The 115,343-nt window shown below is 70.8% G+C and carries 85 protein-coding genes, 1 other RNA gene, 2 pseudogenes and 1 riboswitch (1 of these 89 cut by a window edge); of the genes and pseudogenes, 43 read left to right on the plus strand and 45 right to left on the minus strand.

Annotation, left to right across the window (positions count from 1 at the left end):
- Positions 1-193: 193 nt before the first annotated feature.
- Positions 194-829, minus strand: coding sequence for a TetR/AcrR family transcriptional regulator (locus tag ACZ4Z3_RS06730; protein WP_468499981.1), 636 nt, complete (start codon positions 827-829; stop codon positions 194-196).
- Between the two features lie 114 nt (positions 830-943).
- On the opposite strand from ACZ4Z3_RS06730, the gene ACZ4Z3_RS06735 reads away from it, so the two are divergent.
- Positions 944-1,162: a DUF6243 family protein gene (locus ACZ4Z3_RS06735; RefSeq protein WP_468500217.1), complete on the plus strand. Its 219-nt coding sequence runs from the start codon at positions 944-946 to the stop codon at positions 1,160-1,162.
- Between the two features lie 252 nt (positions 1,163-1,414).
- Here ACZ4Z3_RS06735 and ACZ4Z3_RS06740 read toward each other — a convergent pair whose 3' ends face one another.
- Complete coding sequence (locus ACZ4Z3_RS06740; RefSeq protein WP_468499982.1) at positions 1,415-1,903, minus strand: GNAT family N-acetyltransferase; 489 nt, start codon at positions 1,901-1,903, stop codon at positions 1,415-1,417.
- Between the two features lie 298 nt (positions 1,904-2,201).
- On the opposite strand from ACZ4Z3_RS06740, the gene ACZ4Z3_RS06745 reads away from it, so the two are divergent.
- Entirely contained in the window at positions 2,202-2,804 is a 603-nt protein-coding gene (locus tag ACZ4Z3_RS06745) for a hypothetical protein (RefSeq protein WP_468499983.1), read from the plus strand.
- Positions 2,805-2,828: 24 nt separating this feature from the next.
- Here the strand turns inward: ACZ4Z3_RS06745 and ACZ4Z3_RS06750 are convergent, their stop codons facing one another.
- The 3 genes from ACZ4Z3_RS06750 to ACZ4Z3_RS06760 form a co-directional block, all read right to left on the minus strand.
- Positions 2,829-3,917: a small ribosomal subunit Rsm22 family protein gene (locus ACZ4Z3_RS06750; RefSeq protein ID WP_468499984.1), complete on the minus strand. Its 1,089-nt coding sequence runs from the start codon at positions 3,915-3,917 to the stop codon at positions 2,829-2,831.
- A 278-nt stretch (positions 3,918-4,195) separates the two neighbouring features.
- Entirely contained in the window at positions 4,196-5,413 is a 1,218-nt protein-coding gene (locus ACZ4Z3_RS06755) for a serine hydrolase domain-containing protein (RefSeq protein ID WP_468499985.1), read from the minus strand.
- Complete coding sequence (locus ACZ4Z3_RS06760; RefSeq protein WP_468499986.1) at positions 5,326-6,681, minus strand: multidrug effflux MFS transporter; 1,356 nt, start codon at positions 6,679-6,681, stop codon at positions 5,326-5,328. The genes ACZ4Z3_RS06755 and ACZ4Z3_RS06760 overlap by 88 nt, the downstream gene beginning before the upstream one ends.
- A 457-nt stretch (positions 6,682-7,138) precedes the next feature.
- On the opposite strand from ACZ4Z3_RS06760, the gene ACZ4Z3_RS06765 reads away from it, so the two are divergent.
- Positions 7,139-8,176, plus strand: a complete 1,038-nt coding sequence (locus tag ACZ4Z3_RS06765) for a Gfo/Idh/MocA family protein (RefSeq protein WP_468500218.1) — start codon at positions 7,139-7,141, stop codon at positions 8,174-8,176.
- Here ACZ4Z3_RS06765 and ACZ4Z3_RS06770 read toward each other — a convergent pair.
- The gene (locus tag ACZ4Z3_RS06770; RefSeq protein ID WP_468499987.1) at positions 8,163-9,824 is read right to left on the minus strand and encodes an alkaline phosphatase D family protein; all 1,662 of its coding nucleotides are present in this window, start codon (positions 9,822-9,824) and stop codon (positions 8,163-8,165) included. The genes ACZ4Z3_RS06765 and ACZ4Z3_RS06770 overlap by 14 nt on opposite strands.
- Positions 9,825-9,984: 160 nt before the next feature.
- Here ACZ4Z3_RS06770 and ACZ4Z3_RS06775 point away from each other — a divergent pair, with 160 nt between their 5' ends.
- On the plus strand, positions 9,985-10,737 hold the full coding sequence (locus tag ACZ4Z3_RS06775; RefSeq protein ID WP_468499988.1) for an SDR family oxidoreductase: 753 nt from the start codon (positions 9,985-9,987) through the stop codon (positions 10,735-10,737).
- Positions 10,738-11,049: 312 nt separating this feature from the next.
- Here ACZ4Z3_RS06775 and ACZ4Z3_RS06780 read toward each other — a convergent pair whose 3' ends face one another.
- Together ACZ4Z3_RS06780 and ACZ4Z3_RS06785 are read right to left on the minus strand one after the other, a co-directional pair.
- Positions 11,050-12,045, minus strand: a complete 996-nt coding sequence (locus tag ACZ4Z3_RS06780; protein WP_468499989.1) for an aldo/keto reductase — start codon at positions 12,043-12,045, stop codon at positions 11,050-11,052.
- A gap of 73 nt (positions 12,046-12,118) precedes the next feature.
- Positions 12,119-12,445: a nuclear transport factor 2-like protein gene (locus ACZ4Z3_RS06785; protein WP_468499990.1), complete on the minus strand. Its 327-nt coding sequence runs from the start codon at positions 12,443-12,445 to the stop codon at positions 12,119-12,121.
- 246 nt (positions 12,446-12,691) lie between these two features.
- Between ACZ4Z3_RS06785 and ACZ4Z3_RS06790 the strand changes: the two genes are divergently transcribed.
- The 6 genes from ACZ4Z3_RS06790 (at position 12,692) to ACZ4Z3_RS06815 (ending at position 18,557) form a co-directional block, all read left to right on the plus strand.
- On the plus strand, positions 12,692-13,237 hold the full coding sequence (locus tag ACZ4Z3_RS06790; protein ID WP_468499991.1) for a DoxX family membrane protein: 546 nt from the start codon (positions 12,692-12,694) through the stop codon (positions 13,235-13,237).
- 36 nt (positions 13,238-13,273) lie between these two features.
- A complete protein-coding gene (locus ACZ4Z3_RS06795) occupies positions 13,274-13,618 on the plus strand; it encodes a MazG-like family protein (RefSeq protein WP_468499992.1) in 345 nt (114 codons plus the stop codon).
- Entirely contained in the window at positions 13,611-14,144 is a 534-nt protein-coding gene (locus ACZ4Z3_RS06800) for a hypothetical protein (RefSeq protein WP_468499993.1), read from the plus strand. The genes ACZ4Z3_RS06795 and ACZ4Z3_RS06800 overlap by 8 nt, the downstream gene beginning before the upstream one ends.
- Positions 14,145-14,309: 165 nt before the next feature.
- A complete protein-coding gene (locus ACZ4Z3_RS06805; RefSeq protein WP_468499994.1) occupies positions 14,310-16,517 on the plus strand; it encodes an MMPL family transporter in 2,208 nt (735 codons plus the stop codon).
- 115 nt (positions 16,518-16,632) lie between these two features.
- Positions 16,633-17,883: a sensor histidine kinase gene (locus ACZ4Z3_RS06810; RefSeq protein WP_468499995.1), complete on the plus strand. Its 1,251-nt coding sequence runs from the start codon at positions 16,633-16,635 to the stop codon at positions 17,881-17,883.
- Positions 17,880-18,557 (plus strand): response regulator transcription factor, encoded by a 678-nt coding sequence (locus ACZ4Z3_RS06815; protein WP_468499996.1) that lies wholly within the window; start codon positions 17,880-17,882, stop codon positions 18,555-18,557. The genes ACZ4Z3_RS06810 and ACZ4Z3_RS06815 overlap by 4 nt, the downstream gene beginning before the upstream one ends.
- An 18-nt stretch (positions 18,558-18,575) precedes the next feature.
- Here the strand turns inward: ACZ4Z3_RS06815 and ACZ4Z3_RS06820 are convergent, their stop codons facing one another.
- A complete protein-coding gene (locus ACZ4Z3_RS06820) occupies positions 18,576-20,024 on the minus strand; it encodes a family 43 glycosylhydrolase (RefSeq protein ID WP_468499997.1) in 1,449 nt (482 codons plus the stop codon).
- 144 nt (positions 20,025-20,168) lie between these two features.
- A complete protein-coding gene (locus tag ACZ4Z3_RS06825) occupies positions 20,169-21,650 on the minus strand; it encodes a family 43 glycosylhydrolase (protein WP_468500219.1) in 1,482 nt (493 codons plus the stop codon).
- Between the two features lie 435 nt (positions 21,651-22,085).
- Between ACZ4Z3_RS06825 and ACZ4Z3_RS06830 the strand changes: the two genes are divergently transcribed.
- From ACZ4Z3_RS06830 to ACZ4Z3_RS06845, 4 genes and pseudogenes are all read left to right on the plus strand, one after another.
- Positions 22,086-22,382 carry a class III lanthionine synthetase LanKC N-terminal domain-containing protein gene (locus tag ACZ4Z3_RS06830; RefSeq protein ID WP_468499998.1) on the plus strand — a complete coding sequence of 99 codons (297 nt, stop codon included), beginning with the start codon at positions 22,086-22,088 and terminating at the stop codon, positions 22,380-22,382.
- Positions 22,383-22,508: 126 nt separating this feature from the next.
- Positions 22,509-23,651, plus strand: coding sequence for a NucA/NucB deoxyribonuclease domain-containing protein (locus ACZ4Z3_RS06835; protein ID WP_468499999.1), 1,143 nt, complete (start codon positions 22,509-22,511; stop codon positions 23,649-23,651).
- A gap of 90 nt (positions 23,652-23,741) precedes the next feature.
- The gene (locus tag ACZ4Z3_RS06840; RefSeq protein ID WP_468500000.1) at positions 23,742-24,194 is read left to right on the plus strand and encodes a hypothetical protein; all 453 of its coding nucleotides are present in this window, start codon (positions 23,742-23,744) and stop codon (positions 24,192-24,194) included.
- Positions 24,195-24,438: 244 nt separating this feature from the next.
- A pseudogene (locus tag ACZ4Z3_RS06845) lies at positions 24,439-24,849 on the plus strand (LLM class oxidoreductase); the annotation flags it as partial.
- A gap of 229 nt (positions 24,850-25,078) precedes the next feature.
- Here the strand turns inward: ACZ4Z3_RS06845 and ACZ4Z3_RS06850 are convergent.
- Positions 25,079-27,280 carry a DEAD/DEAH box helicase gene (locus tag ACZ4Z3_RS06850; protein WP_468500001.1) on the minus strand — a complete coding sequence of 734 codons (2,202 nt, stop codon included), beginning with the start codon at positions 27,278-27,280 and terminating at the stop codon, positions 25,079-25,081.
- On the minus strand, positions 27,280-28,629 hold the full coding sequence (brxD, locus tag ACZ4Z3_RS06855) for a BREX system ATP-binding protein BrxD (protein ID WP_468500002.1): 1,350 nt from the start codon (positions 28,627-28,629) through the stop codon (positions 27,280-27,282). The genes ACZ4Z3_RS06850 and brxD overlap by 1 nt, the downstream gene beginning before the upstream one ends.
- Before the next feature lie 227 nt (positions 28,630-28,856).
- On the opposite strand from brxD, the gene ACZ4Z3_RS06860 reads away from it, so the two are divergent.
- Together ACZ4Z3_RS06860 and ACZ4Z3_RS06865 are read left to right on the plus strand one after the other, a co-directional pair.
- Positions 28,857-30,674, plus strand: a complete 1,818-nt coding sequence (locus ACZ4Z3_RS06860) for a GmrSD restriction endonuclease domain-containing protein (RefSeq protein ID WP_468500003.1) — start codon at positions 28,857-28,859, stop codon at positions 30,672-30,674.
- A complete protein-coding gene (locus ACZ4Z3_RS06865) occupies positions 30,671-31,723 on the plus strand; it encodes a CBS domain-containing protein (RefSeq protein WP_468500004.1) in 1,053 nt (350 codons plus the stop codon). Before ACZ4Z3_RS06860 ends, ACZ4Z3_RS06865 begins: the two co-directional genes overlap by 4 nt.
- Before the next feature lie 70 nt (positions 31,724-31,793).
- On the opposite strand, the gene pglZ is transcribed toward ACZ4Z3_RS06865, so the two are convergent.
- Both pglZ and pglY read right to left on the minus strand, forming a co-directional pair.
- On the minus strand, positions 31,794-34,715 hold the full coding sequence (pglZ, locus tag ACZ4Z3_RS06870) for a BREX-2 system phosphatase PglZ (RefSeq protein WP_468500005.1): 2,922 nt from the start codon (positions 34,713-34,715) through the stop codon (positions 31,794-31,796).
- Positions 34,712-38,599, minus strand: coding sequence for a BREX-2 system ATPase PglY (pglY, locus tag ACZ4Z3_RS06875; RefSeq protein WP_468500006.1), 3,888 nt, complete (start codon positions 38,597-38,599; stop codon positions 34,712-34,714). Before pglY ends, pglZ begins: the two co-directional genes overlap by 4 nt.
- Positions 38,600-38,708: 109 nt before the next feature.
- Here pglY and ACZ4Z3_RS06880 point away from each other — a divergent pair, with 109 nt between their 5' ends.
- The 5 genes from ACZ4Z3_RS06880 to ACZ4Z3_RS06900 all read left to right on the plus strand — a co-directional run bounded on the left by ACZ4Z3_RS06880 (position 38,709) and on the right by ACZ4Z3_RS06900 (position 45,951).
- A complete protein-coding gene (locus tag ACZ4Z3_RS06880) occupies positions 38,709-39,005 on the plus strand; it encodes a hypothetical protein (protein WP_468500007.1) in 297 nt (98 codons plus the stop codon).
- Complete coding sequence (locus ACZ4Z3_RS06885; RefSeq protein WP_468500008.1) at positions 39,002-39,400, plus strand: hypothetical protein; 399 nt, start codon at positions 39,002-39,004, stop codon at positions 39,398-39,400. The genes ACZ4Z3_RS06880 and ACZ4Z3_RS06885 overlap by 4 nt, the downstream gene beginning before the upstream one ends.
- A gap of 532 nt (positions 39,401-39,932) precedes the next feature.
- Positions 39,933-40,523, plus strand: a complete 591-nt coding sequence (locus ACZ4Z3_RS06890; RefSeq protein ID WP_468500009.1) for a hypothetical protein — start codon at positions 39,933-39,935, stop codon at positions 40,521-40,523.
- Positions 40,520-41,200, plus strand: a complete 681-nt coding sequence (locus ACZ4Z3_RS06895; protein WP_468500010.1) for a hypothetical protein — start codon at positions 40,520-40,522, stop codon at positions 41,198-41,200. Before ACZ4Z3_RS06890 ends, ACZ4Z3_RS06895 begins: the two co-directional genes overlap by 4 nt.
- Positions 41,200-45,951, plus strand: a complete 4,752-nt coding sequence (locus ACZ4Z3_RS06900; protein WP_468500011.1) for a putative T7SS-secreted protein — start codon at positions 41,200-41,202, stop codon at positions 45,949-45,951. The genes ACZ4Z3_RS06895 and ACZ4Z3_RS06900 overlap by 1 nt, the downstream gene beginning before the upstream one ends.
- 1,451 nt (positions 45,952-47,402) lie before the next feature.
- Here the strand turns inward: ACZ4Z3_RS06900 and ACZ4Z3_RS06905 are convergent.
- Positions 47,403-48,263 (minus strand): hypothetical protein, encoded by an 861-nt coding sequence (locus ACZ4Z3_RS06905; protein WP_468500012.1) that lies wholly within the window; start codon positions 48,261-48,263, stop codon positions 47,403-47,405.
- A 799-nt stretch (positions 48,264-49,062) separates the two neighbouring features.
- Here ACZ4Z3_RS06905 and ACZ4Z3_RS06910 point away from each other — a divergent pair.
- Positions 49,063-49,335, plus strand: a complete 273-nt coding sequence (locus ACZ4Z3_RS06910) for a type II toxin-antitoxin system Phd/YefM family antitoxin (RefSeq protein ID WP_468500013.1) — start codon at positions 49,063-49,065, stop codon at positions 49,333-49,335.
- Complete coding sequence (locus ACZ4Z3_RS06915; protein ID WP_468500014.1) at positions 49,332-49,589, plus strand: Txe/YoeB family addiction module toxin; 258 nt, start codon at positions 49,332-49,334, stop codon at positions 49,587-49,589. Before ACZ4Z3_RS06910 ends, ACZ4Z3_RS06915 begins: the two co-directional genes overlap by 4 nt.
- Before the next feature lie 32 nt (positions 49,590-49,621).
- Here ACZ4Z3_RS06915 and ACZ4Z3_RS06920 read toward each other — a convergent pair whose 3' ends face one another.
- From ACZ4Z3_RS06920 to ACZ4Z3_RS06940, 5 genes are all read right to left on the minus strand, one after another.
- A complete protein-coding gene (locus ACZ4Z3_RS06920) occupies positions 49,622-50,908 on the minus strand; it encodes a caspase, EACC1-associated type (protein WP_468500015.1) in 1,287 nt (428 codons plus the stop codon).
- An 11-nt stretch (positions 50,909-50,919) separates the two neighbouring features.
- Complete coding sequence (locus ACZ4Z3_RS06925; RefSeq protein WP_468500016.1) at positions 50,920-51,294, minus strand: effector-associated constant component EACC1; 375 nt, start codon at positions 51,292-51,294, stop codon at positions 50,920-50,922.
- A gap of 197 nt (positions 51,295-51,491) precedes the next feature.
- The gene (locus ACZ4Z3_RS06930) at positions 51,492-52,148 is read right to left on the minus strand and encodes a class I SAM-dependent methyltransferase (protein WP_468500017.1); all 657 of its coding nucleotides are present in this window, start codon (positions 52,146-52,148) and stop codon (positions 51,492-51,494) included.
- Positions 52,149-52,218: 70 nt separating this feature from the next.
- The gene (locus ACZ4Z3_RS06935; RefSeq protein WP_468500018.1) at positions 52,219-52,719 is read right to left on the minus strand and encodes a hypothetical protein; all 501 of its coding nucleotides are present in this window, start codon (positions 52,717-52,719) and stop codon (positions 52,219-52,221) included.
- Positions 52,720-52,906: 187 nt separating this feature from the next.
- Positions 52,907-53,113 (minus strand): hypothetical protein, encoded by a 207-nt coding sequence (locus tag ACZ4Z3_RS06940; protein ID WP_468500019.1) that lies wholly within the window; start codon positions 53,111-53,113, stop codon positions 52,907-52,909.
- Between the two features lie 172 nt (positions 53,114-53,285).
- On the opposite strand from ACZ4Z3_RS06940, the gene ACZ4Z3_RS06945 reads away from it, so the two are divergent.
- Both ACZ4Z3_RS06945 and ACZ4Z3_RS06950 read left to right on the plus strand, forming a co-directional pair.
- Positions 53,286-54,041 carry a DUF6879 family protein gene (locus ACZ4Z3_RS06945; RefSeq protein WP_468500020.1) on the plus strand — a complete coding sequence of 252 codons (756 nt, stop codon included), beginning with the start codon at positions 53,286-53,288 and terminating at the stop codon, positions 54,039-54,041.
- 19 nt (positions 54,042-54,060) lie between these two features.
- Positions 54,061-54,906 (plus strand): helix-turn-helix domain-containing protein, encoded by an 846-nt coding sequence (locus tag ACZ4Z3_RS06950; protein WP_468500021.1) that lies wholly within the window; start codon positions 54,061-54,063, stop codon positions 54,904-54,906.
- Between the two features lie 199 nt (positions 54,907-55,105).
- Here the strand turns inward: ACZ4Z3_RS06950 and ACZ4Z3_RS06955 are convergent, their stop codons facing one another.
- Positions 55,106-55,309, minus strand: coding sequence for a DUF397 domain-containing protein (locus ACZ4Z3_RS06955; RefSeq protein WP_468500022.1), 204 nt, complete (start codon positions 55,307-55,309; stop codon positions 55,106-55,108).
- Positions 55,306-56,136 (minus strand): helix-turn-helix domain-containing protein, encoded by an 831-nt coding sequence (locus ACZ4Z3_RS06960; protein ID WP_468500023.1) that lies wholly within the window; start codon positions 56,134-56,136, stop codon positions 55,306-55,308. Before ACZ4Z3_RS06960 ends, ACZ4Z3_RS06955 begins: the two co-directional genes overlap by 4 nt.
- 161 nt (positions 56,137-56,297) lie before the next feature.
- Here ACZ4Z3_RS06960 and ACZ4Z3_RS06965 point away from each other — a divergent pair, with 161 nt between their 5' ends.
- Positions 56,298-56,888, plus strand: a complete 591-nt coding sequence (locus ACZ4Z3_RS06965; protein ID WP_468500024.1) for an ATP-binding protein — start codon at positions 56,298-56,300, stop codon at positions 56,886-56,888.
- Here the strand turns inward: ACZ4Z3_RS06965 and pglX are convergent.
- Positions 56,815-60,435 carry a BREX-2 system adenine-specific DNA-methyltransferase PglX gene (gene pglX / locus ACZ4Z3_RS06970; RefSeq protein WP_468500025.1) on the minus strand — a complete coding sequence of 1,207 codons (3,621 nt, stop codon included), beginning with the start codon at positions 60,433-60,435 and terminating at the stop codon, positions 56,815-56,817. The two genes, ACZ4Z3_RS06965 and pglX, sit on opposite strands and share 74 nt — an antisense overlap.
- Positions 60,432-65,165, minus strand: coding sequence for a BREX system serine/threonine kinase PglW (gene pglW, locus ACZ4Z3_RS06975; RefSeq protein WP_468500026.1), 4,734 nt, complete (start codon positions 65,163-65,165; stop codon positions 60,432-60,434). Before pglW ends, pglX begins: the two co-directional genes overlap by 4 nt.
- 504 nt (positions 65,166-65,669) lie before the next feature.
- On the opposite strand from pglW, the gene ACZ4Z3_RS06980 reads away from it, so the two are divergent.
- Entirely contained in the window at positions 65,670-65,798 is a 129-nt protein-coding gene (locus ACZ4Z3_RS06980) for a DUF6408 family protein (RefSeq protein ID WP_468500027.1), read from the plus strand.
- 52 nt (positions 65,799-65,850) lie between these two features.
- Here the strand turns inward: ACZ4Z3_RS06980 and ACZ4Z3_RS06985 are convergent, their stop codons facing one another.
- The 7 genes and pseudogenes from ACZ4Z3_RS06985 to ACZ4Z3_RS07015 form a co-directional block, all read right to left on the minus strand.
- A complete protein-coding gene (locus tag ACZ4Z3_RS06985) occupies positions 65,851-67,968 on the minus strand; it encodes a DUF2075 domain-containing protein (RefSeq protein WP_468500220.1) in 2,118 nt (705 codons plus the stop codon).
- A 177-nt stretch (positions 67,969-68,145) separates the two neighbouring features.
- Positions 68,146-70,056 (minus strand): DNA/RNA helicase domain-containing protein, encoded by a 1,911-nt coding sequence (locus ACZ4Z3_RS06990; RefSeq protein WP_468500028.1) that lies wholly within the window; start codon positions 70,054-70,056, stop codon positions 68,146-68,148.
- 127 nt (positions 70,057-70,183) lie between these two features.
- On the minus strand, positions 70,184-76,951 hold the full coding sequence (locus tag ACZ4Z3_RS06995; RefSeq protein ID WP_468500029.1) for a DUF3320 domain-containing protein: 6,768 nt from the start codon (positions 76,949-76,951) through the stop codon (positions 70,184-70,186).
- 370 nt (positions 76,952-77,321) lie between these two features.
- An RNA gene (gene rnpB / locus ACZ4Z3_RS07000) (RNase P RNA component class A) lies at positions 77,322-77,736 on the minus strand.
- A gap of 178 nt (positions 77,737-77,914) precedes the next feature.
- Positions 77,915-78,694, minus strand: a pseudogene (locus tag ACZ4Z3_RS07005) (DMT family transporter); the annotation flags it as partial.
- A 101-nt stretch (positions 78,695-78,795) separates the two neighbouring features.
- Complete coding sequence (locus ACZ4Z3_RS07010; RefSeq protein WP_468500030.1) at positions 78,796-79,716, minus strand: helix-turn-helix domain-containing protein; 921 nt, start codon at positions 79,714-79,716, stop codon at positions 78,796-78,798.
- 233 nt (positions 79,717-79,949) lie between these two features.
- Positions 79,950-81,461 carry an RNB domain-containing ribonuclease gene (locus ACZ4Z3_RS07015; protein WP_468500031.1) on the minus strand — a complete coding sequence of 504 codons (1,512 nt, stop codon included), beginning with the start codon at positions 81,459-81,461 and terminating at the stop codon, positions 79,950-79,952.
- Between the two features lie 461 nt (positions 81,462-81,922).
- Here ACZ4Z3_RS07015 and yaaA point away from each other — a divergent pair, with 461 nt between their 5' ends.
- Positions 81,923-82,705 carry a peroxide stress protein YaaA gene (gene yaaA / locus ACZ4Z3_RS07020; protein WP_468500032.1) on the plus strand — a complete coding sequence of 261 codons (783 nt, stop codon included), beginning with the start codon at positions 81,923-81,925 and terminating at the stop codon, positions 82,703-82,705.
- A gap of 86 nt (positions 82,706-82,791) precedes the next feature.
- Positions 82,792-83,439 (plus strand): bifunctional 4-hydroxy-2-oxoglutarate aldolase/2-dehydro-3-deoxy-phosphogluconate aldolase, encoded by a 648-nt coding sequence (locus ACZ4Z3_RS07025; protein ID WP_468500033.1) that lies wholly within the window; start codon positions 82,792-82,794, stop codon positions 83,437-83,439.
- A gap of 18 nt (positions 83,440-83,457) precedes the next feature.
- Here the strand turns inward: ACZ4Z3_RS07025 and ACZ4Z3_RS07030 are convergent, their stop codons facing one another.
- From ACZ4Z3_RS07030 to ACZ4Z3_RS07040, 3 genes are read right to left on the minus strand one after another with little or no spacing between them, the layout of a single operon-like run.
- Positions 83,458-84,996 carry a bifunctional RNase H/acid phosphatase gene (locus ACZ4Z3_RS07030; protein WP_468500034.1) on the minus strand — a complete coding sequence of 513 codons (1,539 nt, stop codon included), beginning with the start codon at positions 84,994-84,996 and terminating at the stop codon, positions 83,458-83,460.
- Positions 84,997-85,042: 46 nt separating this feature from the next.
- Positions 85,043-85,786: a zinc ribbon domain-containing protein gene (locus tag ACZ4Z3_RS07035; RefSeq protein WP_468500221.1), complete on the minus strand. Its 744-nt coding sequence runs from the start codon at positions 85,784-85,786 to the stop codon at positions 85,043-85,045.
- Entirely contained in the window at positions 85,783-86,658 is an 876-nt protein-coding gene (locus ACZ4Z3_RS07040; protein ID WP_468500035.1) for a Nif3-like dinuclear metal center hexameric protein, read from the minus strand. Before ACZ4Z3_RS07040 ends, ACZ4Z3_RS07035 begins: the two co-directional genes overlap by 4 nt.
- 411 nt (positions 86,659-87,069) lie before the next feature.
- Here ACZ4Z3_RS07040 and ACZ4Z3_RS07045 point away from each other — a divergent pair, with 411 nt between their 5' ends.
- Together ACZ4Z3_RS07045 and ACZ4Z3_RS07050 are read left to right on the plus strand one after the other, a co-directional pair.
- A complete protein-coding gene (locus tag ACZ4Z3_RS07045) occupies positions 87,070-88,494 on the plus strand; it encodes a hypothetical protein (RefSeq protein WP_468500036.1) in 1,425 nt (474 codons plus the stop codon).
- Between the two features lie 143 nt (positions 88,495-88,637).
- Positions 88,638-88,799 carry a hypothetical protein gene (locus ACZ4Z3_RS07050; protein ID WP_181362161.1) on the plus strand — a complete coding sequence of 54 codons (162 nt, stop codon included), beginning with the start codon at positions 88,638-88,640 and terminating at the stop codon, positions 88,797-88,799.
- 156 nt (positions 88,800-88,955) lie between these two features.
- Here the strand turns inward: ACZ4Z3_RS07050 and ACZ4Z3_RS07055 are convergent, their stop codons facing one another.
- From ACZ4Z3_RS07055 to ACZ4Z3_RS07075, 5 genes are all read right to left on the minus strand, one after another.
- Positions 88,956-89,906, minus strand: coding sequence for a 3-oxoacyl-ACP reductase (locus tag ACZ4Z3_RS07055; RefSeq protein ID WP_468500037.1), 951 nt, complete (start codon positions 89,904-89,906; stop codon positions 88,956-88,958).
- Positions 89,907-90,034: 128 nt separating this feature from the next.
- The gene (locus ACZ4Z3_RS07060; protein ID WP_468500038.1) at positions 90,035-91,111 is read right to left on the minus strand and encodes a Zn-dependent alcohol dehydrogenase; all 1,077 of its coding nucleotides are present in this window, start codon (positions 91,109-91,111) and stop codon (positions 90,035-90,037) included.
- A 47-nt stretch (positions 91,112-91,158) separates the two neighbouring features.
- Complete coding sequence (locus ACZ4Z3_RS07065) at positions 91,159-92,019, minus strand: MaoC/PaaZ C-terminal domain-containing protein (protein WP_468500039.1); 861 nt, start codon at positions 92,017-92,019, stop codon at positions 91,159-91,161.
- A 178-nt stretch (positions 92,020-92,197) separates the two neighbouring features.
- Entirely contained in the window at positions 92,198-93,115 is a 918-nt protein-coding gene (locus ACZ4Z3_RS07070) for a hypothetical protein (protein WP_468500040.1), read from the minus strand.
- On the minus strand, positions 93,112-93,651 hold the full coding sequence (locus ACZ4Z3_RS07075) for a SigE family RNA polymerase sigma factor (RefSeq protein WP_468500041.1): 540 nt from the start codon (positions 93,649-93,651) through the stop codon (positions 93,112-93,114). Before ACZ4Z3_RS07075 ends, ACZ4Z3_RS07070 begins: the two co-directional genes overlap by 4 nt.
- A 307-nt stretch (positions 93,652-93,958) precedes the next feature.
- Between ACZ4Z3_RS07075 and ACZ4Z3_RS07080 the strand changes: the two genes are divergently transcribed.
- On the plus strand, positions 93,959-95,458 hold the full coding sequence (locus ACZ4Z3_RS07080) for an MFS transporter (RefSeq protein WP_468500042.1): 1,500 nt from the start codon (positions 93,959-93,961) through the stop codon (positions 95,456-95,458).
- Between the two features lie 129 nt (positions 95,459-95,587).
- Entirely contained in the window at positions 95,588-96,238 is a 651-nt protein-coding gene (locus ACZ4Z3_RS07085; RefSeq protein WP_468500043.1) for a class I SAM-dependent methyltransferase, read from the plus strand.
- A gap of 54 nt (positions 96,239-96,292) precedes the next feature.
- Here the strand turns inward: ACZ4Z3_RS07085 and ACZ4Z3_RS07090 are convergent, their stop codons facing one another.
- Positions 96,293-98,416 carry a restriction endonuclease gene (locus ACZ4Z3_RS07090; protein ID WP_468500044.1) on the minus strand — a complete coding sequence of 708 codons (2,124 nt, stop codon included), beginning with the start codon at positions 98,414-98,416 and terminating at the stop codon, positions 96,293-96,295.
- A gap of 234 nt (positions 98,417-98,650) precedes the next feature.
- Between ACZ4Z3_RS07090 and ACZ4Z3_RS07095 the strand changes: the two genes are divergently transcribed.
- The 4 genes from ACZ4Z3_RS07095 (at position 98,651) to ACZ4Z3_RS07110 (ending at position 102,119) form a co-directional block, all read left to right on the plus strand.
- Positions 98,651-99,655: an N-acetylmuramoyl-L-alanine amidase gene (locus ACZ4Z3_RS07095; protein ID WP_468500045.1), complete on the plus strand. Its 1,005-nt coding sequence runs from the start codon at positions 98,651-98,653 to the stop codon at positions 99,653-99,655.
- 172 nt (positions 99,656-99,827) lie between these two features.
- Positions 99,828-100,670 carry a hypothetical protein gene (locus tag ACZ4Z3_RS07100; RefSeq protein ID WP_468500046.1) on the plus strand — a complete coding sequence of 281 codons (843 nt, stop codon included), beginning with the start codon at positions 99,828-99,830 and terminating at the stop codon, positions 100,668-100,670.
- 115 nt (positions 100,671-100,785) lie between these two features.
- Positions 100,786-101,796: an LLM class F420-dependent oxidoreductase gene (locus ACZ4Z3_RS07105; protein WP_468500047.1), complete on the plus strand. Its 1,011-nt coding sequence runs from the start codon at positions 100,786-100,788 to the stop codon at positions 101,794-101,796.
- Between the two features lie 35 nt (positions 101,797-101,831).
- Positions 101,832-102,119 (plus strand): hypothetical protein, encoded by a 288-nt coding sequence (locus ACZ4Z3_RS07110; RefSeq protein ID WP_239753847.1) that lies wholly within the window; start codon positions 101,832-101,834, stop codon positions 102,117-102,119.
- A 207-nt stretch (positions 102,120-102,326) separates the two neighbouring features.
- Here ACZ4Z3_RS07110 and ACZ4Z3_RS07115 read toward each other — a convergent pair whose 3' ends face one another.
- The 3 genes from ACZ4Z3_RS07115 to ACZ4Z3_RS07125 are packed head-to-tail and all read right to left on the minus strand — an operon-like array spanning position 102,327 to position 105,672.
- Positions 102,327-103,406, minus strand: a complete 1,080-nt coding sequence (locus ACZ4Z3_RS07115; protein ID WP_468500048.1) for a prenyltransferase/squalene oxidase repeat-containing protein — start codon at positions 103,404-103,406, stop codon at positions 102,327-102,329.
- Positions 103,403-104,203 (minus strand): class I SAM-dependent methyltransferase, encoded by an 801-nt coding sequence (locus ACZ4Z3_RS07120; protein WP_468500049.1) that lies wholly within the window; start codon positions 104,201-104,203, stop codon positions 103,403-103,405. The genes ACZ4Z3_RS07115 and ACZ4Z3_RS07120 overlap by 4 nt, the downstream gene beginning before the upstream one ends.
- Complete coding sequence (locus tag ACZ4Z3_RS07125; protein ID WP_468500050.1) at positions 104,197-105,672, minus strand: glycosyltransferase family 4 protein; 1,476 nt, start codon at positions 105,670-105,672, stop codon at positions 104,197-104,199. The genes ACZ4Z3_RS07120 and ACZ4Z3_RS07125 overlap by 7 nt, the downstream gene beginning before the upstream one ends.
- A 209-nt stretch (positions 105,673-105,881) precedes the next feature.
- Here ACZ4Z3_RS07125 and ACZ4Z3_RS07130 point away from each other — a divergent pair, with 209 nt between their 5' ends.
- Positions 105,882-106,538, plus strand: a complete 657-nt coding sequence (locus tag ACZ4Z3_RS07130) for a TetR family transcriptional regulator (protein ID WP_468500051.1) — start codon at positions 105,882-105,884, stop codon at positions 106,536-106,538.
- 435 nt (positions 106,539-106,973) lie between these two features.
- Here the strand turns inward: ACZ4Z3_RS07130 and ACZ4Z3_RS07135 are convergent, their stop codons facing one another.
- Positions 106,974-107,207: a ferredoxin gene (locus ACZ4Z3_RS07135; protein ID WP_468500052.1), complete on the minus strand. Its 234-nt coding sequence runs from the start codon at positions 107,205-107,207 to the stop codon at positions 106,974-106,976.
- Positions 107,207-108,706 (minus strand): aldehyde dehydrogenase, encoded by a 1,500-nt coding sequence (locus ACZ4Z3_RS07140; RefSeq protein WP_468500053.1) that lies wholly within the window; start codon positions 108,704-108,706, stop codon positions 107,207-107,209. The genes ACZ4Z3_RS07135 and ACZ4Z3_RS07140 overlap by 1 nt, the downstream gene beginning before the upstream one ends.
- A gap of 185 nt (positions 108,707-108,891) precedes the next feature.
- On the opposite strand from ACZ4Z3_RS07140, the gene ACZ4Z3_RS07145 reads away from it, so the two are divergent.
- The 5 genes from ACZ4Z3_RS07145 to ACZ4Z3_RS07165 all read left to right on the plus strand — a co-directional run.
- Positions 108,892-109,920 carry an MBL fold metallo-hydrolase gene (locus ACZ4Z3_RS07145; RefSeq protein ID WP_468500054.1) on the plus strand — a complete coding sequence of 343 codons (1,029 nt, stop codon included), beginning with the start codon at positions 108,892-108,894 and terminating at the stop codon, positions 109,918-109,920.
- Positions 109,921-110,037: 117 nt separating this feature from the next.
- Positions 110,038-110,177: riboswitch (cobalamin riboswitch) on the plus strand.
- A gap of 114 nt (positions 110,178-110,291) precedes the next feature.
- A complete protein-coding gene (locus ACZ4Z3_RS07150; RefSeq protein WP_468500055.1) occupies positions 110,292-111,617 on the plus strand; it encodes a prenyltransferase/squalene oxidase repeat-containing protein in 1,326 nt (441 codons plus the stop codon).
- A complete protein-coding gene (locus ACZ4Z3_RS07155; RefSeq protein WP_468500056.1) occupies positions 111,614-112,339 on the plus strand; it encodes an SCO2322 family protein in 726 nt (241 codons plus the stop codon). Before ACZ4Z3_RS07150 ends, ACZ4Z3_RS07155 begins: the two co-directional genes overlap by 4 nt.
- Positions 112,332-113,525, plus strand: a complete 1,194-nt coding sequence (locus ACZ4Z3_RS07160) for an energy-coupling factor transporter transmembrane component T (RefSeq protein WP_468500057.1) — start codon at positions 112,332-112,334, stop codon at positions 113,523-113,525. Before ACZ4Z3_RS07155 ends, ACZ4Z3_RS07160 begins: the two co-directional genes overlap by 8 nt.
- On the plus strand, positions 113,522-115,343 hold the 5' portion of the coding sequence (locus ACZ4Z3_RS07165) for an ABC transporter ATP-binding protein (RefSeq protein WP_468500058.1). Its footprint extends 5 nt past the window's final position; 1,822 of the gene's 1,827 nt are visible here — the first part of the coding sequence; it begins with the start codon at positions 113,522-113,524; its stop codon lies off the right edge, out of view. Before ACZ4Z3_RS07160 ends, ACZ4Z3_RS07165 begins: the two co-directional genes overlap by 4 nt.

The following is a 115,343-nucleotide window of genomic DNA, read 5'->3' on the forward strand; positions in this document are numbered from 1 at the left end:
CAGCATGCCTCATCGTCCCACCATCCTGCGTCGCGGGGGACCGGAGCGCCCATCCGGGGTAGGTGGGGCGAAGCCGGAACGCGGACAGGAATGGTGCGCCATTCCATGCTTTGACAGGATTTACAGTCCGCCGCGAGGCTCGATCCGGTCGGTTTGGTCACACCGGTGCGCAGAGTTGACGGCGCTCGACGAGTCAGCGGGGGGCGAGGCCGTACAGGGCGTATTCGACCAGGGCGTCCGTGTACTCGTACGAGATCGGCCCCGTGTACTGGAGCCAGCGCTGGGCGAGCGGGGAGACGAAGAGTTCCAGGGCGATGCGCGGGTCGACGTCGGGGCGCACGGCACCCTGCTCCTGGGCCGCACGCAGGCGCTTCACATACAGCTGGAGCTGGGGTTCGAGGAGCTTCGCGACGAATTCGGTGCCGAGCTCGCGGTTGACGACGCCCTCGGCGGCCAGTGCGCGTGAGGGGACCTCGAACTTGGGGTCGAGCAGTTCGTCCACGGTGGCGCGCAGCACGGCCTTGAGGTCGGCCTCCAGGTCCCCGGTGTCGGGGATCTCGTACCGCGCCTGCTCCCCGAGGACCTCGGGCCGGGCCGCCGCCTCCGCCGCCTGGGCGCTCAGATCGAGGAACGCCTCCAGCAGGACGTCCGCCTTCGACGACCACCAGCGGTAGATCGTCTGCTTGCCGACGCCGGCGCGGGCGGCGATGCCCTCGATGGTCGTCTTCTGGTAGCCGACCTCGCCGACGAGGGCGAGGGCGGCGTCGTAGATGGCGCGGCGGGACCTCTCGCTGCGGCGGGTGGAGTCAGGGGCGCTCTTGTTGGCCATGGCTCGAACCTATCAGGTTGACAAGACGGTACGTCTCGCCTGACAGTGGAGCGACCGACAGACGAGACGGGACGTATCGTCCCGCATTTGGCTGATGAAGAGAAGGAGATCGTCATGACCCGTGGTGGAGCAGGAAACATGCTGGGAGTGGGCGGCGCCCGCCGGAACCTGGGCCGCGAGGCGCTGCGCGGTGGAGGGCGGGGCGGCCGGGTCGGCGGCGGCACCGACCCGCAGGCCCAGAAGCGGGAGCTCCTGAGGAAGCTCCAGGAGAAGCGCGCGGAGGAGGGCTCCGGGAAGCCGGAAGCGACGGAAGCGGACGGCGGGGCGTCGTGAACCCGTGCGGGTCCGCCCCGCCGCGGCCTACGGGCCGGGGTGGGGCGGGGCGCGGCGGGGTGGGGCGGGTGGGGCGGCGCGCGGGTTTCGGGGTGCGGCCGGTCGGTTGGCCGGGGTCAGGAGAGCGGCTGGTCGGGGTCACGCACAGGGCCGGCCGGTCGAGGTCACGCGAGCGGTCGGCCGAGGGTCACGCGCGGGGCCGGTCGGGCCAGGCGAGCGGTCGGCGTGGGGCAGGCCAGGGGGCGGGCCAGGTCAGGCGAGGGGGCGGTCGGGCAGGTTCAGTACGCCGACCGTCTGGCCGCCGCTCGTCTCGCCGGTGAGCTGGAAGCCCAGGCGGCGGTAGAAGAGTTCGGGGCCGTCGGGGCCCGGATGCCAGGTGACGTGGAGGCGGGTGCCGCCCCGGTGGCGGATCTCGGCGGCGACGGCCTCCACGGCGAAACGGCCGTACCCGCGACCCTGTTCGCCGGCGTCGATGTTGAGACGCCACAGGCCGGAGCGGATGTCCGTGCCGCTGCCGTCGCCCTTCCAGTCGATGTCGAGGAAGGCCATGAGGAAGCCGACGGCCCGGTCGCCGTCCCGGATGAGGCGGGGCCAGGCGACGCCGGGATGGACGTACGCCTCCGCGAGGGACTTCACGACCGGCTCCACCAGGTGCTCCTGATCAGGGCGGACCCGAAGGGCCAGCGCGGTCTCGATGTTGGCCGGAGTGATCTCTTCCAGGTGGAGCGCTGTCGTCGACATGATCACGACTTAGCCCGAGACACCCCTGGTGTCGCAACCGATTTTGACGGACACAACTCGGCTGTTGACAAGCAGAGTTCACCTTATGCACACGAACCGACCTCAGTATCATCATGAGATGACGGAACCGACGCAATCCGGCCGCCCGGCGGACCCGCCGGGCACACCGCCCCAGCCCCCGGCTCCCCCACCCCCGGCGCCCCCCGTACCCGGGCAAGGGTGGCCGGCCCCGCCCCCGCCGTCGGCCCCGTACCCCTACGCGAGCGCCCCGGCCGGCCCGCCGAGAGGCACGGGCGGGGTGTCCGACCGGCTGTCCGCGGCGCTGCTGGCCGTCGGTGCGGCGCTCACGATCGGCGGTTCGTTCAGCACGCTGAACTCGGCGGTCGACTACCGCGACCGGGAGAAGGACGAGGTGGTCGTCGAGAGCGTGTCGAAGGCGTGGTCCCACCGGACCGAGTTCGCCGAGGGCCTGGTGTCGACGGAGGGTGTGGTCGACCGGGTGCAGTTCGACGGGATCTCGCTGCTGGTCGGGATCGTCGCCGCCCTCGTCTCGGCCGTCTTCCTGCTGGTGGGCCCCGGGCGACGGCCCCCACTGCGGCGGGGGCTCGGGGTCGCGGGCGGGGCGGTGCTGTTCGGCACGACCCTGGCGGTCGTGATGGAGTCGGTCAGCGTCACGCAGTGGGAGTCGGACACCCAGGAGATGAGCTTCGGCCTCGGCTTCTACCTGCTGACCGGCGCCGTTCTCCTGAGCCTCGCGGCGACGGCGCTCACCCTCGTCGGCGCCCAGCGCTCCACGCCCGCGGGGCCCGCGCTGCCGCGGTCGTCCCCTCCCTGGCCGACACCGCCCGCCGCCCAGCCGTACGCGCCGGGCCCCGCGGGCCCGCCCCCGTCGTCGTACTAGCGGTCGTCTTCCGGGGGCGAGGGCTCAGGGCCGGTCGTCGTCCCCGGTCGGCGGGGGCCAGGCGTCGCCCCAGTCGGCGTCGCGGGCCGCCTTGTAGAGCGGGCCGTGGCGTTTGGTGACGGTAGTCCGGCCGAGGGTGGGAACGGGGCCGGCGGCGCCGCCACTCCCGCCGTCGGCGCCGGAGGTGGCGGCCGGGGCGGTGGTGGTGTCCGTCGCGGTCGGGGTCCCGGTTCCGCAGAGGTCGAGGAGGACCTGGCCCTTGCGGATCTGGGGCTTGCGCACGACACGGGAGGCGGCCGGGGCCGGGGCGAAGCGGGTCGCGGCGACGTAGCTGAACTTCTCGTCCTCGTACGCCAGGGAGCCGCCCTTGACCTGCCGGTGCAGGGAGGAGCGGCTGACGCGGGCGGCGAAGTGGCACCAGTCCTCGCCGGGGACGATCGGGCAGGCCGCGCTGTGCGGGCAGGGGGCGGCGATGTGGAACCCGGCGGCGACCAGGCGGTCGCGGGCGTCGATGACCCGGGCGTAGCCGTCGGGGGTGCCGGGCTCGATGACCACGACGGCCTGCGCGGCGGTCGCGGCGGCGTCGACCACGGCGGTCCGGTCGGCGTCGGTGAGCTCGCCGAGGACGTAGGAGATGGTGACGAGATCAGTGCTCTCGATGGTGAGCGCCGATCCGATACGAGAGCGCTGCCACTCGGTGGGCTTGAGGTCCGGGTGGGCGGCGGCGATCTCCCGGCCCAGCGCGAGCGCGGGTTCCGCCCAGTCGAGCACCGTCACCGGGCGCCCGCCCGTCCAGGTCGCGTTGACGGCCCAGGTCGCGGCGCCCGTGCCTCCGCCGACGTCCACGTGGCTGCCGGGTTCCCAGTCGGGCACGGCCCGCGCGAACGCCTCCAGCGCCGCGCACACCGCCTCGAACGTGGCGGGCATCCGGTACGCCGCGTACGCCACCGCGTCCGACCGGTCCCGCAGCACGGGCGCGTCGGTGGGCGTCCGCCCCCGGTAGTTCACGATCAGCCGCTCCACCGCCTGCGCGGCCGCCCTTGGCGGAAGCCCGTCGAGAAGGTGGGCGAGAGCGGTCCGGAGGGTGTCGGACGGGGAGAGAGGGGCGTTCACGAGGGGATTCTAAGAGACCGCGGCCTCCCGCCCGTACCGAAGCCAGGCGCCCCACCGCGGCCCCCTGAGGCGCGGGCTCGTCCCAGCAACAGAGTCCGGCCGGGCTCCGTCACGGACCCCCGCGACGCGAGCCGTGCTCTTGCCCACCACCGCCGGCAGGCCTTGCCCCCGGCCCTCGGCCCCCACGCCGGTGAGGAACTCCCCCACCCGCGAGGCGCCCCGGCGTCGTCACCCCTGCGGCCGGGCCTCACCCGAACCCGGACCCACCCCGAACCCGCTCACATCCCCCGTACCGCCCGCGCCACCCGGGTCCCCGCCGCCGCTCGGGCCGCGTTCAGAGGGGCTCCGCGGCGGGGGTGGACCGCGTTGGTCAGGAGGATCAAGAACGTGTCCGTGGCCCGGTCGAGGACGAGGGACGTGCCGGTGAAGCCGGTGTGGCCGGCGGCTCCGCGGCCCGCCAGTTCGCCCATGAACCAGGGCTGGTCGAGCGCGAACCCGAGCCCCGGGGACGTCAGCATCAGCTCCACGAAGTCGGGGCCGAGGATGCGGGCGGGGCCGTAGGAGCCGCCGGCCAGCAGGGTGCGGCAGAACACCGCGAGGTCCCGGGCCGTCGAGAAGAGGCCCGCGTGCCCGGCGACCCCGCCGAGCGCCCACGCGTTCTCGTCGTGGACCTCGCCCCGCAGCATGCCCCGCTCGGCCTTGCCCCAGGGCCGGCGCTGGTCCTCCGTCGCCGCCGCGCCGGGGCAGGGCCCGAAGCCCGTGGCGGTCATGCCCAGGGGGCGGGTGATGCCGGCGTGGATCAGGTCGTCCAGGCCCCGACAGGTGAGGCGTTCGAGGACGTGCTGGAGGAGCAGGAGGTTGAGGTCGGAGTAGAGGTGGACCGTGCCCGGCGCCGTCATCGGCTCCTCGCGCCGCAGCATCGCCAGCCGCGCCTCGGCGGACCCGCCCTCGTACAGCGGGAGTTCGGGCCGCAGCCCCGAGGTGTGGGTGAGGAGGTGGCGGACGGTGAGGCCGTGCGCGGCGGCGCCGGAGAAGTCGGGCAGGTACGCGGCGACCTTGGCGTCGATGCCGAGGGTGCCGCGCTCCAGTTGCTGGACCGCCGCCACGGCGGTGAACAGCTTGGTGAGGGAGGCCAGGTCGAAGGGGGTGTCGGGGGTCGCCGGGACGCGGGACCCGGGCGGCAGTTCCACCCCGCTGTCGGTGTGTTCGTCGTAGGACTCGTAGCGGACCGCCCAGCCCGCGGCCTCCTCGACGGCGACGACGGGACCGCGGCCGGCGAGGACGACGGCGGCGGGCGCCCGGGGCCGGTCGCCTTCCGTCAGCGCCCGCACCTCGCGTACGAGATGGCGCAGTTCCTCGAGGTCGAGTCCGGCCCGTTCCGGGGTGTCCGTGCGCAGTCTCGGCGCGCTCAGCTGTCCTCCCCCTTCCTCTCGGTTCCGCTCGGGAGGGGCATACCCCCATCCTCTGCCTTCGTACGCTTGTTCCAAGGACGGCACAGTGTCACGAAGCAGGTCGCCGCCACCAGTGTCGCGGTGAGTTGGACGACGGCCATGGGGACGGCGGTCTCCTCGCCCGCGACGCCGACCAGGGGGGACGCTATCGCGCCGATCAGGAAGGACGAGGTACCCAGCAGCGCCGACGCCGAACCCGCCGCGTGCCGCACCCGCATGAGGGCGAGCGCCTGGGTGTTGGGGAGGGTGACGCCCATCGCGGACATCAGTACGAACAGCGCCGCGGCGACCGGGGCCAGGCCGACCTCACCGAGGGCGCCCAGCGACATCAGCAGCAGGGCGGTCGCGGCGAGCGTGATCACGGTGAGGCCGACCGCGAACACCTTGTCGAGGCTCACCCGGCCGACGAGGACCTTGCCGTTGATCTGGCCGACGATGACGAGGCCGACCGAGTTGACGCCGAACAGGATGCTGAACGTCTGCGGGGAGGCGCCGTAGATCTCCTGGATCACGAACGGGGAGGCGCTGATGTAGGCGAAGAGCGCGGCGAAGGCGAAGCCGCCGGCGAGGACGTAGCCCATGAAGACGCGGTCGGTGAGCAGGCCGCGCATGGCGTGCAGGGTCTCGCCGACGCCGCCGCCGTGGCGTTCGGCGGGGGCGAGCGTCTCGGGGAGGCGCGCCCAGACGACCGCGAGGAGGGCGGCTCCGATGCCGGTGAGGACGACGAAGACTCCCCGCCAGTCGGTGACGCGGAGGATCTGGCCGCCGACGAGGGGCGCGACGATCGGGGCCACCCCGGAGATCAGCATCAGGGTGGAGAAGAAGCGGGCCATGGCGTCACCGTCGTACAGGTCGCGCACGACGGCCCGGGCGATCACGATCCCGGCGGAGCCGGCGAGGCCCTGCACCAGACGGAAGGCGATGAGGGTCTCGACGGTCGGTGCGAGGGCGCACAGCGCGGTGGCCAGGATGTAGACGGCGAGGCCGAGCAGGAGGGGGCGCCTGCGGCCCCACCGGTCGCTCATCGGGCCGATCAGCAACTGGCCGAGGGCCATGCCGGCGAGGCAGGCGGTGAGGGTCAGCTGGACGGTGGCGGCGGGGGCGTGCAGCGAGTTGGTGACCTCCGGCAGCGCCGGGAGGTACATGTCCATCGCCAGGGGCGGGGTGGCGGTGAGCCCGCCGAGGATGAGCGTGACGAGGAGCCCGGTGCGGCGCAGGGCGGCGGGGGCGGCCTGCGCCGGGCGGCCGGGGGGCGGAGTCGGCGCCGCGTCCGTGGGGGGCGCGGGTGCGGGGGTCGTGGACGCGACGCTCACGGGCGCGGGGGTCGCGGGCGCGGCGCCCACAGACGCGGGGCTCGCGGAGGCCGGATTCGTGGACGCGGCGTCGGACGTCGGCCGGTGGGCCCCGTCGGCCCGCTTCGAGGGGGCTGAGTCCGGCGGTGGCTGTTCGCCGGTCGGCTGCGCCGGTGCCGGGGCGGGGCGGGGGCCCTCCGGCCGCCCCGTCGCGTCGGCGGCGCCCGAGGGTGGGTGTCCGGGGCCGGGGATCGCCGCCGCTGTGGGCCGCCCCCGCGCCGGTCCGGCCGCCGCCGTCGTGCCCGGCTCCGGGTGCCCGGCCGCCCCCACGGTGTTCGCCCCGGCCGCCGCCGAGCCCGGTATGTGCCCCTCGGGCATGTGCCCCTCCCTGACTGTTCGGTCCGCCACCTATGCTCTCAGCTCGTACGACGTGGGCGGGGTCACCACCGCGCCCCGGGGGCCTAGGACAGGGGTGGCGATGGCGCGGGACGGACGGGTGCGGTGGGGGATTCTGGCGACCGGAGGGATCGCCGCGGCCTTCACGGCCGATCTCGTCGATCTGCCGGACGCCGAGGTCGTGGCGGTCGCCTCGCGCAGCGAGCAGTCGGCGAAGGCGTTCGCCGAACGGTTCGGGATACCGCGCGCGTACGGCGAGTGGCGCGCGCTCGCCGAGGACGAGGACGTCGACGTGGTGTACGTCGCCACGCCGCACTCGGCGCACCGGGTCGCCGCCGGGATGTGTCTGGAGGCGGGCCGGGGCGTGCTGTGCGAGAAGCCGTTCACGCTGAACGTGCGGGAGGCCGAGGAACTGGTCGCGCTGGCGCGGGGGCGCGGGCGGTTCCTGATGGAAGCCATGTGGATGTACTGCAATCCGCTGGTCCGGCGGCTCGCGGAGATGGTGCGGGACGGCGCGATCGGTGACGTGCGGACCGTGCAGGCGGACTTCGGGCTCGCGGGGCCGTTCCCGCCGTCGCACCGGCTGCGGGACCCGGCGCAGGGCGGGGGCGCGCTGCTGGACCTCGGGGTGTACCCGATCTCGTTCGCGCAGCTGCTGCTCGGGGAGCCCTCGGACGTCACGGGGAGAGCGGTGCTCTCGGACGAGGGCGTCGATCTCCAGACCGGAGCACTGCTCTCCTGGGAGAGCGGTGCCATCGCTTCAGTGCACTGCTCCATCGTCGGCGGTACCGCCACCTCGGCGTCGGTCACCGGCTCCCAGGGCCGTATCGACATCCCGAACGGCTTCTTCTTCCCGGACCATTTCGTGCTGCACCGCGACGGCCGTGAACCGCAGACCTTCGCCGCGGACCCCGCCGACGGTCCGCGCAACAGCTTCCGGCACGAGGCCACCGAGGTGATGCGGGCCCTGCGCGCGGGCGAGACCGAGTCCCCGCTGGTCCCGCTGGACGGCACCCTCGCCGTGATGCGGACGCTCGACGCGATCCGCGAGCGCGTCGGCGTCCGCTACCCCGGTGAGGACGGCCGGCGGGACGGCGGTCTGGCGGCTACACCGGCGTGAGGCCGGGGTTGCCCGCCTCCATCGCGAACGAGGCGACCGTCGTGAGACCCGCGTCCGGCGTCGTCACGTACGGCAGGGCGTGGAAGTCGGCGCGGGCCTGCGTCCTGCCGAGGGAGACCGTCAGATAGCCGCGGCGGCCGTTGTAGAACCGCATGTGCGGGTTGGCGGTCATGTACGTGTCCCAGTTGGCGGGCTTGTCGGAGCCGTTGCCGCCGCTGCTGACGGAGGTGGCGACGAGTTCCGCGCCGACGGTGCGCGAGGAGCGGTCGTCGAAGTCGCGTTTGATGTCGAAGGCGTAGCCGACGTGGACGTCGCCGGTGAGGACCATCAGGTTCTCGATGCCGGCGTCCTCCGCGCCGGCGAGGACGCGTTCGCGGGAGGCCCGGTAGCCGTCCCAGGAGTCCATCGACACCTTGTAGGTCTCGCCGACGGCGTTGCGGCGCTGGGAGAAGGTGACCTGCTGGGGGACGACGTTCCAGATCGCGTCGGAGTCGGCCCAGCCGTCCAGCAGCCACTGCTCCTGCTCGTCGCCCGTGATGGAGCGCGCCGGGTCGGCGGACTCCGGGCCGGGTATCTGCCAGCCGTCGCCCTGGGCCTGGTTGTCGCGGTACTGGCGGGTGTCGAGGATGTCGAACTGGGCGAGGCGGCCCCAGGAGAAGCGGCGGTAGAGCCGCATGTCGGGGCCGTCGGGCCGCTGCCGCCGGCGCAGCGGCTGGTTCTCCCAGTAGGCGCGGTAGGCGGCGGCGCGGCGCAGCAGGAACTCCTCGGGCGGGCTGTCGTGCTCGTCGTCGTCGCCGGCGTAGTTGTTCTCGGTCTCGTGGTCGTCCCAGGTGACGACGAAGGGGTGCGCGCGGTGGGCGGCCTGGAGGTCGGGGTCGGTCTTGTAGAGGGCGTACCGCAGCCGGTAGTCCTCCAGGGTGACGGTCTCGTGGTTGAAGTGGGCGGGCAGGACGCGGTCGGTGTAGTTGCGGGCGCCGCCGACGGCGTTCACGGCGTACTCGTAGAGGTAGTCCCCGAGGTGGAGGACGACATCGATGTCCTCGTTCGCGAGGTGCCGGTAGGCGGTGTAGTAGCCCTGGTCGTACCGCTGGCAGGAGACAGCCGCGAAGGAGAGCCCCGAGGCGCCGGACAGATGACCGCGTCCGGGGGCGGTACGGGTGCGGCCGGTGTCGCTGATCCAGGAGCCGGCGCGGAAGCGGTAGTGGTACTCGCGGCCCGGGTCGAGGTAGGGGACCTCGACGTGGACGGTGTGGTGGAACTCGGGGTGGGCGATGGTGGCACCGCGTCTGACGACGCGTCGGAAGTCCTCGTCGCGGGCGATCTCCCAGCGGACGACGACGCGTTCGGCGGGCAGACCGCCGTCGGGCTCGTACGGCTTGGGGGCGAGCCGGGTCCACAGGAGCACCGAGGTGGGCAGCGGGTCGCCGGAGGCCACCCCGAGGGTGAAGGGGTTCTCGGTGATCTGCCCCGGGTCCAGTTCGGCGGCGGCCGCGGCGCCCGCCGTCGGGAGGTTGGTGGCGAGGGCCAGCGCGGCGGCGGCGCCGGTGAGGGTGAGGAAGCGACGGCGGTCGAAGTGGCGTGCGGCGGCACGCAGTTCCGGTGAGTGGGACGAGTGCGGCTGGGTCGCCCTGTGGGCTGCGTGGGTCATCTGGCCTTCTCCTGAAGGTAGTTGTCCTTGAGCATTGGAGTGGCCAGGTTCGACGATCTTCTGTCCCGTACACAACAGCCAGGTGGCGGACGCATGAGTTCCATATGTCCGGCCCTCTCCTGCCCGGTCCGCCGCGCCGCCTCCCCTACGCTGCGAGCCCATGAGGACCGAGGGAACGAAGATCGCGATCGTGACGGGTGCGGGCTCCGGTATCGGGCGTGCCGTGGCCCTGGAGCTGCTCGGCGCCGGATGGTCGGTGGCGCTCGCGGGGCGGCGGGAGGAGAAGCTCGTCCAGACGGCGGGCGGGGCGCGGGAGGCGCTGTGCGTCCCCACGGACGTGTCACGACCGGAGCAGGTGGCGGCCCTCTACTCCGCCGTGCGGGAGCGGTTCGGGCGGCTGGACCTGCTGTTCAACAACGCGGGCACGTTCGGGCCGGGCGGTGTGCCGGTGGAGGAGCTGGACTACGCGGCCTGGCGGCACGTGGTGGACACCAACCTGAACGGGGCGTTCCTGTGCGCGCAGGCGGCGTACCGGCAGATGAGGGAGCAGGACCCCCAGGGCGGCCGGATCATCAACAACGGCTCCATCTCGGCGCACACGCCCCGTCCGCACTCGGTGGCCTACACGGCGACCAAGCACGCGCTGACGGGCCTGACCAAGTCGCTGTCGCTCGACGGCCGGCCGTACGGCATCGCGGTCGGGCAGATCGACATCGGCAACGCGGCGACCGACATGACCGAGCGGATGAGCCACGGGGTTTTGCAGGCGAACGGGCAGCTCATGGCCGAGCCCGTGATGGATGTCGCCGATGTGGCCCGCACCGTGCGGCACATGGCGGAGCTGCCGCTGGAGGCGAATGTGCAGTTCGCGACGGTGATGGCGACGACGATGCCGTACGTGGGGCGCGGCTGAGCCCTGCCGGGCCACTGGTCCAGGACTCAACCTGCACAAACGGAAGCTGCGACTCCGGGCCATTCGAGCACGTGGGAGTCATATGCTCATCACTCCTCCACTGGAGCTTCACATCTCGGCTTCACAGGTGGAGGAGACGGCTTCCATCACCACACCGAGGGGGGATGGGGCAGCCGTCCCGCGCTCCGGAAGGGGGCGGACCTCGCGTGGGACCGCGAGGTGTGCACCGGGGCACGGGACGGCTGCCCCGCCATACCGCCCTTCCGCCGCGAGCGGGGCCGAGAACCCACCGACCGCTGCCGTGCGGGCGGCTCAGCGCCCCAGGACCCGGTCGACCTCGGCCAGTTGGTCCGCGGTGAGCGGCCCCTTCGCGAGGGCGCCGGCGTTCTCCTCGGCCTGGGCGACCGAGCGGAAGCCGGGGATGGGCACGGTGCGCGTGCTGCGGGCCCAGATCCAGGCGAGGGCGCCCTGCGCGAGCGTCCGGCCCTCGCTGGTGAGGATCTCCCGCAGCGCCTCGACCCGGCCGAGCCACTCGGGGTCCGCCCCGCCGTCCGCGGTGAAGCCCGGCAGCCAGGCGGGCGGGGTGCTGCGGATGTCACCGGCCGCCAGGGCGCGCCCCGGTGTGTGCTTGCCGGTGAGCAGGCCCATGGCGAGGGGGCTGCGGTCGACGCTCGCCAGATTCGACTCCTCGCACAGGACGAGGAGTTCGGGGGCGTCCTGGAGGATGTTCAGCCGGTGCTGGACGGCCGTGCAGTGCGCGCCCTTCGCGAACACGGCGGCCCGGCCGGAGTCGTCGGTGCTCCACGCGTACGCCCGGATCAGTCCCTCGCGGACGAACTCCTCGCACACGTCACGGAGTTCGGCCGCCCGCTCGGGGTCGGCGTCGGACAGGTGGAGCTGGTACAGGTCGACGTGGTCCGTGCCGAGGCGGTCGAGGGAGGCGGTGAGGGCGCGGCGGGCGTGGGCCGGGGTGTCGTCCTGGCCGGTGAGGGTGCGGGTGCGCTCGTCGAAGACGTTGCCCCACTTGGTGGCCACGACGACGTCCGCGCGGCGCCGACCGAGAGCGCGACCGAGGACGCGTTCGCTGTGGCCGGCGCCGTACACGTCGGCCGTGTCGAAGAAGGTGACCCCGAGGTCGAGGGCGCGGCGCACCGCCCGTACGGACTCCTCGTCGTCGACCCTGCCCCAGCCGAGCGGCTGCCCGTCGGGGGACTGCCACTCGCCACCGATGGCCCAGCAACCGAAGCCGAGGGCGCTGACCTGGATGCCGCTGCGGCCGAGGGACCTCGTGTACGTGTTCGTCTCCATGACCGAGGACGGTAGGAGTTGGAGCGCACACGAAGGCAAGCCATCGCGGGGAAAAGCCCCCGCGGACCTTGCGTCAGGCCTGGCCGGTCTCGAAGCGGGAGATCCTGCCGTCGTCCGAGACCGTGAAACGCCAGGCGGTGCGCATCTCGCCCCAGGTGTCGTTGCGGTAGTCGGCGATCAGGGAGCGGCCGCCGTCGGACTCCCGCCGGACCTCCATGTGCCCGTGGGAGGAGAAGATCTCCCGGTCGGTCCACTCCGCGAGGTCCCGGTCGGAGCCGTCGTCCGACATGGTCGCGTCGTCGGCGAGGAGGGCCATGAAGGCGTCACGGTCCTGCGCGTTCACGGCGTTGACGAAGGCGCGGACGGTCGGATCACTGAGTCTGGCGGGTGCGATCGTCATGCCGGCCAGCCTCACACCGCCGGTACGCGCCCGCCACCGGAGGCGCGCGGCGGAGTGGCCGCGGGTCGGAGCGGCGTCGGCGACGGCGCGTGCCGGGCCCGCCCGTCGGAGCGGCGTCGGCGACCGCGTGTTCCGGCCCGCCACTCGAACGGCCGCGCGGGCGGCCCCGAGGCGTGTCATCGGTGCGACGCTGGTTACGCGGGAGGGGAAACCGTCCGATCGCCACCGTCCGTTCCGGGAGTCACCGTGACCACATTCGACCGACGTGATCTGGGCCTGCTGCTCCTCCGCCTGGGCGCGGGCGGGGTCCTCGCCGCGCACGGGACGCAGAAGCTGTTCGGCTGGTTCGGCGGGCACGGCATCGAGGGGACCGGCGCCTTCATGGAGTCGGTGGGGTACGCGCCGGGCAAGGCCAGCGCGACCGCGTCGGGGCTGGCCGAGACGGGCGGCGGCACCCTGCTCGCCCTCGGTCTCGCGACCCCCGCCGCCGGTGCCGCCGCGGCCGGCGCCATGGCGGGCGCCGCCGCCGTGCACACCCCCAACGGCTTCTTCAACGCGAGCGGCGGCTACGAGTACGCCGCGACCCTGGGCCTGGCCGCCGCGGGACTCGCGATCGCCGGTCCCGGCAGGCTCTCCCTCGACCACGCGTTCCACCATGTCGTCGACCGGGGCTGGATGGTGCCGTCGGCGCTCGCCTTCACGGCGGCCACCACGGCGCTGGTGATCGGCGCCCGCACCAAGCGGTTGCGGCGGCAGAAGGAGGGCGAGCAGGAGCCGTTGTTCGAGGAGTGACCTCCCCGCTCGGTACGGGCGTGACAAGCTGCGCCCATGAGCGAGCGGAGCGACGCCCCCGGCGACCCCTGGCAGTCCGTGGAACTGCTGTACTCCTGGCTGGAGTCGAGCCGTGTGCACGACGGCCGTGAGCTGTTGCTGCTGCGGCTGCTGAAGCTCCAGGAGGAGGTCGGCGAGGTCGCCGAGGCGGTGATCGGTGTCACCGGGTCCAACCCGCGCAAGGGCACCACCCACACCTGGGACGACGTGCGGGCCGAGCTGTGCGACGTGATCATCACGGCGATGGTGGCGCTGCGCACCCTCGCCCCCGACGCCCGCGCGGTCCTCGCCGCCCATCTGGCCGGGGTCGCGCAGCGCTCCCTGGACGTCCGCCGTGGCTGACGACGCGTTCTGGATCGCCGCCCTCACGGCCGGTACCGCCGTGGTCGCGAGCTGGGTGACGAGCCGGGGCACGGCACGGGCCGCCCGCATCCAGGCGGACACGACCACGGGCGCCCAGCGGGTGGAGCGGCTCAGGGAGGCGCGGCGGGCGGCGTACGCGGACTTCATCGAGCAGGCGCAGCGGCTGAGCGACGTGCACTGGAAGGTGTCGGACGTCGTCCGCGCCGCCGACGGCGGGCTCGGGCCCCGGCAGGTGGAGGAGCTGCGGGCGCTGCGGGACCGCCAGCGGGAGGAGTACGCGGCACTGCGGCACCGTACGTGGATCGTGTCGTTGGAGGGCCCGGACGAGGTCGCGGACCTCGCCAACGCCGTACGGCGCTCGACGAGCCCGTTCCACAAGGCGATGGAGGCGATGATCGAGGGCGACGCGGACGCGGCCGCCCGTTTCGACGCCTGCTACCAGCCGTTCTGGCAGGCCCTGAAGGACTTCATCAAGGCGTCGCGCGACACCCTGCACGCCATGTGAGAGGGGCGCGGGCTCCGCACGGTCATACCGGGGGGTGATCCGGCGGCCGGGTCGTACTGCGATTCGAGTACCCGGGATTGTCGGCAGCCGCACGACGACTCGGAGGGCCTCGGAACGGGAGTGTGTGCGGGTACCCCAGACCTCTGACGTGGAGACCTGCGCCCCATGGCAACCTTCCTCTATCGGCTGGGCCGGCTGGCCTTCCGCAAACGCTGGTACGTCACCCTCGTGTGGGTGGCGGTCCTCGGCGCCGTCGGTTTCGGCGCCGTCAAGGCCCCCGGAGCCTCCGACGAGGAGTTCTCCATGCCCGGCATCGAGTCCCAGAGGGCGTTCGACCTGCTGGAGGAGCGCTTCCCCGGCATGACCGCCGACGGCGCCACCGCCCGGGTCGTGTTCGTCGCGCCGGGCGGCGAGAAGGTCACCGCCGCGGCGAACAAGAAGGCGATCGAGGAGGCCGTGGCCGACCTGGCCGACGGCTCTCAGGTCGCGAGCGCCGTCGACCCGTTCCGGGCGCGGGCCGTCAGCCAGGACGGCTCGACGGCGTACGCGACCGTCACGTACAAGGTCGGCCCCAACGAACTCTCCGATGCCGACAGGACCCACCTGGAGAACGCCCTCCACCGGGCCCAGGACGCCGGGCTGACCGTCGAGGCGGGCGGCGACGCGGTCTCCGAACAGGGCGGCGCGGGCGGTGCGGCCGAGGTGATCGGCGTCGCCATCGCCGCCGTCGTCCTGCTGGTGACCTTCGGCTCGCTCGCCGCGGCCGGGCTGCCGCTGCTGACCGCGCTGGTCGGCGTCGGCGTCAGCATGGCGACCATCCTCACCCTGTCCGAGGCGCTCGGCCTGTCCACCACCACCGGCACCCTCGCGATGATGCTGGGCCTCGCGGTCGGCATCGACTACGCCCTGTTCGTCGTCTCCCGCTACCGCGAGGAACGCGCCGAGGGCCGTACGCCCGAGGAGGCGACCGCCCTCGCCACCGGCACCGCCGGATCGGCGGTCGTGTTCGCCGGGCTCACCGTCGTCATCGCGCTGGCCGGGCTGTCCGTGGTCGGCATCCCGATGCTGACGAAGATGGGGCTGGCCGCCGCCGGGGCGGTCGTCGTCGGCGTGCTGATCGCGCTGACCCTGGTCCCGGCCGTCCTCGGGTTCTGGCCGAACGCGGTGCTGGCCCGCAAGGCCCGCAGGAGCGGCCGGCCGGCGGAGAGCGGCGACAACGGCGGCACCCGCTGGTCCCGGTTCGTGCTGCGCCGGCCCGTGCCCGTCCTGCTGCTCGGCGTCATAGGTCTCGGCGCGCTCGCCGTACCGATGACCGACCTCCAGCTGGGCATGCCCGGCGACGAGGCCAAGCCGACCTCCACCACCGAGCGCCGCGCCTACGACGCGCTCGCCGAGGGCTTCGGGCCCGGCTTCAACGGCCCGCTGACGATCGTCGTGGACGCCCGGGGCGCCGACGACGCCAAGAGCGCCGCCGAGACCGTCGCGAAGGACATCGGCGCCACCGAGGGCATCGTGTCCGTCTCCCCCGCGCGGTTCAACGAGGCCGGCGACACCGCCGTCTTCTCCGCCGTGCCCGCCACCGCGCCGACCGACGAGAAGACCAAGGACCTGGTGACGGTCATCCGCGACGAGCGTCCCGGCATCGAGTCGAGGACGGGCGCGACCTACGAGGTCACCGGCACCACGGCGCTGAACATCGACATCTCCGACAAGGTGCAGTCGGCGCTGGTCCCCTATCTGCTGATCGTGGTCGGTCTCGCCGTCCTGCTGCTGCTCGTCGTCTTCCGCTCGCTGCTCGTCCCGGTGAAGGCCGCCCTCGGCTTCCTGCTGTCGGTGCTCGCCTCCCTCGGCGTGGTCGTCCTGGTCTTCCAGCAGGGCCACGGCGCGGAGCTGCTGGGCGTGGAGCAGACCGGCCCGATCATGAGCCTGATGCCGATCTTCCTGGTGGGCATCGTCTTCGGCCTCGCCATGGACTACGAGGTGTTCCTCGTCTCCCGGATGCGAGAGGCGTACGTCCACGGCGACCGGCCCGACGAGGCGATCACCAGCGGGTTCCGGCACAGCGCCCGGGTGGTCGCCGCGGCCGCCCTGATCATGATCGCGGTGTTCGCCGGGTTCATCGGCGAGAGCGACTCCATGATCAAGATGATCGGCTTCGGGCTGGCCTCGGCGGTCCTGTTCGACGCGTTCGTCGTGCGGATGGCGATCGTGCCGGCCGTGCTCGCGCTGCTCGGCGACCGGGCCTGGTGGCTGCCGAAGTGGCTCGACCGCGCACTGCCCCGCGTCGACGTGGAGGGCGAGGCGCTCACCCGCCGCCCCGAGGCGGAGCCCGGCCCGGCGGAGCCCGCCGAACCCGCGGCGGCCCGCGCCTGACCCCACCGCACCACCCCCACCGGGGCCGTCCGTGGCGAAGACCACGGGCGGCCCCCGGGGCGTGCGCGCCCGACGTCGACCACCATGGTTCCCAGTCCCACCGACCGGAGTCCCGATGAGCATCAGCCTGGACCGGCGCTACGCCGACCGCCTGGAGGAGTTCTCCGAGAGCCATCCCTTCCTCATCGATCTGACGATGGCCGCGATGCTGATGGCGTGCGCGACCCTCGGCAGCGCGCTCACCCTGCCCGGGGCCGACCCGCCGGACCAGGACAACGTCGGCGTCGCCCTCATGGGCGTCTCCTGCCTCGCCCTGCTCAAGCACCGCGCCCACCCGCGCACCGCGCTGGTCATCACGGCACTGTGCACGATCGTCGCGGTCTCCCTGGGCTATCTGGTCACCCCCCTGCTGCTGGCACCGGTCATGGGGGGCCTGTACTGGCTGTCCACCCAGACCGACCGGAACACCACCCGCGTCTACGGCCTCACCACCATCGGGGCGACGACGCTCGCGGCGGTGTTCGCCGACTCCATGGACCAGCTCTCCCTGCTGATCAGGACGGTCGGCCCCGTCTTCTGGCTGCTGCTGCCCCTCGCCACGGGCAAGGCCACCCAGGTGCGGCGTGCCTATCTGAAGTCGGTGCAGGCCCGCGCCGAGCACGCCGAACGCACCCGTGAGGAGGAGGCCCGCCTCCGGGTCGCCGAGGAACGCATGCGCATCGCCCGCGATCTGCACGACGTGGTCGCCCACCATCTGGCCCTCGCCAACGCCCAGGCGGGCACCGCCGCGCACCTCACCCGCGTCGACCCCGAGCAGGCCCACCGGATCCTCACCGACCTGACCGCCACCACGTCGTCGGCCTTGCGGGAGCTGAAGTCCACCGTCGGTGTGCTGCGCCAGCCCGACGACCCGGAGGCGCCCCTCGCCCCCACCCCCGGCCTGCACCAGCTGCCCGACCTGGTCGCCGCGTGCGAGTCCGCGGGCCTCTCGGTCACCATGACGACGGAGGGCCCGCCGGGGCCGCTCGACCCGGGCGTGGACCTGACCGCGTACCGGATCGTGCAGGAGGCCCTCACCAACGTCAGCAAGCACGCCGACGCGGACGCGGCCCGGATCCGCCTCGCCTACCGGGAGTCGCACCTGACGATCACGGTCACCGACGACGGCGGCGGCACGGCAACCCCCGCCAGTGTGTTCGACAACTGCCGAGGCTTCGGCCTCATCGGCATGCGCGAGCGCGCCCAGTCCGTCGGCGGCGCCCTGAGCGCCGGCCACCGGCCCGAGGGCGGCTTCGAGGTCACCACCGACCTTCCGCTGCGCCCCCGCCCCCGCACCCCCCAGCTCGAAGGCGGACCGACCCCATGACCATTCGCGTGCTGCTCGCCGACGACCAGGCCCTGCTGCGGGCCACCTTCCGCATCCTCATCGACTCCTGCCCGGACCTGGAGGTCGTCGGCGAGGCCGCCGACGGCCGGGAGGCGGTCGACCTCGTCCGCGTCCACCGCCCCGACGTGGTCCTCATGGACATCCGGATGCCCGGCACCGACGGACTCACCGCCACGGCCGTGATCTGCGCCGACGAGGACCTGTCCGGCACCCGCGTACTGATCCTCACGACCTTCGAGATCGACGAGTACGTGGCCCGGGCGCTGCGGGCCGGCGCGAGCGGCTTCCTCGGCAAGGACGTCACCGCCGACGCCCTCCTCGACGGGATCCGCACGGTCGCCGCCGGGGACTCCCTGCTCTCCCCCACCGCCACCCGCACCCTGATCACCCGTTTCCTCACCGCCCCCGCCCCCGGCACGCCGCTGACCGCGCCCGAGCAGCTCGCCACGCTCACCTCCCGGGAACGCGAGGTGATGTCCCTGGCGGCGGAGGGCCTGTCCAACGACGAGATCGCCGAGAAGCTCTACGTCAGCCCGCTGACCGTACGCACGCACGTCCACCGCGCGATGACGAAGCTCGGCGCCCGCGACCGGGCCCAACTGGTGGTGATGGCGTACCAGTCGGGCCTGGTGCAGGTGGTCCCCCCGGAATGACCGGCTCGTGGAGGGCGGCTACTCCTTGTAGAAGGTGGCGTCCTGCCGGTCGAGCGTGGTGCTCACCGGCTGGGTGTAGAGCAGGTTGTCGAAGTGCCGGATGTAGCGGCCGGGGAAGTTGTACGACTCGTACGACACCCCGGCCGCGCTGTCGGCGAGACCGGCCCGCTGGTGGAAGGAGGCGTCGGCGTCGAACAGCGCCGTGCCGTCGTCCTTCTCCACCCACAGCTCGTTGTTCTTGTGGCGCAGGTAGTAGCCGGGGAAGTTCGCCGACTCCAGGGAGACCGTGCCGCTGCCCGTCAGACCGGTGACGATCCGGAACTGCGAGTCGGCGAGGTTGGTGACATTGCCCTCCAGCTTCGCGCGGTACTCCCAGTGCCGGATGAACTTGCCCGGGTAGTTGTACGAGGAGAGGCGGACCGGGGTCGCTCCGTCGGCGACGGGGATGCCGAAGTTGGGTGTGCCGTCGGCGTTCCAGTACAGCTTCTGGTAGCGGGTGCGGCGGTTGGGGTCGTTGAGCGGGTCGCCGTTGATGTCCTTGTAGTCGCGGTCGTGGTAGACGAGGATGTCCGACTTGCCGTCCTCGGAGACCGTGAAGGTGTTGTGGCCGGGCCCGTACTGGCCGGTCCTGTCGTTGCTCTTGAAGACCGGGGTGGACGTCTTCGCCCAGGAGGCGGGGTTCATCAGGTCGGCGGTGGCGTCGGCGATGAGCAGGCCGAGGCAGTAGTTGGCGTCGGTGGCGCTGGCCGAGTAGGCCATGAAGACCTTGCCGTTCTTCTGCAGGACGGCCGGGCCCTCGTTGACGCGGTGGCCGACCGTCTCCCAGGAGTACTCGGGCTTGGAGATCATCACCGGGCTGCCGCTGATGGTCCAGGGGTTGGACATCTTCGCCAGGTACAGGTTGGTGCCGCTGCCGACCGCCGGGTCGTTCTGCGCCCAGCTGAGGTAGCGGGTGCCGTTGTGGGTGAAGGTGGTGGCGTCCAGCGAGAACGTGTCCAGGGGCAGGCTGATGCGGCCCTTCTCGGTCCAGGTGCCGGTGAGCGGGTTGGCGGAGCTGGACTCCAGGACGTACGGGCGGATCTTCCAGATGTCGTTGGAGGCGCCGGCCGCGAAGTACACGTACCACTTGCCGTCGATGAAGTGGATCTCCGGGGCCCAGATGTGGGCGCCCATGTCACCGCTGGCGTGCTTGGTCCAGATGGTCGTCTCCGGGGCCGTGGCGAGGCCCTGGAGGGTGGTGGCCCGGCGCATCACGATCTTGTCGTAGGCGGGGACGGTGGCCGTGAAGTAGTAGTAGCCGTCGGTGTGCTTGAAGATGTGCGGGTCGGCGCGCTGGAGCGCGATCGGGTTGGTGAACGTCACGGCGGGGGACGCGGGCGGGGCGGCCTGGGCGGGGGTGGTCACGCCGGTGAGCACGGCGAGCGCCGCTGCCGCGGCCACCACGGCCCGTCTGACGAGTCGTCTCATGTTGTGCGGCCCTTCGGGGTTCGGATGTGCGGGGTGGAGCGGACCGGCGGACGGCGTTGGCATCGGTGTCGGCGTCGGCGTCGCCGTTCAGGAGGCCGGAGAGGTCCGCCGGTCAGGCAGCTGAGTGGTCAGGCAGCCATGCGGTCAGGCGGTCGTGGGGACGAGCCGCCACTGCTGGCAGTTGTTGTTCAGCCAGGACCACTGGCGTACGTCGGTGCCGTCGGCGGTGCCGCAGTCGGCGACGTCCATGACCTTGCCGGTGGCGGCGTTGACGATCCGGACGTAGTCGCCGCCGAGGTAGACCATGCGGAACTTCTGGCAGTTGTTGTTCAGCCAGGACCACTGGCGGATGTCGGTGCCGTCGGCGGCGCCGCAGTTGGCGACGTCGGCGACCTTGCCGGTGGCGACGTTCACGAGGCGGCTGGTGTCGTCGCCGCGGTCCTCGATCCGCCACTTCTGGTTGGGCCCGCTGTTGCAGGTCCACTGCCGGACGTCGGTGCCGTCGGCCGCGTTGCCGCCGTTGACGTCCAGGCACTTGCCGCTGTTGCGGTTGACGATGGTGTACGCGTTCGGGGTCGTCGCCGTCTCGCCGGAGGGGCCGGCGAGGGTGGTGCCGAGGGCGACCGGGGTGCCGAAGTTCGGGGTGCCGTCCGCGTTCCAGGTGAACTTCTGCGCCCGTGTCGTACGGCCGTTGTCGCAGCCGTCGCTCGCCGCGTCGTTGGCGTGGTAGACGATCCAGTTCTCGGTGCCGTCGGGCGAGGTGAAGAAGCCGTTGTGGCCCGGCGCGTAGACCCCGTTGGCGTCGCTCCGCTGGAACACGGGCGTCTGCTTCTTGGTCCAGGAGGAGGCCAGCAGCGGGTCCGAGCCGGTGAGTTCGAGCTGCCCGAGCTTGTAGTCGGGGCCCCAGCAGGCGCTGGCGGAGTAGATGAGGAAGGTGCGCCCGTTGCGGTACAGCGGCTCGGGCCCTTCGTTGACCTCACCGCTCTGGGTCTCCCAGCCGAGCGTCGGGCTGGAGATCACGGTGAAGGTGGAACTGGCCAGCGTGTACGGGTTGCTGAGCGGCGCGATGACGAGGCTCTGCTTGCTGCCGCCGACGAAGCCGCTGCCCACCAGGTACAGCCTGTTGTTGTGCTTGAGCACGCTGGCGTCGATGAGCCAGCCATTGGGTGTGGTGTTGGCGCCGGTGAGGGTGTTCTTGTAGGTGTACGGCCCCATCGGGTCGGACCCGGCGCTCTCCAGCACATGGGTGCGCTGGCTGTCGCAGCAGGCGGTGCCGCGTGGCCCGGCGGAGTAGTAGAGGTACCACTTGCCGTCGAAGAAGTGGATCTCCGGGGCCCACATGTTCCAGTTGCGGGTGGAGGTGCTGTCCGACCACACCTGGACGCTCGGCGCGGTGCTCAGCCCGGCGAGCGTGGGCGACTTCCGCATGGTCAGCTCACCGGTGAACGAGGTCGTCACCAGGTAGTAGTTGCCGTTGTAGTACTCCAGCCAGGGGTCGGCGCCCTTCTGCGACTTGACCGGGTTGGTGAACGGCTTGCCGTCCGCCGCGGCGGCGGACTGCGCGGTGTGGATGGTCTGGACGGACAGGAGCGAGGCGAAGAGGGCCAGCAGCATCACCGCCGGCATCAGGCTGGGGCGGAGCGTCGACCAGCGACGGGCGCGGGTGGGGAACACAAGAAGTCCCTTCCGGGAGGCGGCTCGTTGCCGGGCTTCCTGACTCACCCGGTTTGTTCGACATCACGAACACTGTGCGTAACTTCGGCCAGAAGGTAAGGGTGAGACGCGAGGGACGTCAATGGATGCGACAGGTTCCATCACCTCCGACGCCCGCGCAAGGTCGCACCGCGATGCCGCGCGAGGTCGCACCGCGATGCCGCGCGAGGTCGCACCGGTGGGCCCCGTGCGAGATCTCCGGGGGTTCCTGAGGCGCTTCGCGCCGGGCGTGCGAGGCACACGGGCCGCCCATGCGTTGCACGGTCCGGCCTGAGCGCACCTCACACGGACGGGAGGCTCCCATGGACAAGCGGTACGAGGTCTACTGCCTCACCCACCCGCACTTCCATGACGCCCCGCCCACGCACGGGGGCCACAGGGCGAATTCGGCAGACGCGGGCCCCGCTCCCGGGAGCGCGGCAGCGCGAGAAGGCGGGCGAGCGGCTGGCCTTGCGTCCCGTCGTGTACGGCGCCTTCGCCGACCGCTACTGCGTGTCGGCCGACGGGGTGGTGGAGCAGGCGGTGGCGGACCCCTCGGGACGCCTGGTGCCCGACGTGCACGGCCCCGCCCTCCGGCTGCCGGAGTGGGATATTTCCGAGCCCTCACAGACGAGAATCAGCCACTCGTCGAGCTATCGGAACTAGCCGATATAGAACGACAGTTCGACTCGTAAATGCCTGTCATGAGCACTTCGACCTGTGATGTGATCGCCGCGGGCGACAGACCTTTCACAGCTGTCACCCAGGTTCGAACACCACGGGGAGAAATGCATGCACAATCGAATGAAATCCGGCAAAAAACTGATCGCTACGGCCGCGACGCTGATCGTCGCAGCCACCGGCACCATCGGCGCCTCCGCCCCCGACGGCGGAACCGCGGAGGCGGGTGCGAGGAACGAGCTCACGGTCACCTCCGCCGTGGCGAAGTCCTCCGACTTCACCGCCGACTTCAAGACCGAGGCGGTCACGCCGCAGGCGGCGGGCAAGCCCGCCGGGTACTGCAAGCAGCCCAACCCGATGACCACCGCGGTCAACCGCACCATGGACTGCTACCACATGGACATCAAGGTCGACGTGAAGAGGAACGGCCGCCTCGTGGGGACCGCTTCGTTCACTTCGTGGCATGAGATCCACCTGAACCTCAAGAAGATCAAGTGGTCCGAGAAGATCACCGTCAGCAAGGCCACGATCGTCGGCGACGCCCGGGGCATCAGTACCAGTTTCCACCCGTCGTGCCGCTCGGGCTGCCAGGTCCGCGCCGGGGGCAACCTCGCCCGCCCCTTCACCCTCGGTGCCGCCCGCACCGGTTCGGCGGACCACACCTTCACCGTCAGCAAGGGGCACCCGCGCTCCAGCAACACCCGCTACGAGTTCAGCTTCAAGAAGCCGGGCTACAGCAGCGGTGAGGCCGCGTATGTCGGGTCCACCTATCGCTGCGACGACGAGGACCGTCAGTACGGCGCGGGCTGCGTCTACCCGACCCGCATGTCCGTCGAGAAGGACTGGACCAAGCTGTCCGACATGGCGAACCTGCCGGGGATAGGCGACAACATACGCAAGGTCCAGCGGGCCGGCCTCCAGATCGGATACCCCGGCTCCAAGGTTCCGCTCACCCGAGCCACCAAGGCCAAGGCCACCGAGAACCGCAAGGAGGTCTGCGGCCCCAACGTCAGGCCCAAGCCGGGCGACATCTGGTGGACCGTGGACCCCAACGACGACGGCACCAAGCCCTCCTGTGACGAGTACCCGTTTGCCGAGACCACACAGGGCGGCAACACTTACAACCCGCCCAACCGGGCCATCAAGTGGGTGCCGCTGAAGGAGAACCGCACACAGGGCGGCATCATCCGCACCTTCTTCGGCCGCTACCACATTCTGCCGGGAGACAAGTTCTACGTGCAGGCCGGCGCGTAGACACGACCGACTCGACACCGGCAGGCCCCTCACGCCCCCTGGGCGCGGGGGGCCTGCTCCCGTGCCGAACGCAACGAAGGAAGACGATCCATGCCCGAGATCCTGCCGGTGGAGGAATACACCGGGATGGCGACCCTGAGCCACGCCTTCTACGTCATCGGAATGGGAGAACCCGACGGCATCGCTCTGCCGTCCACGGACTCCCGCACCCGCGTGACCGCCACCGACAGCAGGAGCTGCCTCACCGTCACCGCCGGATCGAACGAATGGGAACCAGTCAAGATCAGCTTCCTCGTCTACGACCGGGAACCCGAGCCGCTGCCGGGTGAATGGACCCACACCGAGACGTTCACGTGCACCGCGACCGACGCCCCGGCCGACTTCACCACCGGCACCGACTCCGACGACATGTTCGAGGACCCCTTGCCGCCGGAGCATCTCTTCAACCGGCCCGGCCTGGAGCCCCCTTACCACTGGAAGGGCCGTCTTCTCGTGGCCGCGTACGAGGTGGAGGAACACGTGTTGCAGTTCTGGCCGGCGTAGGGGTCGATGTCGCCGCACCCGGCTGCTGCCCGTCATCCGCACCCTGGCCACCGAGGACCAGCGTCGCGCCCGGACCAGTACCCCGCGAGGCCGTCAACAGGTCGCGTGATCCGGACCTGGGTCCGCCACCGGCGGGAGAGCCAACGGGCTCGGCCTGGTCGTCCATCAGCCGCATGAGATTCCGCTTGCGTCGCTGGGAGGCGCGCAGGGCGGCGATGTACGCGGTGAACAGGTCCGGTGTGCCCAGGCGGCGGGCTCGCACCCGTACCTGGTGCCGCCGGAGCACACGGCTCAGGCGCGCGAGACGCTGGGGGCCGGATCGCTCCTCGCCTCCGAACTGAAGGTGATCCTGGAGACCGACCCGACCCGCGCCCGCGCCACGGCCCGCGCCCACCTCTCCTTCTACCGGGACCTGCCCACCTACACGAACACGTTCCTCCGCCTCGGCTTCACCGAGGACGATTTCCGGGACGGCGGCAGCGACCGCCTGACCGACGCGGTGTACGCGTGGGGCGACGAGAACCGCGTCCGGGCGCGGCTGGACGAGTTCCACGCGGCGGGGGCGGACCATGTGGCGTTGCAGGTGATCGACGGGGGGCCGGGGGACATTCTGCCGCGGGGGGAGTGGCGGCGGTTGGCGGCGCTGCTGGGCTGACCACTGCCGAACCACCGATGGGGACGCCGTCATCGGCGGCACCCCGCCCCCGCCTGCTCGAACTTCAGAAGGCTCGGTCGCGCACTCTGCCGTCTCGGTTCCCTCCGCCGAGCCCTCGGTGGTACTCGACGTACCGCTCGTCGATGTAGTGGTCCGGGTGGCGCCTCAGTACGCCGATGGGCGTCCCGCCCAGTGTTCGCGCCATCGACGGCAGGTCCGGGACGGCTGTTCATCCGGTGCGCTGAAAGCGCACGGGCTCAGCGAGTGCCGCGCGGGCGCTGTCGAAGTCGGCCAGACGGGCCGCGACCGTTGCGACGGCGAGACGCTCGGGGAGTGCGGCGGAGAACTTCAGACCGCGTACCGCTCTGTGATCCACGTCGGGGAGGACGAGATTGTCGCCGACGTTCTCGCGGGCCGCGTGCCACTCGACCTGGGTGATGTCCTCACGCAGCCGCAGCCAGCTGTCCGTGGGCCGTTGCAGCGGATCGGTGACCGCTTGGAGAGTGGCCGCGAGGGTCGCGTTGGCCCGATAGCCGGCCCACGTCCACCAGCGCACGTCCTTGCCGACGCGCGTCACCAGCGTGCCACCAGGGTGCACGGTGTCGGGTGCGTCGAACTCGCGCTGTTCGGCCAGGCACGTCTCCGCACGCCGGGTGAGGGAGACCGGCGGATCCGTGCCCAGCAGCACCTCGCGCATTGCACGCGTCAGGGCGTAGGACAGTCCTGCGACACCGCCGTTCATCCACTTGGCGACGCCGCCGCCGTCGGCAGGTTCGACGAAGACACGCTTGCGCAGCCAGTCGATGTAAGTGACCTGCCAGCTGCGTCCCCCGAGCAGCAGCCGCCGCGGCCCGGGCCGTTCCTCGGTGAGGACGCTCGGATCGGAACGGCCGATCTCCGTGCGTCCCGACAGGACGGTGAACTGCGGCGGCGCGGTGAAGGACGCGGTGAGTTCGATGAAGTGCCGCTTGCCGAAACGGCGTTCAGCCTCGGGTCCCACAAACAGCATGCCGCCGTCGCTGTCGAGGAAGCCCTCCTCGGTGAGGAAACGCAAGATCGGGGCGGCGGACTTGTCGAAGGGGGCCAGGCCGTTCCACTGGCGGTCCCACAACTGATCCCCCAACTTGTGCTGTTGCAAAGCGACGGCGAGTAGTTGCTGGGCCACCAGATGGCGGGGCTCCGGCGGAGGGACGACCGGTTCCACCCAGCCCCGCGACCACAGCAGCAGCAGGCCCGCCGCCTGCAGCAGCGTGTCCTTGCGGGTGGTGAGGAACAGGCAGTTGCGCACGGTATCGGGTCGCCTGCCCGTACGGCCGATGCGTTGCAGAAATGAGGCGACGGAGGCTGGCGAATCGATCTGGATGACGCGGTCCAAGTCGCCCACGTCGATGCCGAGTTCCAGGGTCGAGGTGGAGACGATGACACAGTCGCGTGCCTCGGCGAAGGCTTGCTCGGAGCGGGCGCGTTCAGCGACGGACAGGGAGGCGTGCGACAGGAAAACGGTGACCTCGCGGGCCCGGAGGGCGGCGCCCAGTTCCTCGACCTGTCGGCGCGAGTCGCAAAAGACAAGCCGCTTCTCTCCCCGGTGCAGGGCCGCGATGAGTTTGGCAGCGTTCTCCAAGGAGCCCACGTAGTCGAGTTCCACCTCGCCGGCGGGCTTGGGGAGTCGGTCGGCGGCAGCCTTGTCGGGCCCGGCTCCGCCGGTGCCGGCAGGCAGTTGGAGTCCGGGGGCGACGACTTGCCCCATACGGCTTCCGGCCCCGGCGCCCTGCAACCAGCGCAGCAACTGGTCCGGGTTCCCGACGGTCGCGGAGAGGCCGACGCGCTGGATGGGCCGTCCGGTGACCCTCTCCAGCCGTTCGAGCACGGCGAGCAGATGCCATCCCCGGTCGTCGCCGGCGAAGGCGTGCACCTCGTCGACGACCACGGCCCGCACGCTTCCCAGGAGGCGCGCGTGGTCGGTCTTGACGCCGATCAGCATCGCTTCGAGGGACTCGGGCGTGGTGAGCAGGACGTCCGGCGCCTCGGTACGGATGCGGTTCCGCTGTGACTCCTTGGTGTCGCCGTGCCAGAGCGCGGCGCGCCGCCCGAGCCACTGGGCGTAGGAGTCGACACGGCCGACCAGGTTGTTGAGGAGGGCCTTGAGCGGGCACAGATACAGAACGGACGTGCCCCTCCACTTCTGTCGGGTCATCGCCGACAGCAGCGGGAAGCAGGCCGCCTCGGTCTTGCCGCCCGCCGTCGGCGCCAGCAGCACGGCGTCCTGCCCGTCCATGAGGGGGTTGATCGCCGCCCGCTGCAGGGGACGCAGATCGGGCCAGCCGAGGGTGTTGACGATGTGATGCAGGACGACGGGATCGAGCCGGTCGAGCACGTCGGCCCCGTCCCCGCCCGGGCACGTACCGGCCGGGCTTCCCTCGTCCACCGCCATCACAGCTCCAGGTCGATGTCGTCTGCCGACGCGGCGCCGCCGGCGACCGTAGCGGCCAGGTTCCGTTCCACCTCGGTGAGTTCGCTGCTCGCGACCGTCAGCCGGTAGTGCTGTCGGGGATCGAAGTCGTCGAACTGGTCCACGCGGTCGAGCACGTCCCCGACCAGCTTCTTCAGGAACAGGCGGGGAGCCACCCCGACCTTCCCACCCAGCGCCCCGCCGACGGCCCGCGCGAGGTCCGCGACGTAGGCGTCGTCGACGACGGTACGCACGCGATCGGGCGACGCGGCGGCCTCCGCGTACAGGTCCCGGATGGTGGCGCCGAGGCCGATGAGGGACTCCTGGTTGAAGCCGGGGAGCCTGATCTGCACGGCGCGGGGGTTGTCGAAGCGCGGGTCGGTGGTGAAGTCCGTGGCAAGCCTCTGGGCGAGCGGTGCCAGGCGCTGCACCCCTTGCTGCCCGTCATAGAAGGCGGGTGTGCCGGTGATGACGAGGTACAGGCCGGGGAAGCGGCCGGAGTGCACCTCGTCGATGAGCTGCCGCAGCGAGTTGAGCGCCTTGTCCCGGGCGTCCGACCGTACCCGCTGGAGCGTCTCGACCTCGTCGAGCACGACGAAGAGCCCGGTGTGCCCGGAGTCGCGCAGCACGGTGAGGAGCCCCTGCAGGAAACCGAGGGCACCGAAGTGGTCGAGGTCACCGCGCACCCCTGCAAACCTGCGGGCGGAGGCCGCCACATGCGGCTGACCGCCGAGCCACGCCAGGACGGCGGAGGCGGTCGCCTCGTCCCCGTCAGCGAGGGCGGCCCGGTATCCGCGCAGCGCGGTGGCGAAGGACGGGGCGTGCCGGGACACCTCGGCGAGCCGCGCCACGAGCAGCTTCTCCACCTCACCGGGCAGTTCCTCCTCGGTCGCGCCGGCCGCGAGGGCGTCTTCCTCCAAAGCGTAGAACCAGGCGTCGACGACGGGCCGCAGGGCGCTGGGCGGGAAGCTGGACGTGGTGAGCCTTTCGGTGAGGCGCCGGTAGACGGTCTCCAGCTTGTGCAGCGGCGTCTCGTTCTCCGAGATCTGGATCTCGGCCACGGCGAAGTTACGGCGCTTGGCCCGCTCTCCCAGCCAGCGTGTGAAGAACGTCTTGCCGGACCCGTACTCACCCCGTACGGCCTTGAACACGGACCCTCCGGACTCCACGGCGTCCAGCTCGGCGTCCAGAGCCGCCTCGAACCGGTCGAGGCCGGTTGCGAGCAGGTCGAGCCCGCTTTCGGGTACGGCTCCACGGCGCAGGGCATCGAGGACGGTACGGCGGCGGGCTGCGCTGACCTGGGCGGGGCGCTTGGATCCGGTGGTGCTCACGGGGATCAGTGTTCCATCTCCCTGTGCAGCGTGGCCTCGAGGATGTGTCGTGATGCCCAGTTCGTGACCCTGCGAGCCCGCTGTCTCCCTACTGGAGCAGCGGTCCTGAAACCTGATCCGGGCGGTGCCCTGGGGTCATCTCGTTGTTCGGTGAACCAGTTGACTGTCACTGGAAAGCGCTGATGAAATCACTCTCCGTACAGGTATCAGGGTGGAAGTGGAGTCACATGGCGGCCCTCGACAACGTGAAGCTGAAGGACGTTCTGGCGGATGTCGCCTCGGGGTCCTTACAACTGCCCGACTTCCAGCGGAACTGGAAATGGGACGACGACCGGATCCGGGCGATCATCGCGACGGTCACCCTGGATTACCCGCTGGGCGTCGTGATGACGCTGCAGACCGGCGGCGCCACCCGGTTCCGTTCCCGGACCCTCACCGGTGCGCGGCCGGACGGGGACCCGGAGGCCGACCTCCTGCTGCTGGACGGACAGCAGCGCCTCACCTCCCTCTTCCAGGCCCTGTGGCTCGACGCCCCGGTGGAGACGGCGGACTCCCGGAGCAAGCCCATCCAGCGGTGGTACTACGTCGACATCGCGAAGGCCGTCGGCCCGTCCGCCGACCGCGACGAGGCCATCGTGTCCGTACCGGCCGACAAGGTGCTCAGGACGGACTTCAACCGCACCGTGGTGCTGGATCTGAGCAGCACCGAGGCCGAGTGCGCGGCCGGCCTCTTCCCGCTCCACTTCGTCTTCGACGCCCAGCGCGTGAACGAGTGGAAGAAGGCGTACATCAAGGCCGACGAGGACCGGAACTGGGACCTGTGGGGCCAGTTCGACGAAGCGGTCCTCCAGCAGGTCCGCGCCTTCCAGGTCCCGATGATCCGGCTGGGCGCCTCCACCTCCATGGACGCCGTCTGCGCGGTCTTCGAGCGGGTCAACACGGGCGGCGTCCCCCTGAACGTCTTCGAACTGCTCACCGCGACATACGCCGGGGACCGCGACTATGTGGACCAGACCGGGGACTACTACCAGCTTCCCGAAGTGTGGCGGGAGATCAAGCAGGCGCTGGCGAGCAAGTACCCGGTCTTCGGCCGTGTCGACAGCGGTCTCGAGAACGGGCTGAGCAGCATCGACTTCCTGCAGGCCATCGCCCTGGTGCGCACCTGGGAGCGCAAGCAGGCGGGCCTCGGGGCCACGGTGTCCTGCAAGCGCCGCGACCTGCTGGACCTCCCCCTGGCCGACTTCGTCCGTCTGGCGCCCAAGCTCGCCGACGCCTTCGCCTGGGTGGGCGACTTTTTGGAACGGCAGTGCATCGTCCGCCCGGCCGACCTGCCGTACAAGACGCAGTTGGTCCCGCTGGCAGCCGTCCGCGCCATCCTCGACACGACGATGGACGGTCTGGGGGCGGAGGAGAAGATCGAGCAGTGGTACTGGTGCGGGGTGCTCGGTGAGATGTACGGCGGCTCCACGGAGACGCGCTTCACCAAGGACGTCGAGCAGCTCGTCCCCTGGATCGCGCAGGACGAGAGGGCACCCGAGACGGTCACCGAGGCGTTCTTCTTCGCCGACCGCCTCGACACCCTCACCACCCGCAACAGCGCCGCCTACAAGGGGATCTACGCCCTGCTGATCAAGCAGGGGGCGGTGGACTGGCATCACACGGACGCCCCGCTCAGCCCCGGCAGGCTGGACGAGTACGGCGTCGATATCCGGCAGATCTTCCCCAAGACGTGGTTTCGGCGCGGCAACAGCCAGGGACTGCCCACGAGTTCGATCGTGAACAAGACCCCGTTGTCGTACCGCGCGGCCATGGTCATGACGGGGGCGCCGTCGTCGTACGTGTCCACGATGATCGCCGCGTCCGACACTCGTCCCGAGTGGTTCGACGATGTCCTGACCACCCACCTGATCGATCCGGACGCCCTGCGCGAGAACGACTACGAGCGCTTCTACCGCGACCGTTCCAAGCAGTTGCAGGACCTGGTGCACTCCGCCATGGGCAAGAAGACGATGCTCCGCGACCTGCCGGAGGACGACGCCCGATGATGACCAGGCCGCAGGAGCCGGACCTCGCCTCGCTCAAGGGCAGGACCGTGTCCGTGCAGGAGATTCTCGACCTGTTCCAGGTCAGGGTCCGCGACCACCGGACCGTGCACCGGATCTCGCAGGCCCTGACGGACGCCGGGCTGACCACGCTGCCGGACTTCGCCGTGTGCGCTCTGCGCACCACAGTCGACGTCGTGCCGCTGGCGGCCGTTCCCGCACAGCGCACGCCGACCGACGCGGACGACGAGGCCGACTCGACGGACGAGGCCCTGCCCTCGCACGCCCTGCCCCAGCGGCTGCTGCTCGGCGACATCCCGTCCGCGCGGCGCGGCGTGGTGTCCGTGGGCCCTGGCACGCCCCTGTCCCAGACGACCTTTCTGATGCGTACGAAGGGCCTCTCCCAGATCCCGGTGACCACCGGCATGGCGCAGGTCCACGGCGTTGTCACGTGGGGCTCTGTGGCGAAGATGTACGAGGCGGGGAAGGAGGCCACCCTCGACAACGCGATGGAGAAGGATTCTCTGCCCGTCGCCGACGCCCGACAGGAGTTCTTCGCCGCCCTCCCCGTCATCCGCGAGCACGGCTATCTGCTCGTCCGCGGCGACGACGGCTGCCTCTCGGGCATCGTCACCGCCGCGGACGTCACGGAGCGCTTCGAAGGGGCGGCACGCCCCTTCTTCATCGTGGGCGACATCGAGTCCCTGCTGCGCCGCTGCCTGGGCGCGGCTCTGGACGCGGAGACCATCAAGGCGGTCCAGACGAACAAGAGGCCGGAGCACCGCACCGGCCAGGTGTCGGACCTGATGTTCGGCGACTACCTGAGACTGCTGGACGGCGACCAGACCAGGCAGTCCTTCGCCGAACAGGCCGACCGCAACTGGGAGGCCCTGAAGTGGCCCAACATGCCCCGGGAGCAGTTCATCGGCCTGCTGAAGCGGGTGAAGGACATCCGCAACCGGATCGCCCACTTCGACGAGAAGCCGCTTCCGCCGGAAATGATCGACGAGCTGACTACCTTCGCGAAGGTGCTGAGGGCGTTCGCGTCATGAGGTAGCAGCAACGCGGGTGGAACGCTCGGGGTGCCTCAGGCCAACGTCCGAGGCGCCCCGAGCCATGTTCTCAGCTCGCCCCGAGGGCGAACTGCTCGCGCAGCAGTGCCTCATGAAGTCGCAGAGTACGGCCGTCCGGCAGGATCTCCAGTACCTGCACGCCGTCGTAGTTGAGGAGTTGCCGCAGGACGGCGGCGAAACCGTCGCCCCGGGTGACCGGCATGCCGGCGCGCTGGGCGACCGCGGTCACGGGGAGGGTGCCGCCCGCGTCGAGCAGGGCGGCGAGCGCCTTGTGGACCTGCTCCTGCTGCGGCTTGCGGGCGAGACCCCCGAGCTGTCCCTGGTACGTCTCCGAGCCGAGCAGGGCCGTCACCAGCGCCTCCGTCCGGGAGACGAGGGTCGGGGTGAGAAGGGAATCGTCTCCCCCGGTGGTCAGCTCCACGTCGAAGAGCGCCTCGTGTGTGCGCGCGAGCTCCGCCTGCTGCTTCTGGGACTTCCCCGACGGCTTCTTCGGCGCAGAGGGAGTCGCCCCCACGAGCAGCTGAGTGGTGGCCTCACTCGGCAGCGGTGCCCTCCCCACCTCCTCCGGAGCCCACCACAGGGGCCGCTGGTCGCCGAGCTCCCGCCACTCCTTCGGCGGTTCCGCCCCGAACGGCAGGAAGGCGAGCACGGGGATGGTGAACTCGGCGAGCGAGGCCCCGCCGTGATAGCCGGCCTTGAGAGCGGTGTAGCGGGAGTCGGCGTCCCACAGCGCCACGATGGACGCGCCGGGCTCGGGCCACACCACGCGCGGTCCGGTGAGGGTGATCTCCCGGTCGGCGAGGCGACCGACGGCGGGCAGGCGGTGCCGGGCGGACGCGGGCTCGGCGGCGGCGTCGACCTTCCTTCCGTGCCGGTCGACGACGTGGCCGTGGTCGCTGGTGAGGATGACGGCCATGCCCTGGGCCGCCGCCACCCGCAGCAGGTCCCGCAGGCCGGGCACGTCGTCGACCCGCCAGGTCCCGTCACCGAGCTTCTGTTCCTTGGCAAGGCGGTCGTCGATGGCGTTGAGGACGACCGCGACATGCGTCCGGCCGTCTGCGATTGCCTCCGTGAGCATCGGGCCGAAGGTGTCGCCCGCGGTCTCGCCGCGCAGGTCGTCCTTGTGGAACACGTTGGCCGGGGCGCCGCCCCACAGCTTCAGCGTGGGGAAGAGCCGCTTCTCGTCGGCCTGGGTGCCCTTCATCAGCGTGCCCGCGAACAGTGAGGTGCGGGACACCGCCGTCAGGGTGGGCAGGGCGGCGGCCATCGCCCGACGCTGCGGAGCGCCCTCGGGCAGCGGATCGAACTCGGCCCAGGAACGGCGCAGTTCCTCGCCGAGTTCGTTCGCTATGGCCGCACTCATGCCGTCGAGCACGAGCAGCAGTACCCGCCGTTGCTCCCCGCGCCGGACGACCGGTCCGACCACGCGGTCGAGGAAGGTCTCGACGGTGAGCATGCTGCCGGGCTGGGTGCCGGCCTGCGTCCAGGCGGCCAGAGAACGCGCGAAGAACGCGTCGATCTGCCGTCTCCTGTCCCGGACGCGTGCGGCGAGGGTGTCGTAGGCGGTCTTGAGGACGGGGTCCGGGTCGCCGCCTGCCTCGATGTGCTCCAGAGCGAGGTCGACCCAGCCGGTCTCGGCGACGTGACGCTGTATGGCGTCGGCCACCGTAGGGCTCTCGGCGGGCGTGTCGGTCAGCAGCCAGCGGGCGAGGCGCTGTCCCATGCGGGCACGTTCGATACGGGCGGACTCCTGCGGTTCGGCGGCGAGCCGGTGGTCCGCCAGGCGCCGGACGGCGTCCGCCACCGCGCCCCTGTCACCGGCCGCGAGCGCCCGCCCGACGGCCGTGAACCGTGCCTCGAGTCCGCCGCGCAGGACGGGGCTCGCCGCGACGGCCTGTTCCGCCCCGAACTGGCGCGCCAGCGCGGCCGCCCGGTCGAGCACGGTGCCGGACGTCCGGCGTGCCTCACGGACCTGGTCCCCGTCGCCGCCACCGGTACGGTGTCCGACTGCCAACAGCGTGGTGACATATTCCTCGGCAGCCCGGCCGAAGACGGTCACCAGGGCGTCGAGCTGTTCGCCGACCGCCGGGGGCTGGTCGCCGAAGTAGCGTTCGGCGCGGCCCCGGGCCTGGTACGTCCCGGGGGCGGGCTCGGCGTGCTGCCACAGTGCCGCGCAGACGAGCCCGAAGGCGGCGGCGTCCGCGCCCCGCTCGGCGTCCACGAGGGCGAGCAGGGCGCGTCCGGCGAGGCCGGCCTGGTCCTCCTCGCCGAGGAAGGCGGTCAGCCCGGCGCGCTCCGGTCCTCGCAGCCCGAGGAGTCGCTCTGGAGCACCAGGGCGGGTCGACCAGTGCAGCAGGGTCTGGGCGTCGAGCCGGTCGTCACCGGGGCGCCGTGTACCGCCCTCGGTGTCGTATCGGCCGAGGCGCAGGCGGCGCTGGGTGAGCGCGGTGAGCGCGTACTGACGGGACAGCCAGCCGCCGGGCACGGGTGGCCAGCCGCCGGGGGGCGTGGCGTCGAGCAGGGCTTCGGCGGCCCAGTTGACGTCCTTCAGGCGCGGGTCGATCTGACGGGCGCCGAACGCCTCGCGGACGACGTCCCAACTGTCGACGGTGTCGATGCGCAGTTTGTGGACGCGCGCGAGGATCGCCGGGTCGAGTTCGTGCTGCTCGCGGTCGGTGAGGACGACCAGCACGGCGGGGCCGGGCCTGCGGCCCGCGAGGTGGTCGAGGACGAGTTCATGGACGGCGAGCGGCGAGGGCGCCACCGCGACACCGGCCGTCCGTCCCTCCGCCCAGGCGGGTTCCGTGGGACCGTCCCACTGGGGCGCGGACCGCAGCAGCACGACCCGGCGCCTGCCCCCGCCATCTCGTGTCAGCGAGGCTGCGAGGGAGGACTGCGAGGACAGGTACTGGGTGACGGTCGCGGTGTTCAGCCGCACGGCGCCCGGGGCGACGGTGGCGGTGTCCGTCATTCGACGACCTTCCAGGTGATCTCGATGGTCGCGTCGGGGTGGCGGGCGGCCAGTTCGGACAGCTCCGCCTGAAGGTCGGCGGCGGCCCGGGCCACGGTGGTGCGGCGGCCACCGGACGTGCGGGCGGTGCCGCTGCCGGAGGAGGCCGGCGTGGGGTTCTCCTGCGGGGCGTACGGGATGCGCGGGTCGCTGGTCGGCGTGTCCAGGGACAGGTCGCCCGCCGTGGGCTGAGGCTGCACGACCGGTGCGGGCGGCTGGGCCGCGGCCTGGGTTCGCTTGACCAGGGCAACGACCTCGCGCTGCGTACGGGCCAGGGCGTCACGCAGGTCCGCGGTGCGCTGGTCGTCTCGGGCGACGTTGCGCAGCGAGTCGAGCAGGGCCGCGCCCTCGGGGCCGAGTCCGGCGGCGAGTTCGAGGGTGCTCCAGGGCGCTGAGGCGACGGCCTCCGCGACGCTGCGGGCCTGCTTGATGGAGGTGCCGTACCGGTCGGCGCTGGTCTCGCCCAGGTCGAAGGAGGCGAGGGCCTCCACGGTCTTCTTCGCCCCGGCCGCGCCCTTGCCTGCCTCGGCCGTGAGGGCGTCCAGCAGTTCCAGGGAGCGGCGGGCGAGCGGGAGCCGTCCAGTGTCGGCGGTCTGGTCGAGGCCGAGGAAGGCGGCGTGGGCCTCCAGCTGGTGCACCAGGTCCGCCGTGTGGTCCCGGTGGGCGCGGGCGGCCTCGATGATCTGGCGGGCGAACTGGTTGACCATCCGGCCGCGCCGCAGGGCGGGAGCCTTCTGCCCGAAGATCGTCTCGAAGCGCTGCCGCGCCGTGTCCCAGTCGGACTCGGCGGGCAGTGGCTGGCTGCGCAGCGCGTCATGGTCCTTGATCGCGGACAGCTCGGGCGCGGGGTCGAGGACGGTGCCGACGCGCACCCACACCCGGTCGTCCATCTCGGCGAAGGCGGCGACGACGAGCCGGGCGAGGAAGTCGGGCAGGCCGCGCGGGTCGGGCTTGTCGGTCCAGTCGGTGAGCGTGATCAGGGACAGGTCCCCGGTGACGCCCTGGGAGCTGGCGAGCTGCCGGAAGTGGTCGGCCCAGTAGCGGGACAGCTCGAAGTACGCCTCCTTCTGCTGCCCGAGCCGCAGCGGCCCGGCGATCCGCTGCATGAGCCTGCGGTCGGCGGCCGGGACCTCCACCCGTCCGTCGCGCGCCTCGGCGGCGGCACGGACGTGGGCGAACACCTTCTTGGTGTCGGCGGGCTTCACGGCGGTGCCGGTGGCGTCGGGATCGAGGTCGGGGTGGGCCGGGTACTGGTGGGCGAGCAGCCTGCCCGCGACATGCCGGATGCCGTCGTGCAGGCTCTGCCCGAAGGACAGGGTGAGGCCGTCGACGTCGGGCAGCGCGACGAGGTGGTCGTCGAAGTCGGGGACGACGTCGGCGGCCTGCTTCTGCGCGAGTCCGTACGCCTGCTTGAAGGCACCCCTGACCTGCTTGAGCAGTGCCTCGCGCTGGGTTTCGAGGAGTCCCTTGGCGCGGCTGCGGTTGTCGGCGTTGAGATGGCCGGCGTACTGGGTGTCGAAGCGGTGCTCGTCGGCGAGGGCCTTGTCGATGACGACGAGGCGCCGGAAGTCGGCGAACCGCTGCGCCGACAGATGGGCCGGCAGCCAGGCGACCACACGGGACCGCTCACCCTGCTGCCGCTCACGCAGCCGCCGGATGCGGTTGACGTCCTCGACCGGGCCCCACTCGCCCTCGTCGAAGGGGAGGTCTATGGCGATGCGCCAGCGGCCCTCTTCCTGCGGCATCAGGTCGTGGTCGGGCAGCTCGTCCTCGTCGGCGACGTTCCCGAAGACGATCTCGGCGGTGCGGGCGGTGCCACGCCAGGTGAAGCTGAGCTGGTCGCTCAACTGACCATGTTCGACGCTCAGTTCTTCGGACAGCAGGCGGCGGGCGAGCGCGACCCGGTTGCCGGGGTTGTCGTTGACCTGGGCGTTGGCGATGACGGAGTCCACGTCGACCCCGGACAGCTCCAGCCGTACGCCGGGGTTGGCGTCGGTGCCGGTCTCCTTGATCTCGGGGAACCTGGCCGCCCACTCGGCGACCTTGTTCTTGATGATGCCGACCTCGGCGCCCGGGATGGGCGCGAGGACCGACCCGTAGTTGAGCGCGCCGAGCCGACGGATGGTCAGTTCGGACAGCGCGGGGACGCTGGGCGCGAGAGCGGACAGCAGCAGCGTGCACACCAGCCGGTTGTCGCCGACGAACATCCGGCAGCCGCCCAGCCGCTTCGGGTCGGTGAGGGACTCGGGCCGGTTGCGGTACTGCTCGACGTCGTCCTCGGTGATGTCGTACGCGCTGAGCAGGTAGGGCCGCAGCTTGGTCCTGTAGAGCTTGTCGGCGGCCTCGAAGACGACCTTCAGGCTGTCGGTGAACGGCTTGTCGCCGCCCTCCGCGATCACCGGGTAGAGATCGCCGACAGGGACGAGCTGTCCGAGGCGGAGCTCGTCGCGGTGGTCGGCGAGGAGCTGGCCCATCAGCTTCAGACCAGTGCGAGAGCGCTGCAGTGCGGACGAGATGTGGACGAGGGTGTCCATGAATGCCGGCGAGAACGGGTACGTCAGCCGGAACGACTCCGCGTCCGCGCCGGTGGTGCCTTTCTCCGAGCCGAGGAGGGTGTCCCAGACCTGCGGGCCGACCCGCTTGGTCTGCTCGAAGGCCGCGTCGACCTGCTGGGCCGCCTCGTCGTTCTTGGGCTTGAGGAGGCGGGCGTGGGCGATCTGCGGGAGGTTGCGGTCCTCCAGGGTGATCTTGTCGAACCGGCCGGAGGCCAGGTTCAGGGTGTCCTGGATGGACGACTCGGCCGCGCCCGACACCTCCTCGCCGACCAGCTCACGCAGGTCGCGCTGGCGGGCGATGAACGACACGACGGGGATGGCGCGGCGGGCGTCGCCGCCCTCCACGAAGTTCGTGATCTTACTGGCCTCGCGGGCGACGAACTTCTGGTCGTGGATGAGAGTGGCGAGCCAGAGGATCAGCTCGTCCATGAACAGGATGAGCCCGTCGTAACCGAGCGACTTGGCGTGCTCGGCGATGACGGACAGACCGGCGTCCAGGGAGATGAAGCCGTGCTCGTCCTCGGCGGCGTTCCTGGTGAAGCCGGGGAGGAGGGTGGTGCCGGCGTCGTTGACGAGCTTGGCCCGCAGCTCGGCCGGGGTGGAGGGGTTGGTGAGGTTGAGCGCGGTGCCCGCCTCGTGGTTCTCCTCGGCGGCGAGCGCGGTGTCGAGGAGCTGCGGGGTCCAGGCGAAGCCCTCGCCCCACTCGTCCTCGTCATCGTCGTCCACGCCGGTGCCGAGACCCCGGATGACGGCCTCGTCGCCCATGTTGGCGCGCATGGCGCGGATGTCCGCGAAGAGAGAGTCGGTCCGGTACACCTGCGGGGTCGGGGCCTCCGGGTGCAGCTTCTTGACATGGTGCACGTACCCGCCGAGTACGCGCTGTTCCAGGGCCTTCGCGCCGAGCATGTGGTACGGCACGAGAAGGAACCTCTTGCCGTCCGTGCTGAGCCACTCGTGCTTGGTCAGCACCGGGTCGAACTCGGTGCGGGAGCGGGCGGCCGGATTGCCGCTGAGCAGCGCGTACAGCACGGCCATGAAATGCGACTTACCGGAACCGAAGGACCCGTGCAGGTACGCGGCCTTGGAGCGGTGCCCGTCCAGCGCGGACTTGATGAGGGCCAGCGCCTCGTCGAAGTTCTCCAGCAGCCGCTCGGTGACGACGTAGTCCTTGAGCGCGTGCTGGGCGCCCTCGGGTGTCGTCGCCTCGGCGAGGGACAGCACGAAGTCCGAGGTGGAGATGGACTCCTTGATGTCGATGACATCGCGGAGGAGGGGCGGCTGCTGGGCCATTACCGGTCACGCTCTCCATCTGGCGGCCTCCGCCGCCGCTTGTACTCGATCGTGTGGGATGTCCGTCGCTGGCTGGCTGCCCGATCAGGCTCTCGGTATGGTCGATGGTATGGCAACGAAGAAGTACACCGTGACGCTTCCCGAGGAGCTCGCCGAGGCCATCCGGGCCGAGGTCGGCCCCGGCGGCTTCAGCCGCTACGTCACGCAGGCCATAGAGCGCCGACGGGAGCAGGAGCGGCTGCACGAGGCCGTGCAGTGGTGGGAGTCCGAGTACGGGGAGATCACCGAGGCGGAACTGGCCGAGGTCGAGGCCGAGCATCGCGACCTTGAGCGGCAGCACGCTGAGCGGAACGGCGCCCGCGAGGTAAGTGAGCAGCCGCACGAGCAGAACCGCGATGCCGCATGACCGGTAACCGGGTGTACGTACTCGACAGCGAAGGACTTTCGCGGTGGATGCGCGGGGAACGTCGCATGGGCGCCTACCTGAGGCACGCCGACGATGCCGGCATCCCGGTCGTCACCACCTCGATGACCCTCATCGAGGCTTACGACCCCACGCGCTCCCACCCCAAGTGGCACTGGGCTCTCTCCAAGATCCGTGTCGAGTCGGTGACGGAGGAAATTGGCAGGGAGGCCACCGGCCTTCTCAAGCAAACGGGCCTGCACGGCCACAAGTACGCCATCGACGCGGCCCTCGCCGCCGTCGCCCTCCGGCAGCCCGGCCCGGTCACCGTGTTCACGTCGGACGAGGACGACATGCGCAAGCTGTGCGCCGACCGCGTGGTCGTCGTGAAGCTCTGAGCCGAACACGGCCCATCCCCCTTCGCCCTTCGCTTCTTTCGGTGTGCCCGCGCTCCCCTTGATGCCCGGTGGGGCAAACCGACTCGCCCACGTGGTGCGATCCGCCACCCCGGTTCAAGGCCGGCCACCGGTCCAGATCGTAGGGGAGAATCCGGAAATACGGGTAGGCGGCGATACGCGCGACGTGCCAATACTAAGAACGTCCGCACGCTGAGCATCACGCGGGAAGGGACCGCGCGATCCGGATCACACTGACCGCGCGGAGCGCCGCTTCGGCTTCGGTGTGCCTGCCCCTCCGGAACAGTGCCCCCGCCTTGCCCTGGAGCGGGCCGCGAGGACCGTACGGTGGTCCGCGCCGAGGAGTCGCTGCGCGAGGTCCGGCACCGCCGACGAGTAGGCAGGCGGGCATCCACCTGCTGCCCTCTCGAGCAAGACGTGCAGCGTGCCGACCGCGCCGGGCGCAAGTGACCCATCCCTGCGGCAAAGACTTCGGCGTTGCAGCTCGTAGTGCGTCGATGCGATGATCGCGCGCATGTCTGATCATGGGGGAGGCGGTGGAGCGGCGGAGGGGACGCGCCGGTCCAGGATCTACGACTACCTGGAGCCGACCGCCCCGGCGGAGCCGGCCCAAGCCGCTCCCCGGCCCCCTCGTCAACCCGTTCCGGACGCCGCTCCTGAGCAGCCTGCCACTGACCAGGCCGCCATCCACCACCGTCGTCGTCGGCGCGAAGCCGCCGCTCTGCTCGGTGAGTTCCGGCGTACGGCGGTCCTGGTGCCCCTGTCGGCGGACGGCGACCCGCTCACCGGGGAATTCGGCGGTATCCGCTGGATCTACGCCTTCTCGGACGAGCCCTCCCTGGCCCGGTTCGCCATCGCAAGGGGCGAAGGAACACGACAGTGGGCCTACGACCGTGTCTTGGGCGCCCGGCTGCTGGATGTGGCGATCCCGGCGATGCCAGTGCCGTACGGGGTGGCGCTGGACGTCGGCACCGAGGGTCAGGGCGCACTGTTCCCGCCGGTCATGGGGATCGTGCCGGACGCGGCGGCGCTGGACGCGGACGTGGAAACAGGCACGAACGACACAAACGGGATTGCCCCGAACGGGGAGGAGTTGACTCGATGAGCGACGGCGGAGGGGGCGCCGGAGGCGAGGGCAAGGACCTTCAGGTCGAGGGCCTCGCCCTGATCACCGAGGGGATCAACCTGGCCATGTCGGAGCTTCGTGAACTCGGCATGGTCGGCGAGGCGAGCGTGGGCCGGGGCTTCGCCGACCTGGCGCTGTCCGGACTGGAGTTGGGGCACGGCGGACTCACGTCGGCGCTCGACGCGTTCTGTGAGCGCTGGGAGTGGGGGGTTCGCACGCTGATCCTGGAGGGCAGCGCCTTCGCGGACGCGGTGGGCCTGGCGGCGGGGACCTTCCACGAGACCGACCAGTACATCGGCGGCACCTTCAAGATCGCGGTGAACTCCGTCATGGGCAACCCTCACCTCAGCGAGGACCAGGTCAGCCGGATGTCCTGGGACGAGATCGGCGACAACCACATGTTCGCCACCTCCGACTGGAGCGCGGAGTCCTGGGAGCGCGCGCAGAAGAACACCGACCAGGCATGGAACGACACCCAGCGTGATGTCATGACGTCGCCCCTCCTCGAGAACGGGCCCCTCGACCCGCAGAAGGCGATGGGCATGACCGACCAGGAGTACGAGGCGTCGCTCGACCAGCTGTACGGCCCCTCCGGCGAGGAACGCGAGCAGGCGGCCCAGGCCGAGGGACAGCAGCGGAGCGGGGACGGCAGCTGATGGGCGGCTGGATCCCGGACGGTGTGGAGGACAAGCTCAAGGGTGCCGCCAACACCGTCGTCGGCAAGGCAGAAGAGGTCTACGACGACGGCAAGGAGGTCGTCGGCAGGGCCATCGACGAGGGCACCGACTACGCCGGCAAGCGCCTGGACGAGATGGGTCTCCACCAGGCGGCGGACAAGGTGGAGGACTGGGGGGACAGCACCGCCTCCGCCCTGGGCGCCACCCCCGGCGAACAGCAGCTCGGGGAGACCGAGCAGGCCAACGAACTGATCCACGGCAATGTCGGCCGCATCCAGGAGAGCGCCAAGCACCTCAAGGACTTCCACACGGCCTTCGACAAGGTCGGCGACGGCATGCGCAAGCTGGACTCCTCCCATTGGAAGGGCCAGGCCGCCGACACCTTCCGCGAGAAGTTCGCCATGCACCCCAAGAAGTGGCTGCACGCGGCGGACGCCTGCGACAAGGCCGCGAAGGCGCTCGACTCGTACGCGGACACGGTCAAGTGGGCCCAGGGCCAGGCCCAGGACGCCATCGACGCCTACAAGGCGGGCATGGAAGCGTCCAAGGCGGCCGTGGAGGCGTACAACAACAAGGTCGACGCGTACAACGCGAAGGTGAAGGCGGGTGAGGACCCCGGCCCCAAGCCGGCCGAGTTCAGCGACCCGGGCAAGGCGGACATCGCCCGCGCCCACGAACTCCTCAAGGAGGCCCGCCGCCAGCGCAACGAGGCCGCCCGCACCGCCACCACCTCGGTCAAGGCAGCCCTGGAACACGCCCCCGCCGAACTGCCGCCCGCCCTCAAGCTCGCCGCCAACTTCGTCGACCAGGGTGCGTCATCGGCCGTGGAACTCACCCATGTCGTCGGAGGCGTCGTCAAGGGCGGCGCGGGCATCATCAACTTCGGCCGCGGCATGAACGCGCTCGATCCGTACAACCTCGCCCACCCCGCCGAGTACTACCAGAACGTCAACATGACCCTGGCGGGGCTGACATCGACGGTCGCCCACCCCGACCGGGCTCTCAAGGATGCCTGGCAGTCCGCCAAGAAGGACCCGTCCGAGTTCGGGGGCCGCGTCGTCCTCGACCTCCTCGGGACAAAGGGGGCGGGGGCAGCGCGTGGAGTGGCGACGGGCGGCGTCAAAGGCACGGTCAGACACACCGTCGAGGACGTGCTCGAGTCGGGCAGGAAGCCGGAGATGCCGGCGCGAGAGAGGGTCAGCGACGCTCCCGGCCGGGACTCGCGTCAGCCCGACGCGGTGGAGTCGCGGGGCTCCGACCCGATCGACTTCGCCACCGGCCGGATGTACCTCCCACAAACAGACGTGACGCTGCCCGGTGCCCTTCCTCTGGTGTTCAGACGCCGCGTCGAGTCGGGCTACCACCTGGGCAAGTGGTTCGGCCCGTCCTGGTCCTCCACCGTCGACCAACGCCTGGAGATCGACTCCGAGGGCGTCATCTTCGTCACCGAGGACGGCCTGCTCCTCGCCTATCCCCACCCCGCGCCGGGCGCCCCGACCCTGCCGAGTCATGGCCCCCGCTGGCCCCTGGCCCGCGAAGACGGCGGCTACACAGTCACCGACCCCGGTACGCGCCGCACCTGGCACTTCACCGACCGCCGGGACAATCTCGCCGTCCTCGAACAGATCGACGACCGCAACGGCAACTGGCTCACCTTCGAGTACGACACCGAAGGCACCCCGCTCGGCATCGTCTCCAGCGCCGGATACGACGTCCGCGTCACCACGGAGGCCGGCCGGATCACGGCCCTCCACCTGGCCACGACGGGTCAGGAACTGAAGCGCTACGGCTACACGGACGGCAACCTCACCGAGGTCGTCAACTCCTCCGGCCTCCCCCTCCGCTTCACCTACGACGAGGCCGGCCGCGTCACCTCCTGGACGGACACCAACGACTCCACCTACTTGTACGACTACGACGACCAGGACCGCTGTATCGCCGAGGGCGGCACGGACGGCCACATGACCCTGCGCGTCTCGTACGACGACACGGACCCCGACACGGGCCTGCGCGTCACGACCACCACGACCGGCGAGGGCCACACCCGCCGCTTCCTCATCAACGAGGCGTGGCAGGTGGTCGCCGACATCGACCCCCTGGGCGCGGTCACCCGCTACGAACGGGACCGCTACAACCGCCTGCTGTCCCTGACGGACCCCCTGGGCCACACGACCACGTTCCGCTACGACGAGTCCAGGAACCCCACGGTCGTCACACGCCCGGACGGCCGCGAGGCGACAGCGGAGTACAACGACCTCGGCCTGCCGACACGGGTGGTGAACCCGGACGGCACGGTGATCCGCCAGACGTACGACGAACGTGGCAACCGCACATCGGTGACCGCCCCCACCGGCCTCACCACCCACTTCGCCTACGACGACGCGGGCCGCCTGACCGCCGTCACCGACCCCCTCGGCCACACGACTACCGTCCGCTGCGACCCCGCCGGTCTCCCGTTGGAGATCACCGACCCCCTCGGCGCGGTCACCCGCTACGAACGTGACGCCTTCGGCAGACCCGTCACCCTCACGGACCCGACGGGTGCGGTGACCCGGCTGGAGTGGACGGTGGAAGGCCGCCTCGCCCGCCGCACGGCCGCCGACGGCACCACGGAGTCGTGGACGTACGACGGTGAGGGCAACTGCACCACTCACACCGACCCGATGGGCGGCGTCTCCCGCTTCGAGTACACCCACTTCGACCTGCTGACGGCCCGCACGGGCCCGGACGGCGTACGCCACGAGTTCGCGTACGACCTGGAGCTGCGGCTGACGAAGGTCACCAACCCACAGGGCTTGACCTGGAGTTACGCGTACGACCCGACAGGCTCGCTGATCGCCGAGACGGACTTCGACGACCGCACCCTCACCTACGCACACGACGCGGCGGGCCGCCTGACGTCCCGCACGAACGCCCTCGGCCAGGTGGTGTCGTTCGAACGCAACGCCCTGGGCCGGCTGGTCCGCAAGAACGCGGCGGGCGACGTCACGACGTACGCGTACGACATGACGGACCAACTCGCCCAGGCAACGGGCCCGGACGGTACGACGCTGACGATCCTGCGCGACCGCTTCGGCCGGGTGCGCTCGGAGACGGTCGACGGACGCGAGCTGACGTACACGTATGACGATCTGGGCCGCCGAACAGGCCGCACGACGCCGACCGGCGTGACGACGACCTGGACGTACGACGCGGCGGGCCGCCGCACGGGGATGACAGCCGCGGGCCACACCATCGACTTCACCTACGACGAGGCCGGCCGCGAGCTGACCCGCCGCATCGGCGAGACGGTCACCCTGGCGCACACATTCGACTCCGTGGGCCGCCTGACCACCCAGTCGGTCACGGACGCATCCGGCCGCCCGATCCAACACCGCGGGTACACCTACCGCGCCGACGGCAACCTCACCGGCATCGACGACCGACTCTCCGGTACCCGCCGCTTCGACCTCGACGCGGCAGGCCGAGTGACGGCCGTCCACGCGGCCAACTGGACCGAGACATACGCCTACGACGAGGCTGGCAACCAGACCTCGGCGTCCTGGCCGCCGGACCACCCCGGTCAGGAGGCCACCGGCCTCCGCGCCTACACAGGCACCCGCATCACCCGCGCGGGAGGCGTCCGCTACGAACACGACGCGTTGGGCCGCATCACCCTGCGCCAGAAGACCCGCCTGTCCCGCAAACCGGACACCTGGCGGTACGAGTGGGATGCCGAGGACCGCCTGACGTCCGTGACGACCCCGGACGGCACGCGCTGGCGGTACACGTATGACCCGCTGGGCCGCCGTACGGCGAAACTCCGCTTGGCGGACGACGGCGAAACGGTGGTCGAGCACGTCGTCTTCACCTGGGATGGCACCACACTCTGCGAGCAGACCACCACATCTCCGACCCTGCCCAACCCGGTCACCCTCACCTGGGACCACCAGGGCCTGCGCCCCATCACCCAGACCGAACGAATAACGGCGGCAGACGCTCCCCAAGAGGAGATCGACTCCCGCTTCTTCGCCATCGTCACGGACCTGGTGGGCACGCCGAGCGAACTCGTCGACGAGGAGGGCGAGATCGCGTGGCGGACCCGTAGCACGCTGTGGGGCACAACGGCCTGGGCGGCCGACAGCACCGCCTACACCCCTCTCCGCTTCCCCGGCCAGTACTTCGACCCCGAGACGGGCCTCCACTACAACTACTTCCGCCACTACGACCCCGAGTCGGCCCGCTATCTGACCCCAGACCCCCTCGGGCTCTCGCCTGCCCCCAACCCTGTCTCCTACGTCTACAACCCTCATACGCGATCTGATTCTCTCGGGCTTGCGCCAGATTACCCTGAAGGCGAAAACGGCCGAGACATATTTGATTTCAGAGAGCCGAATCCGAATTTCCCGGCCAGCGAAGCAGCGACCACAGCCATGCGATCCGCGCCGATCGGTGGGAACATCGACTGTTCCGAGATCGCGGCATACATCCTCCGAGAAACTGGAGGGGAGGGGAAAATCATTAATTTCACTACACGCAACGACCCCGCCATCAACATCCCTGAAAATTCAGGACAAGCAGTGACGGAATATCGCTATCATGACGTCTATACGGATGGGCGATATGTATATGATCCGGCAATGCGTTCGGATCCAATTCCGTACGGCGACTACGAACGAGCCATCCGATTGCTGAACCCCGGCAAGAAGCTGATCATCCAAGACGGAGGGTACTCTGGCCCTCTCTGGTAATGGTTTGAATGGATCTGATAATGTCAACCCGCAGCGCGCGTGCGATGCAAGCACTCAGCAGGTTTGGAGAACTCGCCTGGTTTTCTCTGCCTGCGGAGAAAAACCCTGTGTATGGATACCCACAGGTACCGTATATGGGGTGGCGCTACACATCTACCCAAGAAGACGTCGCACGCCTCATCGAAGATGCCGTAGCAGGACTGCCAACAGAAGTCGAATGGACACTCGACAGGACAAGAAGAAATTGGCTCCTGGTTCCAACCCGGATTCTGCGCGAAGCACATGGGCTCGAAAGCCCAGCATTCGCCAACGTTGTCCACTCCATAAACACTCAGGACCACGAATTTTGTGCCAGGGCGCTATCGGATATCGACCTCATCCTCCAGCACCTGCAGCATGTCCCGTTCCCGAAAGAGTGACGTCGCAACCACGCTGGCCCCCCTTGGGCATCACGCCCCCCTCGGCGCGGTCATCCGCTACGAACGTGACCCCTTCGGCAGACCCGTCACTGTCACTGACCCGATCGGGTGTGGCAACCCGGCTGGAGTGGACGATGGAAGACCACCTCGCCCAGCGCACGACCGCCGACGGCACCACGGCGTCTCCCACTTCGAGCCCACTACGACCCCGAAACCGCCCGCCAGCTCACCGATCATCTCGGGCTTTCCCCAGATTATGACCTCACAGATCTGGGCGATAATTGGCATCGGCCACCCGCAGGCTTGGATTACGGCCCGGGGTCCGCAGAGGGGGCATCGCATTCTCCATGTCATGAGACACGCTCGCGAGAACCCCTCAAATCCCATGCACAGGATGTTCAATACCGGGTCCATGGGCGTCATGGAAACCGTTGATGAAGCCTGGGGAAGGCGACAGCCGAACACGGAAATGAATTAGTCACCGCTTTCCCGAGGAGTTGGCCCAGATGAGAAAGATTCCATGCCCTCACTGCGAACAGGACTGGATCAGAAAATACAGAACAAAAGACCTGAAATTCATTTTCTTTATGTGTCCGGAATGCGAGTCGCTCTGGCTGCACGAAGAAAATCTGGAGGAGCGAACCGAACTTTATCTGAGCGAGTACCTGCCTCAGCACGATGCATCATCCGTCTGGGACAATGTCGAGGACATCAGCTAAACGCAGCACATGCTCGTCCCTTACATCAACGCGCCTCACTGAATTTGCTTTCTCACAAGCTCCTGGGGGAAGCCCAGAAGGCACTATCTCTAAGCAAGACATCCGGCGGACGGGTGTGCCTCAGCTCCCTCTTGGTAGCGATCGTCGTGTTGTGCGGGCAGGCGATTCCCCTGCGTAAGGGCTGGCGCCTGTCCTACCCTGACGGCACAACGCTCACGCAGGCGGCCGAATCAGGTCAGACTGTGCTCCAGCGGATTCTCGCGGTTCGCGGTGACCGGCAAGGGAGGATGACGAACGAGCCCTCACGCCCACATCAAGGCTGAGGTTCCTCCAGCTTGCCGGCGGTTGCCTCTGCACCGGGCTGTTCCGCACGTGGGGTGGCGAAAGGCACCTTGTCTTCCACGACTTCCCCATCCATCACTCGGGGCGAGGGTTCCGCCAGTGGCAGGCCGGCGAGGTGCTTCTTGAGCCTCTTGGCCATCGGCAGGTAGGTCGCAAGGGTGAGCCCGCCGGAGACAACGGCCCCTACCACGGGGATGGCCTTCGAAACACTCTTCGCGAAGGAATCCTTTGTCATCTTGACGCCGAGGAAGGCTGCGACTTTTTTGACGATGGGATAGATGAGGCCCTTGGTGAGTGCCTTCTGGGGCAACTTCTTGGCCGCCTGCTCCGACATCATCGCCGCGACCTTCCCCACAGCGGTGTTCGCCGACTGGGTGCCGAACATCACGCCGAAGAACAGCGTGAGTACTCCCATGGTCGCGTCATCGACGTCATCGCCGTCGTCGGAGAACAGATCGGGCCAGCTGTAGAGGTACGCGAGCTTCTGCGCGATACGCAGCATGTGGCCGAAGTACTGAGCCAGGTCGGCGGGCACGGTGGCGGGAAGAGCGAGGACGCCGGGTATCCCGGCAGCCGCGGAGAGAGCGCTCACCTTGGCGGTTTCCAAGCGGATGGAGTCGTTGGCCACTCTGTCGAGAACCTCGACGTCGATGCCCGCCGCAGCGGGAGACTCTTCTACCGCTCTTCGGATGTCGTCCTCGGAGCAGTGGCGAGCCAGCGCACTGCGGAGGTACGCCTCCCTGTTGATACGCACACCCGGAAGCTTCGCTGCCGCCAGCAGCACCGCGGAGAAGCGCGACTCGGGGTTCTCGACCTCTTTACCCTGCTTCATGGCAAGAACTTACCGTAGCTCCGGGCCCCAAGGGCCGGACTCTGCAGGCTCCGTTGAGGTCTCGCTGTGTGAGTGACGGTGATGTGTGGCCAGCTCCCCTCGCGATGTCGATCGTCATCCGGGAAGCCGGCCTCTGCCGGGAACCGGCCGCCTCTGGCCGGACGTTAGCCGGCAGGCGTCTTTCGGTAGCGGCCCGGATCACGTCCGGCACCGGCCACCACATGAGCTTGATCAGCGACTCCGAACCAATCCACCTGCTTGCTCACGGGTCGGTCAGGGTTTGTACGCGGGGGTGGGGAATGGCGGCTGTCCACAACAGCTCCCTGCAGCGCATCCGGGCGGGTGAGAAGTCGTGGGACATCTTGATGGTCGCTGCGGAGGCGCTCATCTGCATGTCTTCCTCCCCTTCCAGGTCAGCGTCGTAGATCTCGAAGAGCTTGTCCTCGGCCGTGTCAAGACCAGCTGCCTCGATGGCCTGATAAGAAGTTCGTCGTATGCGGGTGTGGAAGCTCCCGTGTCGGGCTGCCGGAACACCGCCGTGCCGCCTCCGCCGAACTCGGCCGCATCCTCGCCGACGCGGCGGCCGACGCTGCGTGAGTGACTGGACCTGGGAGTACAACCCCGACGCCGAACACGCCGTCGGCGACCTCCCCGAGGCCTACAGGCGAGACGTCGAGGACTTCGCCCGCCGCATCGCCGAAGCTGTCGGTGTCCACCTACAAGAGGGAAGCTCACCGTACGAGAAAGTCGTACCATTTCGGTACCGTTTTCCAGTACGACCGAGAGTGGGGTGCCGCAGATGACGATCAGCGCCAGCGAGGCCCGCAAGGACCTCTTCCCACTCATCAAGCGCGTCAACGACGACCACACCCCCGTGCGCATCAGCTCGCAGAGCGGCGACGCGGTGCTGATGTCCGCCGACGACTACGACTCCTGGCAGGAGACCGTCTACCTGCTGCGCTCCCCCGCCAACGCGCACAGCCTCATGGAAGCCGTCGCACGGGACAGGGCCGGCGAGGCCGTGGTCACCAGGACCATGGCAGAGCTGGACGAACTGGCAGGTGACGGGTGAGGAGCGTCCACGTCCACCCGGCCGGGTGGGAGGACTTCCTGTTCTGGCTCGGCTCGGACCGTGCCATGGCCCGCAGGATCACCCGGCTGATCGCCGAGATCCAGCGCAGGCCCTTCACCGGCATCGGCAAGCCGGAGCCCCTGAAGGGCGACCTGTCCGGCTACGGGTCACGGCGGATCGACGACGAGCACCGGCTCGTCTACCGGGTGGACGAGAAGGAGGTCAAGATCCTCAAGGCTCGCTACCACTACTGAGGCCGGCTCGCACGCGCGCCGACTCCCGCCGCTCACCCAGCCGTCAACGCGCGCAGTCCCAGGAGTAGTCCGAGGAGGTCACTCGCCGAAGGCCCCCCGAACAGCCACATGGGCTGACTGAGCAGGAACTTTCGGCTGTCCGGGCCTGTGACTTCGAGGAAGACCGGCGTCGGTCCGTTGCCCTGGGGAGTCCTGGCGGGTTGCTCCACCCGTCGCCTGAACTCGTAGCGACTGAGACTCGCCCAGGAGATGTCCATCCTCTGCATGCCCGAATGGAGGCGCACACCCCAGTCCGTGACGGCGATCGCACGCGGTGGGTCGATGCCTCTGCGCCAACGGTAGAAGGCGAGCAGTTCTTCCTTCCTCTCGTGGACCAGGTCGTCCCGCACTTTGTTAGCGATGCGCTTGGACGTGTTCGGATCGGACCGGACCGACAGCTTGTGCGTCCGGCACAGAGTGACGATCTCGTCCCGTGGGAGCGGCGCAGGAACTGGCGCGGGCGCCGGTGCCGGTGCCGGTGCCGGAATCGGTACCGGCACCGGCGGGCTTCCGGCCGGTCCGGGCGCCCGGTACGAGCCGTTGCGGGCAAGGATGATCCGGGAGCCGAGGCCCTTGGTCTTGAGTTCGGGTTCCGGCAGCAGCGGCAGCGTCTTGCGACGCTCGGAGAGGCGTTGGGAAACCGCCGTGAAGACATCGCTGAGTCCGAGGTACTCGGGCCCCCTCGGGTCTCCCGCCCGGAGCACGTCCAGCAGTGCTCCGGTGAACGCGGTGTGCCGCTCGCCTTGCGGGGCGAGCGCCTTCCGGGTCGCCGCGGCGGCCGCGAACAGTCCGACTCCGTCGACCTCCGCCTGCTTCGCGAACTCCGCGCTGCTGTCGCCCTCCCCGCCCATGTGCCCGTCTCCGGCCAGGCCCGCATAGCAGCAGTCCAGGATGACGACGGTGCGCCACCCCTTCCGGGTCGGCGGCTGGAGACGGGAGCGCAGGTCGTTGTAGCGCAGGCCCTCGTCGAAGTCCTCGATGTGGGGCAGGGTCAGATAGAGCGAGTCGTCCGAACCGGCCCGCACACCGTGACCGGCGTAGTAGACAAGCAGTGTGTCGGAGGCTTCCTCCGCGGCCTTCTTGACCGCTCTCATCACCACTTCGTTGGACTCCGGCGAAAGCAACTCGACGCAGTTCTCCGTCGGCAGGGACCAGACCGTCCCGTCGGTCAGGGCGGCACGCAGCGCCCTGACGTTGTGCACGACAGCCGGCATGTCGGCAAGGTCGGTGTTCTTGACTCCGGAGGCGTTGCCGATCAGGACCGCCCGGCTCCCGGCCATGTCGGGCAGGGTCACTGTCCCTCCGGCTCCGAGTCCCCGTCGGTTGCGAGCAGTGCTCTCAGGGCCTCCTCGATCCGTTCCGGGTCGGCATCTTCGAGGGTGACGACCCTTCTGGTCCCCTCGCGCTCGATACGCAGCCGTCGCCGCCGTTCCGCACGACGTTCCTTTCGGGCGTCCAGCCAGGTCGCGGCCGTGATGACGAACCCGCCGAGGGCGATCGCCGTATTGACGACTGCCAGAACGGTCTCCCCGGTGCCCATCTGGTCCGGACCCCCGCCGGTGAGGGAAGGCTGGGTCCTCGCCCCGTCGGGGTCCTTCAGCAGCCAGCTCAGCAGGTCGTCCGCGTCCCCCGGCGTCCCGCCCTCCACAGTGACCCGTACTCGCATCTCCCGTACCCCCTGTCGCGTACACCGCGCCCGCCCCCGTCCCCGCCGACGCTGCCGTGTCCCTACCCTCGGGCGAGAACGTCAACTCCCCGGCCCAGGGGGCTCGGATAACGCGGTTCCTCCGGTGGGCGGGATCACGGGCCGCGCCACACGCCGAGCAAGGGCCGAGCACCAAAGACGCTCTCGGCCAAGGTCTGTTACGGAGCCACCGCTCGAACGAGGAGCGTCCCGATGTGCCCGGGGTGAGGCGCGTCGAGGATCCGCGCGTCGGCCGTGGCGAACCCGGCCCTGGTGAGCAGGCGCTCCCAGACGGCCGGGCGGTAGCTGTAGCGGTAGGTGAACATCGCTTTTCCGGCGAAGCCTCCCTTGTACATGCCCTGCGGCCCGTACGCGCCGGGGATGGCCGGCGGCTGCGAGAACGCGAAGACGCCGCCGGGCCGGAGCCTTCGGCGGACCAGGGGGAAGAGACGGCCCGGGTCGGTGAACCAGGCGGCTCCGAAGATCGAGTAGACGGCGTCGTACGCGTCCTCGTGATCGCTCAGGTACTCCAGCACCTCGGAGCACACGAACTCCGCCCCGGTGCCCGCCCACTTCGCGGTGGTCTTCTCGACCATGACGGGAGACAGGTCCACTCCACGAGCGGCGATACCGCGCTCAGCGAGGTGGGCCAGGGCGCGGCCGGTGCCACAGCCGATCTCCAGAACGGAACGCGGGTCGCCCAGTAGCTCCGGGCCAGGTCCGTGACCGGCGTACTGGGTCCAGCAGAAACTCGGCTCCGCGTCGTCCTTGAATGCGGAAGCGGCGAAGGTGTCCCACAGCTCGGTCTCGGCGGCGATGTCGTGTTGTGCGGGCAAAGCGATTCCTCTTCGCAGAGCCGGCCCCTGTCCTGCGGGGGACCGAGGACAGGGGCCAGGGTAGGGCCGTTCAGTGACTGTCGGGGACCTTGTTGTCGCACGGCGAACAGTCCGTGCCGTCGATCGCCCACAGCTCCTCGTCGATGTCGAAGCCGATGGACTGCAGGAAGTCCGCCGTACGCAGGCACAGACCGTCACGGCGGCGCTCGATGAACGGGGCGTGGTGCTTGTAGCGGCCCTCGTTGTACACGTCGCAGAGGGACCACCACACGGGTGTGTCGAGGATGAGCTGGTGCACGCCGATGTCGACGAGCTTGCCGACGCCCAGGTGGACCTCGGGGTGCTCCATGCAGCCGATGGTGTACATGACGGCGTTGCCGAGGATCCGCTCGGCCATGTCGCGAACCATCGTGTGGTCGCGCAGCAGCAGGGCGATCTCGCGGTCCCACAGGGTCATGCCGCCGTCCAGCACGTTGATCGTCAGGTGCTTGATGCGGGGCTGGACGGCGTTGAGGAGTTCCTTGGGATCCCGTGTGCGGGTGCTGGTGGGTCGGTCGATGGTCGCGGTCATGGACTACTCCTTCGGAGAAAGGTCGTGCCGGACTAATGCGGGCCCGTTCCACATGTCGGCCCCTCGTGGGCTGGAAGCGAGGCACCGGCGTCTTGTACATCCCGCTCCAGCGAGGGCTATGTGGAGAGCCGCCACGGCATCCGGGTTGGCGGCAGGCCGCCGTCCCCGCCAGGTCTTCCCGGGCTGCTCATTTCTCGCTGCCCTGCCGGAGCGCATCTGCGAGTCGCATGGCCACGTCGGCGCGTACGCGGCCCAGTTCCACGAGCCCGAGAGCGGGCGAGCCGGCATCGACTGCGAGTGAGGGCAGCACGATGCCTGCCTGAGAAAGTGCCGCCTTCAGGGCCTCTGCGGCCGCGAGAGGGCCGGTGTCCTGAGCCTGTTGCGCTGTGACCATGAACGAGACGTTAGGGAAGGGCAGGGCCCGGGAGACAGGGAAGTTCCCCGATGTTGCTTGACTTCGCGAGGGAGTTCCCCGAAGTTCCTCGTATGGCCCGGCTGAACAGTACGCATGAGGCACCACCTGCGGGGAGGCTTGACGCATCGGTCCCCGGTGAAAGGAACTGCTCATGGTGCGACGGCTGCGCTTCAATGGGACGGGCAGCGGCGACGACGGATGCCCCTCGGTGCACGAGGACCTCGACTCGGGAGAAGTCGTCGTGCACGGCCCGCCGCTCACCAACCCCGAGGACATTGCCCAGCTTCGGCACTTGGGCGAGGGCGAGGTCCCGATCGTGGTGCCTCGATCACTGCTCGTGGACTGGGGGCCGAAGGACATGACTCGTGAGGCGAAGATCATCGACCTGGACGGCTTCGGTCGGCTCTTCGAGCAGTTCGAGCACACAGCGTGGCGGTTGGAGACCCGGCGACGTTACGCATCCGACGAAGACACCGACACATACGCACAGTTCCTGCGTGGCGAGTCGGTCGACTGGGACGAAACCGACTCGGAGTGGTGTGCCAATCGCCGTGTGCAAACCGCGCTCGGTAAGCGCATCGAGCGGGTCCGCGTCGTCGACAACCCGCCGACGACAGGGCAGTTGTATCTGCTCGACAACGCACGTCGTAACAGCGCCGTAGGCGAGAGGATGATGAACCTCTGGCGCGCGGAAGCCGACCGGCTCAACCTGCCCTCCGAGGACTTCTGGCTCTTCGATTCGCGCATGGTCGCGTTGCTTCAGTTCGACGACGCCGACAACCTGACCAGCGTCGAACTGATCACGGAGCCCGCTGAGGTGGTGCGGTACTCCATGGTGCGGGACGCGGCCATGCATCACGCCGTCCCGTACGAGGAGTTCGCGGCCGGCCTGGCCGTGAAGGAGTAGCAGAAACAGGTGTGTACCGGTGAGCACGGACTACCAGAAGGCGCGCGAGGCCCTCGGGCAACGCCTCCGGGAGCTTCGGCTGTCAGCCCCAGGTGGCCGTATCACCGGTACCGAACTCGCCGACCGGTGCGGATGGCACAAGTCGAAGGTCAGCAAGCTGGAGAACGGCCGGACGACGCCCACGCCGGAAGACCTGCGGAAGTGGGCTGAGAGCACCGGTCGGCCGGAGGCGGGTGACGAGTTGCTTGCCAGGCTCCGAGGCTTCGAGTCCCACATTCGATCATGGCGTCGGCAACTTGCCGCAGGACACAAGCCCGTACAGGACGCACGCAACGCCGAACACGCGAGGACACGCACCTTTCGCGTGTGGCAAGGCTCCATGATCGTCGGCGTCCTTCAGACACCGGACTACGCCCGGTCGGTCTTCACACGCTTCACGGAGCTGCATCAGTCGCCACGCGACATCGAAGAAGCAGTGGCGTCGCGTATGAGGCGCCAAGAGTCCCTGTACGACTCGACGAAGCGGTATCGCATCCTCATGTGGGAAGCCACCCTGCACGTCCAGATCTGCCCTCCGTCGGTGCTCGCCGCCCAGCTCGACCGCCTCATGGGAGTCATCGGTCTCACCACGGTCGAACTGGGCATCATCCCGCTCTCCGCCAGCCTCAAGATCCCCCCGGCCACCGCCTTTTGGATCTACGACGACCGCCAGGTGATTGTGGAGAACTGGCACGCGGAGCTGTGGATCGACGACGAGGCCAGCGTGGACACCTACCTGCGCACCTGGAGGACACTCCGGGAATCCGCGGTGTACGGCGTTGACGCGCACCGTCTCATCAGTGCGGCGCGGCGGGCGTTGCACTGACCGAACCGGGCGGCAGGCCATGCTTCAGAGAAGCGACTCTCATCAGCTCGCGCACCAGCCACTCCCCGGCGGGCAGCCGCTCGTCCCCAGAGCGGACAAGGACCCGTAGCCCTGATGCCGAACGCGGGAGGGTCTGCCCGCTGTTGAGAGAAGCGCTGGGCCCTCGGCACGTGCACACCTGCCGAAGGCCCTGCGCCTGTCAGAGTGCCGCGAACTCGATAAACGCGGTCCACGCCGTGGGGTCTACGGCCAGGGCGGCGCGGATTGTGTCCTTTGAGTCGCGGACGTGGACCCTGGCGAAGCTGGCGGCTACTTCGACACACTGACCGCCCTCGGCGCCGCTGTAGCTGCTCTTGACCCAGACAAGCGCAGGCGCGGGACCGCGCTTTGTTTCAGCGTTCATCTCTCTCCCAACAGCTTCTCGATGAAGGCCAGGGACTCACTCGGGGTGAGGGCCTGCGCTCGGATAATCCCATAGCGTGCGGACAGCGCATGGACCGCATCTCGCTCGGTGACCAGCGTGCTTCGACCTTGAGCCTCCATGTAACCGACCTGCTGGCCCTGCCTTGGCATCAGCAAGGTGAACGCGCCATCCACACCAGCGTGGTCCTCACGGTCGAGCGGCATTACCTGAAGCTCGACGTTCCGTTTCTGGCCGAGCAAGAGGAGCTGCTCAAGCTGTCCGCGCCATACCTGCTCACCGCCGAGCGGCCGCCGCACAACCGCCTCTTCCATCACAAAGCTCAGCAACGGAGCGGGCCACCTGTCGAAGAGCCCCTGTCGTACGAGCCGCGCAGTAACGCGCTGCTCGATAGTCGCCTCGTCCAGCAGTGGACGCCGCATCCCCAGCAGAGCCCGCGTGTACTCCTCGGTCTGCAACAGGCCGTTGACCACGTGGGTCTCGTACACGTAGAGCTCGGCCGCTTCGGCCTCCAACTTGGCCGCGTCCCGGAAGAACGCCGGGTACTGAGCCCGAGCCACCTCCTCCTTGATCGCGCTCAACACCCCACCCGCGCCCAGCACTTCATCCGCCTGGTCGATGAACTTCGGTGGCGGAATACGTCTCGCCTGCTCGAACGACGCGATCGTCGAGGCCGAGTACCCGGTCAGCGACCCGAGCGCCGCGCGGTCCATCCCCGCCCGCTCCCGGAACAGCTTCAACTGCCTCCCGAACACGCACAGCATGCCCGTCCCGACCTCGTACTCCGGCTGCTGAACCTCGTCGTCCACTCCGCAGCTCCTCTCGTACAACCGCCCGGTCGGCCAACTCGGGGCCCGGGAACCGGTCACGCCCACCACCACGTACAAGCGCACCGCCCGCGTGTACAGCCCGTACCCGTCAGCGCATCGCTCCTGGTCAAAGCTACGCAGAGTCCGCGACCGTTTACCCCATGAAGTCAGCAACTCCCCCGAACGGGCATATGCCACGACGCCTTGCACCCGAACGCGAGTTCACCATGCGCTTCACCTCCACGCCGCGCGGTGCCCGCCTGGCCCGCCGACTCGTCTCACACCGCCTGGACGACTGGGGCCACCCCTACACCACCCACGTCAACGAGACGCTCACCCTCATCACGGCGGAACTCGCCGCCAACGCCGTACGCCACGGGCACGTCCCCGGCCGGGACTTCCGCCTTCACCTCGTCCTGGGCGAGGGCATCGTCCGCGTCGAGGTGACCGACACCCGCGCCGAGAAGCAGCCTCCGTCCAGCCCTCCAGTGACTGACTCGCTGTCCGAGTCCGGCCGGGGACTGCTCCTCGTCGCCGCCCTTTCGGACGACTGGGGTGTCGCCCCTCGCCATGCGGCCCCGGGCAAGACCGTGTGGGCGGAACTGCGCGTGCAGCAAGGGGGCCACCCTCGCACGCCCCGGGTGGCCCCCAAACCGACCGACGTCGAACTACTCCTGGCTACGGCTTCGCTGCTGCGCGACGACCTCGGGTCGCGGCCGGAGGGCGCCAGACGCGGAGGTCGTCGTCGGTGAGGCCGTGCTCGCCCTGCTTCTGCTGGCGGTAACCGGCGAAGAAGTCCGCCGGGGAGCCGCTGTAGTTCATGTCGAACTCGTTGTGCCACTGGGACAGCCACGGCTGGAGTTCCAGCAGGCCGGCAAGGAACGGCGTGATCTCCTCGGTGGACAGCGCGGTGTTGGTGAAGTAAGTGGCGAGGGCCTGCGCCTGCTCCCGGTGGTCCCAGCCGGCCCAGCCGTACAGCTCGGGGGTAGCGGCGTTGGTCTGCCCGTAGGAGATGAACCGCTCCTTGGGCACGTCGAGCTTGCCGCGCGCCCTCCAGTAGGGCGGGCGGAGGAAGTCGGCCGAGGTGTACTTCGGCGGTACGGGGATGGAGTCCCGGATCTTCCGCTTGGCGGGCTCGTCCGGGGCGTCGTCCTCCTTGCGCTGGAGGTCCCATACCTCTTCCCAGTCGGCGCGCTTCTTCAGCCCGGAGGGCTTGTAACGCAGGGCGGAAAGGAACGGCACATGCTCGTCGGTGATCAGCTCGGCGACGACCTTCGCGAGTTCCTTGCGGGGCGCGTAGAGCTTGGCGACGGAGACGAAGTCCTCGTCACGGGAGAGGGCGTCCGTGAGGCGGCCCAGGGTGAGGATGGTGGGCTGCCCGTTCTCGTCGAACCAGTGGTCACGGTTCTCCATACGGTCGAGCAGCCAGGCGCGGAGGGCCTTCTCCTGGAGTGCGTCCCAGCCCTCGGTTGCCCAGCGACGCTTGTACTCGGGCCGCTCCACCATGCCGATGGCGCGGTTCGACTCGATGGCCTCGATTCGCTTCTGGACGATCTCGCGGTAGGGGGCGGGCCAGTGGGCGGGGATCTCCGTGATGGGAGTGGAGTTGTGCCGCTTGAACCACTCGTCGCTGGCCTCGCCTGCGGCTACTCGGCGGGCGAGGACGATCTCGAAGGCACGTTCGCCGAGGGCGAGTTCGGGAATCTCGGGGTCGTCGGGGTTTGTGGAGACTCGGAGGTCTTCGGCATGGAGGCCATACAAGGCGTAGACCTGCCAGTCCAACTCCTCCTGCAAGGCAATCATCTGGGCGCGGAGAGACTTCCAACGAACCCTCTGCTCGCGGACATCCGCAGCAGTCGGGACCACCTCCTCGGCAAGAGACAAGGGCGAAGAGGCAGAAAGCTGCTGAGCGAGGGCATCGAGGGCTGCGGCGAGGGCAGTGGGACCGGGCGTCGGTACGGGGAATTCCGCAACGTTAGTACCGTTGAACTGGTAGAAATCCTCAAATGGCAGCGTAGACTGCCTCGCCCCCCTTGCGTCGACTGTACTTCCCTTGTTATGGCAGACCATCTTGAGCCAAAGAGCGGCCGTGGAACTGTTGAGCAGGCCAAGAATCTGCATATAATCCTCGACGCTCGCTCCCTCTCTCAACTTGATCACTGGCGCAGTTTGCTTGAATACCTTACCACCTCGATCCAGGACAAAGTGATTATGCGTCGCCACTTCTGCGAACGCGATCCCCAGCGGTGCAGCAAATCGCCTCGGGAAGAACATGCTGTGGTCGAACCAACGCAGACCCCTCTCTGTAGGAGTTTGCCCGAAATCCATACGCCGTTGAAGAATGGTTCGGTTTGCCCACAGGAACTTGATCTCTCGTCGCCCAATGCTTCGAATTTCCCCACGTTCACTGTAGGGGAAGTACGTAACAACGGCGGTTTCGATCTCGAAGTCGCGTACACCATCACCCAGAACGACGGGAACGCAAGCGTCAGTCAGGCCGTAGGTCTTGGAGGATGAAGTCGGCAGGTAGTAAGCATCGTCGAGTCCCGTGTGAGTGCTCCGTCCGATGGCATCCGTCATGCTGCCCAATTTGCCTTCCGCCGCACCTTCCACCTGCAACACCATTTCGAGCCCACCGTCGGCGAGAATCCATGGTTGCCTGCCGAAGTACTTCTTACGCTCAAGGTCGTTGACGGACACCCACCGGCTTATCGATCCTGGCTTGTCGATTTGTTCGACGATCGCCCGCCATACCTGCCCCTCCTTGGCATCCTCTGGCACGGCAGGCTCTCCCTGGACGCTACGGACGGTCCGGATAAATGGCGACCGCATCTCCCCGCCCCGGTGCTTGCCGACCAGAATAACCGTCGGCGTTCCATGCCCCGGCACATATGCACCCGAGGTATCAATCACCTCGGTCAACTCCACCGCATGCCCGAAGTACCCTTCAATGAGCTTCGCTCCAAATTCACGCTTCATGAAGGAGTTAGCGGTGATTTGCCCGACCATGCCGTAGCCGTTGCCCTCAACGTCTCCGCGCTTTGCCAGCTCGAAGAAACGCTGAGCGAACGGAACCGAAAGCGCGTATGATCCTGCACATGCAGGATACAGCTCCCGATAGAACTCGTTGAGTTTCCTGTCCTTTACTGTGATGTACGGCGGGTTCCCGACCACCACTTGATATCGCCCAGGCTGCAGGATTCCCGGGTACTCGTGCACATCCTCCGTGGCGTACTTGAACTCGGCCAACTCATCCACGAAGTCCTCGTCGACCCCACCAAACAGATTGCCCTGCTGGGAGCGGCGGGACTTGATCAGCGAGTCCCCGACCGCCAGAGATACCTGCCAGTCGTATTTCGCCGCCTTGACCAACGTGCGCACGCCGGCCGCTGCCATCGCCGCAACCAGCAACCGGAACCGAGCAATAGCCACCGCGAACGGATTGACGTCCACACCGTGAACTGACTTCAGCGCGGCCGCCACCCGCTCGTGCGCGTCCTTACCCGGATGCCCCTCCCCCCAAAGCCGCACCAACCGCCGAAACGCCCCCAACACAAAGTGCCCCGACCCACACGTAGGGTCGATCATCTTCAGTTCCTCGTACCCGAACTCCCGTACCGCCGGGTTCATCGTCCGGTCGAGGATGAACTCCTCCACGAACTCCGGCGTCTGGAGCAGCGCATACGTCTTGCGCGCGGCCTCGCTCAAGTCCTGGTACAGGTCACCCAGGAACCGCGTGTCCCACCCCTCCGTACCGTCCTCGTTCAGCGGGTCGGTGAAGTCGTGGACGAGGACGCCCGCCTCGTCCCTCCCCCGCCAGAACTCGACCAGCTCCCTCGCACCGTCATGCGAAAGCGGGACCTGGTACAGCGGGTTGTGCCGCTTGTCGAAGAGGAGCCGGCCCGCCTGGCCCTGCCCCAGCTCCTCGAACGCCTTCTCCAGCCACCCGCGGTACGTCGGGTCCTCGTCCGACTCCACGTACGCGTCGTACCGAGACTCCGCCAGCTCCCGCCGGTCACCGTCCGGCCCCGTCAGGTACGGCTCCGGGATCAGCCGGTTGTCCTCGCAGAACCGTACAAAGACCGTCCCCAGCACCCACGCCACCGCGACCTGCGTGACCCGCTCGTCCAGCCACGAGGTCCACGTCGCCGCCGTACGCCCCAGTTTGCGTGCCTGGTCGTACTCGGCCCTCAGCCGCGCACTGACGTCCCCCAGCGCCTTCACCTGGCGCCCGAGGTCGGTCTCGACCGCCTTGACCTGCTGCTTCAGGTCGTTCAACAGAGCCTTGCGGTCGATCACTTGACGTCTCCCTCGATACCACTGGCACCGGCACTCGCCGCGCCCTCGCCCTCGCCGGACCCCCGATGGGCGTTGCCCACCCACGTGTCCGGAAGCTGAATCCACTCCCCCAGGCCGGCCTGGTACGGCACAGCCACCTGCCCGAGCCGGGGCTCACGCGACGGGTCGCTCTGCGGGACCAGGAGCCACAGCCCCCGCCCGCCCCGCCGGGCCGCCGACGCCAGCCGGTCCAGGACGCCCATCGCGTCGTACCGCGCGAACACCCCGGCCTCCGTCAGCAGCACAGGACCGGCAGAACGGGCAGGACCGGCCCCACCGCCACCACCGTCGCCCAGCAGCTCCGCCACCCGGGGCTCCACCACACCCCACGCCGTCCGCACGTACTCAGCGAACCGCACCGCGTCCCTCGACCCCGGCTTAGCGGCGTCCGCCTTCAGCAAGGTCTCCCAGGTCGGCTTCGTACCCGGCGTGACCTGCGCGTGCAGGGCCTCCAGGAACAGCTCCGTCACCGACACCGCGCCCGCGCCCAGCCGCTCCGCGCCCAGCTCCCGCACCGCGTCCCGTACCAGCTGCTGCCGTACGGTCAGCACCCGGAACCCGTCCCGGCGGGCCGACGCGAGCAGCCGTTCCTCCGCGCGTACCGCGCCCGCGAGCTGCGGGTCGTCGGCGTACCGCGTCACCGCGCCCGTACGCGTCGACTGGCGCCACGCGCCCGTCGTGAGGTAGCTGGACGCGTCGTCCACCCGCGTCGGCAGGTAGCGCAGCGTGCCCGTGTCCTCGCGCGTGTTCAGCGACAACTCGAAGCCCGCGTCGCGCAAAGCCTTGGTCAGCGGGCCAGCCGTCGGCAGTTCGTGGGAGGTACCGCCCCGGCCGTCGACCACGACCAGCTCAGGGAAGCGGGCGCGCACCCGCTCGTGCACGTCCTCGCCCGTCAGGCCGGGCTGCCGCCCCTCCGGTACGCCCGGAATCCAGCGGACGAGCCCGGCCTGGGTGAGCCGCAGCGCCCGGACCAGCGGCAGGTCGCGCGGGTAGATCTCCAGGCGTGGCGTGGCGGCGGCGTTCACGGAGGCCGCTGCCGCCAGCTCGACCATGCGCCGCTCGTCCCAGTTGACCGCGCCCGGCGGGGGCGTCAGCGCGCCCAGCTCGGCCAGGACCGTCGCGGCCGTCGGCAGGGTGTCCAGCTTGGCCAGCCGGTCCGCCGTACGGCCGAGGCGGGTCGCGTACTCCAGCAGGCCCGGTGCGGTCGGGGTGTCCGGGCCGTCGTCCTCCCGCACGTCGAGGGCGAGCAGGCCGGCGCCCAGGGACTCGTCCGTCGCCTTGCGGTTCGGCTGGTGCTGGAACTCGGCCTCCTGCGGGACCAGTTGCTCCACCTCGACGACAGCCCGTACGGCAGCCAGCGCCATCGCGCGCCGCTGCTCACGCCCCGCGAGATGCGTGCCGCGCCGGACCGCCAGGGCGTCCGCGATCTCCACCGCCGAGGCGACCCGGCCCATGCTCACCAGCAGGTCGATGATCTCCTCGCGCAGCGCCCGGACGGCGGGCTCCGCCTTCCAGCGCTTGCGCTCGTCCTTGAGTATCTGCGGGATACGGCCCTGGCTCAGCCCGAGAGCCTCCGCGACGTCCTTCTGCTTCGGCCAGACGCCGATGTCCGGCAGGACCCCGTGCTCGTCGGGCAGGCGCAGCAGCAGCCGTACCATCTCGGCCTTGTTGCGGTTGGAGCCGTTGTTGTTGACGGCGGGTACAAAGACGGTGGCGAGGGTGTCGAGGCTGACCGAGCGCAGGGTGCGGGCGGGCAGTGTGCCCGCCGACTCGCCGGTCGCCAGGTGGCCGACCAGGGCCGACTCGGCGGCCGTGAGCTGTTCCAGCTCCTCCTTGGCCTCCGCGCGGCCCTTCGGCGTGAGCGGCGAGACGGGGATCTCGCGCAGCCGCTCGCCCCACTCGCGCTGCCGCTGCTGGACCTCGTTGCGGGTCTTGGCGCCCAGGCCGGGGGCGTTGACGAGCTTGCGGCGGCTGTAGTCGAGGAGTTCGCCGACGGTCGTGATGCCCAGGCCGTACAGGAACGACTGGGCGGCGAGCGTGAGGCCGGAGACGGTCAGCGGGGTGTCCCGGGTGACCTCGGCGGCGAGCCGGTCGCGCTGCTGCTCGGCGCTCTCGGGTTCGGCGTCCGCGATCCCCGCCGCGGCGGCGCCCTGGGCGGACAGGCCCTCCCCGGCGGTCGTGGGCACCGGGGCCGACGCGCGGGTGCGGTGGCTGGACGGGACCGTCTGCGAGGCGTCGAGGAAGACCTTGCGCCAGGCGTCCCGCATCGGCTTCAGCTCGGGGTACCGCTGGGCCGCGTCGCGGTGCAGGGCCTTCTGGAAGAAGGCGACGAGACCGTCCCGTACGGCGGGGTCGAAGGCTTCGGCCGCGATCGTCGGGTACGGCCACTCCTTCGCCTCGGTCATGCGGGGCAGGACACTGCCGTCGCCCCACTTGGGCAGCTCGCCGGAGGCCATCTGGTGCAGGGTGACGGCGACGGAGTACCGCTCGGCGTGCGAGTCGTACGAGCCGCGGGTGATGACGTCGACGAAGGGGTCGAGGTAGCCGTCGGTGCCCGCGTCGGTGCTCTTCGCCGGGTAGCCGGCGAGGGAGAAGTCGATGAGGACGAGTTCGCGGGTGCGGTTGGGGCGGATGCGGATGGCGATGTTGTCGGGCTTGATGTCGCGGTGCCAGACACCCTCGCCCTCCAGGAAGTCGACGGCGCCGAAGAGGTAGTCGCCGTACGCCTCCAGCTGGTCGACCTGGAGGCGGCCGTTCTCGCGGAGCTGGCGGGCGACGGTCTCCTCGCGGCGGCGCGGGCGGGACCCGGCCTCGCCGCCCTGCCCGGTGTCGTCGCGTTCGTCGCCGACGTACTCCAGCGCCAGGACCGTGCGGCCGCCGATGTGCAGGGGCTCGGGTTCGACGAGGCGGATGATGCCGGAGTGGGGGCGCAGGCGGCCCATGGCCTCGGCCTCGCGGGCGAGGATCTCGCCCCGGCTGTCGGAGAGGGCGACCTTGAGCACGGCCAGCGGGCGGGTCTTGCGGGTCTCGGCCTGGAGGTCGCGGACGAGGAAGGCGCGGCTGGTGGAGCCGGTGCCGAGGCGGCGGCGGATCTCCCAGCGGCCGGCCAGCACGTCACCGGCGACGGCCTCCAGCGGGTCCTTGTCGGCGGGGGTCTCTTCCTCCTCGCCGGGCGCCTCCGTGCCGGTGGTCGCCGAGGCCGGGGCGGTCAGGGAGTCCTCGACGACCTCCAGCAGCTCCAGGAACTCGTCCACACTGGAGAGGCGCTGGCCGGGCCGGTAGGCGGTGGCGGCCTGCACCAGGTCGTCCACGTCCTCCGACAGGCCGTCCACCAGGGAGCTGGGGCGCAGTCCCTCGCCCGCCTCCAGGCGGGCCAGCAGCTCGGCCTGGCTGGCGGCCGGGGCCTTGCCGGTGACCAGGAGGTAGGTGAGGACGCCGAGCCCGTACACGTCGAGGTGGACCGGGTCGGGGTTGAGGGCGGTCAGCTCGGGGGCGAGGTAGGCGTCGGCGTCGTCGGCCAGGTGCATCGCGGACAGGGCGGTCGGCGCGAAGCGGGTCATGCCCTGGCCCTGGGAGGAGTCGCCGCTGCGCTGGGTGGCGATCTGCCAGTCGGAGATCTGCAGCTCCGGAGTCAGCCAGGCGGCCTCCTCGCCGACGGCCCGGCCCTTGCGGCCGCGCGGGCGGGGGACGACGTGCACGGAGCGGGCGGCGAGCGCCCGGTGGTGGATGCGGCTGGCGTGCGCGGAGCGCATCGTCTCGGCGAGCTGGCGGACTAGGGCCATCCGGCCGAGGATGTCCAGCTTCTCGCCGTACTGGACCAGGTACTCGTCCAGCTTCAACGTGTCCGGGTGGTAGTCGAAGATCAGCGCGGGACCGGCGGCGTGCCCGGAGGGGAAGTACTGCTTGAGCTGGACGGCGCCCGGATGCTTGAACCGGCCCAGCACCGCGGCCTCGCGGCGGGCGGCGTTCTCGACGGACTGGCGCAGGGAGGCGTCGGAGCCGCGCTCGCTGAGGTAGATGCGGACGCGGGCGGCCTCGGGCAGGTCGCTGTGGCGGGCGAGGTAGTCGGCCCAGGTGGGCCCGGAGTCGAAGGACTTCCGCTGCAGCTCGTACGGGCCGACCTTGTACTGCGCGTCGCTCTTGCGGATGCCGATGTTCTTGAGGGCCGCCTCGATCTCGCGCGAGCCGATCGCCGTGACGCGGCGCCGCTCGTCACGTGGGGGTGCCTTGAGCATCTCGACCAGTTGGTGGACGGTGTACACGCCGTTCTGGTCGTGGGCGGGCAGCCGTACGCGGAGGCTGTTGTCGGTGAAGCAGACGGCCTCGGCGACCCAGACCCGCTTGTTGCCGGGCAGCGCGAGCAGGCCGGCCAGTTCCTTGGCCTTGCGGTTGACCAGGTGCAGCGGGTTGCCGTGGGTACGGCGGCGGCCGCCGGGCGTGGTCTGCACCCAGGTGCCGTTCTCGGAGGTGACCGAGCCGTGCCAGTCCTTGAGCTCGATCATGCAGACGCCGCCGGGGGCGACGACGAGCAGGTCGACCTCGCGGACGTGGCCGGTGTTCGCGGTGAAGGTGAAGTTCGACCAGGCACGCCAGGGGTCGGAGTCCGGGAGCTTCTCCCGGATCGCCTCCAGGCCACGGCGTTCATGATCGAACTCGGACTCGGTGACCGTGACCCACCGGCCTTCCCGCATGCCTGTTCCCCGCTCGTCGTGTCCCGCGAGGGCGACCGTTCCCCGTGGTCAGACCCTCGGTACTGATCCTAGTGGCTGGCCGTCCTATGAAAAGAGACGGTGAAGGACGGGAGTACGGGATATTCCCCGCTTATCGCCCCACTCCGGTGACTTGCGTTGCGCGACCACCAATATCCTGGAGCCTCGCCCGTCCCCTCAGACGAGCATGCGCAAAACCCACACAGCCGACGTCGTGACGATCGACGCCGTCCGGCGCGCGCCATCGCATCCGGCCTCCGGGCGGTGACACTTCGGCGTCCAAAATCGATCTCTGCCAACTAGCGCGTGTACTAACGTGGTTACCCGCTGCGCATCTTCCCGGAGGGTACGTCGGCGGTGTTCCAGGTGCCGGTCCTCGGCGATGAGCGACGAGTGGTCTCCACCGCGTGCCACATGCGGTGTGACTGCGGATGCCCGGTAGGGCGATCCCTGCCATTCCCAGCTCACGCTCAGGAGTGGAGACCCATGAACCCCGTTGAGTACAAGCCTGCACGTCGTGACCGGATTCGTCAGATTCTGGTCGACGTCACGGTGGGAGTCATCACCAATCTGCTGGTGACGGCCGTCGTCGTGGTAGCGCGCCTGGTCCTGTGACCGGCAGGTGGCGGGCCCGGGAGCCCGCCACCCCACCTACCGGCCGGCCATTTCAGAAGAGACGCAGCTCTCCGGGCGGAGTGTCCTTCTTCTGACGCTTCCTGCGGCGGCGCCGTCCTCGGTTGGGACGGGGCAGATGCGGCTGTCGCGCCTGTTCCGGCAGGTTCTCCCAGGTGGGGCGCAGACCGTGGATCTGAACGTCGCCGACCAGCCCCTTCAGGTAGTTCCGGGTCTCCTCGTCGGTGGAGTAGAGCACGGTCGCCCGGCTCGCCCGGGTCATCAGCACGTGGTAGGCGTGCCGGACGAGGCGGGCGAACTCGTCGTCGTCCACGCTCTTCGGCTTCACCTTGGGATCGAACGACCCGGGTACGGCCACCCGCTTGACACCCGCCTCCTTGTCCGCCCGCTCCTTGCCCCGGCGGAACACCCAGCGATCGCCCCGGCGGACCATGTCCTCGCCCATGATCACGCCGCACCAGTCCCACTCCAGGCCCTGCGCGGTGTACACACAGCCGATCTGGCCGATGCCGTTCTCGTGCACGGACCAGATCTTGGACGGGGGGACGGTCTTGTTCTCACAGAAGGACTCACTGTCCGCGTTCCACGGACGGTGCCAGTCGCCGATCCGGACGTCGGGTTCCAGCCGCTTCTCCTTGCCCAGGGGTTTCGTCCAGGGCCAGCAGTATCCGGCGACCATGCGCGCGGACGCTCCCGCCGCGGCCTCGGAACGGATGATCCGTTCGAGTTCCTCCGGGCTGTCGACGACCTCGACGTGCATCAGGCCGTCCGGGGTCCACGGTTCCGGCTCCGCGTCGGACACTCCCAGTGCGCCGCGCACCCAGCGGATGTAGGCGTCGCTGCCGCCGCACCGGAACTGTTCCCGCAGGCTGCAGCGCACCAGTTGGGCGTCGTAGCGCCGTGCCGCGTCCTCCACGAGAGCGGCGGTGCCGACCTCCTGCGGGCGCACGGACTGCCCCTCGTCGAGGAAGAACACGGTCAGCCGGGAGGCGTCGAGGAGTTCGTCCACCTGGGGCTTGGTGCCCCAGTCCTCGGGTTTCCAGAAGCGGTTGGTGGAGCGGTCGCGCAGACGGTGTGCCTCGTCGCAGATCAGCACGTCCAGCGGCGGGTCGGGCGGGGTGACGAAGTTGCTGAAGTAGGTGAAGGTCTCCTTGAACTCCCGGTCGCCGAAGCCGACGTGCTCCTGAAGGGCGCCGTTGAAGGCCCTGCTACCGCTCGCGTACTTGACCGTATGGCCGTCCGCCTCCAGTTCAGCCTTGAGTTGGAGGCCGATCGCACTCTTGCCCGTACCGGCACCACCCGTGACGAGAAACACCACGCGACGCTCGTCAGGGATGAGGGCTGGTCGCCGGGGGTCGGGAAGCACCTTGGCGGCGGTGTCGAGTATCTGGTCGGCGACCTTCTTCTGTCGGCCACGCAGGGTGAAGACCGTGTCCTCGCCGCTGGAGCGGATCATGGCGTCGAGCAACGGGGTGTTGCGCAGGCCCATGCTCCGTAACAGGATCTCGGCCGCCGAGTCGGCACCGTCGGCGGCGAAGCTGCTCCGCAGGTCCGACAGCAGTTGGGGGCGGCGGTCGCTGGTGTAGACCCGGGCGTAGGAACCGGTCGGCGCGTCCACGCCGACCAGCGGGAGCACCGCGGCGTCGGTGGCATTGTGCAGATACGCGAAGCCGCCGCACTCGTAGTCCAGTCCGTGCAGCGGTCCTCTGGCACTGGTGAACGCCTCGTAGTACTCCCGCAGTTGCAGCGCCGGATGCTTCTTCTTCCCCATACCGGGGACATGCACCAACTCCGCGGTTGCCCGCTCCACCCGGGTGACCGTCGACCAGCGTTTCAGCTCGACGAGTTGGACGGACAAGCCGTTCTCTTCGGGATGGTGGCCCACGAGGACGACGTCGATGAGCCGCGGGTCCCCGGCCCGGTCGATCTCGTCGAGCGTGGCCGCGCATTCGACGACCATCTCGACGTTCCCACGGTCGGCGGCGACCAGATCCTCGGCAAGGTGCACCAGGCTCTCTGCCCAGGCGGAACGTTCCGTCAACGAGGCGTCGGAGTTGAGGAAGTGCTTCCACCTCGCGGCGAGATGGGGCACCATACGGCGCCTCGAGTTCAGGTTCAGCAGATCCCGCGCCGCCAGTTTCAGCAGGAGCATGGACACGAGGTGGATCCCCCAGGGCACGAGTGACTCGTGCGGGTGGGGGCATGTCCACGTGGGAAGCCCGTCGGGCCGCAATGACGCCTGGGATTTTAGAGAAGTGATCGTCTTTCCCTGCGCATATGCCCTACCGATCGGCTGGAAGCGCAGCCTTCATGGCCGGATACCGCGCGCTCAGCGACGCACCAAGGGCTTCTCGAACGCCGCAGATCGTGGCTCCGGGCGGCCGGACACCAGTTCCCGGAGCTTGTCCCGGGTCTCCGGGTCGGTCGAGTAGACGATCGTGCCGACCATGCCCCGCGTCAGCAGGACCTTGTACGTGTTCCGGATGAGGCGGTCCACGTCGGTGTCCGATGTGGACTTCTTGAACACCGGGTCCTTGGACGCGGTGCGGTCGGTGACCCAACGGTCACCCCGCCAGACGAGGTCCGGGCCGATGATGACGCCGGACCAGTCGTACTCGAAGCCCTGGGCCGTGTAGACGCAGCCGATCTGTCCGAAGCCTGCAGGGTCGGTGGCCCACAGCGCGGACGGCGGCGCGCCGGAGACCGATCGGTCCCCGCGCAGGTTCCATGGCCGGGCCCAATCCCCGATGACGACGTCGAGAGGCAGGGGATCGCCGGGCTTGGGCTCGGGGGACCACCGCCAGCAGTAGCCGGCGGACATCCGGGCACCGTACTTCTCGGCGCGGCGGGCGTCGAGGAACGCCTCCAACTCCTCGGGACTCTCCGCGACCAGCAGTTGCATGCGGTCGTCGGGCTCCCACAGGACCGGCCCGCCGGGCTCGAGGCCGAGGAGCCGGACCACCCACCGCAGGTAGGCGTCACTGCCTCCGCAGCGGAACTGGCTGTCCAGGGGCACGACATGGCAGTCGATGCCCCGTCTGGCCGCGGCCTCACGAATGTCGTCCACGGTACCCATCTCACCGGGCCGCACCACTTGATGCTCGTCAAGGAAGAAGACCGGTACGTGTGCTACGTCGATGAGTTCGTCGATCTGTGCCCGGCCGGTCCGCAATGCCGCGCGGGTGTAGCGGTTGGCGGAGGTCTCCCGGATGCGGTGCGCCTCGTCACAGATCAGAGCATCCAGGCTGTTCTTCTCCGTGGTCATGAAGCTGTTGAAGTACTTGAAGAGATCCTGGACCTCCCGTTTCCGGGAGCCGGCCACCTTGCGCATGGTCTTGGTGAACGACTGCGAGCCGGTCGCGTGGACCGCGGCCACGCCCCTCCGGTAGAGCTCGCCGAGCAGTTGCAGCGCGATCACGCTCTTCCCGGTACCGGGGCCGCCGGTGACGATGACGACTTCCTTGTGGTCGGCCCGCTTCGCCCTCTCCACCGCGTTGAGCACCATGCGGTAGGCGACCTGCTGCTCGTCGAGAAGCACGAACTGCTGGCGCTCGCGTACCTCCTCGGCGGCCACGGCCATCAACTGCTTCGACGGCACCGTGGCACCCGAGAGCAGTTCGTCCGCAGCCTTTGCGCCTGAATGCTCGTCGCTCAGCCTCGAACGAAGATGATCGAGGAACTCACCACGGCGTTGCCCCGTGAAAAGCAGACCGCGGCCGTCGCGCTCGACTTCCCGCAGTCCAGCCACGTCGAACTCCGTAGCGTTGTGCAGGAACGCCACTCCGCTGATCCGATGTCCGTGTTCGGCCACCGCTCCGTTGAAGTTGACCAGGTAGTCGCAGTAGCGCCGCACCTGCTCGATGGGATTGAGGACCGGGTGGCTGTAAGGCTCCACGTGACACAGCGTGGGATCGTCCTCGTGAGGCAGGACCTGGCTCCACTGCTTCAGCTCCACCACGACGTACGACGGCTCGCCCGTGACCGGGTGCACTCCCGCGAGGACGACGTCGGCGCGCTTGCTGTTCAGCGGCAGCGCGTACTCCAGCATGACCTCCACGTCGCCCAGACCGGCGTCGTTGAGCGCGGCTGTCAGCAGCGGGATGCTGCGCTCCCAGGAACGCGTCTCCGAGGCTCCGGGCCGATAGCCGTGCATATGGACGAACTGTTCGGTGAGGTGCAGGAACAGCGAACCGTCGAGTGCCATGACGGCGACCGTTTTCGCGGACGCGCGGAACAGCAAGGACTTCCCCCAGGCAGCACGAAATGACTCGTGCGGGTGGGGGCATGTCCTTCGAGACTCCACCGGGGTGGAGCGGAAGCCCGTCGGGCCGCGTTGACGATGTGGTTCAGGGTACCCGGCGGAACAATCAAGAACCCTGCGCGGGCATCAGGCCGCCGTCCGACTCGACCATGTGACCCGCGGCGATCAGCGCGTCGATGTCACCCGTCAGCGCATCCCGGATATCGGCCCCGAGCCGCGCCCAGCCGAAGAAGCGAGCGGTCTCCCGCAGCAGGTCCTCGCGGTGCACCCCCGGTCCTTCGTCGACCACGTTCCGGAGCACGAGTTGCCGCTCCGCCGCAGGAACCTCCGCCACTCGTCGAGCGCACCGCTCCGTGGGCGTGCGGGCGAACTCCGTCTCGTGTCCTGGCCTGTCGTAGGCCGTACCGACGTGGACGATCTTGCCCTGCTTGAGCAGACGGCGAAGAGCCCGGTCGATGCGGTCACGGACCACCTGGCCGGCTCGCCCGAGGCCCCACGCGAGACGGACGCGGGTGTAGATCACTTCCTTCTCCACCGGCCCTTCCACCTCGACCACGCACAGCGCCACGTCCGCCACCACGTCGAGGGCACCGGGGTCCTGCAATTCAACTCCCCACATACCCCGCTGGTTGCTCGACCTGTCACGTACCTCTGCCAACAGGTCAGGGTCGACCTCCTGGTACGGACGGCTCCAAGGTGCAGGACCGGCGTCGACAGTCACGAACTCCACTCGGGGGGCCGCCGGACCATCAGCTACTTCCACGGCTTCTCCGCCCACCGCGCTCAGCGGACCGTCCACGGCCACCGCCGTACTGTCACCGCTGCCCCGGTCGCCGGCGCTGCCGTCCGCCCTCGCGGGAGGCGCCACGCGCACCGCATGCGGATCCTCGGCGCACGCCCCCTCCACCGCGGCCCGCAGCCGCGCCATCGCATCCCGCCGGTTCCGATACCAGTCCGTACCCCAGATGCGGTGCAGCCTCCAACCCAGGTCGCGCAGGACCGCTTCCCTGAGCCGGTCACGGTCCCGAGCCGCCCGGGAGGAGTGGTACATGGCGCCGTCGCACTCGATACCCAGCGCGTACGTGCCGGACGCGCCGGGGTGCCGTACCGCCATGTCGATACGGAAACCGGCGACCCCGACCTGCGGCTGGACCTCGTACCCCCAGCCGCGCAGGACGTCGATGACCTCTTCTTCGAAGGGGCTCTCGGGAGCCGCTTCCGGGTCGGGCGCCTCGGTCTGGAGGATCGCAGGACCGTGCTGGGCGTACTGCAGGTATCGCTTGAGATGCTGCACGCTCTTGTTGGCGCTGTCCGGCAGATCGCCTCCGTGGAAGGAGGCGATGACTTCCATGCGGCGCCGGGCCCGGGTCACGGCCACGTTGAGGCGTCGCCAGCCGCCCTCCCGGTTGATGGGGCCGAACGTCGACAGCAGCTTGCCGCGGTGGTCGGGGCCGTAGCCGATGGAGAGGATGATGACGTCGCGTTCGTCGCCCTGGACGGTTTCGAGGTTCTTGATGAAGAAGCCGTCGAGTCGGCCTTCCGTGAAGTGGTGGTCCAGATCCGGGCGGGCGGCCCTCGCCTTCTGCACCGCCTCCTCGATCGCCTCCGCCTGGGACTTCGACAGCGCGACCACTCCGAGGGTGTGCTCGGGTCGGGTGTCGAAGTGGTGGATGACGCGCTGGGCCACCTTGGCGGCCTCGAGCGGGTTGTCACTGCTCCCGCCGCGGTCGTAGACGCCGTCCGCCTTGATGAACTCCACTCCGATGTCCGGTCCCTGTTCCAGCGCACCCGGGAACGTGACCATGGAGTTGTCGTAGAAGTCGTGGTTGCTGAAAGCGATCAGGTTCTCGTGCCGGCTGCGGTAGTGCCAGCGCAGGGGAAGCCCGCGCAGGACTCCGCTGGCCTTGCACATGTCGAGGATGGATTCGAAGCCGTCGGTGGCGTCCTCGTCCCACTCGTCGCCGTCGTCGCTGTCACCGGCCGCGGCGAAGAACGACGTCGGCGGCAGCTGCTTCTGGTCACCCGCCACGATGAGGGCCTTGCCCCGGTAGACGGAGTTCACCGCGTCCTGGGGCAGCACTTGGGACGCCTCGTCGAAGACCACTACATCGAACTGGAAGTCGGGGGGGAGGAACTGGCTGACCGTCAGCGGGCTCATCATGAAGCAGGGCTTGACCAGCCGTACGACGTCGCGGGTCTGCTGCAGCAGGTGCCGTACAGGCATGTGGCGGCGTTGTTTCTCGGCCTCGCGGCGGATCACGGCGGCTTGGCCCACCGATGTCCGGCGAGGCCGGCGGGCGTTGCACGCGGCGATGACCTCGGCGTGTGCCGCCGCCACCAGGTCCTGGTCCGCCTTCCGGAAGCGCTCCACCAACTGGTCGCGTTCCACGGCCCGCATCGGCTTCAGCCTCTGGTCGGTGGTCAGCTGGTGCTCGACCCACGCGGTGAGCACCGCGCGTTCCATGGCGGCGGGGAAGTCCTCCGCGGAGACCTCGCGGCGTGCGAGCTGATCGGGCAGCCCCTCAAGGTGGTAGCCGCGCAGCAGGGTCAGTGCGTCGGCGCAACTGGTCCACGCTTCCGGACCGAAGGGGTCGCGGTCGAGGCGCGACAGGAGGGACTGGGCCGTGCTGAGGGACTCGGCGAGCTCACGTCGCAGCTCCTCAGCGCGTCCGGGTTCGAAGTACCCGGCGAGTGCCTCGCGCTGTCTGCGCCAGTCACCGGCACGGTCAGCGACGGACGGGTCGGCAGACGCGGTCAGCATCAGCCTGGCCGCCGCCCGTGGCAGGGGCGCGGAGTGGCCGCCGTGTGCGGTACGACGGACCTTCTGGGCCCAGTCCAGGGCATCCAGGATCGCCTCGCGATCCGTCTCGGTGCCCTGGTAGAGGGAGCCGAGAAGGCTTCGGTACGTGGCGTCGTTCTCCGCGAAGGAAGACTCGGCGGCGCGAGCGGAGACGACGGCGGCCACCGCCTCCCTGGCCCGGGACAGGGTGAGACCTGGCGCCTCGTCCATGACCCGGGCGGCTGAGCGGATGAGGTCGGCCGCGTCCTCGAAGGGCTCCACGTGCGCGCGAAGCCAGCTCACCGCTCGATCGAGGGGGCGGGCGGCCAGCGCTGTGCCGACCGTCGCGACATGGGGCTGACCCGTGTACTCCTGCCAGAGGTCCAGGTCGCGGCGGATCTGTTCGGTCTGTGTGAGGAGGTCGCGCGGTTGGGGCCGGCCGTCGGCCAGGACCTCGAGGAGGCTCGTCCGGCGCGCTGGGTCCGTGAGCGTGTCGGATGCGAGGCGGGCGATCAACTGGGCGGAGTCCAGAGCGCTCTGCAGTGCCTCGGTGTGGAGGCCCCCTTCCGGGCCGTACCGGCCCAGAAACTCGCGCTGCGGCTCCGTGGCGTATGGGCCCGGTTGCTGTCGTGTCAGGGCGAGGCCTCGTCGCAGAAGCCGCCCCATGGCCTCATAGCCGGTCACACCGTTGGGCGCGGCCTCGTGCAGGTCGTCGGGCTGTGTGTCGAGACCCCGGTACCAGGGGCCGAGAAGGCTGAGGTCGGTTACGGCCTGAGCGTCGAACGCGGCGGTCTCCTTCTGTGCCGCGTGCGCAGCTGCGACCGCCGTACGCGCGGAGGCAAGCGTGTGCGCGGAACCGGGGCCGTGGTCCCGGCGACCGACCGACGCCACGGTGGTCAACAACGCCTCGGCCTGTAGCAGCGGGGCGAGATGAGCGCGCAGCCAGCGAGCGTCGTCACCGAGCGGCTGCTTCGTGAGGTCGGCCGCATGCGGTGCCAGCGACGGACTGCTCAACTCCCTTCGCCACGCGTCGAGATAGCTGCGCAGCACCTTGCCCTGCTCGACGAGTGCGGGCTGGGGTTCCCGGCCGTCGGCCAGATGAGTGGCCAGCAGACTCCGGCGGTAGGGGTCGGCAAGTGTTTCCGGTGCAAGGGTGTGGATCGCTTCGGCGTGCGCGAGAGCCTTGCGCAGTGCCGGTACGTCGGGCAACGCCGTGCCCCGGTAGCGGCCGATCAGCTCGGCATGGGTCGTGGCCAGCGACCTCAGCTTCCGGTACGCGGAGCACCAGGCGTCGGCGAGAGGCAGCTTGTCGTGCAGCTCGCCGCGCCACGATCCACCGTGCGTCAGCCGGGCCACGAGCTTCCGGTCGGCCCGGATGCCGCTGGACAGCATGCCGGCGAGTCCCTGGCGGCCCTCCAGGAGCCGGTGAACCGCTGCGGGCAGTTCGGGTGTCGAGACGACTTCGGGCAGGAAGGTGTCGCGCGCCGCCTCCTCCGCGGCAGCCAGGTCGTCGGCAGCCGCGGAGATCTCCGCGATGGCTGCCCGGACGCCAGTGAGTGCCCGAGGGTCCAGCCATCCTTCGAGCGCGCGGTCCGGGGCTGTGGCCAACTCCGCGAGTGTCGCCAGGTCCTCTGCTTGGGACGTCGCCTTCGGCCGATCGCACCCGAGGCGCTCGGCCACCAAGTCGGCGTGCTCGGCGGCCCTCTCCAGGGTGTCGGCCAGTGTGCCGAACCGCTCGGCGAGCCCCGCGGCCTCGCGGCCGGTCAGCGACGCGATGTCGGCTCCCGGCGGATCCAGTGCGGCGAGCGCCTGCTCATTGGGCGGTCGTTCCGCGCTCAGTTCCGGACGCAGTTCGGCCCACCCCGGGCCCGCGTGGTCCGTCGCGAGGGCGTGTGCGGAGAGTACCTGGTCGCGTCGAGCGAAGAAGTCGCTCAACGCGTCGGCAACGCCCCGGACAACCGCCTCTTCCGCACGCGCTGGGCCATCAGGATCCAACCACTGCTCGAGAGGACGGTGTTCGGTACCGGCCACGGCGATCACGTCACACAGGTGACGTGCTTCCTCGGGGGTACTGGGGTGTGCGAGCCCGGAAAGCTGGCTGATTCGGGTAAGGCCCTGCAGAGCCCGCTCCAGCACATCAGCGGTCGCATCGAACTCCCGGGCGAGCTGTCGTGCTCGCTCCTCAGTGAGTGCGGTGAGGTCGAGGCCTCTCGGCGCCATCGTGGGCAGCGCCCTCTCGGCGTCGCCCAGTTCAGCCGTCAGCCTGGTGGACAGCTCCTGCCACCGTTCGCCCACCGCCGCTCGGACGACTGCTCTCGTACGTTGCGCCTGGCGAAGTTCCGTCAGAAAAGCGTCGACCTGGTCATCCACCTCATCGGCGAAGGCATCGGTGGTCAGCCACGCTTCCGGGACTGGACTCCGCACGTCGAGCAGTCGTAGGAGCAGGATCAGACGATCGATTCCGCACTGATCTGTGAGGGGTACTCCGTCGGGGGCGAGATCCCGGTACCGTCCGGCCGCCGTCGCGAGCGCATCGCGCGCCGCCTGGGCCTGCTCCAGCACGGGGCGGGGATGCGACAGACCGGCCCGCAGGTCACGCCAGGGGAACGATGGGTCGGCGACAGCCTCCCAGGCTTCGGAGATGGCTTTCGTCGCCTCGACGATCAGGCGCAGATCCTCGCCGCTGAGCATCTCGACGTGAAACGTCGCCTTTTCCGTGGTGCGGGGGTCGTCGCCACGGCTCAGGTAGGCGACTGGTGCCTCGGACAGTCGGCCGACCCGACCGATCACGTCATGCAGGGTCCGTCCCAGCGGTTCTCGGACTTCGTTCATCGCGTCGGCATATGCACTGAGCGCGAGGCGCAGTTCCCTGGCCTGGGCCAGGGTCTGCTGTGACAGTTGCGGTGCTCGCGGTTCCTCGGCTAGCGCCCGTCCAAGCTCTTGGGCCACTGCTTTGCGGCTGGTGTTGTGGCTGTGGAGGGCAAGCGCATACGAGTCGAGTCCGACGGACTTGAGCCGGTCACGAACGACGTCGAGGGCCGCCGCCTTCTCACTGACGAACAGGACGCTGCGGCCCGCGTGCATCAGACCAGCAATCATGTTTGTGATCGTCTGGCTCTTGCCGGTACCAGGTGGGCCATCCAGGACGAACGATTTCCCGGCAACAGCCGCGGCCACGGCCTGGCGCTGTGAGGCGTCGGCATCGAGCACCAGCGGGCTGTCCTCGGGCGGGCTGAGCTCGTCTATCCGGTCGAGCTCGATTTCCTCGAAGTCGAAGCGGTCGGATGCGAGACCGGATCCGGGGCCCAGAGCCATCGCCCGTACGAGGTCACTGCCGAGGACGCGGCCTTCGTTGTCCAGCAGGTCCTGGTACATCGACTCCTTGTGGGAGGCGAAGAGTGCGAGTACCACGCGGTCAGAGATCTGCCATCCCGTCTTGCCCGCTACGGCGCGAGCCGCGGCGGAGAGCACCGCCTGCAGGTCAGTGGGGTCCTGTTCACCGACCGGCGTCCAGTCGATCCTGAATTGCTCCAGCTTCACCCTCAGGGCCGGGTTGAGGCGTGGTTCTTCGTCATCGCTCGCCCGCAGGCGGATCTTGCCGTTGCGCGCTCGCTCGATGACCACCGGCATCAGGATCAGGGGCGCGTCGCTGCCGGTCTCTGCCCCGTCGTCCCGCCACCGGAGCATGCCGACGCCAAGGTTGAGGGTCCACAGACCGTAGTCGTTGAAGACCTGCGTCGCTTTGGCGCGAAGGCTGTTCAGCGAGCGCTGGAGGGAGGGGCCGGTGGTCTTCTGGGTGATGATTCCGTCGGGGCGGTCGCCCTTCTTCGTGAGGACCACATCGCCGGATGAGGGGCGCTCATCGTCCTCCGGTTCCTCTTCCGGGAGAGGCGCGAAGTCCCAGCCGCGTCCCAGGCCTTCGATGAGCTGCTGCGCGGACGGAGTCGAGATCTCAAGTGTCGCCGACTTGGTGTGGCGAAAATTGAGCAGCCGGTTGCGGCCGCTCAGGTCCACCAGAGAGGTGCGCCAACTCTCGAGCATCGCCTTGAGGCGATCGAGATCCTGGCTGCCCCCGAAGTCACCCGAGTTCGTCACGCTGGTCCCTGATGTTGTCGCTTCTGGGCCGACGGAGCACCGGCATCGACGGCAGTCCCCGCTGCCATCAACACGAAGCGCGGCCACAGACGTCCGGACTGTCCTGGTGGCCGCACAAGTCCCGCTGATCCCCCTGGGTGCGGAATTCTACGGTCAGTTCATCAATGCGTGAAGCGTTGACTACGGAACGGTTTTCCCAGTGGTCACAGGGGAGGGAGTGCGGGCTCGACGGTCCTCCGTCCAAACGCGGGCGTCTCATGGGGTCCCTTGCACGGCGTTTGCACCCGTCAGCTCACCTGGCGTGTTCCGAGGAAGTCGCGGACGGCTTCGTCGCGGCCGCGCAGCCCTCCGTCCAAGCCGCAGGTGGTGGCAGACGAGTCGGGCTGTACGCCGGGTTCTGTTCCCGGGGTTCCTCGCGGAGCCCCGGGCGACGGCCATCCATCTAGGGCCGGTGTTGCCACCGGCCTCGTGCGGTCTACCCGCGGACTCGGGCGGGCAGCCCTCGAACGTCCGCGCAGGAGCCCTTCCCAATCCCTGGTGGGACTCCCTCTTGACCTTGCTCCGGGTGGGGTTTACCTAGCTGCCCAGGTCACCCTGGGCACTGGTGGTCTCTTACACCACCGTTTCACCCTTACCGAGGACCGAGGTCCCCGGCGGTCTGTTTTCTGTGGCACTGTCCCGCGGGTCACCCCGGGTGGCCGTTAGCCACCACCCTGCCCTGTGGAGCCCGGACGTTCCTCGGGAAGCCCCCTAGGGGGACTCCACGCGGCCGTCCGCCCGGCTCGTCTGCCGTGTCGACCATGCTACCCGGCGGCTGGGGCGCTCCGGTCCCGCCGACGTCTGCTGCGTCGGCTGCGACGGCACCCGATCCGTCCGCTTCCGACCCGGCCCCGACGACGCCGTCGCCAGGAACGAGCCCGCCAGGATCAGGGCGAACGCCGCCAGCACCGTCCCCGTCAGGCGCTCGTCCAGGAACAGCGCGCCCGCCGCCACCGCCACCGCCGGGTTGACGTACGTGAAGACCGTCGCCCTCGTCGGGCCGACCTCGCGGATCAGTTCCAGGAAGACGACGAACGCGAGCGCCGTGCAGATCACTCCCAGGCCCGCCAGGGAGGCCAGGACCGAGGGTGAGGGCATGGTCGTCGGCCAGGTCAGGGCCGCCGCCGGGGCGTAGACGATCGCCGACAGGAGCAGCACCGGGGCGATCAGCTGCAGCGTCGGGACCTGCTTCAGGTGGCGGGCCATGATCAGCGGTGCCGTCGCGTAGCCGATCACCGTGACCGCCACCTCCGCCAGCGAGCGGGCGTCGCCCCCGGTCAGGTGCGGGACCGTGAGGACCCCCACTCCGGCCAGGCCGAGGATCAGTCCCGTCAGCCGCCGCGCGCCCAGGTGTTCCGTGTCGCCGAAGAAACGCGTCAGGAGCACGGCCACGATCGGTACGCCCGCGATCAGCAGGCCGGCCGTGGAGCTGGAGAGGTGGCGTTCCGCGTCGGTCAGGGTCCACCAGGGGCCGATCACCTCGATCACCGCGAAGGCCAGCATGGGGCGCCAGTGGGTTCGTACGGTCGCGGCCAGTCCGCCCTGGCGGATCGCGAAGGGGAGCAGGAGTGCCGCGCCCAGGGCGCAGCGGACGAACACCACCATCGACGGGGACACGCCGTCCACCGCCACTTTGATCATCAGGTAGGGGATGCCCCAAAGGACTCCCATCAGAGAGAAGAGGAACCAGCCGCGTGCAGTCATGGGATGAGTGTCCGGCCGGTGGGGGCCCGGGTCTTGAACGTTGTTGCAGGGGGAGGGCGGCAGGCTGCCCCTTCGGACTGAACCGGGCCGCCCCTTCCGGCTTACTGCCGTACGCCCGCCCGGTACGCCGCCGGGGTCACCCCCAGGACCCGTCCGAACCAGCGGGTCATGTGGGCCTGGTCGGCGAAGCCCACCTGGCCGGCGACCTCCGCCGGGCGACCGCCGAGTTCCAGGAGGGCGCGGGCCCGGCTCACCCGGTACTGGGCCAGCCAGGCGTACGGGGGCATGCCCATCGTCGTACGGAAGGCGCGCAGCAGCTGGTAGCGGGAGAGGCCCAGGTCGGCGGCCAGGTCGGCGAGGGAGGGCGGGGCCTGGAGTTCGTCGGCCAGGCGGTCGCGTACGGCGAGGGCGATGGTGCCGGCGCCGGGGACCGTGTCGGAGGTGGGGCGGGCCGTGGAGTGGCGGCGGGCCAGGGCCGTGAGCAGCCAGGGGACGCGGGACTCCGCCTCCAGCGGGTCGGGGCAGGTGCTCAGCTCGGTGTGGGCGGTGCGCAGGGCCGCGGCGAGTTCGGGGTCGTGCAGGAGGGGCTCCCGGAAGTGCGGGGTGCCGCCGAGGATGCCGTCGGTGAGGAGGGTGGGGGCCGGGTAGAGGGCACGGTAGGCGTAGGTGCCGTACGCCGACTCGCCGGTGTGGACCTCCCCGGGGGCCAGTACGACGATCGAGCCCTCCCCCACGGTGAGGGCGCCGCCCCGGTAGTCGATGCACGAGGCGCCGAGCACGCAGATGCCCACGCTGAACTCCTCGTGGGTGTGCGGGGCGTAGCGGTGGCGGTCGAAGCGGGCGGTCAGCAGGTCGAGGGGGCGGTCGGGACCACCGAGGGTCGCCCGTGTCCACCGGGTTTGTGGTGCCTGCTGCGGCCGCCGCCGTGCTTGCTGAGCCTGCTGAGCCTGCTGGTCTAGCTGGGCCTGCTTTATCTGCTGCGTCGGCCGTACCTGCTGTGTCTGCTGTTCGGTGCCGTCCACGTCCCGTGCCCCCTTCGACGGTCGTCCCGGAGGGTGCAACGCGCGAGTGGCTCGATTCCCTTCCCCGGCGGCCGCGGTGAGCGGTGACCCAGGTCCGTCACCAGGCCTCGCGGTCCTCGCCCTCCCCTTCTAAATCGGCCGACGCAAGGGGGTCCGGCTCGTACGGTTCCACGCGGACGACGCCGATCGGCTCGTGGGCGAGATCGACCGACTCCGCGGGGCCCAGGGGGACTTCACGCCGGTACGAAGCGGACCTTCGCCACTCCCGGCTCCGCCTGTGTGAGCCGTACGCGCAGCCGTTCCCCCAGCGGGAGCGGCTCGCCGTCCCGGCCGTCGACGCGGCCGATGACCGCCGGGGACTCCAACTGGACGATCCCCCTGGCCGGTCCGCCCTTCCCGGTCCGCTCCTCCTCCACGTCCACCACGCAGCCGTCGAAGACCTCGCCGACCCTGTCCCTGAGCAACGCGGCCTCCACGAGGTCCACGCACTCGCGCTCCACGCGGCCCGCCAGGCGGCTGCCGCCGGCCATCTCGTCCGGGAGGGTGTCGAGGGCGGCCAGGACCCACTCGGGGGCCGGGGTCCCGGCGGCCGCGGCGAGGCAGAGTTCCGCGGTGTAGCGGTCGACGAGGCGGCGGAGCGGGGCGGTGCAGTGGGCGTAGGGCGCGGCGACTACGGAGTGCGTGGTGATGTCGGGGAGGGCGCCGTCACGGAAGACCGTGTAGCGGGCGCCACGCAGCAGGGTCGTGCACTCCTGGAGGAACGCGGCGTGGCGGGGGTCGTGCGGGTCGAGGGCGCGGACCAGGCTCGCGTACGAGACGTGGTGCGGCCAGTCGATGTGCAGCGCCGTCGCGGTCCGGCGGAGTCGGCCGACGGCGCCGTCCGGCGCGGCGGGCAGCGTGCGCAGGATCCCGGTGCCGCCGCCGAGCATCAGCTCCGCGGCGGCCATGCCGGTGAGCAGGGAGATCTGGGCGTTCCAGGCGTCGGCGGGGAGGGGCACCCGGTAGGCGAGTTCGAGTGCGTGCGCCCCCGGGGCTTCGTGGCCGTCATGGCCGCCGAGGTCGTCCCGTTCGACGATCTCCTGTTCGGGGACGTGGAGGGAGATGCCGCCGCGTTCCACTTCGAGGCGCTCCCGGAGGTGTCCGATCTCCTTGAGGAGGGCGAGGGGTTCCTCGGCGGTGCCCGCGTCGATCTCCTTCTGCACGGACGCGTAGTCGAGCTTGGCGCGGCTGCGGACGAGGGCGCGGCGCACGTCGACGCTCTCGGTACGGCCGTCCGCGTCGAGGTCCAGCGTCCACAGCACCGCCGGGCGGGTGTGGTCCGGGAGGAGACTGGCGGCGCCCTCGGAGAGGCAGGCGGGGTGGAGGGGGACCTTGCCGTCGGGGAAGTACAGGGTCGTCACCCGGCGGTGGGCCTCCGCGTCGAGCGCGGTGCCGGGGGTGACGAACGCGGCGACGTCGGCGATGGCGTACCGGACCCGGTAGCACCGGCCGCCGGCCGCGCCCGGGCGGCGGGACAGGTGCATCGCCTGGTCGAGGTCGGTGGAGGTGGGCGGATCGATGGTGAAGAGGGGGATGTCCGTGGCGTCGTACGACGGAAGCCGGGGCGACTTCGCGGCGTGCTCCGCCTCGACGAGGACCTGGAGAGGGAAGACGTCGGGCACCCCGAGTTCACCGCGAAGCGCGCGCAGGGCCGCTCGCAGGGGGGCCTCGGGGGCGCCCAGGACGCGGAGCCGGCGGCGGGGCATGCGTCGAGCCTAGGCCGGGGCGAACGGGACGGCATGCCGACGGGAGCGTTGTGCGGGCCGACCGGGTCGCCCGGCCCGGCACGGGTGGTCGCCGTACCGACGGGTGCCTGGTGCGGCCGACCGGGTCGCCCGGCCCGGCACGGGTGGTCGCCGTACCGACGGGTGCCTGGTGCGGCCGACCGGGTCGCCCGGCCCGACACGGGTGGTCGGCATGCCGACGGGAGCGTTGTGCGGGCCGACCAGGCCGTCTGGCCCGACACGGGTAGTCGGTGCCGACGGGAGCCTCCTGCGGGCCAACCAGGTCGCCCGGCCCCACACGAGTGGTCGGCGTACCGACGGGAGCCTCCTGCGGGCCGACCGACCGGGTCGCCGGGTGGCCGGTGCGGGCGGGCCGACCGGGTCGTCGGGTGCCCGGTTCGCACCCCGTACGCTGTCGCGGAGCCCTATCCGAAGGAGTGCCCGTGCTCGTCCTGCTGCCCCCGTCCGAAGGAAAGGCCCCCTCAGCGGGCGGCGCCCCGCTGAAGCTGGAGTCCCTTTCCCTCCCGGCGCTCACCGAGGCGCGGGAGGCCGTGCTCGGTGACCTGGTCGAGTTGTGCGCGGGCGACGAGGACAAGGCCCGCGAGGTACTCGGTCTGAGCGAGGGGCTGCGCGGCGAGATCGCCAAGAACGCGGAGCTGCGGACGGCGGGGGCCCGCCCGGCCGGCCAGATCTACACCGGCGTGCTCTACGACGCCCTCGACCTGGCCTCCCTCGACACCGCCGCGAAGAAGCGGGCGGCGCGTTCGCTGCTGGTCTTCTCCGGGCTGTGGGGCGCCGTCCGCGTCACGGACCGCATCCCCTCGTACCGCTGCTCGATGGGCGTGAAGCTGCCCGGCGTGGGCGCGCTCGGCACGCACTGGCGTACGCCGATGGCGTCGGCCCTTCCCGAGGCGGCCGGCGACGGGCTCGTCCTCGATCTGCGGTCCTCGGCGTACGCCGCCGCGTGGAAGCCGAAGGGCGAGATCGCCGGGCGCACGGCGACGGTACGGGTGCTGCACGCGCCGACCCGGAAGGTGGTCAGCCACTTCAACAAGGCGACCAAGGGGCGCATCGTCCGCAGCCTGCTGTCGGCCGGCGCCGCACCCAAGGGCCCCGCGCAGCTGGTGGAGGCGCTGCGGGACCTCGGGTACGTGGTGGAGGTGGAGCCTCCGGCCGGGGCGGGAAAGGCGTGGACGCTGGACGTGCTGGTGACCGAGGTGCACTGACGGGACGCGGCCCATAGACACGGGGGCGCATTGCAGCATGCGCAACGGCCTTTGCGCATGCTGCAGGGGCCGGGCAGCATGAGCCCATGGCCTCTCCGTCGCCCGTCGGCCCCGTCTCGACGTCCTCCGTGCTCGACCTCGCCCCCGTCGTCCCGGTCGTCGTCATCGAGGACGCCTCCGACGCCGTGCCGCTCGCGCGGGCGTTGGTCGCCGGGGGGCTGCCGGCGATCGAGGTGACGTTGCGGACCCCCGCCGGGCTCGACGCGATCCGGGCGATCGCCGGGGCCGTGCCGGACGCGGTGGTCGGGGCGGGCACGGTCCTCACGCCGGAACAGGTGACGGCGGCGGTGCGGGCCGGGGCGCGGTTCCTGGTGAGTCCCGGCTGGACGGACGCCCTGCTGACGGCGATGCAGGCGTCCGGGGTGCCGTTCCTGCCGGGGGTGTCGACCGCGTCGGAGGTCGTGGCGCTGCTGGAGCGCGGCGTACGGGAGATGAAGTTCTTCCCGGCGCAGGCGGCGGGCGGTACGGCCTATCTGAAGTCGCTCGCGGGGCCGTTGCCGCGGGCCCGGTTCTGCCCGACCGGGGGGATCGGGCCGGACAACGCGCCCGAGTACCTCTCCCTCCCCAACGTCGGCTGTGTCGGCGGGACCTGGATGCTCCCGGCCGACGCGATCGCCGCCCGGGACTGGGGGCGCGTCGAGGCGCTGGCGCGCGGCGCGGCGGCCCTGCGGTGAGCGTACGGCCGTCGCCGCTCAGCGCAGATGTGACGTGTCGTTGAGCAGGCGGAGGGTGGCGTTGCCGTCGGCGTAGTACGCCAGGGCCGTCAGGGAGGCCGCCGACAGTTCCATGCGGAACAGGGACTCGGGGGGTGCGCCGAGGGCCAGGCGGACCAGGGTCTTGATCGGCGTGACATGGCTGACGAGCAGGACCGTACGGCCCCGGTGCGCCTCGGTCAGCCGGTCGCGGGTCGCTGCGACCCGGCGGGCGACGGCCTCGAAACTCTCCCCGCCGCCGGTGGGCTCCGCGTCCGCTGAGGCGAGCCAGGCGTTCATGTCGTCGGGGTACCGCTCCCGCACCTCGCCGAAGGTGAGCCCCTCCCACGCGCCGAAGTCCGTCTCCCGCAGCCCGTCGTCGAGGGTCACGCCCAGCCCGAGGCGGGCCGCGACGATCTCCGCCGTCTCCCGGCAGCGGGCGAGCGGCGACGACACGACCTCCTGGATGGTCCCCCTGGCGGCCAGCGCGGCGGCGACCCGTTCCGCCTGGTAGCGGCCGACGTCAGAGAGAGACGGGTCGGAACCGCCGCTCCCCGAGAACCGCTTCTGGGGCGTCAGGGGCGTCTCCCCGTGCCGGAGCAGCACGAAGGTCGCGGGGGTGCCGAGATCGGGGGCGGCGGAGGCCACGTTCTTCGCGGCGCGGATGTCGGCGCTCGCCGCGGTCCTCCGCACGCCAGGGGTACCGGCCTCGCGCCTCTCGGCGGCGGTCTCCCCGGCGGCGGATGCCCTAAGGACAGCATCGGGCTCGGCGGGGCGGGCCTCGCCGACGTCGGACTCACGGGCCGCGACGGCGCCCGGCTCATCGGCGCCCCGCTCATCGGCGTCGGGCACGGCGACGTCCGGCACGGCGGCGTCGGACTCATCGGAGTCGGACTCAGCGGCGTCGAGCCCGGCGGCGGCCGTACTCCTCGCCGCGCCGCCCCCGTTCCCGGTCCCGGCCCCTCCCCGCGCCCCCGCCAGCGCGGCCCTGGCCCTCGCCGCGCCCGCGGCGGCGTCCCCGGGCGGACCCGACGGCTCGGGGACGGCGGCGGACGAGGCCGCCCCCGCCCCCTGCCGGGTCGCACGGGTGTCGAGGTCCGCCGTGGACCTGGACGGCGACCACTGCTCGCCCCGCTTGCCCGCGTCCATCGCCTCGTTGGCGAGTCGGTCGGCGTGCTTGTTCTGGTCGCGCGGGATCCACTCGTAGGTGACCTGGCCGGGCGGGAAGACCCGCAGCGCCTCGGCGGCCAGCGGCTTCATGTCGGGGTGCTTGATCTTCCAGCGGCCCGACATCTGCTCGACGACGAGCTTGGAGTCCATACGGACGCGGACGGTGGCCGCCGGGTCCAGCGCGTACGCCGCCTTCAGGCCCGCGATGAGCCCCCGGTACTCGGCGACGTTGTTCGTGGCGACCCCGATGTACTCGGCGGCCTCCACCAGCGGCTCCCCCGTCGCCCCGTCGAGGACGACCGAACCGTAGCCCGCGGGCCCCGGGTTGCCCCGGGACCCCCCGTCGGCCTCGACGATGAACTCCCGCACCACATCAACCTCTTGGTCAGTCGACTGCGACCGCTCCCAGCCCCGGCTACAGCCCCGACTCCGAGGTGCGCACCAGGATGCGGCGGCAGTTCTCGCAGCGGACGACCGTGTCGGGCGCGGCCTTGCGGATCTCGCTCAGCTCGGTGATCGCCAGTTCCTGGCGGCACCCCTGGCAGGTGCGCTGGTACAGCTTGGCCGCGCCGATGCCGCCCTGCTGCTCCCGGAGCTTGTCGTAGAGCTTGAGGAGGTCGGCGGGGACGGACGCGGCGATGACCTCGCGCTCCTTGGTCACCGAGGCGGCCTCGCCGTCGAGCTCCTCGAAGGCCGCGTCCCGGCGGGCGGTCGCGTCGTCGATCTTGCCCTGGACGGCGCCGACCCGCTCGGTCAGCTCCGCGACCCGCTCCTGCGCGGACTCCCGGCGCTCCATGACCTCCAGGACGATGTCCTCCAGGTCGCCCTGCCGCTTGGCGAGGGAGGCGATCTCGCGCTGGAGGTTCTCCAGGTCCTTCGGGGAGCTGACCGCGCCCGAGTCCAGGCGCTGCTGGTCGCGGGTGGCGCGCTGGCGCACCTGGTCCACGTCCTGCTCGGCCTTGGTCTGCTCGCGGGCGGTGTCGCTCTCCTCGGTCTGCGCGGCGACGAGGAGGTCGCGCAGCTGGGTGAGGTCCTTCGTCAGCGACTCGATCTCGACGTGCTCGGGCAGCGACCTCCGCTTGTGCGCGAGCTGCTGGAGGCGTACGTCGAGGGCCTGGACGTCGAGGAGTCGGATCTGGTCGGCGGGCGCGGCGTTCAGTTGGGGGCTCCCAGGTTCTCGGTGGCGGTGGTGGACGCCGCGTGGGCGGTCCAGGGGTCGGTGACCGTCTTCGAGACGTGGACGCGCAGGTCCCATCCCTTCCGGTCGGAGATCTGGTCGAGCTGGGCGGCGGCCAGCTCGCACCAGGGCCATTCGGTGGCCCAGTGTGCCGCGTCGAGCAGCGCGAGGGGGGTGGCGGCGGCCTCCGTCGTGCGGGCTACCGCCTCGGAGGCGGGGTGGTGGCGCAGGTCCGCGGTGAGGAACGCGTCGACACCGGCCGCACGGACGTCGTCGAAGAGGCTGTCGCCGGAGCCGCCGCTGACGGCGACCGTGCGCACCAGCGCCTCCGGGTCACCGGCGACGCGGATGCCCTGCGCGGTGGCGGGCAGCCGCTCGGCGGCCCGCGTGGCCAGCTCCCGTACGGTCAGCGGGTGGTCCAGCTCGCAGACCCGGCCGAGACCGCGCCGCCCGGCGGGGTCGGAGGGGTCCGGCACGAGAGGCCGTACGACCCGCAGGTCCAGCGCCCCGGCAAGGGCGTCGCTGACCCCGGGGTCGGCGGTGTCCGCGTTGGTGTGGGCGACGTGCAGCGCGATGTCGTTCTTGATGAGGGTGTGTACGACGTGGCCCTTGAACGTGGAGGCCGCCACCGTCGTCGTCCCGCGCAGATACAGCGGATGGTGGGTGACCAGCAGGTCCGCCCCCAGCTTCACCGCCTCCTCGACGATCTCCCGCACGGGGTCGACCGCGAAGAGGACCCGGGTGACCTCCTGGTCGGGGTCGCCGCAGACCGTGCCGACCGCGTCCCACCCCTCGGCCCTGTCGGGCGGCCAGAGGGCGTCGAGCTCGGCGATGACTTCAGACAGACGGGGCACGCACAAAGGCTACCTGCACCACTGCCGTCCCCGACCGGCCACGGGTCACTTGACCAGCCGCCCCGCCCTCGGTCCACCGCGCCCCACTGCTCCCGCCCGTCTCTTCGACCCTCGCGCGTCCGTTCCTCGCGGTCCCCACCCGTCCGCCCTTCCGGCTCCTCGCCCTCCTTCCGGACCTCTCGGCGGCCTACGGCGACTCCCGCCCGGACCGACCCCGGCCACCGCCCTCGCGCCGCCCGCCACCCTCTCCCCGCGCCTCCCGTCCGCGCCCCTCGACCCGTCCGGCAGCACAAATCTCGCCGTTCCCTCAGGTGAATCGCGGGACGAGCACCCTTATGTGTGAAGGGGAAGCCCGGTTGTCCCACCTCTGTGCGCGCGAAAACTACCTTCATGGCCGGAGGTGATCGAACGATGACGGCCTGTGCATCCCCATCCCCCACGACGGGCCACGGGAACGAGGCGGGACAGGGGCACGACGACAGCGAGGAAGGCGCCCCCGGCGACGGGAAGCAGAAACGGTCCGCGTCACCGCCCGGCTGCGTGATCACCGCGGACGGGAGCTACGGGGCGCGCCTCGCCCTCGCCGGCGACGACTCGTGGTTCCCCGAGCGCTGGACCCTCGACGGCCCCGAGCCGTACGCCGTACCGCTGCCCGCCAACCAGCCCGAGGAACCCGGCACCGAGGTCCTCCCTCTGACCGACGGCCGTGTCCTCATCCACCGGCTGGCGGCCGAACGGCATCTGTTCTCGCTCCTCTACCCGACCGGACCGGGCACCGGCGAGCTTCTCCTCGGCGCCGTAGAGTGCGGTGACCCCACGACCGAGTTGCGGCTGCTGCCGCCCAGCCCGTGCGGGGAGTGGGCCTACGCCCTCGCCGTGGGCCGGAGCTCCACGGCGGTGTGGCTGGTGGCGGGCGGGGCGTTCGGGCCGGAGCGGGTGGCGGAGGTACCGGGGCGGTGCTCGGGCGGGGTCTGGCTGGACAGGGCGGGCCGACTGCTCGCCCTGGACCGGGAATCCGACGGCCGGACCAAGACGGTCGTGGTGGACCTGCGGGGCGGCGAGGTCTCACCCCTCCTCCAGATCGCGGACGACAGTGACGACCGGCTGCTGCTGGCAGACCCGGACAGCGGGCTGCTGCTGATCAGTTCGGACGCGCCCTCGCCCGGCCACGACCGGCTCGGCTGGGGCGTACTGGGCAGCACACTGCCGGTCCGCTTCCCCGAGTGCCTGCGGGTCCCCGACGACCACCGCATGACCCCCTTCGCCATCCAGCCGGGCCAGATCCTGACCCCGGAGAGCTGCGCGGTCGCGCTCCGCGTGGACGGCGCACGGGGCAGCTGGGTCGGCCTGTGGCGCCCGGCCTCCCGGCAGGTCCACCATCTGCCCGCCCCCGAGGGATGGTTGACGGGGGCCGGACTGTGGACCAGGGACGGAGTGCTGCAACTTCCGTACGCCACGCGGACGGTGCGGTGCGGGGTGGCACGGGTCGGGGTGCCTTGGGGGGACGAGCCGGACGTCTGCGAACCGCCGCACGGGGGGCCGGCGCATGAGGGTGCGCCGGGGGTGGTGCCGACGTGCGAGGGAGCGCCGCCGGGCGTACCGGATGAGGTGGACGTGCCCAGCGCATCCGGGGTGGACGCGCTGGGGGAGCCAGAAGCGCCGAGTGAATCCGAGGGGGCGGTGGCGCCGATGGGGGCGGCGGGCACCGTGGAACTCCCGCCCGAGCCCGAGCCCGAGGGTGCGGTGGCGGGCGGGCTCGCCGTCGCGGCACGGCCGGTGCCGTTGCAACAGGCGCCGCTGGACGGGCGGGTGAACGAGGAGGTGACCGTCGGGTGAGGTGCTCGTGCCGGGCCTGTGCGAGTTTCGGCCAACGCGTCACGAGGGAGGCCGACACGCCCTTGGGCGCCTTCGGATCGTGTGCCAAGGGCCGTTAAACTCACCCGCCTGTAAGAAGATCATGCCGACGGGGAACACTTTCCATGAGCGACGCGCACACCACTCAGCCGCCCACTGCCGACCCCCACGAGGCGGAAGGCCATGGCAGGCACCGGGGCCAGATCTCGGCCCACGACGCCGAGACGACGCCTCGCGGGCGTCACCGCAAGCCGGTCGAGCAGGCGGAGACCACGACGGCCGCCTGATACGGCGGACCTTCGATCTGAAGAAACGTCAATCCGACGTTGGACCGCACACCACCGCCACACCCGGCCCCGCCCCGTCACCCGAGGGGGCGGGGCTGTTGCGTGGGGCGGGGCGATGCGAGGCCGCTGTGCGGGGCGGGCGATGCGCGAGGTCGGTCAGTCGGTGCCGTCGCGCTTTCGGAGCGCCAAGACCTCCGTCGCCGCGAAGGTCTCCCCCTGGGGGCGGTCGGCGTAGTACGGGGTGAGGAGGCCGTCCAGTTCGTCGTAGGTGAACGCGTCCTGCTTGGTGTCGAACTGCGCCTGCACCCGCGGCCGTTCGACGATCGCGACCATGCCGCCGTGGACGACGAGGAGCTGTCCGTTGATGTGTCCGGCGGCGGGTGAGGCCAAGTAGCCTACGAGCGGGGCGACATGTTCCGGGGCGAGCGGGTCGGGGCCCTGCTCGGGGCGGGCGAGGCCGGCGAACACGTCCTCCGTCATCCGGGTCCTCGCCCGGGGACAGATCACGTTCGCCGTGACGCCGTACCGGGCGAGCGCCTGTGCCGAGGACGTGGTCAGGCCGACGATCCCGCCCTTGGCGGCCGCGTAGTTGGGCTGTCCGGCCGAGCCGGCGAGGAACGCCTCCGACGAGGTGTTCACGATCCGCCCGTACACCGGCGCACCGGCCGTCTTCGACCTCTGCCGCCAGTGCGCGGACGCGAAGCGGATGGTGTTGAAGTGGCCCTTGAGATGGACCCGGATCACCGAGTCCCACTCGTCCTCGGACATCGAGAAGACCATCCGGTCGCGCAGGATGCCCGCGTTGTTGACCAGGATGTCCAGCTTCCCGAACGCGCCGATCGCCGACTCGACGAGTTCGCGCGCCTGGTGGTGGTCGGAGACGTCACCGGTGTGGACGAGGGCGCGGCCGCCCGCGGCCCGTATCTCCGCCGCGACCTCCTCGGCGGGTCCGGTGGACGCGCCGCCGCTGCCGTCCCGGCCCGGCTGCCCGTAGTCGTTGACGACGACGGCCGCGCCGAGCCGGGCCAGCTCCAGCGCCTCGGCCCGGCCGAGACCCCGTCCCGCGCCGGTGACGATCGCCGACAGTCCCTCCAGTGGCAATGACATGGGCATCCTCGAAGTCGTCGGAGTCCGTCGGGCTCGGCGGCACCGGCACGGCGGCAGGGTCCCCCGAGCCACGTGGGCCACCCGGGCGCCACCCGTGCTGCCCGAGCTGCCCGGAGCGCCCTGTGGCGTCAGATCTCTATGCAGGTCCGCAGCGCGGCCCCCGTGCGCATCTGGTCCAGTGCCTCGTTGATGTCGGCGAGCGGCACCCGGTGGGTGATGAGGCCCTCCAGGTCGATACGGCCGGCCCGCCACAGGGCGATGGCCCGCTCGTAGGAGCGCAGGACGTCGCCGCCGCCGTACATGGACGGCAGGATGCGCTTCTCGTCGAAGAACAGCTCGAACATGCTGAGCTGGAGGAAGTCGTCCATGGCGCCCGCGCCGACGACGACGAGGGTGCCGCCGCGCCGGGTGTTCTCGTACGCGGTGCGGGCGGTGGCCGAGCGGCCGACGACCTCGAAGACGTAGTCGAAGCCCTCGCCGCCGGTGACGGACTGCTTGGCGTCGGCCAGTTCCTCCGGGGAGACCGCCTTGGTGGCGCCGAACCTCAGGGCGGCCTCGCGGCGTGCGGCCACCGGGTCGACGGCGACGATCTCGGCGGCGCCCTTGAGCCGGGCGCCCTGGATCGCCGAGATGCCGACACCGCCGCAGCCGATGACGGCGACCGACGCACCGGCCTCCACGTCGGCGGTGTTGAGGGCCGCGCCCAGCCCGGTGGTGACACCGCAGCCGATGAGGGCGGCGACGTCGAACGGCACGTCGTCGGGCATGGGCACGGCGCACCCGGCGTCGACGACGACCTCCTCGGCGAACGTGCCGGTGCCCGCGAAGCCGAAGACGTCACCGGAGGGCCGCTTGAAGTTGGGGGTGCCGGCGTTGAGGAACCCGGCGAGGCACAGCTGGGTCTGGCCTCGCTTGCAGGCGGGACAGCTGCCGCAGGCCGGCAGCCAGCAGACGACGACCCGGTCGCCGGGCTTCAGGCCGCTCACGCCCTCCCCGACCTCGACGATCTCGCCGGCGCCCTCGTGTCCGGGGACGAACGGGCCCGGCTGCGGCAGCACCCCGGCCATCGCGGACAGGTCCGAGTGGCACAGCCCCGTGGCCCGCACCCGGATCTTCACCTTGCCCGGCCCGAAGCCCGCGGCCTCGACGTCGTCGAGCACCTCCAGCTTGTCCTGGCCGATCTCGTGCAGTACGGCTGCGCGCATGGTGCGGCTCCCCTCAGGAGTACCTGCCTACGGCTGTGCTGAGCTGCTCATTCGTGCTCGACGAGGGTGTCCGCCAGTACTGGCGCGTCGTCCCGGTCGGCGGCGCTGACCGCCACCCGCACCGCGCGGTCGTCCGGCCGCCACATCCGGATGCGGAGGGTCTCCCCCGGGAAGACGACTCCCGCGAAGCGGGTGTCGTACGAGCGGACCCGGGCGACCTCCCCGCCGAGCACCGTGTCCACGACGGCCTTGAGGGTGATCCCGTAGGTGCACAGCCCGTGCAGGATCGGCCGGTCGAATCCGGCGCGGGCGGCGAACTCCGGGTCGGCGTGCAGCGGGTTCCAGTCGCCGGAGAGGCGGTAGAGCAGCGCCTGGTCCTCGCGTACGACGCGTTCGACCTCCTTGTCGGGGGCGGTGGACGGTGGTTCCCGGCGGACGGACGGGCCGCGCTCGCCTCCCCAGCCGCCCTCGCCGCGGACGAAGATCTGGGCCTCGTTCGTCCACAGGGGGCCGTCGGTGCCGACGACGTCGGTGCGCATGACGAGCACGGCGGCCTTGCCCTTGTCGTGGACCGCAGCGATCCGGGAGGTCGCGGTCGCCCGGCCCTCGACGGGGATGGGCCGGTGCAGGGCGACGCGCTGGCCGCCGTGCAGGACCTTGGCGAGGTCGACGTCCACACCCGGAGCGTTCAGGCCGCCGATGACCTCCGGTGAGCCGGCGCCCGCGACGGTGGCGAAGCTCGGCAGGACATGCAGCCGGGACTCCAGGGTGTAGCGCAGCTCGTCGGGGTCGGTCGCGGGGATACCGGCGCCGATGCCGAGGTGGTAGAGCAGGACGTCCTTGCGGGTCCAGGCGATCTCGGCGGAACGGGGCTCGGCCGCGAGGGCCTTGGCTGCGTCGATGGGCATGGGGCTCCTGTTCTCGGAAGAACCTCGGAACCTCGGCACGACCGTCCGCACCAGCGGCCGCGCCGAGGTCGTCACAGGGGTCCGGAACCCGCCCTTCTAGAACGCGTTCCAGTCCGGCGACCCTCTGTATAGCCGAGGCACGTGCACTTGTGAAGACTCCTGACACTGTGTCAGATGGCTAGCGCACAACGGCCGCCGACTCGTACTCCACCCCCTTGGGCGCCAGGGCCACGAACCAGCTCACCGGGGAGCCCTCGGCGTCGACGATGCGGGGGTTGCGGAGGTCCTCGTACCAGGGATCGTCGCCGTCGCGGTTGACGTCCACGGAGGTGCCGTCGGACCAGGTGACGCGGACCTGTTGGGCGGTGGGGGCGACCTCGCCGATGACGAGGCGTTTGGGGGCGCCGCCCGTGCCCTGGTCACCGGTGGGCAGGACCGTCGCGAAGGCCTGGAGGTCCCTGCCGGTCGCGGTCCACTCCTCGCCGTCGATCACCTCGTCGGTCCGGCCCCCGTCCACGGAGAGGTGCACGAAGTGCCAGCCGCGGTCCACGAGTGCGGCGGGGCCATCCACATCGGTCGGCTCGTCGCCCCGCAGCGCCATCGCGGCGAGCTGCCTCTCCGCCTGCCGCTCGGTCCTGGGGGCGTCCCAGAACTCGACCGTGATCTCCCAGTCGTGGCCGTGGTCGCGTCCGGAGGCCAGCTGGGTCCGCTGCGGCTGGTAGAGGTGCCGCTGCCCGGACTCGGCCGACCCCGTGGCGGCCGGGGGCACCGCGACCCGGCCGCCGTCCGCCGCCCCCGCCAGGGCCAGCGCTCCCGTGGAGCCCGCGAGCACCACCGTCACCGCCGCCGCGACGGCCCAGCGGCGGGCCTTGCGGCGCCTGCCGCCCCGGACCACCGCCCGGTAGGGGGCCGTGCCGATCTCCACCTCGTCGGCCGCGTCCGCCAGCAGCAGGGCGATGTCTCTCTCCAGCGCGGTGCTGCCCGTGAGACCGCCGAGCGTGTCGTCGCCGCCATGGGTGCCGTCACCCCGAGTCATGTGCCGCTCCGCCTTCCCATGCCCGCCGTCGATGCCGTGCGTGTCGTCCGCGTCCCTCACTTCCGCCCTCCCTGCGTCACCGTCTCGGCCAGTCCCGGTACGGCGCGGAGCTTCGCGAGCCCCTTCGCCGCGTTGCTCTTGACCGAGCCGACGGAGCAGCCCATCGCCTCCGCCGCCTGGCTCTCGCTCAGGTCCTCCCAGTACCGCAGGACCACGGCCTCCCGCTGCCGGGGCGGCAGCTGGGAGAGCGCCGTGAGGAGCGCGCCGCGGTCGTCGGCCTGGGCGATGCGGTCACCGCTGTCCGGCACCTCGGGCAGCAGGTCCGAGTCGGTCCTCGGCGCCAGGAACTCCTTGAGGCGTCTGCGGTGCCTGCGCGCATGGGCGTTGATCATGACGCGCCGTACATAAGTGTCCGGGTCGTCCGTCGAAGCGACTCGGCGCCAGGCCGCGTAGACCTGCTCCAGCGTCGTCTGCACCAGGTCCTCCGCCGCGTGCTGCTCCCCCGTGAGGAGGAATGCCGTGCGCATCAGCCGTGGCCAGCGGCCGACGAGGAAGCTCTGGAACTCCTCGTCCCGAGCCTGTTTCCGATCCCCCATGAGCACCTCCTAGATGTCTTTAACAGTCCACGAGGGCCCGGATCCGTTGCCTTGTCCGGCGGAGAACTTCAGACGGCCTCGCCGCGCCGTGCGGCAGACCGTGCCGCAGCCCGCGCGGCAGCCCGCGCAGCGACGCCCAGGAGCCGGACGGACGACCTGACGGACGACCTGGCAGATGACCTGACGGACGATCACATTCCCATGGGCTGGTCAAGAATTCATTAGCCACTCGAACCATCGGAATAGTTGCCCTGGTCGACGAGGTTGGCCTGTCACGCACCCTCTTCCGGCCAGGAGGCCCCTCTCCATGACGCACCCGCACACACCCGTCGCCCACGAGCCCGCCACGAGGACGAACGGCGGGATCGTCCCCGTGCTGGCCTTCGCGGGCATCGTGGTCGCGGTGATGCAGACCCTGCTGGTCCCGGTGATCAAGGATCTCCCCCAGCTCCTCGACACCACGCCCAGCAACGCCACCTGGGTCCTGACCTCCACGCTCCTCTCGGGCGCCGTGGCCACCCCGATCATGGGCCGTCTCGGCGACCTCTACGGCAAGCGCCGGATGCTGCTCGCCAGCCTGGCGGTGATGGTGGTGGGCGCGCTGATCAGCGGCTTCACCAGCGCCCTGATCCCGATGATCGTGGGCCGCACCCTCCAGGGCTTCGCGATGGGCGCGATCCCGCTGGGCATCGGCCTGATGCGGGACGAGCTGCCCCGCGAACGCCTCGGGTCCGCGATGGCCCTGATGAGCTCGTCCATCGGCGTCGGCGGCGGACTCGCCCTGCCGCTGGCCGCGGCCGTCGCCCAGAACACCGACTGGCACGTCCTCTTCTTCGGCGCGGCCGGCCTCGGCGTCCTCTCCATCGCCCTCACCCGCGTCGCCGTGCCCGAGACGAAGACACGGGCGCACGGCTCCTTCGACCTCCTCGGCGCGCTCGGCCTCTCCCTCGGTCTGGTCCTCTTCCTCCTGCCGATCACCAAGGGCAGCGACTGGGGCTGGACCTCCGTGACCACGCTCGGGCTGTTCGCCGCGTCGGCCCTGGTGCTGCTCCTGTGGGGCGTCCTGGAGCTGCGTATCCCCGCGCCCCTGGTGGACCTGCGCACGACCGCCCGCCGCGAGGTGCTCCTCACCAACCTCGCCTCGATCATGGTCGGCGTCTCCTTCTACGTCGTCTCACTCGTCCTGCCGCAGCTCCTCCAGCTGCCCACCGCCACCGGCTACGGCCTCGGTCAGTCGATGGTCGTCGCGGGCCTGTGCGTGGCGCCGCTAGGCCTGACGATGATGTTCACCGCGCCCGTCTACGCCCGGCTGTCCGCCAAGTACGGCCCCAAGAGCACCCTCATCCTCGGGCTGCTGATCATCGCGGTCGGCTACGGCGCGGGCCTCGGGCTGATGAGCGCCGCCTGGCAGACCGTGGTGGTGTCGGTGGTCCTCGGCACGGGCATCGGCCTCGCCTACTCCTCGCTGCCCGCGCTGATCGTCGGCGCCGTCGACCCGTCCGAGACGGGCGCCGCGAACGGCCTCAACACGCTGATGCGCTCCATCGGCACGTCCGTGTCGAGCGCCGTCATCGGCATGGTGCTCGCCAACACCGCGCACCACGTCGGCGGGGTCGCGATCCCCACCATGCACGGCTTCCGGCTCTCGTTCCTGATCGCCACCGCCGCGGTCGCCGTCGGCATCCTCCTCGCCGTGTTCCTCCCCGGCCGCCGTCCCGCGAACGGCCCGACCCTCCTGGCGAGCAGCGCGGACGACAACGCGGACGACAAGGCGACCGCCGAACGCCCGGTCGAGCGGGTGTCCTGACGCCGCCGACGGGCCGCATGGCAGCATGGGGCACCCGGTGCGTACGGTCCCGAACGTCCGTACGACACCTGCACGCGGAACCCGTACCCGCTGCGGCCCCGCACCCGCCACGCCACCACGGAGGACCCCATGCCCGCGGCCCCCAAGCCGGAGATCCTCGCCGCGTTCGAGTCGGCCAAGGGGTTCATGCCCGCGGGCGAGGGGCTGGCCCTGTACGCGGCGGCCGTGGAGGCGGGGCACCTGGGGCTCCCGCTGCTGGAGGTCGGCACCTACTGCGGCCGCTCGACGATCCTCCTCGCGGACGCGGCGCGCGAGGCGGGTGTGACGGCGATCACGGTCGACCACCACCGGGGCAGCGAGGAGCAGCAGCCGGGCTGGGAGTACCACGACCCGGAGACCGTCGACCCGGAGATCGGGCTGATGGACACGCTGCCGACGTTCCGCCGCACCCTGCACCGGGCGGGTCTGGAGGAGCACGTGATCGCCCTCGTGGGCCGCTCACCGCAGGTGGCGAAGGTCTGGAACTCCCCCCTCGGTCTGGTCTTCGTCGACGGCGGCCACACCGACGAGCACGCCACCGCCGACTACGAGGGCTGGGCCCCGCATGTCGCCGAGGGCGGCCTGCTCGTCATCCACGACGTGTTCCCCGACCCGGTCGACGAGTTCACCGGCCAGGCCCCGTACCGCGTCTACCTGCGGGCCCTCGCCTCCGGCGCCTTCACTGAGGTCTCGGCGACGGACTCACTGCGAGTGCTGCGGCGCACGGGGGGCGGCATCTGACCCGGATCACCACTGGCCCCCGACCGGAACCGGCACCGGTGGTGGCACCCGGCCCTACGCCACCTCTATCCCGTAGTCCTGGACCAGTTCCTCCAGTCCCCCGCGGTAGCCCTTGCCGCCGAGGACGAAGTCCCAGTCGCCGTTGGCCCGGCGGCGGAAGGAGCCGAGGACCAGGGCGGTCTCGCCGGGGCGGCCGTCGGAGACGTCGAGGCGGCCCTGTTCGGTGCGCGACGGGTCCAGGAGCCGGATGCAGGCGTCGGTGAAGCCCGACAGGTCGGCCTCGGGGTTGACGGCGGGGTCGATCGCCGCCACGAGGACGAGCCGGTCGGCCTCGGCGGGCAGCGCGTCGAAGGAGACCCGGATCGCGGCCTTGTCCGGTGCCGCCGGGGGGAGCGCGCGGACCGTGCCGTCGGGGGTGCGCAGGTTGTTGTAGAAGACGAAGTGGTCGTCGCTGAGCACCCGGTTGCCGTGGCAGACGAGCGCGCACACGTCCAGGGCGACGGTGCCGCTCCAGCCCATGCCCAGCACGCTGAAGTCGTCCGCGGGACCCGTGGGCGCGCCGGTGTCGGGGCTCGTGGCCATGGCCTGGCGGGGGTCGGGCGCCGTCCGCTGGGCGGGGACGGCGCTCCCGTCGCCCGTGCCCAGGCGGCCGCGCAGCCCGTGCCGGTGCAGCAGGTCGACGAGTTCGCTGCCGGAGACGAGTTCGAGCGGCTTGCCGTTGGCGAAGGTGTGCGAGCCGGGGCCGAACTTGGACGTCGTCACCAGGACGCCCTTGTTGGCGCCCGCGTGCTGGACGGTGCCGTAGAGGTCCCGGACGGCCGTCGGCGGGACGGTGTTGCGGTACCGCTTGACCTGCACGACGATCTTGCCGCCGCGGATCGGCGCCGGGTCGAGGGCGTCGACGTCCACCCCGCCGTCGTTGGAGCGCTGGGTGGTGACCGCCTGCATGCCCATGGCCTGGAAGAGTTCGGCGACCAGCGCCTCGAAGGCGACGGGGTCCATCTCCAGCAGGTCGGGCTCCTCGTCGCCGCCGTGGGTGACGACACCGTTGCCGACGTCGGCGGGCCGGCGGCCGGGCCGTACGGCGGTGCGCTGGTCCGGCTTGGCGGACAGCTGGCCGCGGAGCCCGTCGAGCAGGCAGTCGACGGCGCTGACCTGCTCCAGGTTCAGGCCGGTGAACACCGCACGCGGCGCCATGACGCTCGCGAGGACGATCTGCGCGCGCCGACCGGTCGCCGGGTCGTGGTCGTCGACGAACCCGTTCAGCGTGACCGCCTCCAGGGCACCGAACTCGTCGGCCGCGAAGAGGTCGTGCAGCACGAGCAGGACGCACTGCGCGAGGACGTCCCGGTAGAGGGCGCGCCGCTGGGTGACGGGCCGGGCCGTCTCCTTGTCCTGGTCGACGCCGGGCTGGTAGCGCACGGACTTCGCCTCGGGGACGACGTCGAAGCGGGGCAGCTCCCAGTCGAGGACGAGTTCGCGGGCGGCCGCGTCGTAGGCGGCGGAGACCTGGCGGGGGAAGCCCTCCGGCCAGGCGGCGGAGGCGTAGAGCGCCGCGGAGAAGTACTCGACGGCGGCCTCCGGGTCGCTGCCGGCGCGCAGGGCCGTCGTCATCTCGGCGACGCCCGCGTTGTGCCGGCGGACCTCGGCCAGTTGCCCGTCGGCCCACTGCTGGTACTGCCGCTGGTACTGGGCGAGTTGCCGCTGCCGCTGGGCCTCCGCCGCCTGCGCGGCGTGCCAGTCCTGCTCGAAGCGGGCCCGCGCCTCGGCCTGCGCCTGGGCCCGCCGGCCGGCGGTCCAGCCGCCCTGGGCCTGGTACTGGCCGGGGTCCGGCATGGGCACCGGCTGGGCGAGCGCGCCGGGCGCGAAGGGCTCCAGTCGCTCGGAGCGGGTGAGGGAGGCGGCGCGGAACGCCGGGGCCCGGCAGCCGGTGGCCAGCAGCCCTTGGAGGGCGGCGACCTGCGCGTCCAGTTCCTCGGTACGCCGCCGGGCCTCCGCCTCACGCTGCTGCCGGTACGCCTGCTGCTGCTCGCGGTGGCTGCGGGCCACCTCCCGCTGGTACGCGCGCTGCTGGCGCTCGTACTCCCGTTGCTGCCTGGCCCGCGCCTCCAGCTGACGCTGCTGCTGGCGCTGTGCCTCGGCCCAGACCCCGACCAACCCGTTGGAGCGACGACTCATCCCTTGCAGGCCCTCCCCCCAGGGCCCTGCCACCGCCCGGCCGAGCCCTGCCCCACGACAAGCAGTAATTGGCCGACTCTACCGTGCGACCGGGCATCCGCCCATCCACTGGTCACCCCTGTTCCGGGGCCGCGCCCCCGCACAGGGGAAAGGGGGAGCGGCGGGAGGGGACGAAACATGGCGGTACGGCGTCGTGAGGCCGCCGGCGCCGGCCCGCCCCGTATGGTGGCAGGCGTGTCGTACGTAGGACCGGACTTCGATCCGCCCCAGCCCCGCCGTTCGCCTCTGCGCCGCCCGCTGACCGTGGCCGTCGCCGCCATCGTGGTGGGGTCGGTCGCCGGTTGGGGGGTGTGGCAGGCCGTCGGCGACCCCGGCGGCGGGGACGACGGGTCGAACCGGGCGGCCGCGCGCAACCAGCCGAGAACCGCTCCCCCGGCGTCGCCGACGCCCTCCGCCGAGCCGACCGCCTCCGAGGACGGCGAGGGCAAGGACGGGAAGGACGGGAAAAAGGGGGACGACGGCAAGAAGGCGAGCCCGACGGCCTCCTCCGGTGCCGCCGCCGACGGCACCCTGAAGGGCAAGGTCGTCGTCATCGACCCCGGTCACAACTCCGGGAACTTCCGGCACACCGCCGAGATCAACCGCAAGGTGAACATCGGCACCGGGATGAAGGAGTGCGACACCACGGGGACGTCCACCAACGACGGCTACACGGAGGCCGAGTTCACGCTGGACGTGTCGCGCCGGGTGCGGGCGCTCCTCGAACAGCAGGGCGCCACCGTGAAGTTCACGCAGGACGGCGACCGGGAGTGGGGCCCCTGCATCGACGAGCGGGCCCGCATCGGCAACGCGGCGGAGGCCGACGCGGTGGTGTCGATCCACGCGGACGGCTCGGCGGCCGGCAACCGGGGCTTCCACGTCATCCTGCCGGGCGCGGTGCACGAGGGCGCCGCCGACACCCGGCCCATCGTCGGTCCCTCCCGCGACCTCGGGGAGCGCATCGCGGGCAAGTTCGTCCGCGAGACGGGCAGCGCTCCCTCCAACTATGTGGGCGGAGGTACCGGTCTCGTCACACGTCAGGACCTGGGCGGTCTCAATCTGTCAACGGTTCCCAAGGTGTTCATCGAGTGCGGCAATATGCGCGATAGCAAGGACGCGGCACTGTTGACCACCGGCACATGGCGGCAGAAGGCCGCGCAGGGGATCTCTGAGGGAATCGTGAGTTTCCTGCGCGGGTAGGGGGAGGGTCGTGATCATCGTGGCAATCCCGACGTACACCTACGTCGGGTGGACGATATGGTCATCCCTACGATGAGGGGCCACCCCCGCGCTTCCCACCAGAGCCTGACGGCACCATGGTGAACAGCGACGCCTCCACACCGATGACGAGACGACTGACGAAGGACCTGAAGTGAATATCCGCTCCCTCACCAGAGGCGACGGCGTCGTGATCGGAGCAGCGGTATTGCTGTTCGTCGCGTCGTTCCTCGACAACTACTCCCTCGACGGTGTTCCCGACAGCTTCGAGCTCCCGAACCTCTGGGAGAGCGGGCCGGTACTGCTCAGCGTCGTGCTGGCGGGGATCTTCGGCGCCGTGTTCATCGTCATCGCCCGTGGCCTGCCGCAGGCGCCGAAGATCGCCGGGATCGACCTCGGTCACTTCGGCATCGCCTTCACCGTCTTCGCCGCGTGGAGCGCGCTGGGCAACATCTTCGACCCCACCGGCGGTGGTGACAACTTCGGCAGCGGCTCGAGCGGCAACAGCACCGACGCCGGCGCCGGCCTCATCCTCGCCCTCATCGCGACCCTGATCATGGCCGCCGCGGCCATCGCCACCCCCCTCGTCCCCGCGCTCAAGGCCGCCCTCGTCGGCGCCCCGCGTCCGGCGGCTCCGCAGCCCTACGGCGCCCAGCCCCCCGGTGGTTACGGCTACCCGGGTGCCGGTGCTCAGGCGCCGTTCGGTGCGAGCCAGCCCCAGCCGGGGCAGCCGGGCGCGCCGTTCGGTGGTCAGCCTCAGCCGCAGCAGGCGCAGGCCGCTCCGCAGCCGCCCGCGGGTGACTTCTCCCCGTTCTGGTTCGCCGTGCCCGTGGCGCGTCCCCTGTTCGCCGAGGACGGCTCGCAGTCGACGATCGCCGAACTGGCCCCCGGTACCTGGTACCTGGCGGTCGAGCAGCGCGGCGCCAACCTGGTCGCCCAGACCCAGGACGGCCGCCGCGGTGTCCTCCAGGACACCACCGGCATCCAGCGCGGCTGAGCGCGACGCCGCACCCTCGCCGTACGACCGGCCCCTCGCTCTTCCGAGCGGGGGGCCGTTGTCGTACAGTCGCCCTCCTGGTCAGGATAACTGACGGTGCGTCAGGAGGCGGCGTATGCGGCTCGGTCTGGCACTGGGGTACTGGGGGCGTAGTCCGTCCGCGGATCATGTGCCGCTCGTTCAGGAGGCGGAGCGGCTCGGGTACGACTCGGTGTGGACGGCCGAGTCGTGGGGGTCGGACGCGTTCACGCCGCTCACCTGGTTCGCGGCGCGCACGTCGCGGATCAAGCTCGGTACGGCCGTGGCGCAGATGGCGGCGCGGTCGCCCACGACCACCGCCATGCACGCGCTCACCCTCGACCATCTCTCCGGCGGGCGGATGCTCCTCGGGCTCGGGCTGTCCGGTCCGCAGGTCGTGGAGGGCTGGTACGGGCGGCCGTTCCCGAGGTCGCCGCTGACCGCGACGCGGGAGTACGTCGATGTCGTACGGCAAGTGCTCCGGCGGGAGGGCCCGGTCGAGTTGGACGGGAGCTTCCACGGGGTGCCGTACCGCGGTCCGGACGGCAGTGGTGTGGGCAAGCCGCTGAAGTCCATCACGCATCCCCTCCGGTCCGATCTGCCCGTCCTGCTGGGGGCCGAGGGGCCGAAGAACATCGCGCAGACGACGCGGATCGCGGACGGCTGGCTGCCGTTGTACTGGTCGCCGACGCGGACGGACGTGTACGAGGCGTCGTTGGGCGATCCGCGCGAGGGGTTCCTCGTCGCTCCCATGGCGCGGGCGCAGCTCTGCGACGACGTCGCCGAGGGGCTGCTGCCCGTGAAGATCATGCTCGGCTTCTACATCGGCGGGATGGGGCACGCGAAACGCAACTTCCACGCCGACCTCATGGCCCGCATGGGATATGAGGAAGAGGCGCGGCGCATACAGGCGTTGTTCCTCGACGGCCGCCGCGAGGAGGCCGTGCGCGCGGTGCCGGACGCGTTCGCCGACGAGATCTCGCTGGTGGGGCCGAGGGAGCGGATCGCCGAGCGGCTGGAGGTGTGGCGGAAGGGGCCGGTGACGGATCTGCTCGTCGTGTCACCGGACCGGCCGACGCTGCGGGTGCTGGCCGAGCTGAACTCCTAGGGTTTCAGCCACGAATCAGCGGCAACCCGTCAAGCATGTCTCGATATAGCGGCTCCAACCAGGCGGGCCGGGTCATCGCGATCGTCGCGGACGTGATGGCCTTCATTCTGGGCCTGTGGATCCTGATGTATCTGCTCGGTGCGAACGGCGCGAACGACTTCGTGCAGTTCGTCCATGACGCGGCCCGCTGGCTCGCCGGCTGGTCCCACGACCTGTTCACCTTCGACGAGCAGTGGGCGCGGGTCGTCGCGGGGTACGGCCTGGCCGCGGTGGTCTACCTGTTGGTGGGCCACGCCATCGCGAACCGCATGCACCGTCACTGAGCGCGAGGGCTTCGCGGAAGGGCGCCGGGGGGGGGTCGCGGCCGCCGTGTTACTGCGGCTGAGTGGGGGCTGGTCGCGCAGTTCCCCGCGCCCCCTAGAAGCAGGGGCTGGCCCCAGGTCTTTCAGGGGCGCGGGGAACTGCGCGAGCGGCCACGGACGACCCGCTCTCGGCCACGAAGCGCAACCGCCCCACCCGGAAGCCGGACCTCAGCAGCAGTCCGACTCTTCGATGTCGTCCAGGCCCCGCGGCAGTCGCTCCCCGCCGAACACCGCGCACGTCGCCTCGTCGCCGCCCAGCGCGGCCACCGCCAGCAGCAGGGAGCCCGCCGTCCACGAGGTCAGTTCCTCGGGCCAGACGGCCCCGTCCTCGAAGACGTAGCCCGTCCAGTACAGACCGGTCGCGGGGTCGCGCAGGTGCTGGATGGACTGGAGGATCTCCAGGGCCCGGTCGGACTCGCCCATCGCCCAGAGCGCGAGGGCGAGTTCGGCGGACTCCCCGCCCGTCACCCACGGGTTGGGGACCACGCAGCGGACACCGAAGCCGGGGACGACGAAGCGGTCCCAGCCCTCCTCGATACGGGACTTGGCCTCCGCGCCCGTCAACGCGCCGCCCAGCACCGGGTAGTACCAGTCCATCGAGTAGCGGTCCTTGTCGAGGAACCGCTCGGGGTGCCGGCGTATCGCGTGCCGCAGCGCGCCCACGGCCAACTCCCAGTCCGGCTGGGCCTCCTCCCGCTGCTCGGCGATGGCGAGCGCGCAGCGCAGCGCGTGGTGGATCGACGAGGAGCCGGTCAGCAGGGCGTCGGTCACGGGCGTGCCGTCGTCCTCGCGCTTCCAGCCGATCTGCCCGCCCGGCTGCTGGAGCCGCAGCACGCACTCGATCGCCGCGTGCACGGCCGGCCACATGCGGTCGAGGAACGTGTCGTCGCCGGTGGCCAGGTAGTGGTGCCAGACGCCGACGGCTATGTACGCGACGAAGTTGGTCTCCCGGCCGCGGTCGGTGACGTCGGCGGCGTCGCCGTCGGCGTACGCGGCGTACCAGGAGCCGTCCTCGTTCTGGTGCCGGCGCAGCCACTCGTAGGCGCGCGCGGCGGCCTCGTGCTCACCGGCCGCGTCGAGGGCCATGGCGGCCTCGACGTGGTCCCAGGGGTCCAGGTGGTGTCCGCGGAACCAGGGGATCGCGCCGTCCTCCCGCTGCGTCGCGAGGATCCCGCGGACGGTGGCGGCGGCCTGCTCGGCGGTCAGTACCCCGGGCAGGACCAGGTGTTCTGTCCGGGGCGTCGTCACTTGGCGGCCACCCCGGCCTCGGCACCGGCACCGGTCCCTGCCGCCGTCGCGTCCCCGTCGCCGTCGGCGTCCGCGATCCGCGGCAGGTGCGGCTTCGTCGCGTACACCACGAAGCTCTTGCCGATCAGCGGGTTGAGCGCCTGCTCGGCGACCCGGGTGGCCAGAGGCTTCTTCATGATGTCCCAGACCAGCAGCTTGTGGTACGCGCGGACCGGGAGCGCCTTGTCGTTGTCGACGCCGAACGCGCACTTCAGCCACCAGTACGGCGAGTGCAGGGCGTGCGCGTGGTGGGTGCCGTACGGCTTGAGGCCGGCCTCGCGGACCTTGCCGAGGAGTTCGTCCGCCTTGTAGATGCGGATGTGGCCGCCCTCGACCTCGTGGTACGCGTCGGACAGCGTCCAGCAGACCTTCTCGGGGCCGTAGCGCGGAACGGTGATCGCGATGCGGCCGCCGGGCCTGAGCACGCGGACCATCTCGGCGAGCACGCCCTTGTCGTCCGGGATGTGCTCCATGACCTCGGAGATGATCACTACGTCGAAGGACTCGTCGGGGAAGGGCAGCGCGAGGGCGTCGCCCTCCATGGCCGTGGCCGTCGCGCCCTCGGGGGCCTCGCCGGCCTCCTTCATCGCCGCGAACCACTTGGCGACCTCGCGGATCTCGTCGCCGTTCTGGTCGAGGGCGACGACCTGGGCGCCGCGCCGGTAGCACTCGAAGGCGTGCCGGCCCGCTCCACAGCCGAGATCCAGGACGCGGTCCCCCGGGGCGAGCGGGAACCGGGAGAAGTCGACGGTCAGCACGTGGCCCTGCTTTCGCGGTCGGCGCTTTCGCGGTTTGCTTCAACTGCTTCTTCGACGGCCTCGTGGGCGTCGACGACTCGGCCGGCGGTGGGGTCCGCCGCCGGTACGGCGCGGGGGACGGTGCTCGCGGCGGCCCCCGCCGGGCGCCCCTCCGCGCGGGCGATCGCCTCGCGGTAGTGGGCGACCGTGCCCTCGGCGGCCTTGGCCCAGGTGAACCGGCGCAGCACCCGCTCGCGGCCCGCGTGCCCGAGCCGGGCCCGCAGGTCGGGGTCGCCGAGCAGCCGGTTCAGCGCGGCGGCCAGGGCTCCCGCGTCGCCCGTGGGCACCGCGAGGCAGGTCTCGCCGTCGGGTCCGGCGACCTCCGGGATGGCACCGCCGGTGGTGGCGACCAGGGGCGTGCCGGTGGCCATGGCCTCGGCGGCGGGCAGCGAGAACCCCTCGTACAGGGAGGGCACGCAGGCGACCTCGGCGGAGCGGACCAGGTCGACCAGCTCGGCGTCGGAGATGCCCTTCACGAACTCGACGGCGCCGTCGAGGCCGTAGCGCTCCATGGCCTGGGCGACGGGGCCCTCGGTGGGCCGCTTGCCGACGACGACCAGGTGGGCGGCGGGGTGCTCGGTGCGGACCTTCGCCAGCGCCTCGACGAGGAAGACGAGGCCCTTCAGCGGCACGTCGGCGCTGGAGGTGGTGACGATCCGGCCGGGTATCCGCGCGACGGAGGGATCGGGCGAGAAGAGGTCGGTGTCGGCGCCGATGTGGACGACGTGGATGCGGTCGCCGCGTACGCCGAGGTGGTCGACGATCTCCTGGCGGGAGGTGCCGGAGACGGTGAGCACGCTCGGCAGCCTGCGCGCGACGCGCTTCTGCATCCGGGTGAAGGCGTACCAGCGGCGTACGGACATACGGCGCTGCCAGCCCTCGGCGGCGTCCAGCTCCAGTTGCCGGTCGACGGTGATGGGGTGGTGGATGGTGGTGACGAGGGGCGCGCCCACCTCGCCCAGCAGGCCGTAGCCGAGGGTCTGGTTGTCGTGGACGACGTCGAACTCGCCGCGCCGGGCGCGCAGATGGCGGCGGGCGCGCAGGGAGAACGTCAGGGGCTCGGGGAAGCCGCCGGTCCACATCGTCGCCACTTCGAGCGCGTCGATCCAGTCGCGGTACTCGTCGCGCTTCGGGGTGCGGAAGGGGTCGGGCTGCCGGTACAGGTCGAGGCTGGGCAGCTCGGTGAGGGAGAGCCCACCCGGTCCGGCGTCGGGGACGGCGTCCTCGTCGAGGACGGGGTAGGGCTGGGAGCCGATGACCTCCACCCGGTGGCCCAGGCGGGCGAGTTCACGCGAGAGGTGCCGTACGTACACGCCCTGGCCCCCGCAGAACGGGTTCCCTTTATAGGTGAGGAGCGCGATGTTGAGCGGTCGGCCGCCGTCGGCGGCGGGGCTGGCGTGATGCCCCGCCTCACTGGCCTCAGCGGTCACTCTCGGGCCCCCTTCTGCCTGTGTTGTCCGGTGAGATTACGTCGGGACGGTAATCTAGAACAAGTTACAGACTTGATCGTTCAAGGAGCACTGAATCTACCGGCAGGTAGGGCCGCGGTGAGCGGTGGATCAGGTGATTCACGCCACGGCACGCGCCCTGGCATGCTGTCGGATCGCACGCCCTCACCGACTGTCACGGAACGGTACCCATGCCTGCGGAAGCCAAGGTGGACGCCAGTAGCGCCAGACAGGAACAGCGCCCGGAGTCGCGGCGGGACTCGCCGCCCCTCACCCAGCGGCAGGAGGCCCGTCGGCGCCGGATCCTGCACGCGAGCGCGCAGCTGGCCAGCCGGGGCGGTTTCGACGCCGTGCAGATGCGTGAGGTCGCCGAGTCCTCGCAGGTCGCCCTCGGCACGCTCTACCGCTACTTCCCCTCCAAGATCCATCTGCTGGTCGCCACGATGCAGGACCAGCTGGAGCACATGCACGGCACGCTGCGGAAGAAGCCGCCGACCGGCGAGACGGCGGCGGAGCGGGTGGCCGAGACCCTGATGCGGGCGTTCCGCGCGCTCCAGAGAGAGCCGCACCTCGCGGACGCCATGGTCCGCGCGCTCACGTTCGCCGACCGCAGCGTCAGCCCCGAGGTGGACCAGGTCTCCCACCAGACGACGGCGATCATCCTGGACGCGATGGGGCTGGAGCGCCCCACCTCCGAACAGCTCTCCGCCGTCCGCGTCATCGAGCACACCTGGCACTCGGCCCTCATCACCTGGCTCTCCGGCCGCGCCTCCATCGCCCAGGTGAAGATCGACATCGAGACGGTCTGCCGTCTGATCGACCTGACGGCCCCCGAGGGCGAGAAATAGCCCCGGCACCGAGGGGGCTGCCGGGGCTCGTCGGAGACACGCGAAGACTGTTGTGGACAGACGCCCACGAAGACCGTTGAAGACCTACACCGTTGAAGACCTACGAGACGGGTTCCCTGCGCCGGTATTACCCGGATCAGGTTCTGGGGGTCGCCTTCCGGTCCTGTACCAGCGACCTTCCGGCCTCTCAGCCCGACCGTCGACGTCGGCACCAGCGGAGACTCGCGTCTCACGCCCATGTCGGCTACTCCGGTCGAACTCCCTCACTCGTCCCGTAGGCCGAATTCCAGAATAGAACGCCCACAGGGGTACGCAACCCCCTAATCGGGATTTTTTACTCCATGGCCGTCCCGCCCGCCCACCGGTCCAGCAGGTCGGGCGTCGCCGTCGGGGGCCGCGAGGCACACGCGCTGGGCCCCGCGCGGGTGTCAGCGGCTACTCCTCCGGTGGGAAGACCGGCTCGCCGCTGTCGGGCAGGGAGATCGAGATCGCCTCCACCGGGCAGCCCTCCGCCGCCTTCAGGATGCGTTCGTTGGCGTCCGTCTCCGGTTCGGTGGGGTGGGACTGCATCGCGGTGTCGAGGCGGAAGGCGTCGGGGGCGAGGTGTGTGCACTGGGCGGAGCCGATGCAGATCGCCCGGTCGACCTCCACGTGCCAGCGGTCGCCCATCAGCCCACCCCCTCTCCCCCGGCGGCGGTGCCCGCGTCGGTGGGCGGCTGGTACCCGGCGGGCAGGTGGATCATCTTGTGCTCCAGGTACTCGCTGTAGCCCTCGGGGCCGAACTCGCGGCCCAGGCCGGAGTTCTTGTAGCCGCCGAAGGGGCCGAACATGTCGAGGCTGAAGGTGTTGACGGAGTACGTGCCGGTGCGGACCTGGCGGGCGATCTCGATGCCGCGCTCGTCGTCGGCGGTCCACACGCTGCCGCTCAGGCCGTAGTCGGAGTCGTTGGCGATCCGTACGGCCTCGGCCTCGTCGCCGTACGGGAGGAGGCAGATGACCGGGCCGAAGATCTCCTCGCGGGCGATGCGCATGGAGTTGTCGACGTCGCCGAAGAGGGTGGCGTCCACGTACCAGCCGTGGTCGAGGCCGGCGGGGCGGCCGCCGCCGGTGAGGATCTTGGCGCCCTCCTCCTGGCCGATGCGGATGTAGTCGAGGCTGCGGCGCTGCTGCCGCCGCGCCACGAGCGGGCCGAGTTCGGTGGCGGGGTCGAGGGGGTCGCCGACCTTGAGCGCGGAGGCGGCGGCCGCGAACGCCTCGGCGAACTCGTCGTAGCGGGTGCGCGGGACGAGGATGCGGGTCTGGGCGACACAGGCCTGGCCGTTGATCATCCAGGCGAAGGGCGCGATGCCGTTGACGGCGGTCTGCGCGTCGGCGTCCGGCAGGATCACCGCCGCGGACTTGCCGCCCAGCTCCAGGGTGACGCGGGTGAGGTTGCGGGCGGCGACCTCCATGACGCGTTTGCCTGCGGCGACCGAGCCGGTGAAGGAGACCTTGTCGACGCCCGGGTGCCCGACGAGGTACTCGCTGACCTCGCGGTCGGCCGGGAGGATCGACAGGACGCCCTCCGGGAGTCCGGCCTCGGCGGCGATCTCCGCGAGCAGATACGCGTCGAGCGGGGTCTCGGGCGAGACCTTCAGGATCGCGGGGCAGCCCGCGAGCAGCGCGGGGGCGAGCTTGGCGGCGGCGGTGAACTGCGGGACGTTCCACGGGACGACGGCCGCGACGACCCCGACCGGTTCGCGCCGCACGAGGATCTTCCCGAGCACGCCGTCGCGGTGCTCCTCGTAGGCGAAGTTCCGTGCCGTGGTGATCGCCGCGTCCCAGACCATCATCGAGGCGAGGGCCTGCACCATGACGCTGGAGGTGAAGGGGGTGCCGTTCTGGGCGCTGATGAGGCGGGCGAACTCCTCGTGCCGCACGGCGAAGGCGTCCTTGATGCGGGCGACGACCTCGATGCGTTCGTCGAGGGTCGTCCGGGGCCACGGCCCCTCGTCGAACGCCTTCCGCGCGGCGGCCACGGCCCGGTCGACGTCCGCGCGTGAGGCGTGCGGTACGCGGCCGATGACCTCCTCCGAGTGCGGCGAGACCACCTCGATGACGTCCGTGCCCAGGGGGTCCGTCAACTCCCCGCCGATGAACAGCTGTCCGTGTTCCACGAGCTCGGTCATGGCCGACTGCCTCCCCGGAGCCGATTTCTGACGACGCATCAGATATGGCGATACGGGAACTGATACCAGCTCCGGTTCGAGGAGTCCACGGGGCAGCGACGGTTGACTCGGCCCCCCATCGAAACCTGTTCTAGTTATAGTTGCGGGAGGGCGGCGATGGGGGAGCCCTTGACGAAGGAGATCCGATGACGCAGGTGTACGACCATGGCGGCGGCGTCCGGTCCCTTCGGGTCCCCATCCCGGACAACCCCCTGGGCCACACGCTCGTGTACGTCGTCGACACCGATCGCGGGCCCGTGCTCGTGGACACCGGCTGGGACGACCCGGCCTCCTGGGACACCCTGTGCGAGGGCCTCGTCGCGTGCGGTACGTCGGTCGGGGAGATCACCGGCGTGGTGATCACCCACCACCACCCGGACCACCACGGCCTCTCGGGCAAGGTGCGGGAGGCGTCCGGCGCCTGGCTGGCCATGCACGCGGCGGACGCGGCGGTCGTACGGCGGACGCGGGAGACGCGGCCGGAGCGCTGGTTCACGTACATGGCGGCCAAGTTGACGGCGGCCGGCGCGCCCGAGGAGCACGTGGCGCCGCTGCGCGCTCCGCGCGGTCGCCGCACCCTGCCCGGCCTCTCCCCCGCGCTCCCCGACCGCGAGATCGTCCCCGGCGAACTCCTGGACCTGCCCGGCCGCCGCCTCCGCGCGATCTGGACGCCCGGCCACACCCCGGGCCACGTCTGCCTGCACCTGGAGGAGGACCACCCGGCCGAACTGCCCGGCCGGGGGCGGCTGTTCTCCGGCGACCATCTCCTCCCCGAGATCAGCCCGCACATCGGCCTGTACGAGGACCCCGACGACACGACGGTGACCGACCCGCTCGGCGACTACCTCGACTCCCTCGAACGCGTCGCCCGGCTGGGCCCGGCCGAGGTCCTCCCGGCCCACCAGTACACGTTCACCGATGCCTCGGCCCGCGTACGGGAGCTGCTCACGCACCACCAGTCCCGCCTGACCGACCTGCGCTCCCTCCTCACCACCCCGCTCACGCCGTGGCAACTCGCCGAACGCATGGAGTGGAACCGCCCCTGGCCCCAGATCCCCTACACCTCGCGGAACATCGCCGTCGCCGAGGCGGAAGCCCACCTGCGCCGCCTGGTGAAACAGGGCCGAGCGGAGGCGGTCCCGGGAACCGACCCGGTGACGTACGTGGCGGCGTGAGACCGGACGCCGACGTACACCGCCTCGGCGGGCGCCGACCGAACGGGCCCCGCGCGCAGCACTCTCCCCGTCCGCATGTTTCCGAAGCCACCCTCCGGTGCGGGGGCCCTCGGGCTGTTGCCTACCGGCAGGTAGAGTGGCCGGGTCGTCACGCCCGTACAGGGGGAAGCCGGTGCAAATCCGGCGCTGACCCGCAACCGTGAGCCGAAGCCGTCCGCGCGATCGGCGAGTCGGACTGCCCTGTGCGGAACTGTGACCGGCTCGCGTCACCGGCGTCCGCCGGTGCACGGCACCGTCGAGGAATACGGAGCCGAGCCGCCCGGCGTCGCGCCGTGGCGCCCGGCTCCCGTCAGGGAGAGGCACCGCCGATCATGAATGTCCGCCGCAGCGCCGCGGTCGTCGCCGTACTGGCCGCCACAGCCGGGGTCGGCACCGGACTCGGTACCGGTGTCGCACCGGCCGCCCTCGCCGACGACACCGCCCCCGCCGCGCCGTCCGCGTCGCCCTCGCAGGCGATACCCACCGGTCTCTACGGGTCGACGGACCCCAAGTTCGACGGCGTCTGGCGGCAGTCGCTCGCGCTGGTCGCCCTCGACGCCGTGGGGGAGAAGCCCGGCGCCGGGGCCGTCGACTGGCTGCTCGGCCAGCAGTGCGCGAACGGGGCGTTCGCGGCGTACCGGCCCGACCCCAGCGCCCAGTGCGACGCCGAGACGGCCGTCGACACCAACAGCACGGCCGCCGCGGTGCAGGCGCTCGCCGCCGTCGGCGGGCACGACGCGCAGACCGAGCGGGCCGTCGGCTGGCTGAAGGACAACCAGAACGACGACGGCGGCTGGGGCTTCACCGCCGGCGGGCCCAGCGACGCGAACTCCACGTCCGTCGTCATCGGCGCGCTCGCTGCCGCGGGCGAGAAGCCCGCCAGGCAGAAGAAGGCCGGCCACTCCCCCCACGACGCCCTGCGCGCCCTCGCCCTCCCCTGCGCCGCCGGCACCGAGGGCAGCGGTGCCTTCGCCTACCAGCCCGACAAGAAGGGCGGGCTCGCCGCCAACGCCGACGCCACGGCCGCCGCCGTGGTCGGCAGTCTGGGTGAGGGGTTCGTGGTCGACGCCGCGAAGACCGGGGATTCGGGGAAGAGCGGGGACTCCGGAAACTCCGGGGCGACCGGGGAGTCCGGGGGCGCCGCCGGGTGCGTCGGCGGTACCTCGCCCGAGGACGCGGCCCACAACGGTGCCGTGTACCTCGCCGGGGCCCTCACCTCCGACGGCTACCTGAAGTCCGCCCTCCCGGGCGCCGAGGACCAGCCCGACCTCGGCAACACCGCCGACGCGGTCGTGGCACTGGCCGCCGCCGGGGACACGGAGGCCACCGCGAAGCCGCTCGCCTGGCTGGAGAAGAACTACGGCCCCTGGGCGGCGAAGTCCGGCCCCGCCGCGTACGCCCAGCTCATCCTCGCCGCGCACGCCGCCGGCACCGCCCCGCGCGACTTCGGCGGCGCGGACCTCGTGGCGCAGCTGACCGAGACGGGACCGGCGCGGGACGTGGACGACTACCGGAGCGTGCCGAGCGACGACCCCGCCGACGACGGCGGGGACGACGGGGGCATCGCGACCGGTGTGGTTCTGGGCGCCGGACTCGGCCTCGCGGCGCTGGCCGGGGCGGCACTGACCCGGCTCACCCGGAAGCGGCGACGGACATGACCCTCACCGGAGGGCGCGTCACTGCCGCGTCGGCGGCGACCCTGCTCGTGTTGTGCGTGCTGGTGGGGCTCGGCGGACCGGCCCATGCCGCCGCCTACCGGTACTGGTCCTTCTGGGACCGGGGGGCGGACGGCTCCGGCTGGGTGTACGCGACGCAGGGGCCGTCGACGGCGCGGCCCTCGGACGGGGACGTCCAGGGCTTCCGGTTCGCCGTCAGTGAGGACTCCGACGACGCCGCCGAGCCGCGCGGGGCCGCCCGCTTCGACGCCGTCTGCTCGGGTACGGCCGCCCGTGACGGGCACAAGCGGATCGCGCTGGTCCTCGACTTCGGCACGGCCGAGGACGCGCCGGCGGGTGAGACGCCCCCGCCGGCGCGCACCGCCTGTGCGCGCGTGCCGTCGGACGCGACCACCGCCGACGCGCTGGCCGCGGTGGCGAAGCCGCTCCGGTACGACACGAACGCGCTGCTCTGCTCGATCGCCGGATACCCCCGGAAGGGGTGCGGGGAGGCGATCGCCGACGACGGCCCCGATGCGCCCGGCACCTCCGACGCATCCGGCACGTCCGGCACGTCCGGCACGTCCGACGACTCGGCCGCCTCCGACAACGCCCGCACGTCCGACGAGAAGGGCCCGTCCGTCGGGCTGTTCGTCGGTGTCGGCGCCGTCGCGGTGCTCGGCGCGGCGGCGGTGTGGCAGGCCAGGCGACGCCGCCGTGGCTAGCCACGGACACCGGGCCGACCACCTGCATCCCCTCGCCTGGTGGCTCTGGGCCCTCGGGCTCGGTACCGCCGCGTCGCGCACCACCAACCCCCTCCTCCTGGCCCTCCTCATAGCCGTGGCGGGGTACGTCGTGGCGACGCACCGCACGGACGCCCCGTGGGCCCGCTCGTACACCGCGTTCGTGAAGCTCGGCCTGGCGGTGCTGGTCATCCGGCTGGGCTTCGCCGTGGTGCTGGGCTCGCCCGTCCCCGGCACGCACACCCTCCTCACACTCCCCGAAGTCCCGCTGCCCGACTGGGCGCAGGGCATCCGCCTGGGCGGCCGGGTGACCGCGGAGGGCGTGCTGTTCGCGTTGTACGACGGTCTGCGCCTGGCCGCGCTCCTGATCTGCGTCGGTGCCGCGAACGCCCTCGCCAACCCGGCCCGGCTGCTGAAGTCGCTGCCGGGCGCCCTGTACGAGGCGGGCGTGGCGGTGGTGGTGGCGATGACGTTCGCCCCGCATCTGGTGACGGACGTACAGCGGTTGCGGGCCGCGCGGCGGCTGCGCGGGCGCCCCGACCGGGGCATCCGCGGGCTGCTCCAGGTCGGACTGCCGGTGCTGGAGGGCGCGTTGGAACGGTCGGTGGCCCTGGCCGCCGCGATGGACTCACGCGGGTACGGCCGCACGGCCGAGGTCCCGGCCCGCGTCCGCCGCACGACGGCCGCACTGACCCTCGGCGGACTGCTGGGCGTCTGCGCGGGAACGTACGGCGTCCTGACCGCGGCCGGCGGCACCTACGGTCTCCCCGTCCTGCTCACCGGCCTCGCCGCCGCCCTCGCGGGCCTGCGTCTGGGCGGCCGTCGCTCGCCCCGGACGCGCTACCGGCCTGACCCGTGGGGCGTACGGGCGTCCCTGGTGGGGGCGTCGGGCACGGCCGTCGCCGCCCTCCTGATCCTCTGCGAGGCGTACGACTCCGCCGCCCTGCACCCCACCGTCGTCCCCCTCACCGCCCCGGACCTCCCGCTGTGGCCGGCCGCCGCGCTCCTGGTGGGCCTGCTGCCGTCGTTCGCGGTGCCCGGTCCGCCGCCCCCGGCGACCTCCGCGAAAACCTCCGCGCCCGCCACCCCCACGACCGCCACCGCCACCGCCACCGCCCGCATGACAACTGCCCCCACGGTCACCGCTCCCAGCAAGGAAGACGCATGATCCGCTTCGAGGACGTGTCCGTCACGTACGAAGGTGCGGCCGAACCCACCCTCCGGGGCGTCGACTTCGAGGTACCGGAGGGGGAACTCGTCCTGCTGGTCGGGCCGTCGGGTGTCGGCAAGTCGACCGTGCTGGGCGCGGTGAACGGACTCGTGCCGCACTTCACCGGGGGCACCCTGCGCGGCCGGGTCACGGTGGCCGGCCGGGACACCCGTACGCACAGGCCGCGCGAACTCGCCGACGTGGTGGGCGTGGTGGGCCAGGATCCGCTCGCCCACTTCGTCACGGACACCGTCGAGGACGAACTCGCGTACGGCATGGAGTCGCTGGGCCTGGCGCCGGACGTGATGCGGCGGCGGGTGGAGGAGACGCTGGACCTCCTCGGCCTCGCCGGCCTCCGCGACCGGCCCATCGCGACGCTCTCCGGCGGGCAGCAGCAGCGAGTCGCCATCGGCTCGGTGCTGACCCCGCACCCCGGCGTCCTGATCCTTGACGAGCCGACCTCCGCGCTGGACCCTGCGGCGGCGGAGGAGGTCCTGGCGGTGCTCCAGCGTCTGGTCCACGACCTCGGCACGACGGTCCTGATGGCGGAGCACCGCCTCGAACGCGTCATCCAGTACGCCGACCAGGTCGTCCTCCTCCCCGCGCCGGGCGCCCGCCCCGTCCTGGGCACCCCCGCCGAGGTGATGGCCGTCTCCCCGGTCCACCCCCCGGTGGTGGCCCTGGGCCGCCTCGCCGACTGGACGCCGCTCCCCCTGACGGTGCGGGACGCCCGCCGCCGGGCGGCGCCCCTTCGAGCCCGCCTGGCCTCCCACACCCCGCCCGACACCACCCCCGCCCGGGGGCGCGGGGAACTCCGCGCCCAGCCACCCACCGCCCCCACCCGGCCCACGCCACAGCACCCCACCCCCTCCCCCGAACCCGCCTTCCCCCGAATCCGCCGCCTCCTCTCCCGCACACCGCCCCCGGCTCGGATCAGCACACCCGAGCCGGCCACCGCGCCCGCAGCCCCCTCCGCCCTCCCGGAAGCCACCCCGCCGGCACCCCTCGCCGAAGTCACCTCGCTCGCGGTGCGACGCGGCAGCGTCCCCGCCCTCCGCCGCGTGGACCTCACCGTCACCCCCGGCGAGACCCTCGCCCTCATGGGCCGCAACGGCGCCGGCAAGTCCACCCTCCTGTCCGCGATGGTCGGCCTGGTGCCCCCGACGGCCGGTTCCGTGCACGTCGGCGGAGCGCGACCGCACCGGACGGCGCCGAGGGACCTCGTACGCCGGGTCGGTCTCGTCCCCCAGGACCCGAGGGACCTGCTGTACGCGGACACCGTCGCCGCCGAGTGCGCGGCGGCGGACGGGGACGCGGGCGCGGAGCCGGGCACGTGCCGCCGGCTGGTGGAGGAACTGTTGCCCGGAGTGACGGACGCGACGCACCCCCGTGATCTGTCGGAGGGCCAGCGGCTGGCGCTCGCCCTCGCGGTCGTACTGACGGCCCGGCCACCGCTGCTGCTCCTCGACGAGCCGACCCGGGGACTCGACTACGCGGCCAAGGCCCGCCTGGTCTCCACCCTGCGCGGGCTCGCCGCCGAGGGCCACGCCATCGTGCTGGCCACGCACGACGTGGAGCTGGCGGCGGAGCTGGCCGACCGCGTGCTGATCCTCGCCGACGGTGAGGTGGTCGCCGACGGCCCGACCGCCGAGGTGGTCGTCGGCTCCCCGTCCTTCGCCCCCCAGGTCACGAAGATCCTGGCCCCGCAGAAATGGCTGACCACGACCCAGGTGAGCCACGCCCTCACCGCCCTGCGAGCGGCCGAACGGGAGCGAC

It is taken from the genome of Streptomyces sp. NPDC030296 (genome assembly GCF_055572815.1).

What these genes read in the sequence shown, in the direction of transcription:
- ACZ4Z3_RS06730 (WP_468499981.1), bottom strand. Translation starts at nt 829, where the DNA reads ATGGCCAACAAGAGCGCCCCTGACTCCACCCGCCGCAGCGAGAGGTCC.
- ACZ4Z3_RS06735 (WP_468500217.1), top strand. Translation starts at nt 944, where the DNA reads ATGACCCGTGGTGGAGCAGGAAACATGCTGGGAGTGGGCGGCGCCCGC.
- ACZ4Z3_RS06740 (WP_468499982.1), bottom strand. Translation starts at nt 1,903, where the DNA reads ATGTCGACGACAGCGCTCCACCTGGAAGAGATCACTCCGGCCAACATC.
- ACZ4Z3_RS06765 (WP_468500218.1), top strand. Translation starts at nt 7,139, where the DNA reads ATGGCGCGGGACGGACGGGTGCGGTGGGGGATTCTGGCGACCGGAGGG.
- ACZ4Z3_RS06770 (WP_468499987.1), bottom strand. Translation starts at nt 9,824, where the DNA reads ATGACCCACGCAGCCCACAGGGCGACCCAGCCGCACTCGTCCCACTCA.
- ACZ4Z3_RS06775 (WP_468499988.1), top strand. Translation starts at nt 9,985, where the DNA reads ATGAGGACCGAGGGAACGAAGATCGCGATCGTGACGGGTGCGGGCTCC.
- ACZ4Z3_RS06780 (WP_468499989.1), bottom strand. Translation starts at nt 12,045, where the DNA reads ATGGAGACGAACACGTACACGAGGTCCCTCGGCCGCAGCGGCATCCAG.
- ACZ4Z3_RS06785 (WP_468499990.1), bottom strand. Translation starts at nt 12,445, where the DNA reads ATGACGATCGCACCCGCCAGACTCAGTGATCCGACCGTCCGCGCCTTC.
- ACZ4Z3_RS06795 (WP_468499992.1), top strand. Translation starts at nt 13,274, where the DNA reads ATGAGCGAGCGGAGCGACGCCCCCGGCGACCCCTGGCAGTCCGTGGAA.
- ACZ4Z3_RS06805 (WP_468499994.1), top strand. Translation starts at nt 14,310, where the DNA reads ATGGCAACCTTCCTCTATCGGCTGGGCCGGCTGGCCTTCCGCAAACGC.
- ACZ4Z3_RS06810 (WP_468499995.1), top strand. Translation starts at nt 16,633, where the DNA reads ATGAGCATCAGCCTGGACCGGCGCTACGCCGACCGCCTGGAGGAGTTC.
- ACZ4Z3_RS06815 (WP_468499996.1), top strand. Translation starts at nt 17,880, where the DNA reads ATGACCATTCGCGTGCTGCTCGCCGACGACCAGGCCCTGCTGCGGGCC.
- ACZ4Z3_RS06820 (WP_468499997.1), bottom strand. Translation starts at nt 20,024, where the DNA reads ATGAGACGACTCGTCAGACGGGCCGTGGTGGCCGCGGCAGCGGCGCTC.
- ACZ4Z3_RS06825 (WP_468500219.1), bottom strand. Translation starts at nt 21,650, where the DNA reads ATGCCGGCGGTGATGCTGCTGGCCCTCTTCGCCTCGCTCCTGTCCGTC.
- ACZ4Z3_RS06830 (WP_468499998.1), top strand. Translation starts at nt 22,086, where the DNA reads ATGACGCCCCGCCCACGCACGGGGGCCACAGGGCGAATTCGGCAGACG.
- ACZ4Z3_RS06835 (WP_468499999.1), top strand. Translation starts at nt 22,509, where the DNA reads ATGCACAATCGAATGAAATCCGGCAAAAAACTGATCGCTACGGCCGCG.
- ACZ4Z3_RS06840 (WP_468500000.1), top strand. Translation starts at nt 23,742, where the DNA reads ATGCCCGAGATCCTGCCGGTGGAGGAATACACCGGGATGGCGACCCTG.
- ACZ4Z3_RS06850 (WP_468500001.1), bottom strand. Translation starts at nt 27,280, where the DNA reads ATGGCGGTGGACGAGGGAAGCCCGGCCGGTACGTGCCCGGGCGGGGAC.
- ACZ4Z3_RS06860 (WP_468500003.1), top strand. Translation starts at nt 28,857, where the DNA reads ATGGCGGCCCTCGACAACGTGAAGCTGAAGGACGTTCTGGCGGATGTC.
- ACZ4Z3_RS06865 (WP_468500004.1), top strand. Translation starts at nt 30,671, where the DNA reads ATGATGACCAGGCCGCAGGAGCCGGACCTCGCCTCGCTCAAGGGCAGG.
- pglZ (WP_468500005.1), bottom strand. Translation starts at nt 34,715, where the DNA reads ATGACGGACACCGCCACCGTCGCCCCGGGCGCCGTGCGGCTGAACACC.
- pglY (WP_468500006.1), bottom strand. Translation starts at nt 38,599, where the DNA reads ATGGCCCAGCAGCCGCCCCTCCTCCGCGATGTCATCGACATCAAGGAG.
- ACZ4Z3_RS06880 (WP_468500007.1), top strand. Translation starts at nt 38,709, where the DNA reads ATGGCAACGAAGAAGTACACCGTGACGCTTCCCGAGGAGCTCGCCGAG.
- ACZ4Z3_RS06885 (WP_468500008.1), top strand. Translation starts at nt 39,002, where the DNA reads ATGACCGGTAACCGGGTGTACGTACTCGACAGCGAAGGACTTTCGCGG.
- ACZ4Z3_RS06890 (WP_468500009.1), top strand. Translation starts at nt 39,933, where the DNA reads ATGTCTGATCATGGGGGAGGCGGTGGAGCGGCGGAGGGGACGCGCCGG.
- ACZ4Z3_RS06895 (WP_468500010.1), top strand. Translation starts at nt 40,520, where the DNA reads ATGAGCGACGGCGGAGGGGGCGCCGGAGGCGAGGGCAAGGACCTTCAG.
- ACZ4Z3_RS06900 (WP_468500011.1), top strand. Translation starts at nt 41,200, where the DNA reads ATGGGCGGCTGGATCCCGGACGGTGTGGAGGACAAGCTCAAGGGTGCC.
- ACZ4Z3_RS06905 (WP_468500012.1), bottom strand. Translation starts at nt 48,263, where the DNA reads ATGAAGCAGGGTAAAGAGGTCGAGAACCCCGAGTCGCGCTTCTCCGCG.
- ACZ4Z3_RS06910 (WP_468500013.1), top strand. Translation starts at nt 49,063, where the DNA reads ATGACGATCAGCGCCAGCGAGGCCCGCAAGGACCTCTTCCCACTCATC.
- ACZ4Z3_RS06920 (WP_468500015.1), bottom strand. Translation starts at nt 50,908, where the DNA reads ATGGCCGGGAGCCGGGCGGTCCTGATCGGCAACGCCTCCGGAGTCAAG.
- ACZ4Z3_RS06925 (WP_468500016.1), bottom strand. Translation starts at nt 51,294, where the DNA reads ATGCGAGTACGGGTCACTGTGGAGGGCGGGACGCCGGGGGACGCGGAC.
- ACZ4Z3_RS06935 (WP_468500018.1), bottom strand. Translation starts at nt 52,719, where the DNA reads ATGACCGCGACCATCGACCGACCCACCAGCACCCGCACACGGGATCCC.
- ACZ4Z3_RS06940 (WP_468500019.1), bottom strand. Translation starts at nt 53,113, where the DNA reads ATGGTCACAGCGCAACAGGCTCAGGACACCGGCCCTCTCGCGGCCGCA.
- ACZ4Z3_RS06945 (WP_468500020.1), top strand. Translation starts at nt 53,286, where the DNA reads ATGGTGCGACGGCTGCGCTTCAATGGGACGGGCAGCGGCGACGACGGA.
- ACZ4Z3_RS06955 (WP_468500022.1), bottom strand. Translation starts at nt 55,309, where the DNA reads ATGAACGCTGAAACAAAGCGCGGTCCCGCGCCTGCGCTTGTCTGGGTC.
- ACZ4Z3_RS06965 (WP_468500024.1), top strand. Translation starts at nt 56,298, where the DNA reads ATGAAGTCAGCAACTCCCCCGAACGGGCATATGCCACGACGCCTTGCA.
- pglW (WP_468500026.1), bottom strand. Translation starts at nt 65,165, where the DNA reads ATGCGGGAAGGCCGGTGGGTCACGGTCACCGAGTCCGAGTTCGATCAT.
- ACZ4Z3_RS06980 (WP_468500027.1), top strand. Translation starts at nt 65,670, where the DNA reads ATGAACCCCGTTGAGTACAAGCCTGCACGTCGTGACCGGATTCGTCAG.
- ACZ4Z3_RS06985 (WP_468500220.1), bottom strand. Translation starts at nt 67,968, where the DNA reads ATGCTCCTGCTGAAACTGGCGGCGCGGGATCTGCTGAACCTGAACTCG.
- ACZ4Z3_RS07015 (WP_468500031.1), bottom strand. Translation starts at nt 81,461, where the DNA reads ATGCCCCGCCGCCGGCTCCGCGTCCTGGGCGCCCCCGAGGCCCCCCTG.
- ACZ4Z3_RS07025 (WP_468500033.1), top strand. Translation starts at nt 82,792, where the DNA reads ATGGCCTCTCCGTCGCCCGTCGGCCCCGTCTCGACGTCCTCCGTGCTC.
- ACZ4Z3_RS07045 (WP_468500036.1), top strand. Translation starts at nt 87,070, where the DNA reads ATGACGGCCTGTGCATCCCCATCCCCCACGACGGGCCACGGGAACGAG.
- ACZ4Z3_RS07050 (WP_181362161.1), top strand. Translation starts at nt 88,638, where the DNA reads ATGAGCGACGCGCACACCACTCAGCCGCCCACTGCCGACCCCCACGAG.
- ACZ4Z3_RS07055 (WP_468500037.1), bottom strand. Translation starts at nt 89,906, where the DNA reads ATGTCATTGCCACTGGAGGGACTGTCGGCGATCGTCACCGGCGCGGGA.
- ACZ4Z3_RS07060 (WP_468500038.1), bottom strand. Translation starts at nt 91,111, where the DNA reads ATGCGCGCAGCCGTACTGCACGAGATCGGCCAGGACAAGCTGGAGGTG.
- ACZ4Z3_RS07065 (WP_468500039.1), bottom strand. Translation starts at nt 92,019, where the DNA reads ATGCCCATCGACGCAGCCAAGGCCCTCGCGGCCGAGCCCCGTTCCGCC.
- ACZ4Z3_RS07075 (WP_468500041.1), bottom strand. Translation starts at nt 93,651, where the DNA reads ATGGGGGATCGGAAACAGGCTCGGGACGAGGAGTTCCAGAGCTTCCTC.
- ACZ4Z3_RS07080 (WP_468500042.1), top strand. Translation starts at nt 93,959, where the DNA reads ATGACGCACCCGCACACACCCGTCGCCCACGAGCCCGCCACGAGGACG.
- ACZ4Z3_RS07085 (WP_468500043.1), top strand. Translation starts at nt 95,588, where the DNA reads ATGCCCGCGGCCCCCAAGCCGGAGATCCTCGCCGCGTTCGAGTCGGCC.
- ACZ4Z3_RS07090 (WP_468500044.1), bottom strand. Translation starts at nt 98,416, where the DNA reads ATGAGTCGTCGCTCCAACGGGTTGGTCGGGGTCTGGGCCGAGGCACAG.
- ACZ4Z3_RS07105 (WP_468500047.1), top strand. Translation starts at nt 100,786, where the DNA reads ATGCGGCTCGGTCTGGCACTGGGGTACTGGGGGCGTAGTCCGTCCGCG.
- ACZ4Z3_RS07110 (WP_239753847.1), top strand. Translation starts at nt 101,832, where the DNA reads ATGTCTCGATATAGCGGCTCCAACCAGGCGGGCCGGGTCATCGCGATC.
- ACZ4Z3_RS07130 (WP_468500051.1), top strand. Translation starts at nt 105,882, where the DNA reads ATGCCTGCGGAAGCCAAGGTGGACGCCAGTAGCGCCAGACAGGAACAG.
- ACZ4Z3_RS07135 (WP_468500052.1), bottom strand. Translation starts at nt 107,207, where the DNA reads ATGGGCGACCGCTGGCACGTGGAGGTCGACCGGGCGATCTGCATCGGC.
- ACZ4Z3_RS07140 (WP_468500053.1), bottom strand. Translation starts at nt 108,706, where the DNA reads ATGACCGAGCTCGTGGAACACGGACAGCTGTTCATCGGCGGGGAGTTG.
- ACZ4Z3_RS07145 (WP_468500054.1), top strand. Translation starts at nt 108,892, where the DNA reads ATGACGCAGGTGTACGACCATGGCGGCGGCGTCCGGTCCCTTCGGGTC.
- ACZ4Z3_RS07150 (WP_468500055.1), top strand. Translation starts at nt 110,292, where the DNA reads ATGAATGTCCGCCGCAGCGCCGCGGTCGTCGCCGTACTGGCCGCCACA.
- ACZ4Z3_RS07155 (WP_468500056.1), top strand. Translation starts at nt 111,614, where the DNA reads ATGACCCTCACCGGAGGGCGCGTCACTGCCGCGTCGGCGGCGACCCTG.